Here is an 81,646-nt window from a genome sequence, read left to right on the forward strand (position 1 = left end):
TATTTGTGGCGGTGATGCAGCCCAGCGAAACGGTGGATCTGCCGCAGGTAACAGGCGTGCTGGACGGCAGCGCTGAGTCACTAACACAGCTGATGCAGGCGGCGGATAACTATGAAGCGACGCTGCTGCCGCCGTTCTTCGATACCCTGACCAAATATGTCGCCATGAATAATAGTACTTTCGCCTGTCCGGGCCATCAGGGCGGTGCCTTTTTCCGCAAGCATCCGGCGGGGCGTCAGTTTTATGAGTTTTATGGCGAAAATCTGTTTCGCTCGGATATGTGCAATGCGGATGTCAGACTAGGCGATCTGTTGATTCACGAAGGGTCGGCGAAAGATGCCCAAAAATTTGCCGCCAAAGTTTTTAACGCGGATAAGACCTACTTTGTGCTGAACGGCACCTCCAGCGCCAACAAAGTGGTTACCAATGCGCTGCTGACGCGTGGCGATCTGGTGCTGTTCGATCGTAATAACCATAAGTCTAATCATCATGGCGCGTTGATTCAGGCGGGCGCGACGCCGGTTTATCTGGAAGCGGCGCGTAATCCTTTTGGTTTTATTGGCGGTATCGACGCGCGCTGTTTTGATGAGGCATATTTGCGTGAACAACTGCGCCGCGTTGCACCGCAGCGCGCCGAAGAGGCAAGGCCGTTTCGCCTGGCGATCATTCAGTTGGGCACCTATGACGGTACGGTGTACAACGCCCGTCAGGTGATCGATCGCATTGGCCACCTCTGTGATTACATTCTGTTTGATTCTGCCTGGGTGGGCTATGAGCAGTTTATTCCGGTGATGGAAGCCTGTTCGCCGCTGCTGCTTGAGCTTAATGAAAACGATCCGGGAATATTTGTTACCCAGTCGGTTCATAAGCAGCAGGCGGGGTTTTCACAAACGTCGCAGATCCATAAAAAGGATAACCATATTCGCGGACAGCGGCGCTTTTGCAGCCATAAGCGGCTGAATAATGCGTTTATGCTGCACGCCTCAACCAGCCCTTTTTATCCCTTATTCGCCGCGCTGGATGTGAACGCCAAAATGCATCAGGGCGCAGCAGGACGGCGGCTGTGGCATGAGTGCATTACGCTGGGGATTGAAGCGCGCAAAGCGATTCTGTCCCATTGCAGCCTGATCCGTCCTTTTATCCCGGAAAGCGTGGATGGCCAACCGTGGCAGGCAGCGCCAAGTGAGCAAATTGCTCTTGATGTCCGTTATTTCAGCTTCGCGCCGGACGAAAAATGGCATGGATTTGCCGGCTATGCGCCGGGCCAGTATCTGATCGATCCCTGTAAGCTGTTGCTGACCACGCCCGGTATCGATGCCGCCAACGGTGAATACAGCAGCTTTGGCATTCCGGCTACGATTCTGGCTAACTACCTGCGTGAAAACGGCATCGTGCCGGAGAAATCGGATCTGAATTCCATCCTTTTTCTGCTGACGCCTGCGGAAAGCGCAGAAAAAATGGCTCAGCTGGTGGCAATGCTGGTGCGTTTTGAACAGCACATCCGCGAAGATTCGCTGATGAGCGAGGTTCTGCCGGTGCTGTACAGCAAACATGCTGACCGCTATCGCGGCTATCGTCTGCGTCGCTTATGCCAGGAAATGCACGATTTGTATGTGAGCTATGGTGTAAAAGATTTACAGAAAGCGATGTTTCGTCAGGCCAGCTTGCCGCAGGTCAGAATGAACGCGCAGGATGCTAATCAGGCCTTTATTCGTGGAAATGTTGAGTTGGTGCCTGTCGCACAGGCGGAAGGTTTGATTGCTGCAGAAGGCGCATTGCCTTATCCACCCGGCGTGCTGTGCGTGGTGCCCGGCGAAGTGTGGGGCGGGGCAGCATTGCGTTACTTTTTAGCGCTGGAAGCGGGCATAAACCTGCTGCCGGGTTTTTCACCGGAACTGCAAGGCGTGTATACCGAAACGGACAGCGAGGGCGTGAAAAGGTTATATGGATATATCATTACAGAATGAGGGTTTATCTTGACGCTAGACAGTTAACTGTATGATAATTTTTAGATAAATTTTCCCTGGTGTTGGCCAAATGGCAACCTGATCTCATATGGTCAGGTTTTTTTTTGCGTGTAATTTATTCTTTGTCTTTTACTTTCATACACTTTACGATGTATGTACCATGGTTGTAAGTTACACTTTAGTATAGGGGTCCTGCATTAGCGGGAAAATTAAGGAAGATACAACGTTATTTTGAGGTTATGGATGTCACTATTTTTTTCAGAAAATCAGGCGATCATCGACACCGCACAGCACTATTTCGATAGCGAATTAAATCAGCTTGGCGATTTAAAATATGCCTATATGGTTTTAAATAAAAAGAATCCCGCTGACATGGTGATTATTTCAAACTACCCGAAAGAATGGGTAGAGATTTATAAAGAAAATAATTATCAGCAAATTGATCCTGTGGTTATTGCATCCTTTACGCGTATTTCGCCTTTCTCATGGGACGAGAATATCACGATCAATAGCGAGCTAAATTTTTCCAAGATTTTCAATCTATCTAAAAATTATAAGATCGTTAACGGTCATACTTTTGTTTTACATGATTATTACAATAACCTTGCCTTGCTTTCTATTTTAATGAATGAAAATCATGTTCATGAAACCGAAGCGATTGTTGCGCAGCATCAGGAACAGTTACAGATGCTATTGATCAAAGCGCATGACAAGGTCATCTCGCTCTATAAAGAGATGGATGATAACGCTGCCAGTAAAAAACAGGTGAGTAAAGATATTTTCTCACCGCGTGAAAATGAAATTCTTTACTGGGCCAGCGTTGGGAAAACTTACCAGGAAATAGCGCTTATCCTGGATATCAAAGTAAGCACCGTAAAATTCCACATTGGCAATGTTGTCAAAAAACTGGGCGTGATGAACGCAAAACATGCCATCAGGATGGGTATTGAACTACAGCTAATTAAACCTGCCGCAGGTTAGGCTGAAAAGCCAGCGGCCACTTAGCTAACTCTTTGTCATCAAAAAGTTTATCCTGATTGGATTTCTCAATAAGTATATCGCGGTTTTTATCGTCAACCGGTAAAAACACGATATAAATTTTTTCTTTTTTCTCAGACAGCGTTTGCTCAACTACTGAAATTTCCCAGCCGGAACGTTTCAATATACGCAGCATCGCATGACTGACCAGGGTATATATGCCTTCATAACCATAATGACGCGCATAATTTACCATTGCCAAAAAAAGCATGTTACTGACGGGATATTGATAAAGATCGGAAGAGCGAGCGCGCTCTTTATCAACAAAGAAACGGCTGGATTCTATATAGTTTCCTGCAGGCAACTCAACATTATTAAACCAGGGTGCAAAGGTATGGCTGATCATATTAGGGTAGCGGGTTTCGATAAATCTTACGCTGCATAATACGTTATCGTTATGAATACCGAACACATATGTTGTATGTTCGTTATCATACTCATCAAACTCCATACCATTGATGCAGTTAACTGCCCAGTCCAGGCGATCTTTGAAGGTTTCCTTCCTCAGGATAAATAGCTCGCTCGACCTTTGCTCTGATAACTTTTGGTAGTTAATGTCAAGAAAATTTATCATGCTGACTCCATTTCGATGATGTTGTTTTGCATCTGAATTACAAAACCTAATCCGGAGCGTAAACTATTCCGGTAAAATCCTGCCCTGATTTTCGCTTTTTCCGACGCGCTTGTACAGCGTACAAAGAATGTGTTGTGCAGAGAGGATAGAGGAAAGGCGTACCTCGTTTAAACATAAGGCAAGGGCTTTGTCTGTACCAGACAAAAATTTAGAGCGTCAGCTAACTGCGCTTTAGCCAGCAACGCGAAGATCTATGCAATATTGACTGGCTAAGAAATAACCTATGGCAATTTACCCGACAGGCAAATGGCCCAAACTGACGCACTTTGATAAGGCCGAAAGGGAAAGCCGCAACGATCTACTTATCTGCAGCCGATTCCAGCTGCGCATCTTCCCGCGCCTGACGTACAATAGCCTTAGCGATCCAACGCGCCACGCCCTGCAGAGAGTCATCATCACAACCCCAAATATCTTTCATTACCAGAAAGATCTCAGAACCATATACCAGCGATAACGCATACATCACTTTCTGCAACAGCTCCGGGGAGAGTTCAGTTTTTAGCGGCTCAACCACACGCTGCAGTGTTTGCTTACGATTACCGCGTACCAGCTTTTCTTTCACCAGCGGCAAATCCGTTGAGCGAGACTGCGCCCACTGCGTCAGGGATAAGTGCAGCGCTGCACGGAGCGTACCTTCATGTTGCAACATGCGTGGGAAAGCGAAAGCCAGTAATTCATCAATACGATCGCTGACATCGGGTTTTGTCGGCTGGAAATTTTTCATCGGGCTCAGCGTTTCAGTGACTATGGCTGAAACCAGCGCGCTTTGTGTAGGGAAGTAACGGTATGCTGTGGCGCGTGATAGCTGGGCTGCCTGAGCCACTTCGGTAATAGAAGGAAAGCTACCGCTATCAAACATTTTCATTGCCGTTTCAATTAATAGCCTGCGCGTACGGGCGCGCGTGGACGTCATCGGCATATCTGCCTGGGTGTCCCTTTCAACCACTTTAACCCCTTGTTTTCTCTGTTTGGACTCAGAGTCCGCTGATTCGCCAAGCTCTGTTGGCACTATAACAGAACTCATAATATTAACAGCCAACATTCGTCCTGTTTAATCATCAGTTTTTTCTCATTATTGTTGAGACGTGCATTTCATTCGCTTGATTTAACATTCAGGACGATGATACTGTTGTCTCGAACGGACGGTCTTCCCTCCGCTTATAAAGAGCATTTTGGTTTTTATTTCAGTTTTATCAAGCTTTTAATGGCTTTTGTGACAGGAATGGTTAACAGAAATGAAAGAAGAAACCGGTTATATCTACATTGCTGCTACAGCGGATACTAAAGGAAGGGAACTGTTTTACGTTCGTGATTTGATTAGAAAAACTGGCTTGCAGGCGCTGACGGTTGACTTATCAACTCAAGCACTTAGCACCAGTTCCGCTGCTGATGTGAAGCCAGAAGAGGTGGCGGCTTTTCATCCCCAGGGTACGGAGGCCGTTTTTTGCGGCGACCGTGGCCGCGCGATCGAGGCAATGGCGCTCGCTTTTCAGAATTACCTTAAAACCCGTAAAGACGTTGTCGGTCTTCTCGGTTTGGGCGGTTCAGGCGGCACCGCGCTGATTACGCCAGCGATGCAGGATTTAGCGGTCGGCGTGCCGAAAGTGATGGTCTCGACCATGGCCTCGGGCGATATCGCAGGCTATATCGGCGCCAGCGACATCAGCATGCTCTATTCCGTAACCGACGTGGCGGGCCTTAACCGTATTTCACGTCAGGTGCTTGGCAACGCTGCACATCAAATCGCAGGCGCTGTGCTGTTCCAGCCGGAAGCCTGTGCAGATGATAAACCTGCGCTTGGCTTAACCATGTTTGGCGTAACAACGCCCTGTATCCAGGCAGTAAGCCAGCAGCTGGAAGATGAGTTCGATTGTCTGGTTTTTCATGCCACCGGCAGCGGCGGCATGGCGATGGAAAAACTGGCGGATAGCGGCATGCTGGCCGGCGTGCTGGATCTGACCACTACTGAAGTTTGCGACCTGTTAGCCGGTGGCGTACTGGCCTGCGCTGAAACGCGCTTTGATGCTATCGCCCGCTCACAGGTGCCTTATGTTGTTTCCTGCGGCGCGCTGGATATGGTCAATTTCGGTCATCCGTCCAGCGTGCCGGAAAAATATGCGGACCGGCTGTTTTATCATCATAACGCCCAGGTCACGCTAATGCGCACCACACCAGGGGAAAACCGCGCGATGGCGAAGTGGATTGCCGCCAAGCTTAATCGCTGCGAAGGGGAAGTACGGTTTTTAATTCCGGAAGGGGGATTTTCCGCTCTTGACGCGCCGGGGATGCCGTTCTGGTCACCTGAAGCAAACAGGGCGTTTATCTCTACGCTGGAAGCAGAACTGATACCAACCGAAAAAAGAAAAATAATACGATTACCTTATAACATTAATGATGCAATGTTTGCTGACGCTGCAGTTGAAGCGTTTCGTACCATCAACACCAGGGAGTTCTAATCATGCCTGCGTTAAACCGACAGGAATTGCTGGAAAATTTTCGTGCAATGATTGCCCGAGGCGAACCGATCATTGGCGGCGGAGCGGGCACCGGCCTCTCCGCCAAATGTGAAGAAGCGGGCGGCATCGACCTGATCGTTATTTATAACTCAGGGCGTTATCGTATGGCGGGCAGAGGCTCTTTAGCAGGGCTGTTGGCCTACGGCAACGCGAATGAAATCGTGGTCGATATGGCAAAAGAGGTGTTGCCGGTAGTGAAAAAAACACCGGTACTGGCGGGCGTAAACGGCACCGACCCTTTCTGCCATTTTGATAAGTTTCTGGACGATTTGAAGGCGCTGGGTTTTTCCGGCGTACAAAACTTCCCAACGGTAGGCCTGATAGACGGTAATTTCCGCGCAAATCTGGAAGAGACCGGTATGGGCTACGGACTGGAAGTTGAGATGATCCGTCTGGCGCATCAGAAAGATATGCTCACCACGCCCTACGTTTTTAGCGAGCAGGATGCGGTTGCAATGACCGAGGCGGGCGCAGATATTATCGTGCCGCATATGGGATTAACCACTGGCGGAAATATCGGCGCAGAAACCGCGCTGAAGCTGGAGGATTGCGTTCCGCTGATCACGGCCTGGGCCGAGGCGGCAAAAGCGGTGCGGGAAGATATTATTGTGCTGTGTCACGGTGGACCGATTTCTACCCCGGAAGATGCGCAATATATTATGGATAACTGCCCACTGTGCGACGGTTTTTATGGCGCCAGTTCGATGGAGCGGTTACCAACAGAAGTGGCTTTAACTAATACAACTAAGCAGTTTAAAAGTATTCAGCGTTAATTTTTAGCGCCAACATCAGGGTTTTATTCAGAAACGTCAGGCGGGTATTCCGCTTACGCAACAGTAAAAGGGCAGCCGGGTGATGGGCTGCCCTTTTTTAATATTACCATTGCACATTAAAACCCAGCGTCAGGGTATCCGTCCGGTAGTTGTCGGGTTTATATAACGGCAGACCCGCCAACGCAAAACTGATGCTGCCATTGCGGCAAATCAAGGATGAAATGCGGTCACTTTACCGGCGTTCGTAAAGTGGGCGCTTCCTTCCGCCTCGAATTTATCGCTGGCTTCCATTTCACCTGCGTTAAAAATTCCCTTGGCCTGTATAGCAGCAATATTGCGACCACTAACCGGGGCGTGGTTATTGAAGTTGTCGCTGCTTGTAATATTGATGCTTTTTTAGTCAGTAGGTTGTTATAGTTATTAACCGGAAAAGATAAAAAAGCCAGCACTTGAGGCTGGCTTCTTTAAAGTTAAAAGCGGTTGTAGCTGCGCTGAGCATGGCTGACTTTATACAGATAGCGGCGTGACTCAGCGGACGGGTGGCGGGTCGTCAGGGTTTTGTAGACGTCATCTGGCGACAGGGCGTTGATTTGCGCAAAGGCCCGATCTTTATCGCTGGAGAAGACGCGCAGAACGCTGCCTGCGCCGCCGTTATAGGCGGTAATTACCGCATAGCGGCGTGATACCGGATTAGCAATACCCGCCAGATAGTTGCTTTGCAAAATCGACAGATAGGCAGTGCCGGTATCAATATTATTTTCCGGATCGAACAGATAACTACGGCTTGGCTTGCCCCATTTACCTTTCATTCTGAACACGTCAACTCCGGCAGAATGCTGAACCACCTGCATCAGACCCAGCGCGTCGGCATGGCTGACCGCATACGGGTTAAAACTGGATTCGATTTGCATAATCGCCAGGATCAGAGACGCATCCACATTATATTTTTCCGCCGCCTTACGTACCATCGGCAGATATTTGTGCGCACGCTTGTCGAGGTGGTTAGGCACCATTGGAATGGTGACCGACCAGATCACATGCAGGCCGGAAACGCGGCGCTGAAGCTTGTTCTGGATCAGATAATCCGCGAAGCTGGCGGCGCGCCCCTGCCAGCGAATAGGCTGACCGGTATTATCCAGTACCTGACCATACAGCAGCGGCTCTTTGCTGAGCTGCACATCATTGGCATCAGAATAGAGATCGACATTGCCGGGATCTTCACCAATCAGCAAGGTGGTGATAATCGCCTGACGCAGACTGACTGTCGGATCGGTACCTGAGATGGTCTCAATGGTAATCGAGCCCTTTTCGAAGTTGATATGGCTACGGGTGTAATAGTTATCGCTGTACTTAACGTAGTCTTTTGGTCCGGCTATCAGAACTTCGTTGATGCCCCAGATGTTCTCAATGTTATGAGCAAACTGGCCCATCAATATATCGAAGCCGTTGGTGTCTTTTACCCATTCCTCATGGAAGGTCTGTTTTTTACTTCCTGAGCAGGAAACCAGCAGCGGTGCTATCACTAGCAAGGCAAGAAATTTTTTTTTCATCGTATCTGCGCTGAACCCAAAACAGGGGCCTCAAATGAGGCCCAAAATGTTATTTCTCTGGTGGGGTATAACCTTCGATGTGCACATCTTTGCCTTCAAACAGGAAATTCACCATTTCCTTCTCCAGCACTTTGCGATCTTCTGGGTTCATCATGTTGAGTTTCTTTTCGTTAATCAACATGGTCTGCTTACTCATCCACTTTGACCAGGCCTCTTTCGAGATGTCATTGTAGATGCGTTTTCCCAGTTCGCCTGGGTAGAGCTGAAAATCTTGACCTTCAGCTTCACGTTGCAGAAACGTACAGAAAATAGTGCGGCTCATTACTCTTCCTCTTCAGAAACGCGCATATGCAGCGATATTTGCTGGGGATGCCGCAATTCTTGCAGCAGGCGTTCGACCGGTGCGGCTAAACCCACGGCCGGTGGTTGCGCTAAGTTATACCAGAGACCCGCGTCTTCATCCATCACCGCGCCCGAGGATGGCAGTTCCAGCCACATTGGCACAATATCCAGATGGAAATGGCTAAAAGTATGGCGAAAAGCAGTTAGCTGCTGTAACGCGGCGCTGCGCATGCCGCGCGCGGTGAGCCAGGCGCGTAATTCCTCTTCGTTAGCGAACTGTGGAAAGCAAAACAGGCCGCCCCACAGGCCAACAGGCGGGCGCTGCTCCAGCCAGACTCCCTCGCCGCGCTGCATCAGCAGCATATAACCGGTGCGTTCCGGCAGCGTCTGCCGGGGCTTTTTGCCGGGGTAGCTGGCCCAGCTTCCCTCGGCATAAGCCATACAGCCGTTATTCAGCGGACAAATTTCACATTTGGGCTTTGAGCGCGTGCAAACCAGCGCGCCGAGATCCATCATCGCCTGATTAAACTCACTGACGCCAGCCGCAGGCGTGACCTCTTCCGCAATCTGCCACAGGCGTTTTTCCACCTCTTTCTTGCCCGGCCAGCCGCCCACCGTATAGCAGCGTGCCAGCACGCGCTTTACGTTGCCGTCCAGAATCGGATAGTGCTGGCCCAGCGCCAGCGAGACCACGGCGCCTGCGGTAGAGCGGCCTACGCCGGGCAGGGCGGCAACCTCATCAAAAGTTTCAGGGAAAATGCCCTGATGACGCTCGGCAATGGTCTGCGCCGCCTTATGTAAGTTGCGCGCACGGGCGTAATAACCAAGGCCGGTCCAGAGGTGAAGCACCTCATCCAGCGGCGCTGACGCCAGATCGTTGACCGTAGGAAAACGCGCCATAAAGCGTTCAAAATAGGGGATCACGGTGGCGACCTGGGTTTGTTGCAGCATGACTTCGGAGAGCCAAACCTTGTAAGGCGTTTTGGCCTGTTGCCACGGCAGGGTTTTACGTCCGAAGCGCTGATACCAGTCCAGCACCTGCTGCGCGAACTGTTGCGCTTGCATCATGAGAAGGAAAATTTCCGTTATTGCTCTACACTCAGGCAGGCATTCCAGCATAGACATTGCGCGGAGTAAACCGGAACTTTGCAAGTGCTTGCTTCTGTCCGGTAACTTTGCATAATGCCCGTTTTCCTGAATATGCAGACAGGCAGGCAACGACATGATTAATGACGTCATCACACCGGAATTTGATGAAAACGGGCGCCCTTTGCGTCGTATCCGCAGCTTTGTGCGTCGTCAGGGTCGCCTGACAAAGGGTCAACAGCAGGCGCTTGATACCTTATGGCCGGTTATGGGCGTAGAGTATCAGGCGGAGCCGGTGGATCTGGTGGCGTTATTTGGCCGGGAAGCGCCGGTGGTGCTGGAGATTGGCTTTGGCATGGGCGCATCGCTGGTAGCGATGGCCAGCGCAAACCCGGAACAAAATTTCCTTGGAATTGAGGTTCATGCGCCAGGCGTAGGGGCCTGTCTGGGATCGGCGCAGGAAGCAGAGCTTAAAAATCTGCGCGTAATGTGCCACGATGCGGTTGAAGTGCTGGAAAAGATGATCCCGGATAACGCATTGCGCATGGTGCAGCTGTTTTTCCCCGATCCCTGGCATAAAGCGCGCCATAACAAACGCCGCATTGTGCAGGTTCCGTTTGCCGAGTTGGTATTACGTAAACTGAAGCTGGGTGGCGTATTTCATATGGCCACCGACTGGCAGGAATACGCTGAGCACATGCTGGAAGTGATGAGCAGCGTAGAGGGATATCAGAACCAGTCCGCCACCAGTGATTATGTGCCGCGTCCGGAAACGCGACCATTGACGAAATTTGAGCAGCGCGGGCAGCGACTGGGCCACGGCGTATGGGATTTAATGTTTGAGAGGATTAAATAATGGCAATACAGCGTAGCCGCCGTTTACGTAAAAAGCTGCATATTGACGAGTTTCAGGAATTGGGCTTTTCTGTTGCCTGGACGTTTCCGCAGGGTACTGCGGTAGAAGAGATCGATACGACCGTTGATGCCTTTATTCATGAAGTCATTGAGCCTAACGGACTGGCGTTTGACGGCAGCGGTTATCTGCAATGGGAAGGTCTGGTATGCCTGCAGAAAATCGGTAAATGTACCGATGAGCATCGTGAACAGGTTCGTCAGTGGCTGGAAGCGCGCAATATGGAAGGTGTAAAAGTCACTGAACTGTTTGATGTCTGGTGGGACTAAAAGCTAAGTCAACGCGCATACTGGCAATTCAGGCGCGTTAAGTGAGCGCCTGAAGCGGGCAGGCCGCACTGAAAACGCGCCTGGCCAATGACAGCATCTGTTTCACAGGCGCACGGGAAATGAGTCCTATAACGAACCCAGGAGTCTTTATGATGCGTAAAGCGCTGACGGGCGTACTTTTGCTGGCTGCGGTGCAGGCGCATGCAGCTTATGAATGCCCGGTGAAGCCGCAGGATGATGTGGTTATCACGCCGCAGTCGGTACAGGTAGTGGGCGCCAGCGGTAATCTGGTGATCTCTCCGGTGGGCGATCTGCAATACAACGGCAAGCAGATTCAGCCAGATACGGCGACACGTCAGAAAGCAGTGGATTATCAGGCGGCGCTGCGTCGTGATTTGCCGTGGGTGGATCAGGGCGCATCGAAGCGGCTGGAGAAAGGCCGCGTGGCACTGGATAAGGTAGTTGTGGAGAAACTTGGAGCCAGCAGCAACGTGCGCAAGCGGCTTACCACGCTGGATGAGCAGCTGAAGCAGCAGATGAACCGTATTATTGAGCATCGCAGCGACGGCTTAACCTTCCACCATCAGGCTATCGATCAGGTTCGTGCTGACGGGGAGCGTCTGGTGCAAAGCAGCTTAGGCGGCGTCGTGCAGGACAGCCTGAACGAGATGGGCACAAAACAGGCCAGCCAGAGCGATAATCCGTTGCAGGCGATTATGGGTAATCTGGGCGGCTTGCAGCAGGCGATTCAGGCAGAATGGAGTAACCAGGAGCAGGATTTCCAGAACTTCGGTCGTGAAGTCTGTAATCGCGTAACCGCCCTGGAAAACCAACGGAAAGCGGTGTTAGCCGGAATTAAATAGTAAAATGCCCTGACGGCCTCAGAGGGCTGGCAGGGCGCTTATCGTAAGCTCGCCCTAACTTTAGTTAAAAGGTAAAAGGTACTTTATATTTATATAACCTTTTGTATCTCCTAACTTATTTTCTTTTTGATCATCATATATTGTAGCGTAAATCCATTTCTCATTAATGGTTTTGATTTTTACCAGCCGGTCTCTGATAGTAAAGGTTTTAACGTAATCGGCATTATCGTTAGGCTCTAAAAGGAAGTAACCCTTTTTATATTCTGGATTTAGATAATAAGAGGTAAGAAAAGGTCTGGCACCATTATATCCACAGCGCCCCATCTCTTCATAAGCAGTTGTGTCAGAAGCTTTTGCTGAAAAGTCAGGGATAAAATCCAATAAAATCGCCATATAGTTCTCAGTGCTACATTCAATATAATGCTCTGGATTTTTAAGAAAAACGGTTCCTTTTTGATTAACGAACCACTCTTTATGTAATAAGAAATTATCAGGGATTACCTTGAAATTTCGAATTACAAATTCAATAGCTTTTCTTTGATTTTTTAGGCGGATATCAAACACCTTGCCCCAGGAAGAAGAAGTTTCGGCCGGGAAAAAGCGCAAGGCTAATTCCGGTTCATTTACCGTACCTTCCCCGTTCCACTCTGCTTTCCAGTAAGCCTGTAAAATACCTTCACTGCTCAATTCCTGCGCCTGGATTATGGGGGAGAACAATAAAAATAACAAAAGGGTAAATTTTTTCATGTTATTTCCTTCCGCCTTTATCTGTTTCCATCTACATAGTGGGATGTGATAATTACTTTGAAATTATTGATTCCCTTAGACAACATAAAAGATTTTATACGATCATATACCGTTTTACTGACTTCAACACGATCAAAAAGCTTTACACGGCCAGGCAATAAGCAACCTTCAGTATCTGAAGGTTCGTTACCTGGGTGGATAAGTATCCAGCGGCTTAGCGGTACCTGTGCATTATAAAGTTGAGGAAGAGGGCTGTGCTTAGAAAATTTATTACTGGTGTGCCAAACGAGGCTGTAACTTCCTTCTGGGATTCTTTTTTTTAAATCCGCAGTAATCGTATCAGGTCCGGGACATTCCAAAAAATAACCTCTAATGTCTGTGCCAGGGATACTGAATTCGCTAATGGTAGATAACGTGGTTTGCCATTTTCGCTGAACGAATATCGTGTACGTCATAGCCATAACCTCCTTGTTATGTAAAGTCCGTATCTCTTTAAGTAGTCAGCCGGAACTTTATAAATACAATGTCCAGAATGCTGTCAGGATGGGTTAAACGCCATAGCATTTTGTGAAATAAGTTATTAACCAGAAGGAAAATATTACAGGGAGAAATAAATAATACATTATCAAGATCTTACACTGAGACATAACCCGCTGAAATCATCGATTTTGTTTATCTGAACGAGGAACTCAGGGCCGTTTTAATCGTGATTCGCTGTTTTAAAATTAACAGGAAAGGGGATATTGCCGGGCTTTGCAATGATAAGAAAATCATTCCTGTCTGATAGCAATAGTCAGGTGTCAGAGGAAATAAAAAAGCTCAATGTGCCTGCTAAATAGATCAGCCAGTCACAATGAGCTTTGCGCTTTAATTAAAAAGATTATTCCGCCAGGAACAGTTCCAGCAACGAATTAAGGAACAGCTTGCCTTTCTCCGTTACCTGCCAAAATTGTGGCGTTTCCGTCAGGTAGCCTTTCTCCAGCGCACTATTCAGCTGCGGTCGAATAATGGTTTCATCCAGACCGGTATAACGTGTAAAGTCGCCGCGCGGCGCTGGCTCCAGCAGGCGGAAACGGTTCATAAAAAACTCAAAGGGCTTATCTTCGTCCGCCACCTCATACTGCTTATCCAGGTAATCTCCTGACATAAAGCCGCGTGGATGGCGCGTTTTTATGGTACGCACGATCCGGCCATCCGGCTGCGTTAGCTTGCCGTGCGCGCCGCAGCCAATCCCCAGATAGTCACCGAACCGCCAGTAGTTCAGGTTATGTTCGCAACGATAGCCAGGTTTGGCGTAGGCTGACGTTTCATACTGCTCATAGCCCGCCGCCGTCAGCAGCTGATGGCCCTGCTCAAAAATATCCCACAGCGCGTCATCATTAGGCAGCACTGGCGGACGCGAGGCAAACAGCGTATTCGGCTCAATCGTCAGCTGATACCAGGAAAGGTGCGGCGGATTAAGCGCAATCGCCTGACGCAGGTCGTCCAGCGCCTCGGTTAGCGATTGATCGGGCAGACCGTGCATCAAATCAAGGTTAAAACTACGCAGCCCAAGGCCGGCAGCCAGGTGAGCCGCGCGCTTTGCCTCTTCCGGGCCATGAATGCGACCAAGACGCTGTAGCTTAAGCGGACTAAAGCTCTGTACGCCGATGGAAATACGGTTTACACCAGCCGCCTGATAAGCGCTGAAACGATCGGCTTCCACCGTACCGGGATTCGCTTCCATGGTAATTTCTGCCCCGGCAGCCAGCGGCAGACGCGCCCGCACGCCGTCCAGCAGCAGCTGCATGGCGTGACTGCTTAACAGACTGGGCGTACCGCCGCCGATAAAGATCGTGGCCACTTCACGTCCGTGGGTTAACGGCAGGTCGCGATCCAGATCGGCCAGCAGGTGATTAACATATTCCTCATGCGGCACTTCGCCTTTTAAGGCGTGCGAGTTGAAATCACAGTAGGGACATTTCTGCACGCACCAGGGAATATGAATATAGAGGCTGAGCGGTGGAAGATTAGCCATTACGCATCGCTTCCAGCAGCAGAGTCAGCGCCTGGCCGCGATGAGAAACCGCGTGCTTTTCCGCTTTGCTCAGCTCAGCTGCGGTTTTGCCCAGTTCAGGGGCATAAAAAATCGGATCGTAGCCAAAACCGCCAATGCCCGCCGGCGTGCGGATAATTTCCCCGCGCCAGCTACCGTGGCACACCAGCGGTGTCGGATCGGTTGCATGACGCAGATAAACCAGCACGCAGTGAAACTGCGCCTGACGCTGGCCTTCCGGGGTATCCTGCAACGCATCCAGCAGCTTCTCCAGATTTTGCCGATCGCTGGCCGCCTCGCCGGCGTAGCGCGCCGAATAGATCCCAGGCGCGCCACCGAGCGCATCTACCGCCAGACCTGAGTCATCGGCAATGGCTGGCAGGCCGGTTACCTGGGCGGCATGGCGCGCTTTCAGAATGGCGTTTTCAATAAAGGTTAAGCCGGTTTCCTCTGCGGGCTCTACGCCCAGATCGGTTTGCGCCACAATATTCAGGCCAAAATCAGCCAGCATATCGGCCAGTTCACGCACTTTACCCGGGTTACCGGTGGCGAGGACAACTTTTTGCATATCAGTTCCAGAAACGTTTACGGCGATAACAACAATTACAGCTGCGCCCAGCCAGGGATGAAATCCATGCCCAGGAAGTTCAGCATATAGAGGATCAAAATGACCACCATGGCGGAGAAGTCGATACCGCCCATTGCCGGCAGGAAGCGACGCACAGGTGCCATCAGCGGTTCGGTCAGCTGAATCAGTACATAATCCACCGGATTACGACCCTGACTTATCCAGCTCATTAGCGAACGGACGATAATCACCCAGAATACCAGGACGCCAGCCGCTTTCACCAGCGAGACCAAACCGAAATAGAGGAACACCGGATCGAACAGGAAAACGCTGCTCTGAAGCGCGAAAACCAGGGTAAACATCAGCACGCTAAGCACATAGGCCAGCAGCAGCGATGCGGTATCCAACGGACCGACAGAAGGGATAACGCGGCGTAGCGGCTTGATTACCGGCTGGGTAATTTTGACTACAAACTGGGAGAACGGGTTATAAAAATCGCATCTTGCCCACTGCATCCAGATGCGCAGCAACAACACTTTCACGTACAGATTAATCAGCGTCGTTACCAGGAAAGTCAACGTCAGCATGAGGTTCCTCAATTATTGTTGTGGGGGAGTGGTGCCGTAATCACGCACACCGAAAATAGCGGTGCCGATACGAACCATGGTACTGCCTGCCGCAATCGCGGCCTCCATATCGTCGCTCATTCCCAGAGAAAGTGTATCGACGGATGGATAATGCTGTTTCAGCGAGGCCAGCGCATCCGCCATCTTCTGACAGACCGCCAGCTGACGCTGGTAATCTTTTTCCGGCGCCGGAATCGCCATCAGTCCGCGCAACCGCAAATGCGGCAGCGCTGCAACTGCCTGTGCCAGTTCCGGCAGCGCCTCAAGCATAATGCCCGATTTACTGTTTTCGTCACTGATATTTACCTGAATTAACACATTCAGCGGCGGCAGATGTGGCGGACGTTGATCGTTCAGGCGCGTAGCGATACGTAAGCGATCCACCGTATGACACCAGGCGAAATTCTCCGCCACCAGACGGCTCTTATTGGATTGCAGCGGACCGATAAAGTGCCATTCAGGGTCACTGTGGGCTAACACCTGAATTTTATCCACGCCTTCCTGAACGTAATTCTCACCAAAGGCAAGCTGTCCTGCCTGCAGGGCTTCTGCGACAGCGCTCGCAGGTTTGGTTTTACTGACGGCAAGCAGCGTAATTTCTTGTGGATCGCGGCCGCAACGCGACGCCGCCGCGGCGATACGCTGGCGAACTTCCTGTAAGTTGTGCTGAATAGAAGTCATAGTCAGGAGAAAATCATGGATGTGGAAGAAATCGTGGCCCTTAGTGTAAAGCATAATGCTGCCGATCTGCATCTTTGTAGTGGACATTTGCCGCGCTGGCGTCTGGATGGCGTGCTGCAACCCATCCCCGATCAGCCGCCAACCTGTACTGCAATGCTGGAGGCGCTGCGTGAGCGCTGGCTGGATGCTGATCAGCAGGCCAGCCTGACGCAGAACGGAGACATTGATTTTGCGATAACCACCTACAGCGGGCAGCGCCTGCGCGCGAATCTATTCCAGCAGCGGCAGGGTATATCGCTGGCGTTGCGTGTGATTAGTAGCCGCTGTCCAGCGCTGGAGGCGCTGCGGCTGCCTGCCAGCGTTCCGGCGCTGCTGGAGCAGCAGGATGGCCTGATCCTGATTACCGGTGCCACCGGCAGCGGCAAGTCAACCACGCTGGCCTCAATGGTAGATGCCTTAAATCAGCAGGCGGCTCGCCACATTATTACGCTTGAAGATCCCATTGAGTTTATTCACCTTAGTCACCGGTCGCTGATTCAGCAGCGGCAGATCGGTCAGCATTGCAGCAGCTTTCAGCAGGGATTACGGGCGGCGCTGCGCGAAGATCCCGATGTGATTCTGTTGGGAGAGCTGCGCGATCTGGAGACAATTCGCCTGGCGCTGACGGCGGCGGAAACCGGGCATCTGGTGCTGGCGACGCTGCATACGCGCAATGCGGCGCAGGCGGTGGATCGCCTGATAGATGTTTTTCCGGCTGAGCAGAAAAACCTGGTGCGCAGTCAACTGGCGTCCAGCCTGAAGGCGGTGGTCGCCCAACGACTGGTAGTGGCGAAAGAGGGAGGGCGCGTTGGGCTGTATGAAGTGTTAATCAATACGCCGGCGATCGCGAACCTGATCCGTGAGGGGAAAACCCATCAGATAGCAGGCCTGCTGCAAACCGGGATGCAGTCAGGTATGCAGACCTTCGAACAGAGCCTGCTACAGCGGCAGCAACAGGGGCTGACTGTCAGACCGGATAGTTCTCAAACCAGCTTTCCAGGATGATCACCGCCGAAAGCGAATCGACGCTGCCTTTCGTGAGCGCTTTATAGCCGCCACGAGCAAACAGATCGGCGCGTGCCTCAACGGTACTGAGCCGCTCATCATGTAAAACAACCTGCACGCCAAAACGGCCATGCAGCCGGTTAGCAAACTTACGCGCCCTGGCGGTCAGTGGTTGTTCGGTGCCGTCCATATTAAGCGGCAGGCCGACCACTACCTGCTGCGGCTGCCATTCCTGTAACAGTCGTTCGATCTGTTCCCAGTTGGGCACGCCATCCTGCGCTTTCAGGGCGGTTAAAGGGCGCGCGGTGCCGGTAAGAGGCTGGCCTACCGCGACGCCGATGCTTTTGGTGCCAAAATCAAACGCCAGAAGTGTCATGTTACTCATCAGGCGTGACCTGCCTCGCTGGTGATGTTGTGTATATCTATGCCGATGCTTTTTGCCGCTTCACGCCAGCGATCAGCGATTGGCGTCTGGAACAGAATATTGCTGTTAGCAGGGGTGGTAAGCCAGGCATTTTCCAGCAGTTCGCCTTCCAGCTGATCTTTCTCCCAGGCGCAGTAGCCCAACGCCACCAGCACCTGCTCCGGCTGTTCCGGCGTTCCAAGAGATTCCAGAACATCGCGCGAGGTGGTTATGACGGTATTATCGGAGATACGGATACTGGAGGCGAAAGTACGCTGGGCAGAATGCAAAATAAAGCCGCGATCTTCAGCCAGCGGGCCGCCGGAGAACACCGGCTTATCCAGTTTAACCTGCGGATCGCGCGGTGAGGGCGCAATTTTTAACTTAGTGAGGATGCCTTCAACCGTCAGGTTCTCCATCGGCTTATTGATAATTAATCCCATGGCGCCGTCCTGATTATGCTCGCAGATATACACCACCGAACGTTTAAACAGCGGATCCTGGAGGGCGGGCATCGCAATCAAAAAATGGTGCTGTAAATTCATTCTCACTCGTCTGAATACGGGTTAACGGCGAACGGCAGGCCATTAACGGGTTGAAGACGGGGCTACTGCCCCGTTCAAATTTATGCCAGGCGCTTCTCGATGGCATCCATCAACATACCGGTGATGGAGACCGGGAAGGCGGCTTCGATTTCACGAATGCAGGTTGGACTGGTTACGTTAATCTCGGTCAGCTTGTCACCGATAATATCCAGCCCAACAAAGATCAGGCCTTTTTGCTTCAGCGTGGGGCCAACGCGACGCGCGATTTCCCAATCGCTTTCGCTCAGCGGGCGCGCTTCACCGCGTCCACCGGCGGCCAGATTGCCACGCGTTTCACCCGACTGAGGAATACGCGCCAGGCAATAAGGAACGGGTTCGCCATCCACCACCAGCACGCGCTTATCACCTTCTTTGATCGCTGGCAGATAATTTTGCGCCATGCAGAAGAAGCTGCCGTGATTGGTCAGCGTCTCCAGAATCACCGCAAGGTTTGGATCGTCCTGTTTCACACGGAAAATGGAAGAGCCACCCATGCCGTCCAGCGGCTTCAGGATAATGTCGCCATGCTGCTGCCAGAACTCACGGATCCGCTTCGCATCGCGTGTGACCAGCGTATCGGGCGTTAACTCGGCAAACCAGGCGGTAAACAGCTTTTCATTACAGTCGCGCAGGCTCTGCGGTTTGTTAACGATCAGCACGCCCTGTTCTTCCGCACGCTCCAGCATATAGGTGGCGTAGATAAATTCTGTGTCGAAAGGCGGATCTTTACGCATCAAAATCACATTCAGCTCAGCCAGCGCAATATCCTGCTCGCTGCCAAATTCGAACCACTTATCGTAGTTCTGCTCAACGCTTAGTTGACGGGTACGCGCACGCGCCTCACCGCCGCGTAAATAGAGATCGTTCATCTCCATATAGTGAATTTCGTAACCGCGGCGCTGTGCTTCCAGCAGCATTGCAAAGCTGGAGTCTTTTTTAATATTGATCGTCGTAATAGGATCCATGACGATGCCAAGCTTAATCATTCTTCTCTCCTCGATCGGGCGGTCGGTATGCCGCTTGCCGCAGGTTGGCATAAATTCTTTTTACAGGCTTAACGCAATGGGCCGCTTATTCAGCTTAACCCAGATCGCCAAACCTGACCTGGAGTGCCGTAATTGCAGTGAGCGCGGTAGTCTCGGTGCGCAGCACGCGTGGTCCAAGCAAAATATCGGTAAAACCATGCTGGCCGGTCATCGCGATCTCCTCAGCGGTTAATCCGCCTTCCGGGCCAATCAGCAGGCGAACCCGCTCCACCGGCTGCGGCAGCGTATTAATGCTGTGTTGCGCTCGCGGATGCAGATTCAGCTTCATTGCGTCATCCTGCTCGGCGCACCAGGTTTCCAGCGACATCGCTTCACGGACCTCAGGCACCACATTGCGTCCGCACTGCTCGCAGGCGGCCACGGCGATTTTTTGCCATTGCTGAATCTTTTTGGCCTGCCGCTCGGCGTCCAGCTTTACGCCGCAGCGCTCAGAAAACAAGGGGGTAATAACATTAACGCCCAGTTCAATCGACTTCTGAATGGTAAATTCCATTTTTTCACCACGCGACATCACCTGTCCCAGGTGCAGATGAAGAGGCGACTCGCGGCTATCCATGCGGCTTTGCGTGACTTTGACCGTTACGCTGCGCTTATCGGCGCGTAAAATTTCAGCGTCAAAAACCAGATTACTGCCATCAAACAGTTCCAGCGCCTGGCCGCTGCCCATACGCAGCACCCGGCCAACATGATTGGCGGCATCTTCGCTTAGCGCGATTTCATGACCCACCGTCAGGGATTCGGGATGATAAATGCGGGGTTTTCGCATGATATTCCTGATCATAACAGACCGCGCAGGCGCACGGCATAAAGTACCTTCGCATAACAGACGCAGAGCCTGCCATGCGGTTATGTAAAGTTTAGGGCAGCGCTTTTAACGCTGACAAGCGCGCTCAACGTAAGGGTTGTGGTTTCCCTGAATTTTTGCGATGCGTTTATCACGTTCGCATTCCCAGGGCGTTACCGGATACTGCTTATCCCATACCTGCATCAGCTGAGTTTGCTGACGGGAAAGGCGCAGCTGGTAACGATCGCGCATATAAAAATAAGTTCGGGCGATAACGCCACGCGCCCGGGCCGGTGGCTCTGCCAGCTTATTTTTAAAATCTATTTTCATTTCGCACTGGCCATACTGACGTTCGCTGCCGTTCCACTGGCTGTACATGAAGTTGCCACGGTCGCCATTCACTTCGCCAATTGCCGGCTGCAGGTTATGTAAATCAGATTCTATCTGACGATAGCCTTCATCTTTGCTGCAATTTTTACGACCGCCGTCCTGCCAGCACTGGCGCTGGTGGCCGAATTGCCAGGCGGGAACCACATGTTCCCATTCGATGCGGCTGGCGCGGTTGGCGTTTTTACGCACCTGATAGCCGCACGAGGCCAGATCGGGCACGCCTTTTTTCCCTTCCCAGTTAATCTTACAGCCGCAGTAGAAAGAGCCTGGCGCATCGGCATTGATTTGCACAGCGACTTTCTTCGCCTGCTGAAAATTATTCTGATGATAAGTATTTCCGCTCAGGCTGTGCGCGGCTAAAGGGGCAAGCAGAACAGAAAAGGCAACGGTAAACAAAAATTTGCGAGACATATTCCATTTTTCAGCTGATGAAAAAGAGCGCGCAGCGTACCAGATTGCGTCGTCTGTCGGAATGCTAAAGGGCCGATCGGAGGGAAATGCGCATTAATCAGGCGGCTCAGTCGCCTGATGCCGGGTAATGGCCAGGCTGAAGCAGATCACCGCACTGAACGCAGCGGTATTCTGTTTCACCGCGCATAACACGGTTATGGCGGCGCACCGTGAGATGATGTTGCTGACAGCGACAGTGCCAGGGAAAGGTTTTACCGCGCACGGAGGCAACTTCAAACTGATGCGTGCGGCGCGCCGGAACGTCCAGAATGGTTTCCATCATCCATTTCCACTCTTTGCCATGTGGCGCGACGCGGCCAAAGTGACGCCATACCAGCAAGTGCGCCAGCTCATGCGGCACCACCTCTTCAATAAACGCCTGCTGGTTTTCCAGCAGCAGCACGGGATTCAGGCGGATCTCCCAGCTTTGCAGCCAGGCGGTGCCGGCTGCCGTACCGCGCTGCTGATACACCAGAGTGGGCTCAGGGTAATTGCGCGCCAGGCGCTGATTGGCCTGCTGCAGTTTCTCACGCAGCGCACGCATAACGGCCTGCTGCAGGGCAATAGGAAGGCGAATGGGTTTCATAGCGGCAAAGAATACGGCGCGTAAAGCAAGAAAACAATGGGGCGCGGGTAGCGATTGAGCAGAGGCAGAGGATAAAAAAACCGGGGCGGCAAAGGCGGCCCCGGCTGTTGCAGATAGCAGGGTTACTCTTGCGAACCAATATCGCGCAGTTTTTTACCCGACATCAGGTTGCGTTCGATATGCTCCAGAGAGATGTTTTTCGTTTCCGGGATCAGCATTACCGTCAGGATGATAAACAGAATATTCAGGCCCGCGTATACCCAGAAAGTATTGGCGTTGCCCAGCGTATTCAGCATCGTCAGGAAGGTTGCGCCGACGATCATATTCGCAATCCAGTTGGTGGTCGTGGAAACGGTAATCCCGAAATCGCGCCCTTTCAACGGCTGAATTTCCGAGCAGAGTACCCAAATCAGCGGACCGGCGCTCATCGCAAAGCCGATAATAAACATCAGCAGCATGGCAACGGCAAAATATTGTGCGCCCGGCGATTCGATACCAATATGCAGCATGGTGCCAAGGATACCCATACCAACCGCCATTACCAGGAAGCCCAGCGTCAGCGTGGGTTTACGACCCCAGCGATCCACCAGACCGATAGCGATAAAGGTTGCCAGCACGTTGACCAGGCCAACAATTACCGTGCCCCACATCTGCTCGGTCGTGTTGCTGAAGCCCGCGATTTCAAAGATTTTCGGCGCGTAATACATGATGACGTTCATGCCGGTGAACTGCTGCATAACCTGCAACAGCACGCCCAGGTATACCGCACGACGGAAGTTGCTGTTCTCGCGGAACAGGCTCCAGCCGGTCTGCTTGATCTTCAGGCTTTCGCGGATCTCATCCAGCTCACGCTTTGCCTGCTCGCTGGTGTCACGCAGGCGATCCAGCACGCGTTGCGCATCGCGGAAGTGGCCTTTTGCCGCCAGCCAGCGTGGACTGTTCGGCAGGAAACAGACGCCAACAAGCAACAGAACGGCAGGAATGGTAATAATGCCCAGCATCCAGCGCCAGTTACCGGTATAGCTAAAGGCGGTATCAGAAAGATAAGCGCCCAAAATACCGATAGTGATCATCAGCTGATACAGAGAAATCATGCTGCCGCGAATTTTTTCCGGCGCGATTTCTGACAGGTAAAGCGGCGCGGTATAGGAGGCAACGCCCACGGCCAGACCAAGTACCACGCGTGCGGCGATCAGCATCTCCGGGTTCGGCGCCATGGCCGACCAGAGAGAACCGATAACAAACAGGATCGCACCGGCCATCAGGCTTTTTTTACGGCCCAGGCGGGAAGACATCCAGCCGCTACCGATCGCGCCGATCGCTGCGCCAAACATCATTGAGCTAACGATCCACTCCTGTTGATGGCTGGTAACATTAAAATCTTTAGCGATAAAGGGTAGGGCACCGGCGATAACGCCAATATCCAGGCCAAACAGCAGGCCAGCAAGTGCAGCAAGAAAGCAGACGAATAAGGTCATCATCTTATTCGAGGTTCTGCTTTTGTGGGTATTACCAGGCATATTGCCTCCGAATAGTATCCATCGTTGTAGTTATCAATGTTAGGAAACCTGAGCCGGGCGAAAAGTGAGACGGATCACAGAGGTGTAATCGGTTACACACGCCGGAACCCTGAAAACCAGCATTTATCACCAGGCTCTGGTTACATAACCAGTAAGGTATAGCACCTGTTAAGTTTCTGACAGTCCGGTGTTAATGAGCCATCAGACGACGCTGAAAATAACGCATTTTCTGACAAAATACATCCGCGATTAAATCCTAAATAACAGAAATATAAGGCCTTTCATTTTGTAAGCGTTATCATGCCAGCAGTATATACAGGCAACAAAAAGTGTAGCTGGGGAAAAAAAACATGAGGAATAAAAAAGGGAGCAATGAATGCTCCCTTTTTATACAGACGCCACCGATGAAAACGGCAGCGTGAAAGGATTACAGACCAGCCGCGTCGCGCAGCTGTTGTGCTTTATCGGTTTTTTCCCACGGGAAATGCTCGCGACCAAAGTGGCCGTAAGCTGCCGTTTCGCGATAGATCGGCTGCAGCAGATCCAGCATCTGAATCAGGCCATACGGACGCAGGTCGAAGAATTCACGTACCAGCAACGTCAGCTGCTCGGTAGAGACTTTCTCGGTGCCGAAGGTTTCAACCATGATAGACGTTGGTTCAGCTACGCCGATAGCATAGGAAACCTGAATTTCACAGCGATCGGCCAGGCCGGCAGCCACAATATTTTTTGCCACATAGCGCGCCGCATAAGCCGCTGAACGGTCAACCTTAGAGGGATCTTTACCAGAGAACGCGCCGCCGCCGTGACGAGCCATGCCGCCGTAGGTATCAACGATGATCTTACGACCCGTCAGGCCGCAGTCGCCCATTGGGCCGCCGATAACGAAGCGTCCGGTTGGGTTGATAAAGAATTTGGTGGTAGAGCTCAGCCATTCCGTCGGCAGGACCGGCTTGATGATCTCTTCCATCACCGCTTCTTGCAGGTCGGCCTGAGAAATATCTTCTGCATGCTGTGTGGAGAGCACAACGGCATCGATACCGACAATTTTGCCGCCATCGTACTGGAAGGTTACCTGGCTTTTTGCATCCGGACGCAGCCACGGCAGGCTGCCGTTTTTACGTACTTCAGACTGACGCTGTACCAGACGGTGAGCATAAGTCACCGGCGCAGGCATCAGCACATCGGTTTCATTGGTGGCATAGCCAAACATCAGGCCCTGATCGCCCGCGCCCTGTTCCAGCGGATCGATGCGGTCAACGCCCTGATTGATATCGGGCGACTGTTTGCCGATAGCGCTCAGAACGGCACAGGAGTTAGCATCAAAGCCCATATCGGAGTGAACATAGCCAATATCACGCACGGTTTGACGAGTGATCTCTTCGATATCAACCCAGGCGCTGGTGGTGATTTCGCCACCCACCAGGACCATACCGGTTTTCACATACGTTTCGCAAGCCACGCGAGCTTTCGGATCCTGAGCGAGGATCGCATCAAGAACGGCGTCCGAAATTTGGTCGGCAATTTTATCAGGATGTCCCTCGGATACGGACTCTGAGGTAAAAAGGTGTTTAGCCATTTAATTCTTTACCTTACTAAAACGGTTTAATTAACAACTGCCCGGCGCAGGGAAAAGGCTTAGCCTGTTCCAGCGCCCCTTCAGGCAAAGCCGCGTGCAGCACAGAAGTTAACCAGTTTAGACGGATTAACATCTGGACGTCTATTTTAGGTTACTCTGTAAGCGAATTGCCAGCCCTTTTTTGTCGGGTGGTGCTTTCTGATTATCGGCAGCTGGCCCGATTTCCTGACAGCAACCACAGCTTACATAATTTGTTTTTGCAATTTGCCCGCGTGAGCGGTATAAAACGCGGCTGCTGTTTTCAGCGAAGATACAGGACGCTCAGCGCGTCTGGCCCGTCAGATGAGATATCTGATTTTCACCCTCAGGCCTATTTTCCACATGCCCGGCATGTGTGGAGGTGATACGAGTAATGAACCAAGTTTTCACCCTTTCTTCCGGTTCACTCCGCTGCACTGATGTGCATTCGTCTCTTTCCGTTTGCTCCTCCGCCAGCCTTTTCCGTCAAGGTTTTCTCTGTTTCGGTCATCATCACGACACGAGCGCAGGCTAACTTGCTACAGTTTGACTGGGTGCCTTCAGTTTTAGCTGAAGGTGAGCTGATGCTTTTTTATCCCGCAACACGGAGTTCAGCGACGTGTTTTACACTGAATCTATGACGCAGTGGGTTGAGGCGACCGTTCAGCATTTTATGCTGGCGATCTCGCCGGAAGGTGGCTTGTTCTGGCAGCGCCAAACTGCGATAGTTGTTAATTATTCTGCAACACTAATTAATGTTGAGGTTCGCAATGTCTGACGACATAAAGAATATCAAGGGTTCGTCAGCAGGCGAACAGGGTGAACTGCGCTCAATGCAGGAGGTGGCGATGAGCGATCAAGATGCGAGCAGAATGCTGCGCACCTATAACATTGCCTGGTGGGGCAACAACTATTATGACGTCAACGAGCTGGGGCATATTAGCGTCTGTCCCGATCCGGATATGCCGGAAGTGCGCGTAGACCTGGCCCGCCTGGTAAAAGAGCGTGAAGCTGACGGCCAGCGCCTGCCGGCGCTGTTCTGCTTTCCGCAGATCCTGCAACATCGTCTGCGCTCTATTAACGCTGCCTTTAAACGCGCGCGTGAGTCTTACGGCTATCAGGGCGACTACTTCCTGGTCTATCCGATCAAGGTGAACCAGCATAAGCGCGTGATCGAATCATTGATCCACTCCGGCGAGCCGCTGGGTCTGGAAGCGGGTTCGAAAGCGGAGCTGATGGCGGTACTGGCTCACGCCGGTATGACGCGCACGGTTATCGTTTGTAACGGCTATAAAGATCGTGAATATATCCGTCTGGCACTGATTGGCGAAAAAATGGGCCATAAAGTTTACCTGGTTATCGAAAAAATGACCGAGGTGAAACTGGTGCTGGAAGAAGCGGAACGCCTGAATCTGGTGCCGCGTTTGGGTATTCGCGCCCGTCTGGCCTCGCAGGGGTCCGGTAAATGGCAGTCCAGCGGCGGTGAAAAATCGAAGTTTGGTCTTTCCGCTTCGCAGGTGCTGCAGCTGGTGGATATTATGCGCAACGCCGGGCGTCTCGATAGCCTGCAGCTGCTGCATTTCCATCTCGGTTCGCAGATGGCCAATATCCGCGATATCGCTACCGGCGTACGTGAGTCCGCGCGTTTCTACGTGGAGCTGGCGAAGCTGGGCGTTAAGATCCAGTGTTTTGATGTCGGCGGCGGTCTGGGCGTTGACTATGAAGGTACGCGCTCGCAGTCAGACTGTTCCGTTAACTATGGCTTGAACGAATACGCCAACAACGTGATCTGGGCCATTGGCGACGCCTGTGAAGAGCATGGCTTGCCGCATCCGACGGTGATTACCGAGTCGGGCCGTGCGGTAACCGCGCATCACACCGTGCTGGTTTCCAACATTATCGGCGTTGAGCGCAGCGAGTTCAGCAAGCCCTCAGCGCCAGAAGTGGATGCGCCGCGTCCGCTGCTGAGCATGTGGGAAACCTGGCAGGAGATGCACGAGCCGAATACGCGTCGTTCGTTGCGTGAATGGCTGCACGACAGCCAGATGGATCTGCATGATATCCATACCGGTTATTCGCAGGGCACCTACGATCTGTCGCAGCGCGCCTGGGCAGAACAGCTTTATCTGAGCATCTGCCACTATATTCAGCAGCATCTTGACCCCAGCAACCGCGCTCACCGTCCGATTATCGATGAGCTGCAGGAGCGTATGGCGGATAAGATTTACGTTAACTTCTCGCTGTTCCAGTCGATGCCGGATGCGTGGGGCATCGATCAGCTGTTCCCGGTGTTGCCGCTGGAAGGGCTGAATAAGAAGCCGGAGCGTCGCGCGGTACTGCTCGACATCACCTGTGATTCTGATGGCACCATCGATCACTACGTGGATGGCGATGGCATCGCTACCACCATGCCGATGCCGCAGTACGACGTGGATAACCCGCCGATGCTGGGCTTCTTTATGGTGGGCGCATACCAGGAGATCCTGGGCAATATGCATAACCTGTTTGGCGATACTGAAGCGGTTAACGTTTACGCTTTCGCCGACGGCAGCGTGGAAGTAGAGCTGTCGGATGAAGGGGATACCGTTGCGGATATGCTGGAATATGTCCAGTTGAACCCGCAGGAGCTGCTGGATCTGTTCCGCAATCAGGTTAAACAGACCGAGCTTGACGATGAACTGCGCGCGCAGTTCCTTGAAGAGTTTGAAGCGGGCCTCTACGGCTATACTTATTTAGAAGACGAATAAGCAGCGATGCGGCGGCGAGGGTCAAAAATGACATTGCCGCCAGCGTTTCGCGCGGCGATAATCGCCGTCAGTTATCTCATCAATCCCTTCCTCGTCGGGTTTAACGACGCGGAGGGGATTTTTTTCATCTGAACAACCATGTCGGCCGCGCCGTCATGAATAAAAGGAGTTGTTATGAATAACACCAACACCTTAGGTCATCAGTACGATAATTCCCTGGTTTCCAACGCCTTCGGCTTTTTGCGTTTGCCGTTGAATTTCCAGCCGTACGACAGTGATGCTGAATGGGTGATCACCGGCGTTCCTTTTGATGCCGCGACGTCTGGTCGTCCCGGCAGCCGCCTGGGCCCGGGCGCGATTCGCCAGATCTCCACTAACCTGGCATGGGAAGGCTGTCGCTGGCCGTGGGATTTCGATCTGCGCGAGCGTCTGAAGGTGATTGACTGCGGCGATCTGGTTTACGCTTTCGGTGATTCACAGGATCTGACCGACAAGCTGCAGGCGCATGCGGAAAAACTGCTGGCAAGCGGTAAGCGTATGCTCACTTTTGGCGGCGATCATTACATTACCCTGCCGCTGCTGCGCGCCCATGCAAAGCATTTCGGCAAGATGGCGCTGGTTCATTTTGATGCGCATACCGACACCTACTCCAACGGCCCGAAATTTGACCACGGCACCATGTTCCATCATGCGCCGAACGAAGGTCTGATCGATCCGCAGCGCTCGGTACAGATCGGTATTCGCACCGAGTTTGATAAAAATCTTGGTTATCAGGTGCTGGATGCGGCGCAGATTAACGATCGCGGCGTTGATGACATTCTGGTACAGGTGAAGCAGATCGTCGGCGACATGCCGGTTTATCTGACTTTTGATATCGACTGCCTCGATCCGGCGCATGCGCCTGGCACCGGCACGCCGGTGATTGGCGGTTTGACCACCGATAAAGCGCTGAAGCTGGTTCGCGGTCTGCAGGGCCTGAATATTGTGGGGATGGATCTGGTAGAAGTGGCGCCGGGCTACGATCAGTCCGATCTGACTTCGCTGGCAGCGGCAACCATTGCGCTGGATATGCTGCACGTGCAGGCGGTGAATAAAGCTAATAAAGGTTAAACCTCTGACCGCCGCGACATTGTCAGGCGGCGGTCAGCGCTTTATTGCTTATCATGCACAAAGGAGGCGAAACGCCTCCTTTTTATGCCGCTGGCTAAAAAGAGATGGCGTAACGCCCCTGTGGGTTAACTTATTTAAGGCCGTCGGCAGCCATACGTTCACGGATATGCTGCGCGCGCGCCTCAGAAGCGGGATGGTCGTCAAACATCGAGCTCTGATGAGTGCCTTCCAGCTTCGCCAGCTTTTCAAAACTGGTAACCAGTCCGTTCGGATTGATGCCGCGTTTTTTCAGCAGGTCGTAAGAGTAATCATCCGCCTGAGATTCCTGGGTTTGCGAGAACTGCGCGCTAACCAGTTTCTGACCCAGTTCGCCGAGCTGTGATTGTGACAGCGAGGCCGCAATACCACCCATTGAGGCTGCAGCAGTGCGCGCCGCCGTGGTGGCGTAAGCGACCTGCATCGCTTTACGCGTATGGCCCAGCGCAACGTGACCCATCTCATGACCCAACACCGCTTCAACTTCGTTATCGGTCATCATATCCATCAGACCGCTATAAACGCGGATACAACCGTTGGCCATCGCCCAGGCGTTGACATCTTTGGTGAGATAAACCTTATAGTTGGCCGGCGTACCGTTAATGTTATTGCCCAGCGCGGCGGCGATCTTATCCAGACGTTTCTGGTAGGTGCTGCCTGGCTGAGCGATTTGCGCTTCGCTGTCCATCTGCTGGCATGACTGGTCGCTGAGCGTCTTAACCTGATCATTGCTGAGGGTAACGGCCTGGAAAGCCTGGGCGCCAGACTGCATCAGCGCGGAGCTGTCAATATTCTGACAGCCAGAAAGTAAAGTGGCGACCGACAGGGCCATCAAAGAAGCACGGATTTTCATTCCATTCATATCCCATAACAGTAACAAGCTAGTAAATATAATAAGTCCTGCATAAAACTACGCGTGGCGCTTTTTTCAGGAAGGCACCTTTATAGCGGTTTCAATATATAAAGCCCAGTAGACAACGCCGAAAGCGCGAAATGTCCCTGATATTTCGCATCTCACGCCATGTACTTCCACCCCGCTTTTCATGTACATTGTTTGGCGACTTTCCCTTGGCTTTGCCTGATAACTCATTAATTACAATAGGTTAAGGACGGCGAAGCAATAAATCCGACCTGGAGTAACACATGTCTTCTCGTAAAGAGCTTGCCAACGCCGTTCGCGCCTTGAGCATGGATGCAGTACAAAAAGCGAAATCTGGTCATCCGGGCGCCCCGATGGGCATGGCTGATATCGCCGAAGTGCTGTGGCGCGATTATCTGAACCATAATCCAACCAACCCTCTGTGGGCCGATCGCGATCGTTTCGTTCTTTCTAACGGTCACGGCTCGATGCTGATCTACAGCCTGCTGCACCTCACCGGTTACGATCTGCCAATCGACGAGCTGAAAAACTTCCGTCAGCTGCACTCTAAAACGCCGGGCCACCCGGAATATGGTTATACCGCAGGTGTGGAAACCACGACTGGACCGCTGGGGCAGGGGATTGCCAATGCGGTGGGTATGGCGATCGCTGAACGCACCATGGCGGCGCAGTTTAACCGTCCGAATCATGACATCGTTGATCACCATACTTATGTGTTTATGGGTGACGGCTGCATGATGGAAGGGATTTCCCATGAGGTTTGCTCGCTGGCCGGTACGCTGAAGCTGGGCAAGCTGGTGGCGTTTTACGATGACAACGGTATCTCTATCGATGGTCATATTGAAGGCTGGTTCAGCGACGATACCGCTGCCCGCTTCGAAGCCTACGGCTGGCACGTGGTGCGTGGCGTAGACGGCCACGATGCCGATGCGATCAAGAAAGCGATTGAAGAAGCGAAAGCGGTGAGCGATAAACCGTCGCTGCTGATGTGTAAAACCGTTATCGGCTTCGGCTCACCGAATAAAGCCGGTACGCATGATTCACACGGCGCGCCGCTGGGCGATGACGAGATCGTGCTGACCCGCAAACAGCTGGGCTGGGAACACGCGCCTTTTGTTATCCCTCAGGACATTTATGCGCAGTGGGATGCTAAAGAAGCAGGTCGGGTAAAAGAAGCCGCATGGCAGCAGAAATTTGATGCCTATGCGCAGGCTTATCCGGAGCTGGCCGCTGAGTTTACGCGTCGCATGAACAACGAGTTGCCGGCCAACTGGCAGGAAGAGTCGCAGAAATTTATCGAGCAGCTGCAGGCCAATCCGGCGAAAATCGCCAGCCGTAAAGCATCGCAGAATGCGATCGAAGCGTTCGGTAAACTGTTGCCGGAATACCTGGGCGGCTCTGCTGACCTGGCACCAAGCAACCTGACCATGTGGTCCGGCTCAAAAGGCATCAATGATGATGCGGCTGGTAACTATATCCACTACGGCGTACGTGAATTCGGCATGACCGCTATCGCTAACGGCATTGCGCTGCACGGTGGTTTCCTGCCTTACACTGCCACCTTCCTGATGTTCGTTGAGTATGCGCGTAACGCGGCGCGTATGGCTGCGCTGATGAAAATTCGTCAGGTGATGGTCTATACCCATGACTCTATCGGTCTGGGCGAAGATGGCCCGACTCACCAGCCGGTTGAGCAGATTGCCAGCCTGCGCGTCACGCCGAATATGAGCACCTGGCGTCCGTGCGATCAGGTTGAATCTGCTGTGGCGTGGAAATATGCCATTGAACGTCAGGATGGCCCGACAGCGCTGATTTTCTCCCGTCAGAATCTGGCACAGCAGTCACGTAGCCCTGAGCAGTTGGCAAACATTGCGCGCGGCGCCTACGTGCTGAAAGATTGCGAAGGCCAGCCGCAGCTGATCCTGATCGCAACCGGTTCAGAAGTTGAACTGGCGGTTGCTGCCTGGGATAAGCTGACTTCTGAAGGTTATCAGGTACGCGTGGTTTCTATGCCCTCTACCGATGCGTTCGATAAGCAGGATGAGGCTTACCGTGAATCAGTGCTGCCGAAAGCGGTTAGCGCGCGCGTAGCTATCGAAGCGGGTATTGCTGACTACTGGTATAAATATACCGGCCTGAACGGCGCGGTAATCGGCATGACCACCTTTGGTGAATCTGCCCCGGCGGAGAAGCTGTTCGAGCTGTTTGGCTTTACCGTTGAGAACGTGGTAGCAAAAGCGAAAGCGATTCTGTAAGAAAAAGGTTTGTCCGTTATGCGGACGAACCTGATATTTTCATGGCGCGCGGTTTAATAATCCGCGCGCCATTATTTATATGTTGTTTTATGCAGTAAAAATATCTTTTATGAAATTAGCCCCCCCATTGTCCAGCCCATTAATTTAGCAACTAATTACTTTCGTTAATAAACAGCGGAATTGCTGCAGCTAACCTTCTGGGCTTAAGAGTCTAACTGGCTGACGTAAAATCTATTCATTTAGTAGATGTTATTTTATTTATGAATCTGGCAATTAATAAACTTCAGGTTTCATCTGGAATGATAATTTATCCGGCACGTTATCCAGTACCTGTTGAATAATCGTAAACTGTTCATCGCTATTGTTATTATCAACTGCTGGCTTGCTTTCCGGCGGCGTTTTTTTTACCGCCAGCGGTTTCGACGTACCGTAAAAACGTCCGCTTTTATTGATAGAGAGATCGTCGCTTTCAATGGTGCCGTCAATTAAGCCGCGGGCGTTGATCTCTACAACCGCGCTGGCGCAAACGCCCGTGACTTTGCCATCCACAACAACCTTAGCGGCATAAATTTCTCCTTCCACGCTGCCTTTACTGAGCACGTAGACGGTTCGCTCCGCCGTGATGGTGCCGTCGATAGTACCGTTGATTTTCATATCGCCAGACGCTTTTATCTCACCGTTAATATGGCAATTAGAGGGAATAATAGTCGCTTCCTTGTCTACCACCATCGCGGCCGAAACCGTTTCGCTATTATCCTGTATTGGCTGCGGCGGAATATAACACGCCTGTTCTTCCGTAGCGGAATTACTGGCGGATGCGTTCTCTTTGCGTTTAAACATAATCAGTCCTTTGTGAGATGTTATATAGCGAAGTAAAGATAAAATAATGAAAGAGGTTATTAACGCCAACATTATTTTTAACAGGAGGATGAGTAGCTCCTGGCGGCTTTCCCATTCAAGACAATAAATCAGTAAAGCCGTAGCCCAGGTAAACCAGACGCCCCAAAGCAGCTTATAGTTCATAACGTCCTTTTACCGAACCAAAATAAGTGCGGTGCAGTCGTCACGACTGAACCTTTTATCAGGTAATACAGAGCTGTCAGATAATGTCTGCATTTAATACAGAGCATCAGGTCCTCCGCAAAGTGCGGGCGATGCATGACCACAGGTCTCCGCTTGCAGGCGGTTTGCATGTAAAGCAGGCGTTGATATTGTCTCACCATACTATGAGCGCTGACAAAAGCGGGGATACCCACGGCAACTTTTATTCAAATTTGTGATCTGCGTCAGAAGTTTGTGCCAAGGGTTGATCGCTATCATTTTAATTATTCCTGGTAACGAATATTCTGGCTGAAGCGTTTCAGTTTCGACAATTCCTCACACTTTGGATGGATTGCGCTGGCGGATTTTTCCCTGTACAAATCGTAACGGCTGGCTCAGGCTATCGGCACGTATTTATCAGGTTCTGACGCAGGAGATGTATGACCCTTCGCGTAGCGATTAATGGCTTTGGCCGTATTGGACGCAGCGTACTACGTGCGCTGTACGAAACCGGCCGTCGGGCAGAAATTAGCGTGGTCGCCATTAATGAACTGGCGGAATCTGCCGGTATGGCGCATCTGTTGAAATATGATACCAGCCATGGTCGTTTTGCCTGGGAAGTGCGTCAGGAGCGCGATCTATTGTGGGTGGGTGAAGATACGATTCGTCTGCTGCATCAGGCGCAAATTGCCGATCTGCCATGGCGCGAACTCAATGTTGACGTGGTGCTGGATTGTACCGGCATCTGGGGTAGCCGGGCCGATGGCGAAGCCCATCTGCAGGCGGGGGCGAAGAAAGTGTTGTTTTCCCATCCCGGCGGCAACGATCTTGATGCCACGGTAGTCTTCGGCGTAAATGAGCAGGCGCTTAAACAAAGCGATCGCATTGTCTCCAACGCCTCATGCACGACTAACTGTATTATTCCGATTATTAAGCTGCTGGATGATGCTTTTGGCATCGAATCCGGCACCGTGACCACTATCCATTCCGCGATGCACGATCAGCAAGTGATCGATGCTTATCACAGCGATCTTCGCCGTACACGCGCTGCCAGTCAGTCGATCATTCCCGTTGATACGCGGCTTGCTGCGGGCATTGGACGCATCCTGCCGCAGTTCCACGATCGCTTTGAAGCGATCGCCGTGCGGGTGCCTACGATTAACGTGACCGCGATGGATCTCAGCGTTAGCGTCCGCGCAGCGGTCAGCGCGCGCGAGGTGAACGCCGTGCTGCAAAATGCCTCAGCGGGGGCTTTTAGTGGTATAGTTGACTATACGGAAATGCCGTTAGTCTCGATCGATTTTAATCACGATCCGCACAGTGCCATAGTGGACGGCACGCAAACGCGGGTCAGCGGTCACCACCTGGTTAAGACATTAGTCTGGTGTGACAATGAATGGGGCTTTGCTAACCGGATGCTCGACACGACGTTAGCAATGGCCGCAAGTGGTTTCAGGTAAGACGCGGATGCGTCTGACAAAACTTATGAGAATCAACGAGAGGGTTCACCATGTCTGTAATTAAGATGACCGATCTGGATCTTGCTGGTAAACGCGTTCTGATCCGTGCCGATCTCAACGTGCCGGTTAAAGAAGGGAAAGTGACGTCAGATGCGCGTATTCGCGCTTCGCTGCCGACCATCGAAGCTGCTCTGAAACAGGGCGCGAAAGTGATGGTGACTTCCCACCTGGGACGTCCGACCGAAGGCGAATACAACGAAGAGTTCTCGCTGCTGCCGGTAGTTAACTACCTGAAAGAGAAACTGAACGGCACCAACGTTACCCTGGCTAAAGATTACCTCGACGGCGTAGAAGTTGGCGCAGGTGAGCTGGTGGTGTTGGAAAACGTGCGTTTCAACAAAGGCGAGAAGAAAGACGACGAAACCCTCTCGAAAAAATATGCCGCGCTGTGTGACGTATTCGTTATGGACGCATTTGGTACCGCTCACCGCGCGCAGGCTTCTACGCATGGCGTAGGTAAATTTGCGCCGATCGCCTGTGCCGGCCCGCTGCTCTCTGCCGAGCTGGAAGCGCTGGGTAAAGTGATGAACAACCCGGCTCGTCCGCTGGTAGCGGTAGTGGGTGGTTCTAAAGTTTCTACCAAGTTCGACGTGCTGAACTCACTGGTTAAAATCGCTGACACCGTTATCGTCGGTGGCGGTATCGCCAACACCTTCGTGGCTATCGATAACAAAGTCGGTAAATCTCTGTATGAGCCGGATTTCGTTGAAGCCGCGAAAGGCCTGCGCGATCAGTACGCTATTCCGGTGCCTACCGACTCACGCGTGGGTACGGAATTCTCTGAAACTGCTCCGGCTACGGTGAAAAAAGTTAACGAAATCGCCGACAACGAAGAGATTATGGACTTCGGCGATGAAACGGCACAGTCCCTGGCGAAAGTGCTGAAAGAGGCGAAAACCATTCTGTGGAACGGCCCGGTAGGCGTGTTCGAATTCCCGAACTTCCGTAAAGGCACCGAAATCATCGCTAACGCCATCGCTGATAGCGAAGCGTTCTCTGTTGCTGGCGGCGGTGATACGCTGGCGGCAATCGATCTGTTTGGCATCGAAGATAAGATTTCTTATATCTCTACCGGCGGCGGCGCGTTCCTTGAGTTTGTGGAAGGTAAAAAACTGCCAGCGGTCGCTATGCTCGAAGAGCGTGCTAAACAGTAACTTTTAGGGCAGGGCTTTGCGTCCTGCCAGAACGTATTGCCCAGCTTACTTAAATGGGCGTGAATCCGTAACACGGCCGACGAAACAGGACAAAACAGATGTCTAAAATTTTTGATTTCGTAAAACCAGGCGTTGTCACCGGTGATGACGTACAAAAAGTATTTCAGGTAGCAAAAGAGAACAAATTCGCTCTGCCAGCCGTTAACTGCGTGGGCACCGATTCTATCAACGCCGTACTGGAAGCTGCTGCTAAAGCTCAGGCTCCGGTTATCGTTCAGTTCTCTAACGGCGGTGCCGCATTTATCGCGGGTAAAGGCTTTAAATCTGACGAGCCGCAGGCTGCTGCTATCGCTGGTGCGATCGCTGGTGCGCACCATGTGCATCTGATGGCAGAAAAATATGGTGTGCCGGTTATCCTGCACACCGACCACTGCGCGAAGAAACTGCTGCCGTGGATCGACGGTCTGCTGGACGCGGGCGAAAAACATTTCGCTCAGACCGGTAAGCCGCTGTTCTCTTCTCACATGATCGACCTGTCTGAAGAGACGCTGGAAGAAAACATCGAAATCTGCAGCAAATATCTGGCGCGTATGGCGAAAATGGATATGACGCTGGAGATCGAACTGGGCGTGACCGGTGGTGAAGAAGATGGCGTGGATAACTCCCATCTCGACAGCTCTGCGCTGTACACCCAGCCGGAAGACGTTGATTACGCTTATACCAGGTTGAGCGAAGTAAGCCATCGTTTCACCATCGCCGCCTCTTTCGGTAACGTACATGGCGTTTATAAGCCGGGTAACGTGGTTCTGACGCCGAAAATCCTGAAAAACTCTCAGGAATATGTGTGCCAGAAACATAACCTGCCGCACAATGCGCTGAACTTCGTGTTCCACGGTGGTTCTGGTTCTTCTGCTGAAGAGATCAAAGAATCTATCGACTACGGCGTAATCAAAATGAATATCGACACCGACACCCAATGGGCGACCTGGGACGGTATTCTGCAGTACTACAAAAAGAACGAAGGCTATCTGCAGGCGCAGCTGGGTAACCCGGAAGGCGACGATAAGCCGAACAAAAAATTCTACGATCCGCGCGTTTGGCTGCGTGCTGCACAGACTTCCATGGTTGTGCGTTTAGAGCAGGCATTTAAAGAGCTGAACAACATCAATACGCTGTAATCGCGAACTGATGATAAAAGGCCCCAGGGGGCCTTTTTTTTATGGCATTTTGCATGAAAAATGTAACCTTTATCGTCACTTATTTGGCGAAGCGGATGGTTATTGTTACCCTTGGTGCAGGGCTGCTCAGCTCTCACTAACGGTTTTCACAATCTCTTTTGGGGAAAGATAACAGGGTGAATAGATGGAAGATTTAGATGTGGTAAATGGCATCAGCAGCGCAGGCGGATGGCTGATACATAATCAGGCGTTGCTGATCGGTTATGCGGTTAATATTGTTGCCGCTTTCGCCATCCTTATTGTGGGGATGATTATCGCGCGCATCATTTCGAACGGAATAAACCGTCTGCTGCTCGCACGTCATATCGATGCCACCGTGGCAGATTTTCTGTCGGCGCTGGTGCGTTACGGCGTTATCGCCTTTACGTTGATTGCTGCGCTGGGGCGCGTCGGGGTACAGACGGCGTCGGTGATTGCCGTACTGGGTGCGGCAGGTTTGGCGGTGGGCCTCGCGTTACAAGGCTCACTCTCTAACCTTGCCGCAGGCGTACTACTGGTCACCTTCCGTCCGTTCCGTACCGGTGAGTTTGTCGATCTGGGCGGCGTAATGGGCACGGTATTGAATGTGCAGATCTTCTCTACGACGTTACGCAGCGCCGACGGTAAAATGGTAGTTGTCCCTAACGGGAAAATAATCTCTGGCAACATTGTTAACTTCTCACGCGAGCCGGTGCGCCGTAATGAGTTTATTATCGGTGTGGCCTACGATGCTGATGTCGATCAGGTGATCTCCCTGCTGCGTGAGGTTGTGGATGCCGATCCGCGCGTGTTGCAGGATAAAGGCGTACAGATTGGATTGAATGAAATGGCGCCTTCCTCGCTGAATTTTGTGGTGCGCTGCTGGAGTAATAGTGGCGAGCTGATAGATGTTTACTGGGATTTGATGAAAAATTTCAAGCGTGCGCTGGATGCGAACGGCATTGGTATTCCTTATCCGCAGATGGATGTTCATTTGCATCAGGTAAAGTCTGCTGGAGCGGAAAAAGCCAGCGCAGAAACCGTTAACGTTAAACAATAATGGCAAGCAATGGCAAACGCAGTGTAAGCCAGCGGGCGAGGTAACACCTCGCCCGCGCTGTTATTAGCTTCGCTGATATCTCATTAATTCTTTCCATTTCTCCTGCTTGTCCTGACGCTATACACTGCCCGCCATTATCCGCTTTGGGAAAAAGTTCATGTTATCCATCTACTTTCAAGGGCTTGCTTTGGGTGTGGCGCTGATATTGCCGCTGGGACCGCAAAACGCGTTTGTACTTAATCAGGGTATACGGCAGCAATATCATCTTATGACCGCCGCGCTCTGTACGCTAAGCGATATCATTCTGATTTCCGCCGGCGTTTTCGGCGGCAGCGCGCTGCTTAATCAGTCACCGCTGCTGCTGAATCTGGTGACCTGGGGCGGCGTCGCTTTTCTGTTGTGGTATGGCTGGGGCGCACTGCGTACGGCGGTTAGCGCTAATATTTCTCTTGCCTGTACCCAACTAAAGCAGCAAAGCCGCTGGCGAATTATCGCTACGCTGATTGCGGTGACCTGGTTAAACCCGCACGTTTATCTGGATACCTTTGTCGTGCTGGGCAGCCTTGGTGGGCAACTGCCGCCAGAGGCGCGTCGCTGGTTCGCGCTCGGCACCGCCAGTGCCTCTTTTCTCTGGTTCTTTAGCCTGGCGTTGCTGGCGGCCTGGCTGTCACCACGGCTGAGTACGGTCGGCGCGCAGCGCATCATTAATCTGTTTGTCGGCGTAGTGATGTGGTTCATTGCCTTCAAACTGGCATTACAGGCGTTAACGGGCTTTTACTGAGCCGCTGGCAGAATTAAACGCGGCGCGCGGCAAAAAAGGAAACTTTTGCCACAATAAAAACTCAGAGGAGCACGCATGTCGCCCGCGGCTGGCTTGTGGCAGGCTTGCGTGGCCGTGATGGCAACTGCCAGTACGGTGCCCCGTTAATTTGTTTTGTCTTCAAGGAGGACCTTTCGTGAAACTGAAAGCACTGGCTCTGGCCGCAATGATGGGATTAAGTACCGGGCCGTTAATCGCTCAGGCGAATGAGCTACCCAACGGACCGCACGTTGTTACATCAGGACAGGCCAGCGTAGATGCCCGTCCTGACATCGCCACGCTGGCGATAGAAGTTAACGTTTCTTCCAAGGATGCCGCGGAAGCGAAAAAACAGGCGGACGATCGCGTGGCGCAATACTTCGATCTGCTCAGTAAAAATGGTATCGAGAAAAAAGATATCGATGCGGCGAACCTGCGTACCCAGCCAGAATATGACTACACCAAAGAGGGTAAATCGGTGCTGAAAGGCTACCGTGCGGTACGTCAGGTGCAGGTGACGCTGCGTCAGCTGGATAAGCTGAACGATTTACTGGATGGCGCGCTGAAGTCAGGGCTGAATGAGATTCGCTCGGTAGAGTTGGGCGTAGCGAATCCGGATGATTACAAAGCGAAGGCGCGACAGGCGGCGATTGAAAACGCCACGCAGCAGGCGGCGGCGCTGGCAAAAGGCTTTAACGCTAAGCTGGGCCAGGTTTATAGCGTGCGCTACCATGTTGCCAACTATCAGCCGATGCCAATTGCGCGTATGTACAAAGCCGCTGAGGCTGCGCCAATGACCTCTGCTCAGCAAACGTATGAGCAGCAGAGCATTCATTTTGACGATCAGGTTGATGTGGTGTTCGAACTACAGCGTAACTAGTTGAACCCGGCAGAAATGCCATCTGAATAGCCTAAAGGACTTCTCACGCCTTAGGTTACGGAAGCAGGGCGCTTGCGCGGGAAGTGCAGGCCGATCGTAAAGACGCAAAAAACGTCATCCCTGACAGCTCGGCCCGCGCCATCCATGGCGCGGGACGCTTTACTCCTCTGCCTGCACTCCCCGAGCCTTAGGTTTTGGGCGTTAATGTGCAGGCAAGCATGTCTTTCATCGCGCCTTAACCGCTAATCGCTTTATCTTCTTCCTGACGCAATACACGATGACCATGCGCCAGCAACGCATCGGTGACCTTACGCATCAGGCGGCTTTCTGGCGCAAAGCGGTGCCAGTAAAGCATCCGGCGCTGATAAAGGCCGGGTGTAAGATCGATTAGCTCACCGCTTGCCAGCTCTCTTTCGATTTGCAGGTGTGGGATCATACAGCAGGTCGAGCCCTGACGTGCCAGCTGCACAAACGCCTCAGACGAATTAACGATATGGCAGGGCACGCTGCCGGGCGATAAATCAAAATTTTGCTGTAAAAAGGCCTGGTGCATATCATCAAGATGATCAAAGGCCACCGCTGGCGCTTTTAGCAACGCTGAGCGCGTTACGCCATTAGGAAAGTAGCGTGCGGCGAACTCAGGCGAGCCGACAAACAGGTAATCCAGCGCGCCAAGCCGATCCACTAAACAGCTGGGCAGCGGCTGCGGCTGAATACTCACGGCCCCGACAACCTCACCACGACGTAAGCGTTCCTGCGTGCGGGTTTCATCTTCCACCTGTAAATTCAGGCGTACCGGCGAATCGGTTAAAACATCTTTTAGCGCGGGCAGCAGCCAGGTCGCCAGACTGTCCGCGTTTACCGCCAGTGACAGCAGCAACGGCGTTGTGCCGCCGTTTTCATCCCCCAGCCACTCATCTTCCAGCAGCTCTACCTGATGCAGCAAAGCCAGCAGTTTTTGTCCCTGTTCGGTCGGGCGGGGCGGAATAGTGCGCACCAGCAAAGGTTGACCGAACATGTTCTCCAGCTGCTTTATACGTTGTGACACCGCCGACTGGGTGATACACAATTTTTGCGCCGCGCGCTCAAAGCCGCGCTCGCGAATCACAGCGTCCAGAGCCTGAAGCGTTCGATAATCGGGTCTTTTCATTGTTATTCTGTTCTCCTTCAGGAACGGCGGGACACTATGCCATAAAATTAATACTTTGCGGCTGCGGATAACGACGACAGTTTGTGGACTGCTTTGCAAAGCGACAAAACACCGCGTGTCCAACAGGCATTTTAGCCAGAGCTTGTTTTATACTACGCGCACACTATTAGCACAGGTTTTAAACATACCATGACGCAGGATGAACTGAAAAAAGCAGTTGGCTGGGCCGCGCTGGATTATGTCACGCCAGGGACCATTGTTGGCGTGGGCACCGGCTCGACCGCCGCCCACTTTATTGATGCACTCGGCTCGATCAAACACCAAATCGAGGGGGCGGTTTCCAGCTCAGAGGCTTCTACGCTGAAGCTAAAAGGTTTGGGTATCCCGGTATTCGATCTTAACGAGGTCGACTCTCTGGCGGTATACGTTGACGGCGCCGATGAAATCAACCCGCAGATGCAGATGATCAAGGGCGGCGGCGCGGCGCTGACGCGTGAGAAGATCATCGCGGCGGTCGCGGATAAGTTTATCTGCATCGCTGATGCGTCAAAGCAGGTTGATGTGCTGGGCGCTTTCCCGCTGCCGGTGGAAGTGATCCCTATGGCGCGTTCTTATGTGGCGCGTGAACTGGTGAAGCTGGGCGGCCTGCCGGAATATCGTCAGCAGGTGGTAACCGATAATGGCAACATTATTCTCGACGTACATAATCTCAGCATTGTGAACCCGACCGAGCTGGAGCGCGCCATCAATGCGTTGCCTGGCGTAGTAACGGTGGGGCTTTTTGCCGCACGCGGCGCCGATGTGGCACTGATCGGCGGCCCTGATGGGGTAAAAACCATTACCCAATGATCTGACCGGCGCGTCTGCCGCGCCGGTTATTTCTTGCTGAAAAACATCTTTTCTACGCACGGCATAATTTGGTGACTTATGTCACATAACGGGTGTCTGCAATGCTATCGTTCTGCCAGTAACGCGCTTCTCATCATAATCTGTTGAATCCGTCTTAATCCACATTTACCCATGCTAAGCGGCAGGCAATCGTTTGTATTGCCGTGCGCGTAAATTTTGATATTTTGGCAGAAGGCTGGCTTATTACAGCCTCTTCTGAAGTCTGCAAAATAGGGTCGGGAAATGGCAAAAGTATCGCTGGAGAAAGACAAAATTAAGTTTCTGCTGGTGGAAGGCGTTCACCAAAGCGCGCTGGATAATTTGCGTGCGGCAGGTTACACCAATATTGAATATCACAAAGGCGCGCTGGATAGCGAAGCGCTGAAAGCCTCCATTCGCGATGCGCACTTTATCGGTATTCGTTCCCGTACTCAGCTGACTGAAGAGATTCTTGCCGCAGCTGAAAAGCTGGTGGCCGTAGGCTGCTTCTGTATCGGCACCAATCAGGTGGATTTAGACGCGGCGGCAAAACGCGGCGTGCCGGTGTTCAATGCGCCGTTCTCGAATACGCGTTCAGTGGCGGAGCTGGTTATCGGGGAGATGCTGTTGCTGATGCGCGGCATCCCAGAGGCGAATGCCAAAGCCCATCGCGGCATCTGGAATAAACAGGCCGCCGGTTCGTATGAGGCGCGCGGTAAGAAACTGGGCATTATTGGCTACGGTCATATCGGCATGCAGCTGGGCGTGCTGGCGGAAAGCCTGGGCATGCATGTCTTTTTCTACGATATTGAGAACAAACTGCCGCTGGGCAATGCCACGCAGGTCACGCATCTTTCCGACTTGCTGAATATGAGCGATGTTGTCAGCCTGCACGTGCCGGAAACCTCCTCTACCCAAAATATGATGGGAGCAGAGGAGCTGGCCTTGATGAAGCCCGGCTCGCTGTTAATTAACGCCTCGCGCGGAACGGTGGTGGATATTCCCGCGCTCTGCCAGGTACTGGCGAATAAACATCTGTCCGGTGCAGCTATCGATGTCTTTCCTGAAGAGCCGGCGACCAACAGCGATCCGTTTAACTCCCCGCTGTGCGAATTCGACAATGTGATCCTGACGCCGCATATCGGCGGCTCAACGCAGGAAGCGCAGGAGAATATCGGCATTGAAGTCGCTGGCAAGCTGGCGAAATATTCTGATAACGGCTCTACGCTCTCTGCCGTTAACTTCCCGGAAGTTTCACTGCCTACGCATGGCGCGCACGTTAGCCGTCTGCTGCATATCCATGAAAACCGTCCAGGGGTGCTGACCGCCATTAACCAGATTTTTGCGGAGCAGGGGATCAATATCTCTGCACAGTATCTGCAAACCACGCCGATGATGGGCTATGTGGTTATCGATATTGATGCGGAACTGGATGTTGCGCATAAAGCGCTGACGCTGATGAAAGCGATTCCGGGCACGATGCGCGCGCGCCTGCTTTACTGATTATTCTTATTCGCGTTTATCTCTGCCGACGCCGCCTTGATTTTCAGGCGGCGTTTTACGTTTCCCACTGCCACAAACGGGAAGGGGTTAAAATCGCCGGCAACGGGATATCCCAGGCTTCGACAGGCAGCGTATCCACCTGCTGACAGTCGTGCGCCAGACCGATGGGAAGAAAACCATGGCTGCGCCAGTGCTGCAGGGTACGATCGTAAAACCCGCCCCCCATTCCCAGACGCTGTCCCTGCTTATCAAACGCCACCAGCGGCACAAACATCACGTCCAGCCGGTCGAGCGGAATAATATGCCGCACGTCCAGCGGCGGCTCCGGAATGCGTAGCCGATTAAGGATCAATATTGTTTCCGGCGTATAGTGGATAAACAACAGGTTTCCCGGCGAGAAAGGGTGCAACACCGGCAGATAAACCTGCTTGTGCTGCTGCCAGAGCCGGGCAATCAGCGGACGGGTATTGAGCTCGCCATCAACCGACAGAAACAGCGCGATATGCTGCGCCTGATCCATCGACGCTACGTTTAATGCATGTTCAGCGACGCTATTTGCCGCACGCGTTTGCTGCTCTGCGCTGAGTCCACGCCGTAAATGGCGTACATGCGTACGTATAGCCTGTCGTTCAAGAGATAAAGACATAGGGGTTCCTGCGCCAGCGGGCAATGCTGCGAATATAGCACAGAGAAGACGAAGGATTTACAGGCGAACGCAAGGCGCTACTGCTGAGGAAAAGAAAGGAATCTCCGAGATGCCGCCGTAGGCTGTAACCCTTGAACCCTTGGTTCAAGGTGAATGTGTCGTCGTAACCATTAGGCTTCCCGGACGAACCGGGCATGCACACAGGCTGCGGAGCGCCACACTCTGTGGTTTTGAAATATCGGCTCAGGGGACTGGCCCACTTGCAAACATCTCAGAGAAATTGTACTTCACCGCCACTGTATCACAGCAGGCCGTAAAGTGTTATTCGAACTTCGCACCCTGGCGTTCAGTTATGCGACCTTGCTCAAGCAACGCTTGTTCAATGGTCTGTTGCAGCATTCGAATGCGTTGTTCCATGTTAGCAGCGTAGTCCCGGGTTTTCCCCTTTTCCTGCGCCAGCTCATGGCAAATGTTCAACGCAGCGATGAACACCAGCTGCTCTGTATTTGTGACTCTAGTGCGAACTTTCAGATCTTGCAACCGCTGATTAAGATCTTCCGCCGCCGCGTTCAGCGCATCTTGCTGTTCAGGCGGACAATTCACGCGTAACGAACGTCCAAAAATCTGAATATCTACCGGTTGTGCAGACATGCCACCTTCCTGACTGATTACTGCGCCCGCATCGTTCTGAACCTGCTCCGGCTCAGAAGGGGCGCCACTATATCTACCCTTGCGTGAAGAAACAAGCCCTTTCTGGAAACCTCAAGGCACCTGGTGGTAGCATAACACGAACTTACTCCGCCAACGATGATAATGCATATGTCTACAGATAACACACAGCCGGGCTATCAGACGCTGGCATCCCTCCTGACCCAACAGGGGGTGGGAATGACGCCGGCTGAAATGCACGGCTTGATCAGCGGCATTGTCTGCGGTGGCAATAGAGATCACAGCTGGAAAGCGCTGGTGCACGATCTCGCCAACGAAGGATTAGCCTTCTCACAATCGCTCTCGCAGCCGCTGCAGGCGCTGCATGCGCATATTCAGGATACGCTGGAAGAAGAGGGCTTTCTGTTTCAGCTGATGCTGCCCGACGAAGACCAAAGCAGTGTCTTTGAGCGCGCGGATGGGTTAGCCGGCTGGGTTAACCATTTTCTGTTAGGGCTGGGCGTGACGCAGCCTAAACTGGATAAAGTCAAAGGCGAAGCGGGCGAAGCCATCGACGATCTGCGCACCATTGCGCAGCTTGGCTATGATGAAGAGGACGACCAGGAAGAGCTGGAGCAGTCAATGGAGGAGGTTATTGAGTATGTGCGCGTAGCCGCCTTGCTGTGCTATGAAACCTTTAATCCGCCGATGCCGCCGGGCGCGCCTGAAGAGAAAAAGGTTACGCTGCACTGATTGTTTGCTATCGCCGCGCGGCGGCCTAACTCAGGGAGAAGATACGGATGATTACGCTGGATACTTTTTTGCAGCGCCGTCAGGCGCTGTTGTCGCGTATGGCTGTGGGCAGCGCGGCGTTGATTTTTGCGGCGCCGGAAGTGACGCGCAGCGCGGATAGCGAATACCCTTTCCGCCAGCATAGCGATTTCTGGTATTTCACCGGCTTCAACGAGCCCGAAGCGCTGCTGCTGTTGATTAAAAGCAGTGAAACCCACAACCACAGCGTGCTGTTTAACCGCGTACGCGATAAACAGGCGGAAATCTGGTTTGGTCGCCGTTTGGGGCAGGATGCTGCGCCGGAAAAGCTGGGCGTGGATCGCGCGCTGCCCTGGGATGCGCTGGACGAACAGCTTCATCAGCTGCTGAACGGGCTGGAGGTGGTTTACCATGCGCAGGGCGAATATGAGTTTGCCGATCGTATCCTGTTCAGCGCGTTAGAAAAGCTGCGTCGCGGCTTCCGGCAAAATCTGCAGGCGCCGAATACGCTAACTGACTGGCGGCCCTGGGTGCATGAGATGCGCCTGTTTAAAGCACCGGAAGAGCTGGAAATATTACGCCGCGCCGGAAAAATCAGTGCGATGGCGCATACGCGTGCCATGCAGGCCTGTCGGCCCGGCATGTTTGAATATCAGCTGGCGGGTGAAATTCATCATGAGTTTACCCGTCACGGCGCACGACATCCTTCTTACAACACCATTGTCGGCGGCGGCGAAAATGCCTGTATTCTGCACTACACCGAAAACGAGAGCGCGCTGCGCGATGGCGACCTGGTGCTGATCGATGCCGGCTGTGAACTGCACGGTTATGCAGGCGATATTACCCGCACCTTCCCGGTTAACGGCCGGTTCAGTGCGCCGCAGCGGGCGATTTACAACATTGTGCTGGCTTCGCTGTACAAAGCGCTGTCGCTGTTTCGTCCCGGCACCAGCATTCGTGAGGTGAATCAGGAGGTGGTGCGGGTCATGGTTACCGGGCTGGTGGAGCTGGGCGTGATGAAAGGTGATGTGGAATTGCTGATCGCTGAAAACGCCCATCGACAGTTCTTCATGCACGGCCTGAGTCACTGGCTGGGGCTGGATGTACATGATGTCGGTGATTACGGCACGCCGGATCGTGGACGTATTCTGGAGCCGGGCATGGTGCTTACCGTTGAGCCGGGGCTTTATATCGCGCCGGATGCGGATGTACCGGCTGAATATCGCGGCATCGGCATTCGTATTGAAGATGACATCGTGATTACCGAACAAGGAAATGAAAATCTTACCGATAGCGTGGTGAAAGATGTTGATGCTATCGAAGCGCTGATGGCGGCAGCGCAGCAGGCATGAGCGTGATCATTGCCGGTGGCGGCATGACCGGCGCAACGCTGGCGCTGGCGCTTTCGCATCTGACGCAGGGAAAGATGCCGGTTACGCTAATTGAAGCAATTGCGCCGGGAGAACGCGCCCATCCAGGCTATGACGGACGCGCAATCGCGCTGGCGGCAGGAACCTGTCAGCAGCTGGCGGCCATTAATCTCTGGCCCGCGCTTGCCGACTGCGCAACGCCAATTACCCATGTTCACGTTAGCGATCGCGGTCATGCCGGGTTTGTAAACATCGATGCCGCTGATTATGGCGTTAACGCTTTGGGCAATGTGGTTGAGCTGCACGAAGTGGGAAACCGGTTATATCAGCGGTTACGTAAGGCTCCCGGCGTGACGCTGCGCTGCCCGGAGCAGGTAAGCCGCGTTGAACAGCATCAGGATCATATCAATGTTACCCTGACCAGCGGAGAGCAGCTGCAGGGGCGTTTACTGGTCGCGGCGGATGGTTCCCGTTCACGCGTGGCTGCTGCCTGCGGCGTTCAGTGGCAGCGGAGTGACTATCAACAAATCGCCGTTATCGCCAACGTGACGACGCAAATTGCTCATCAGGGACGCGCTTTTGAGCGCTTTACCGAACATGGCCCGCTGGCCTTGCTGCCGATGTCGCATGGCCGCAGTTCGCTGGTCTGGTGTCATCCACCAGCAGCGCAATCGCGTATCGATAGCTGGAGCGACGCCGGGTTTTTAGCTGAACTTCAGCAGGCGTTTGGCTGGCGGCTGGGACGTTTTACCCATGTAGGAGAGCGCGCCAGCTACCCGCTGGCGCTGCAAAGCGCCAGCCAGACAGTAGCGCATCGGCTGGCGTTGGTGGGCAACGCGGCACAGACCTTACATCCGATTGCCGGACAGGGATTTAACCTTGGCATACGTGACGTGATGTCGCTGGCTGAAACGCTGGCGGCAGCGCAACGCCAGCAGGAAGACCCGGGCAGTTTTGCCGTACTACAGCATTATCGTCAACGGCGAAAGGCGGATCGCGCCGCCACTATCGGCATTACCGATGGGCTGGTGCGGCTGTTTGCTAACCGTTATCTGCCGCTGGTGGCAGGACGTAATTTTGGCCTGATGACAATGGACAATTTACCCTGGCTGCGCAACCGCCTGGCGGAGCGTACGCTTGGCTGGGTAACGCGCTGAAAAGAGGATTTCAATGCAAACTTATGATGTGGTGATCGCCGGTGGCGGAATGGTGGGGCTGGCGGTAGCCTGCGGATTACAGGGCTGCGGCCTGCGTATCGCGGTGCTGGAAAAATCTGCGCCGGAACCCTTTAACCCCAGCGAGCCGCACGGCCTGCGCGTTTCTGCGATCAATGCCGCCAGCGAACGGCTACTACAGCATCTTGATGTCTGGTCCGCGATTCTGGCGCAGCGCGCAAGCGCCTATCACGGCATGGAGGTATGGGATCGCGATAGCTTTGGCCGCATTGAATTTGATGAGCCGCAGGGCGTCAGCCATCTTGGCCACATTATCGAAAACCAGGCTATCCATCACGCTTTATGGCAGCGTGCGCAACAGTTGAGTGATATCACGCTGCTGGCACCAGCCCAGCTGCAGCAGGTCGCTTTTGGCGATAACGAAGCTTTTATCACATTGCAGGATGGCAGCATGATGAGCGCGCGCCTGCTGGTTGGGGCTGACGGTGCGCACTCCTGGCTGCGTGAAAAGGCCGATATTCCCTTAACCTTCTGGGATTATCAGCATCACGCGCTGGTTGCGAATATTCGTACCGAACAGCCGCATCAGGCGGTGGCGCGTCAGGTTTTCCATGGCGAAGGCATACTGGCTTTCCTGCCGCTGAGCGATGCGCATCTTTGTTCGATTGTCTGGTCATTGCCGCCGCAGGAAGCGACCCGACTGCGTGAAATGCCTGCCGCGCTGTTTAATCAGCAGCTGTCGGTCGCTTTCGATATGCGTCTTGGCCTGTGTGAGCTGGAGAGCGAACGGCAGACATTTCCTTTGACGGCGCGCTATGCCCGCCAGTTTGCGGCCCATCGGCTGGCGCTGGTTGGCGATGCGGCCCATACCATCCATCCGCTTGCCGGACAGGGCGTTAACCTGGGCTTTATGGATGCTGCGGAGCTTACCGGTGAAATCCGCCGTCTGCAGCAGCAGGGCAAAGATATCGGTCAGCATCTCTATCTGCGTCGCTATGAGCGTAGCCGCAAACACAGCGCGGCACTCATGTTGGCTAATATGCAGGGATTTCGTGAGCTGTTTGCCGGCAACCATCCTGCGAAAAAGCTATTGCGCGATGTTGGCCTGCGGCTGGCGGATCGTCTGCCGGGCGTTAAGCCCCGGTTGCTGAAACAGGCGATGGGCTTACATGACCTGCCGGAATGGTTACGCTAAGCGCAGCCTGCTGACAGGGCATTTACACGTCAAACCTACAGCGCGGGTTTGTAGCCCACTATCTCAGGGCCGTTCGGCCCTTTTTTGCGCCGTTAATCATCTGTTATAGCTTTTTCACGCATTTTTCTCTGCTTTGCACCAGTCTGAAGCAGCTGCACGCTTTTGGCTCGTTCGTTTGAATTATTCTAATTTAACCCCTCCTTTCGCATTATTTTTTCTAATGCGCAAAGCTGTTTGCCAGTGGCCGTTTTTAACGTTATTTATTCTCTGGCTGGTTTTTAAACTGCTTTGTTGCGCTTTTGTTGCTGGTTATGTGCCTTGCCACGCATTTTTTCAGTGAAAAGTTCTGCACAATCCCTGAGGACTCCAACGCTGTCAGAATGAATTCGCCCTTGTTTAGCTTATGGTTAAACGGCTCATTCAGTGATAACGTCGAATGAAAGAGAACGTTTGCGTCGGACGTTTTAGCCTCTTTTAGCGTCTGATCACCCCGTTAACGCACAGGAATGTTATGAAGCAGACTCCTTTGTATCAACAGCATCAAGCGTGCGGCGCCCGCATGGTCGATTTCCACGGCTGGATGATGCCGCTGCACTATGGCTCGCAGATGGATGAACATCATGCGGTGCGGACAGATGCCGGTATGTTTGATGTCTCCCATATGACCATTGTGGATCTCCGGGGTGAAGGCACCCGGGCGTTTCTGCGCATACTGCTGGCGAATGATGTCGCGCGTCTGACGCAGCCAGGAAAGGCACTTTACAGCGCCATGCTCAATGCCTCCGGTGGCGTGATTGATGATTTGATTGTTTACTTTATGAGCGATAGCTGGTTCCGGCTGGTGGTGAACTCCGCTACGCGCGAAAAAGATCTGGCGTGGATAGGCGAGCATGCGCAGCCCTACGATGTGACTTTACAGGTACGTGACGATCTGGCGTTGATTGCCGTACAGGGACCGAATGCCCAGCAGAAAGCGCAAACGCTGTTTAGCGATGCGCAGCGTCAGGCTGTGAGCGGTATGAAGCCCTTTTTCGGCGTTGAGTCAGACGGATTTTTTATCGCCACCACCGGCTATACCGGCGAAAGCGGCTATGAAATCGCACTGCCAGGTGAGCAGGCCGCTGAATTTTGGCAGCAGCTGTTGGCTGCGGGCGTAAAGCCTGCCGGACTGGGCGCGCGTGACACGCTGCGTCTGGAGGCGGGGATGAATCTTTACGGCCAGGATATGGATGAAGGCGTCTCGCCACTGGCGGCGAATATGGGCTGGACGCTCTGCTGGGAGCCAGCCGATCGTCAGTTTATCGGGCGCGAGGCGCTGGAGCATCAGCGTGAAAAGGGTACCGAGAAGCTGGTTGGCCTGGTGATGACGGAAAAGGGCGTGTTGCGTAATGGTTTGCCGGTAATGTTTACCGATGCGCAGGGCAACCTGCAGCAGGGGGTAATTACCAGCGGCTCTTTTTCTCCAACGTTAGGCTGCAGCATTGCGCTGGCCCGCGTTCCGGCGGGTATTGGCGAGCAGGCCATCGTACAGATTCGTAATCGGGAAATGCCGGTCAACGTCACTAAACCTATTTTTGTTCGCGCCGGTAAACCGGTCGCTCAGTAACCAGTGCAGGAGAATGCAGCGATGAGCAATGTGCCAAATGAATTAAAATATCGTGAAAGTCATGAATGGGTGCGTAAGGAAGCGGACGGCACTTATACCGTTGGCATTACTGAACATGCGCAGGAGCTGCTGGGCGATATGGTATTTATCGACCTGCCGGAAGTAGGCAGCAGCTTTGCCGCCGGTGACGACTGCGCGGTCGCGGAATCGGTCAAGGCGGCTTCTGATATTTACGCCCCGTTAAGCGGCGAGGTTGTGGCGGTTAACGATGCGCTGGAAACTTCGCCGGAGCTGGTTAACAGCGAGCCTTACGCTTCCGGCTGGCTGTTTCGCCTCAAAGCCAGCGATGAATCTGAACTGGAGCAACTGATGGATGCGGAAGCCTATCTGGCCTCCATTGATGAGTAATCTCCAGCAGGCTGTCAGCGGATAATGCGCTGACCTCCAGGTTTTAGCGGTCGCTGCGGCTGGCCGCTTATGTTGATAGCGGTAGCCGCCCCTCAGGATTGACGATTCATGACTCAGACACTCAGCCAGCTTGAACATACTGGCGCCTTTATCGAACGCCATATCGGTCCCTCTGCCTCACAGCAGGAAAGCATGCTACAGGCCATCGGTGCCCCTTCGCTCAGTGAGCTTATCGGCAGTATTGTTCCTGTTGATATTCAGTTGCCAGGCCCGCCCGCTATTGGCGATGCGCTCACGGAACATCAGGCGCTGGCGGAGCTAAAAGCGATCGCCAGCCGTAACCAGCGCTGCAAAACCTATATCGGCATGGGCTATACACCGGTGCTGACGCCGCCGGTTATTCTGCGCAACATGCTGGAAAACCCAGGCTGGTACACCGCCTATACCCCTTATCAACCGGAAGTCTCCCAGGGGCGTCTGGAGGCGTTACTGAACTTCCAGCAGCTGACGCTGGATTTAACCGGGATGGATATCGCTTCCGCCTCGTTACTGGATGAAGCCACCGCTGCCGCAGAAGCGATGGCGATGGCAAAGCGCGTCAGCAAGCTTAAAAATGCCAACAAATTCTTTATTGCTGATGATATCCATCCGCAAACGCTGGACGTAGTAAAAACGCGCGCAGAGACGTTCGGCTTTGAAATCCTGGTGGATAAGGCGGAGCGCGCGCTGGATCATGAGGCGCTGTTTGGCGTGCTGTTGCAGCAAACCGGCACCACTGGCGAAGCGCACGACTATAGCGCGCTGATCGGCGAATTAAAGGCCCGTAAAGTGGTGGTGAGCGTGGCGGCTGACTTTATGGCGCTGGTATTGCTGGAAGCGCCGGGTAAGCAGGGCGCGGACATCGTTTTTGGATCTGCCCAGCGTTTCGGCGTGCCGATGGGCTACGGCGGCCCACATGCAGCTTTCTTTGCCGCACGCGATGAATTTAAACGGTCAATGCCGGGGCGTATTATCGGCGTATCGCGCGATACCGCTGGCAACACCGCGTTACGCATGGCGATGCAAACGCGTGAACAGCATATCCGCCGTGAAAAGGCGAACTCTAATATTTGTACCTCACAGGTGCTGCTGGCCAATATCGCCGGTTTTTATGCCGTGTTCCATGGCCCGCAGGGGCTAAAGCGTATCGCCAGCCGCATCCATCGCCTGACGGATATTCTGGCGGCCGGGCTGCAAAAAGGCGGCCTGACGCTGCGTCATCATAGCTGGTTCGATACTCTTACCGTGGAGGTCGCGGACAAGGCGGCGGTGCTGGCGCGCGCGCTCAGCTTTGGCGTTAATCTGCGTACCGATATTTATCAGGCGGTGGGCATTACGCTGGATGAAACCACCAGCCGTGAAGATATCGCCACGCTGTTTGCTATTCTGCTGGGCGATGAGCACGGACTGGATATTGATGCGCTGGATGCCGCCGTTGCCGCCGACAGCGGTTCTATTCCGCCTGCGCTGCAGCGCCAGCAGCCGATTCTGACCCATCCGGTATTTAATCGTTATCACAGCGAAACCGAGATGATGCGTTATATGCACAGCCTGGAGAAAAAGGATCTGGCGCTGAATCAGGCGATGATCCCGCTCGGCTCCTGCACCATGAAGCTGAACGCCGCCGCTGAAATGATCCCGATCACCTGGCCAGAATTCGCCGAGCTGCACCCATTCTGCCCGGCGGAGCAGGCTGCGGGCTATCTGCAAATGATCGGCCAGCTCTCGCAGTGGCTGGTGCAGTTGACCGGCTATGATGCGCTGTGTATGCAGCCCAACTCTGGCGCGCAGGGTGAATATGCTGGCCTGCTCGCGATTCGCCGTTACCATGAAAGCCGTAATGAAGGCGAGCGTCATATCTGTCTGATCCCCAGCTCAGCACACGGCACCAACCCGGCTTCGGCGCAGATGGCGGGCATGACGGTGGTGGTGGTGGCCTGCGATAAACAGGGCAATATTGACCTGCATGATTTGCGTCAGAAAGCAGAGCAGGCAGGCAGCGCGCTCTCCTGTATTATGGTGACCTATCCCTCCACGCACGGCGTATACGAAGAGACTATCCGCGAGGTTTGTCAGATCGTTCATCAGTATGGCGGTCAGGTCTACCTTGACGGCGCGAACATGAACGCGCAGGTCGGGATCACCACGCCGGGCTATATTGGCGCAGACGTTTCTCACCTGAACCTGCATAAAACCTTCTGTATCCCGCACGGCGGCGGCGGCCCGGGAATGGGGCCAATCGGCGTGAAAGCGCATCTGGCACCGTTTGTGCCGGGTCATAGCGTGGTGCAGATTGATGATATGCTCACGCAGCAGGGCGCAGTATCCGCCGCGCCGTTTGGCAGCGCGTCGATTCTGCCAATTAGCTGGATGTATATTCGCATGATGGGCGCAGAGGGGCTGAAGCAGGCCAGCTCGGTCGCTATCCTCAATGCCAACTATATCGCCAGCCGTCTGCAGTCGGCGTATCCGGTGCTTTATACCGGTCGCGATAACCGCGTAGCGCATGAATGCATTCTGGATATTCGTCCGTTAAAAGAGCAGACCGGCATCAGCGAGCTGGATATCGCCAAGCGTCTGATTGATTACGGCTTCCATGCGCCAACAATGTCATTCCCGGTTGCCGGTACGCTGATGGTTGAGCCAACTGAATCAGAAGGAAAAGCTGAACTGGATCGCTTTATCGATGCGATGCTGGCGATTCGTATGGAGATCGATCGCGTGGCGGACGGCGAGTGGCCGCTGGAAGATAACCCGCTGGTTAATGCGCCGCACACGCAGCAGGAAATGGTGGGCGAATGGACACATCCTTACAGCCGTGAGCTGGCAGTGTTCCCGGCAGGCAGCGCTAATAAATACTGGCCGACGGTGAAGCGCCTGGATGACGTATTTGGCGACCGCAATCTGTTCTGTTCTTGCGTGCCGCTTAGCGATTACCAGTAAGCCTGTTTAAGTGATAAAAAAGGCCGGACTTGTTCCGGCCTTCTTGTTGTTAAAGCTGCTCGCCGTTGCTGGCAATCACCTGCTGATACCAGGCGAAGCTCTTTTTCTTTGAACGTGCCATGGTGCCGGTGCCGTCATCGTTTTTATCCACATGGATAAAGCCGTAGCGCTTGTTGTACTGACCGGTGGTGAACGAGACGCAGTCAATGCAGCCCCACGGCGTATAGCCCATCAGATCGACGCCATCTTCCAGCACCGCTTTTTTCATCTGCTCAATATGCGCGCTCAGGTAATCGATGCGGTAGTCATCTTCAATAAAGCCGTTGGCATTCGGTTTATCAATAGCGCCGAAGCCGTTTTCCACGATAAACAGCGGCTTTTGATAGCGCTCATACAGGATATTCAGCGAATAGCGCAGGCCGACCGGATCGATCTGCCAGCCCCAGTCGGAGGCCTTGACGTGCGGATTCGGCACGCTGCCTTCGAAACCGGTAATCGAGTCACCTTCGCCTTTGGTATTCGCCTGCACCGCATTGCTCATGTAATAGCTGAAGCCGATATAGTCACAGCAGCCGTTGCGCAGGATCTCTTCATCTCCGGCTTCCATTTCAATGTGGTAACCTTTGCGCGCCCATTCATGCAGCGTATAAGCAGGATAATAGCCACGCATCTGTACATCGCTGAAGACATAGCGGCGGTGCATCGCTTCCTGAGCAAACATCACATCATCCGGATGGCAGGAGAAAGGATAAACCGGCACCATGGCGATCATACAGCCAATCTGGAAATCGGGATTGATGCGATGACCCAGCTCTACCACTTTGGCGCTGGCAACAAACTGATGGTGCATCACCTGATACATCGCCTGTTCCGGTTTTTCATGATCGGTGAAGACCACGCCTGAGCAGCAATAGCCGAACAGCGGATAGTTCCAGGTGCGCTGGTTATTGATTTCGTTAAAGGTCATCCAGTATTTCACTTTGTGCTGATAGCGGTTCATGACCACTTCGCTAAAGCGCACAAAGAAATCGACCACTTTACGGTTCAGCCAGCCGCCATACTGTTTCACCAGATGCCACGGCATCTCAAAGTGTGACAGGGTGATCACCGGTTCGATACCATGCTTCAGCAGCTCATCGAACAGGTCGTCGTAAAATTGCAGCCCCGCTTCGTTCGGCTCCCGTTCATCGCCATTGGGAAAAATGCGCGTCCAGGCGATAGAGGTACGGAAGCATTTAAACCCCATCTCGGCAAAAAGCGCGATATCTTCTTTGTAGCGATGATAAAAATCTACCGCTTCATGGTTTGGATAGTTATAGTCGGGCTGTACGCCATCGGTCATCACGCGATCGACGCCGTGTGAGCCGCCGGAGAGCACGTCACAGATGCTGATACCTTTACCGCCCTGATCCCAGCCACCTTCAACCTGATGCGCGGCAACGGCGCCGCCCCAGAGAAAATCCTTCGGTAATTGCTGCTTTGTCATAAAGAGATCCTTACTGTTGCAGTAAAAAAGGGTCTGGCTTACACAGCACCCAGTGATATTACGCGGCGGCAGGAAAATATTAGTGCAGCCGTTATCAAGGGCGCAGGGAAATATAACGGTTTGATTGCAAACGTTGACCGGAGTGTAGCAAAGCGCGGAAGAATGTCACGTTATAACGAAACGTGACAAACGTGATTTGTTACCTGAGAAAAACAGCCTGTTTTATTTCGCCTGACGGCTGGCGAGTTTACGCCCAATCGTCTCGATAATATACATAACGGGCACCTGACTGGTAATATCAAAGCCGCCATTCATGCGTATTAATGGCATATGACAGGAGATATTAAAATCGGCCAGCTTAGCCAGCGAGCTGGTTTCGCTATTGGTAATGGTGATGATTTTACAGCGGTGCAGGCTGAACTGGCTCGCCAGCCTGAGGATCTCCTCGGTTTCCCCCGATATGGAAAGAATAATCGCCAGGGCATCTTTATACATATCGTTACTAACCGGATAATAGGGGTCATCAATATAATTGCTGAACTTACCGACATTAGAGAAAAAGCGTGCACCATATTTCCCTAAAGTTCCGGAGGTACCCGCGCCAACAAAAATAATACGCTGCGCCGCCAGAATATGATCCACCGCCTGGCTAATTAAATTTTCGAATTCATCGTTATTAATACTTTTAAAAAAGCTGACGATTTCATTAACGCCATAATTAACAGGGCGCTGCTGCTCCTGTTCCAGATATAATTTAAAACGAATACGAAACTCGGAATAACCGTCACACTGCATTTTTCGACAGAAGCGTAATACCGAGGTGGTAGAGACGCCAGCGGCATCCGCCAGTTCGCGAATGGTCATATACATCACCTTGTCACCGCTTTTGATCACGGTGCTGTATACCATCATCTCTGTGTCATTGAGCGTTGAAATTATACTGTGAGTAAACATGCTATATCCGCCAGTGATTCCCGCGCCATACCTTACCAGATTTTGCCTTAATCACCGACGGGCGCTTACAGGTTATAGCATGAGATAAATTTAATAAGCGTACACGTGTACACTGAAATGATAGTTAGCTAGTCTGTGTGAATAAAGCTGAACAGGGGAGACAATAACGATTCCCTTTGTATGCACAAAATATCAGCGGGATGGAGGGAGTAAGACATGGTGAATAAGAGCGGATTGTCGCCGGGATACTCGTTGGCGGAGGAAATTGCCAACAGTATCAGTCACGGCATTGGCTGTATTTTTGGTATCGTCGGGCTGATCCTGCTGCTAAGTCAGGCGCTGGAGGCGAACGCAGACGCGATAGCTATCACCAGCTACAGTGTGTACGGTGGCAGTATGATTTTGCTGTTTCTGGCCTCGACGCTATACCACGCGGTTCCCTGGCCACGCGCGAAATTTTGGTTAAAAAAGCTGGATCACTGCGCCATCTATCTGCTGATTGCCGGCACCTATACGCCCTTTTTGCTGGTGGGGCTGAAGTCTCCTCTGGCGCATAGTTTGATGGTGGTTATCTGGAGCATGGCGCTGGCGGGAATTATTTTTAAGCTGGTTTTTATCCATCGCTTTAAGGTGCTGTCGCTGGTCACCTATCTACTGATGGGCTGGCTGTCGGTTATCGTTATCTATCAGTTGGCGATGAAGCTGGCGCCCGGCGGCGTCTGGCTATTGGCGGCGGGCGGCATCACCTATACGCTGGGGGTGATCTTTTATGTGGCTGATCGCATTCCTTACAATCATGCAATCTGGCATGGCTTTGTATTGGGCGGCAGCATCTGTCACTTTTTAGCCATCTATCTTTACGTGCTGTAAACGAACAGGCATAAAAAAGGCGGCTGCATAGCCGCCTTTTACCTGCTGTTTCAGTCAGGCTTCCGCCAGCGAATAGGGCAGCGGCTGAATGGCCAGCTGGCCGCCGTCATCGCCCTGCACACGCAGTACGCTATCTGCTTCCAGGTCGTTATTCAGTACCGCCTGAACCCAAACATCGCCTGACTCCAATTGCACCGCTGCCAGAATAGTGCCGGTGCGCCGCCAGTTTTCACCCATTCTGAGTTCCAGCGCATCGCCAGCCTCAGGCACGCGTCCCGCTTTACCTGCCAGCCAGTAAAGGGCACGCTTGTTGGCGCCGCGGAATTTGGCGCGCGCCACCATCTCCTGACCGGTATAGCAGCCTTTCTTGAAGCTGATCGCCTCCAGCGCCTGTAAATTAACGGCCTGAGGGATCAGCTGCGCGCTGTTTTTTTCATCCAGTACCGGCAGGCCCGCTTCAATATCCAGCGCCAGCCACTGCTGGCTGTCGTTCAGCTGCGCTTCGCCTTCCAGCGCCTGTTTCAGCTCGCTGGCTTTTTCCACGGTGGTCACCAACAGAAAACGCTCAGCTGGAGTACTAAACCACAACAGCGTGGAATCACCATCCTGAATCACCGGCGTTTGTGCATCCGGCAAAGCGGCAAAACGGTTAGTCAGCGCGGCTCTGGCCTGAAAGCCAGCAACGCCAAGCAGCACCGCGTTGTCGTCGGCAGCGATGGTGACTTTAGAAAACACGGCGTATTTTTTCAGTTCGGTGATCTGTGTATCACGCAGGCCGCGACGCACCAGATAGGCGTAACCTTCGCCACGGTGAAACAGGCGCAGGTTGCTCCACATTTTGCCTTTGGCATCGCAGTGCGCGCAGGGCAGATGCTTTTCAGCGGGCAGAGCGGCGACATCCAGCGTCACCTGACCTTGTAAATAGGTGGTGCTGTCAGCGCCCTGAGCGACAACCAGCGCCCAGTCTTCCAGTGAAATCAATGTCAGCGGCAGACGGGATGAAGCAACCGGCTGGCGCGGTGGAAAAGTAAAGTCAGGCATAGCGAAATCCTGAAGAGTCAGTGAATACCAAAAGTGACTTCATATTAAAAGAGCAAGAGGGCTTTGCAACCTGTTTCCGGAAACAGACGCACAAATCGCTTGATAACCCTGTAACTTGCGCGTGCGCTATGCGGCACTCTACGCAGGAGAGGAATTTGCCTGTAACAGGCCGGAAAAAAAGCGCTACACTAGCCAGCATATTTAAGCTAACCGATGACAGAACACATGGATATTAACGATAAATCCCGTATTCACTGGGCGTGCCGCCGTGGCATGCTGGAGTTGGACATCGCCATCATGCCTTTCTTTAAATATGAGTATGATTCGTTAAGCGATGACGATAAGGCGCTGTTTATCCGTCTGTTGAAAAGCGACGATCCGGATCTGTTTAACTGGCTGATGAACCACGGCGAACCGGCGGACGCTGAGCTAAAACGCATGGTGCAGCTGATCCAGACTCGTAACCAGCAGCGTGGCCCGGAACGTGGTGCGGTGGCAATCTGAACTGACGCCGTCGGCATTAGCCCGGTGCGTTACCCTGGCGCTTTATTTGTCGATCGCCGCCGGACTGCTGCTGTTGCCCTGGCCGACGCGGCTGATCCCCATTATTGTCGGCCTGCTGCTGTTATTAATCATTGAGTTACGGTATCGCCTGCATTTACAGCAGCGCTGGCGCGGCGTATTAACCACGGATGAAAACCGCTGCTGGTGCTGGCAGCAGCAGCGTGGTTGGGTAACGCGTCCGCCTTTTGTGCTGCCGTTTGGCGTTATCCTCTCGCTGCGTACGCAACAGGGGAAACGTTTTTCACTGTGGCTGATGCGGGACAGCATGAGCGAAACCAGCTGGCGAGCGCTGCGGCGTCTGACAAAAGGTTATTATTGACCGATGAATCCCGGGCAATATGCACCCGGGATAGCCTGAGCAGTAGAGCAGGTTAGAGTAATGCAGCGGTTTCCGTCAGGATCTGTTCACACCACTGCGCGATGCGTTCATCGCTTTCTTCAAACTGATTCACATCATCCAGCGCCAGGCCAACAAACTGTTTGCCGTCGGCGGTAAGGGGTTTCGGACTGGTAAATTCATAACCTTCGATTGGCCAGTAGCCGACAAACTGTACGCCCATCGGTGCCAGCAGCTCATGCAGCATGCCCAGCGCGTCAAGAAACCATTCGCCATAGCCCAACTGATCGCCCATGCCATACAGCGCTACCACCTTACCGCGCAGGTTAAGCGCCGCAATCTCCTGCCATTTTGCCTCCCAGTCCTCCTGCAGCTCCCCAAAATCCCAGGTTGGAATGCCAAGGATCAGCATATCGTACTGCTCCATTAGTGCCGGAGAATCATCCTTCAGGTTATGCAGCGTCACCAGCTCCTCGCCGATAAAATCACGAATTTTCTCGGCGGCCATTTCGGTATAACAGGTGCTGGAACCGTAAAAAAGGCCAATCTTCATACGGAACATCTACTCATAAATAGCTTCAGATGGGCGCAATTGTATCAGAAGGCCGCCGCTTTCAGGCATAATGCGGAGAAATTCACACGTTTGCGCAAAGAGGCAAGAGTGCAGGATAACGATCTTATTGAACAGTTTCTGGATGCGCTGTGGATCGAACGCAATCTGGCGCAAAACACCCTGGCTTCGTATCGTCAGGATCTGCAATCGTTAATCGGTTGGCTGAAACACCATGAGCGAACGCTGCTTCAGGCAGAGGCGGCAGATCTACAGGCTTTTCTTGCCGATCGCGTGGAGGGCGGTTATAAAGCCACCAGCTCGGCGCGCCTGCTAAGCGCTATGCGTCGTCTGTTTCAATATCTGTATCGCGAAAAGCTACGGACTGATGATCCCAGCGCGTTGCTTTCTTCTCCGAAACTGCCGCAGCGTCTGCCGAAAGATCTTTCGGAAGCGCAGGTCGAACGTTTACTACAGGCACCCAGCGTTGAGCAGCCGATTGAGCTGCGTGATAAGGCGATGCTGGAACTGCTGTATGCCACCGGGTTACGTGTTTCCGAACTGGTAGGATTAACGGTCAGCGACGTTAGTCTGCGTCAGGGCGTGGTTCGCGTCATCGGCAAGGGTAATAAAGAGCGGCTGGTGCCGCTGGGGGAAGAGGCGATACACTGGCTGGAGCAATATCTGGAATATGGCCGCCCCTGGCTGCTGAATGGGCAGGTCATCGACGTGCTGTTTCCCAGCAATCGTGCGCAGCAGATGACGCGTCAAACGTTCTGGCACCGAATTAAGCATTACGCCACGGTGGCAGGCATCGACAGCGAAAAACTTTCGCCACATGTGCTGCGCCATGCGTTTGCCACGCATTTGCTGAACCACGGCGCGGATTTACGTGTCGTACAGATGTTGCTGGGACACAGCGACCTCTCCACCACACAGATTTATACGCATGTCGCCACTGAGCGTCTGCGTCAGTTACATCAACAGCATCATCCGCGCGCCTGAGGCCGTGGAACAATAAGGGAACAGGATGAAAAAAACATTTGCTATCGTCGCCTTGCTGGCTGCCGCTGTTACCGGTGTCGCGCAGGCCGACGACGCTACGATTCAGCAATCACTACGCAAACTGGGACTGCAACAGACTGAAATCCAACCTTCTCCGCTGCCAGGCATGAAGACCGTGCTCTCGGAAAGCGGCGTGCTGTATGTCACCGAAGATGGAAAGCATTTTATTCAGGGTCCGCTGTATGACGTCAGCGGCGCGCATCCGGTGAATGTCACCAATCAGCTGCTGCAGAAAAAGGTTGATGCGTTAAGTAAAGAGATGATCGTTTACAAAGCGCCAAAAGAGCAGCATGTGATTACTGTTTTCACTGATATTACCTGTGGCTACTGCCGTAAGCTGCATCAGGAAATGGCGGATTACAACGCGCTGGGCATCACCGTACGCTATCTGGCTTTCCCGCGTGAAGGGATGAATGGTCAGGTAGCGAAAGAGATGAAATCTATCTGGTGCGCGGCCGATCGCAACAAGGCATTTGATGCGGCGATGAAAGGCGACGAAGTTTCCCCTGGCGACTGCAAAATCAATCTCGATCAGCATTATCAGCTGGGCATTCTCTATGGTATTCAGGGCACGCCAGCCATCCTGCTGGAAAACGGCATGATGATCCCAGGCTATCAGGGCCCGAAAGAGATGAAACAGCTTCTTGATAAACAAAAAAGCGGTAGCTAATCAGCAGTGAATAAACCCACGCAACTCCGCCGTCGTGAGGCGGCAAACAATGCGGCGCTGCCAGCGGATCTTCATCCGCTGCTGCGCCGTCTCTATGCCCAGCGAGGCGTAATCGATGAGCGCGCCCTGGAGCGCGGCGCGAAGTTTCTGCATCCGTGGCAGGGCTTAAGCGGTATGGATCGGGCGGTTGCCTTGCTGCATCAGGCGCTGCGCGATGAGAAACAGATTATGATCGTCGGTGATTTTGATGCCGACGGCGCGACCAGCACCGCGCTGACCGTGCTGGCACTACGCAGCATGGGCGGCCGGAATGTGCAATATCTGGTGCCTAACCGCTTTGATGATGGCTATGGCCTGAGCCCGGAAGTGGTGGAGCAGGCGGCAGCGCGCGGCGCGGAGTTAATTCTGACGGTCGATAACGGTATTTCCTCACATGCGGGCGTGACCTGCGCGCATCAGAAAGGGATCCCGGTGCTGGTCACCGATCACCATCTGCCGGGCGAGACGCTGCCAGCGGCAGAAGCGATCGTTAATCCTAACCTGACCGACAGTACTTTTCCTTCAAAGGCGCTAGCCGGAGTTGGCGTCGCGTTTTATTTAATGCTGGCGCTGCGGGCGCATTTGCGTGAGCAGGGCTGGTTCGACAATGGGCTGAGCATTCCTAATCTGGCGGAGCTGCTGGATTTGGTGGCGTTAGGCACGGTAGCGGACGTGGTGCCGCTGGATGCCAATAACCGCATTCTGGTCTGGCAGGGCATGAGCCGCATCCGTGCGGGCAAGTGTCGTCCGGGGATCCGTGCGCTGCTGGAAATCGCCAATCGTGATGCGCGTCAGCTGGCCGCCAGCGATCTGGGCTTTGCGCTGGGGCCGCGTTTGAATGCGGCGGGCCGTCTGGATGATATGTCGGTCGGCGTGGCGCTGTTGCTGACGGAAGACTTAGCGCAGGCGCGGATGCTGGCCAGCGAACTGGACGCTTTAAACCAAACGCGTAAAGAGATTGAGCAGGGGATGCAGGCTGAAGCGTTGACGCTCTGTAATCAGCTGGAGCGCAGTAGCGAGGCGTTGCCTTTAGGGCTGGCATTTTATCATCCTGAATGGCACCAGGGCGTGGTTGGCATTCTGGCTTCGCGCCTGAAAGAGCGCTTTCATCGTCCGGTAATCGCCTTTGCGCCAGCGGGCGACGGCACTCTGAAAGGCTCTGGTCGCTCAATCGCCGGGTTGCATTTGCGAGATGCGCTGGAGCGGTTGGATACGCTGCATCCCGGTTTGATTCTGAAGTTCGGCGGCCATGCGATGGCTGCCGGGCTATCGCTGGAAGAGTCGAAGTTCGAGCAGTTCAGCGCACTGTTTAGCGAGCTGGTGGGCGACTGGCTGGATGCAGAAGCCTTGCAGGGCGTGATCTGGTCCGATGGCGAGCTGATGGCGCAGGAGCTGACCTTACCCACCGCAGAGATGCTGCGTGATGCCGGTCCCTGGGGACAGGCGTTTCCGGAGCCGGTGTTCGATGGCAAATTCAAGCTGTTACAGCAGCGGCTGGTAGGCGAACGTCATCTGAAGGTAATGATTGAGCCGTTAGGCGGTGGCCCGTTACTGGACGGTATCGCGTTTAACGTGGATACGCGCCTGTGGCCTGACGCCAGCGTGCGGCACGTAGAGCTGGCCTATAAGCTGGATGTGAACGAGTTTCGCGGCAACCGCAGCGTACAACTGTTAATCGAGCATATCTGGCCGTTATAAGCATAAGCTGGCATGAGGGAGCTATCTCTTCTGCCAGCGCTTTTCTTTCACTCTAATTTATTATTCGCTCATTTATTACCATCATATAATTCAAAAAACCAAGATTATTATTAATCTGTTTACATTGATACCTTTAATGATTGATTGCGGTTAATTCATTACATTGTGATCCCTGTCAATTTAATGGGAGCAGGGTTTTATTACTTTGCTGCTTGAAAACAGAGACAGGTGACAATGTTTAAATTTATTTCTTTACTATTGTTTAGCGTATCATTATCTCCTCATGCTATGAGCATTGAAGATGAGCTGGCACAGATAAAATATTTCTCTATAGGCTATAACGGGTTTGTGCCTAAAAAATCAGAAGGTGAACGACTTTATGAAAAAATAATGTCCTCAACACACAGGGAAGATATTTTTTTAAGAGTGATACAGTCAGAAAAAGCCACAAAAGAAAGTAAGCTTTATGCCGCATGTGGATTATGGCTTATTAACAAAAAGAGACTTGGCGAGATTAACCCAGCACAAGGCTATGTCACCATACTTCAGGGGGATATTTTGCAAAAAAGAAAGTTTGGAGAAATCTTCTCCATAATAAAGAGGAAAGGGTGTTATTGATAAAGAAAAATGAGTGTTATTATAAGAAAGCTATTGCATGTCGAAACCCAAAAAATATCTGGTGCGATGAACCTTAATGGCTTACGTCCATCAAATAATATCTTTGACGGTAGGGGAAAAGATATGGGGGGGGGATAGATGCAAATAATAAATGCTGGAAACCAGGTACACCAACCTGGATTATGTATCCACAAGGGAATTACCCGCGTTTTTGAATGATTTTTTTCTGCTCCATAATGACTTTCGGCTCTCATTTGAGAGCCTTGTTGTTATCGCATTAACGCTGAACTCAGGGAAGCGACAGGCGGGCCGTGGAGTAAAGCCTCCGCGTCAGGGATGACGCGGCGGAGTCTCCAGGGATGGATTCACGACGTCTTTATGGAACGGCCCGCCTGTTGCTGACGCCCCCGGTCTGAATACCAGCGTCGATCCGCCGCGACAACCCCGAACCGCATCCCAACGCCGCTCCGCCACCGCGCTTTCTTCCCAAACATCAGCCCCGTTCGCCGCGACATTGCCGTACAAAACTACAATCTCACTGCCTTTTCGGTTAAACTCCCCTGTTATATCTCATGTCACTTCTTAAAAGATCCTAAAGCCATGTTTGAAATCAATCCGGTGAAAAATCGTATCCAGGACCTCACTGAGCGCAGCGACGTTCTTAGGGGGTATCTTTGACTACGATGCCAAGAAAGAACGCCTCGAAGAAGTAAACGCTGAACTCGAACAACCCAACGTCTGGAACGAACCTGAGCGCGCCCAGGCGCTGGGTAAAGAACGCTCCACGCTGGAAGCCATCGTCGACACCCTTGACCAAATGACCCAGGGCCTGGAAGACGTGGCTGGCCTGCTGGAACTGGCGGTTGAAGCGGACGATGAAGAAACCTTCAACGAAGCCGTCGCCGAGCTGGACATCCTGGAGAAAAAACTGGGCGAACTGGAATTCCGCCGCATGTTCTCCGGAGAATATGACAGCGCCGACTGCTACATCGATCTCCAGGCGGGATCCGGCGGTACGGAGGCTCAGGACTGGGCCAGCATGCTACTGCGTATGTACCTGCGCTGGGCAGAAGATAAAGGCTTCAAAACCGAAGTCATCGAAGTCTCCGACGGTGAAGTCGCGGGCATCAAATCCGCCACTATCCGTATCGCCGGTGAATATGCCTTTGGCTGGCTGCGTACAGAAACTGGCGTCCATCGCCTGGTGCGTAAAAGCCCGTTCGACTCCGGCGGTCGTCGTCATACTTCCTTCAGCTCCGCCTTCGTCTACCCGGAAGTGGATGACGATATCGATATCGAAATTAACCCGGCGGACCTGCGTATCGACGTCTATCGCGCATCCGGCGCGGGCGGCCAGCACGTTAACCGTACGGAATCAGCGGTGCGTATTACCCACATTCCAACCGGCACCGTCACCCAATGTCAGAACGATCGCTCTCAGCATAAAAACAAAGACCAGGCCATGAAGCAGATGAAAGCCAAGCTTTATGAACTGGAAATGCAAAAGAAAAATGCCGAGAAACAGGCACTGGAAGACAACAAATCTGATATCGGCTGGGGCAGCCAAATTCGCTCCTACGTGCTGGATGATTCACGTATCAAAGATCTGCGCACCGGCGTAGAAACCCGTAACACCCAGGCTGTGCTGGATGGCGATCTGGATCGTTTCATTGAAGCAAGTTTGAAAGCAGGACTCTAAATATGTCTGAACAACAATCACAAGGCGCTGATGATGCGCTGGAACTTAACAACGAACTGAAAGCGCGCCGTGAAAAACTCAGCGCGCTGCGTGAACAGGGCGTGGCGTTCCCGAACGACTTCCGCCGCGACAGCGTCTCTGACCAGCTGCACGCTCAGTACGATGATAAAGAAAACGAAGAGCTGGAAGCGCTGAATATTGAAGTCAGCGTGGCGGGTCGTATGATGACGCGCCGCATCATGGGTAAAGCGTCATTTGTTACGCTGCAGGACGTTGGCGGACGTATTCAGCTTTACGTCGCGCGCGATGACCTGGCGGAAGGCCTCTATAACGAACAGTTTAAAAAGTGGGACCTGGGCGACATCCTTGGCGCGCGCGGCAAACTGTTTAAAACCAAAACCGGCGAGCTTTCTATCCATTGCACCGAACTGCGCCTGTTGACTAAAGCGCTGCGTCCGCTGCCGGATAAATTCCACGGCCTGGCCGATCAGGAAACCCGCTATCGTCAGCGCTATCTGGATCTGATCGCCAACGAAGAGTCGCGTAAAACCTTCCAAATTCGCTCGCAGATCATGGCCGGCATCCGCCAGTTCATGGTTGGCCGTGACTTTATGGAAGTGGAAACGCCGATGATGCAGGTGATCCCTGGCGGTGCTTCTGCACGTCCGTTCATCACGCATCACAACGCGCTTGATATCGACATGTACCTGCGTATCGCGCCGGAACTCTACCTGAAACGCCTGGTTGTAGGCGGTTTTGATCGGGTATTTGAAATCAACCGTAACTTCCGTAATGAAGGTATCTCGCCGCGCCATAACCCTGAGTTCACCATGATGGAACTCTATATGGCCTACGCCGATTACAAAGATCTGATCGAGCTGACCGAAAGCCTGTTCCGCACGCTGGCGCAGGATGTATTGGGCACCACTGAAGTGCCATACGGCGACCAGACGTTTGATTTTGGCAAGCCGTTTGCCAAACTGACGATGAAAGAAGCGATTCAGAAATATCGTCCGGAAACCAACCTCGCCGATCTGGAAGACTTTGATAAAGCGGTGGCGATTGCGCGCTCGCTGGGTATCAAAGTAGAAAAAAGCTGGGGCCTGGGCCGCGTCGTTACCGAGATCTTTGAAGAGACGGCGGAAAGTCATCTGATCCAGCCGACCTTTATCACTGAATATCCGGCAGAAGTCTCTCCGCTGGCTCGTCGTAACGACACCAACCCGGAAATCACCGATCGTTTTGAATTCTTTATCGGCGGACGTGAAATCGGCAACGGCTTCTCCGAGCTGAACGATGCTGAAGATCAGGCTGATCGTTTCCGTCAGCAGGTGGAAGCGAAAGATGCCGGTGATGATGAAGCCATGTTCTTCGATGAAGATTACGTCACCGCGCTGGAGCATGGCCTGCCGCCGACCGCTGGTCTCGGCATCGGTATCGACCGTCTGGTAATGCTGTTCACCAACAGCCACACCATTCGTGACGTTATCCTGTTCCCGGCGCTGCGTCCGTCTGCGAAGTAATTCAGGCCATTCTGCTAAAAGGGACGCTCAGGCGTCCCTTTTTATTTTGGTTCCCACCCAGCGGCTTCTGCTGCTCTCTCTTGAGATTCTCTTTTTCCTTTGCCATGCTCAAAAGATTCTTTCTGTAGGGAGTTGAAAGCATGCAGCTAAAAGCGCGTCCCGGCTTTATTCGTCACTGGCAAGAACTGGAAGCGCCTGATGAAGCGCATTACAGCGGCAGTAGTGAGCACATGGGCATCGGCGCGCCGCTGGGGCGTGCGCTGGGATTAACACGCATCGGCATCCATCACGAGCGCCTGTTGCCCGGGCGTCGCCTCTCTTATCCACATGCTGAAAGTGCGGAAGAGGAGTTCGTTTACGTGCTGGAAGGGCAGCCTGATGTCTGGATCAATGGCGAACTCTATTCCTTGCAGCCGGGCGATGCGGTGGCTTTTCCTGCGGGAACGGGGATTTGTCATACCTTTATTAATAACGGGACGGCGGAAGCCCGATTACTGGTGGTGGGCGAAGCGAACAAAGAGGAAAATCGCATCCATTATCCGCTGAACCCTGAGTATGAGGCGACCCGAAGCGATCGTTGGCGCGATCCGCCGTTGCAAACCCTGGGTGCGCATAACGGGCTACCAGATAAGTCGTGAGAGTAGGGGGCCGGGCAGGCACCGGCGCTTACGATTTTGTCTCTGCCGTCAGCCAGTCCGAAAACTGTGAATAAGGCACATAAAGCGCGGTGTGCTTATACAGCGTTTTGCCGCTTTTCTTGTCGTTAATCTTTGCGCTGTAGCCGACTATTACCCCAGCCAGCGTATCGTCAGAAGCGTTATAAACCGCGCCGCCAGACATTCCCTGTACCACGCCTGCGTCTGCCGCGACCACCACACAGCCCTGCTTATTCCAGCTGTTTTTCAGGTTGCTATTCGCCAGGTTTTTACCGGATGAAGAGACCGGCATCGCAGTATAAAAACTGTAGCCGTAGAGATTTATCCGGTCGCCCATAAAGCCGTTACGAAAGCGTGGCGGCAGATTTTTCTCGTCATTCTTATGGTAAACGATCGCCAGATCGCACTCAGGATGCCAGGCCTTAACCTTGTATAAAGAGAACTTCGCAACGTGGGCGGCGGTCAGGCTATAGTCCGCAGTCAAAGGAATTGTGGTGCCCAGCGTGCCGAGACCCAGCACCGTGGGAATGCCGGTTACGGTCATATCAACGCGCTTTTGGGCCTCTTTACTGTATTCATAATGACCGACTGAACAACCGGTCAAACTTAAAACCAGCAGGGCAAAGCTCTTACGCATAACCACTCCACGATATAATCATTAAGCGCTGTTAATACCTTGTCAGGATATCGGCAGCCGCTGCGCTTTCTTTAGTGCTTAATATATCTGCTAAAAATCACAATAACGTTACATTTCGCAGCATTGAAGGATAGTGAAGAGCAACTTTATCAAATACCGCTGTTAATCGTTAAGTGTGCTTAAAGGAATCCTCTTAAAGACGATGTGCGCTGCGTAACTGTTCAGTGCAGGATTATTGCTCGTAGCGCAATAAACCCTTGCCGGTTTCGGGGTGTTTGTCACATTAGCGTTGTGCTTTAATAGCCGCGTGGCGCAATAAATAGATGCAGCATTACAACGCGTCATCCAATCCGCTGCCTGACAGCGGCCTGCCTGGAGTCTGCAATCATCGTTTCTGGAGAATGTTATGCCTGTTTCATTACTGGCGCTGGCGCTGAGTGCGTTTGCAATCGGCACCACTGAGTTCGTTATTATGGGGTTACTGCCGGAGGTGGCGGGCGATCTGCGCGTGTCGATCCCTTCCGCCGGCTGGCTGATCAGCGGCTATGCGCTGGGCGTCGCAATCGGCGCGCCGGTCATGGCGCTGCTGACCGCACGGTTACCGCGCAAACGCACGCTGATCCTGCTGATGTCGATTTTTATTATCGGCAACATCCTGTGCGCACTGGCTTATAGCTATAACCTGTTGATGCTGGCACGTGTTGTTACCGCGCTGTGTCATGGTGCCTTTTTTGGTATCGGTTCGGTGGTGGCTGCCAGCCTGGTTGCGCCTAATCGTCAGGCTTCAGCGGTTGCGCTCATGTTCACCGGCCTGACGCTGGCTAACGTACTGGGCGTACCGCTCGGTACCTGGTTTGGTCAGCTGTTTGGCTGGCGCGCCACCTTCTGGGGCGTAGCGATAATTGGCGTACTGGCCTTTGTGGCTTTGATCGTTAGCCTGCCGACTAATAAAGATGAGAAGCCGGTGCATCTCGGCAGTGAAATCAGTGCGCTGGCGAATGGTAAGCTCTGGCTGTCGCTGCTGATGACGGTCTGCTTTGCGGCGGCAATGTTTGCTCTGTTTAGTTATATCGCACCGCTGCTGTTGCAGGTTACCGGCATCAGCAATCGCGGCGTGAGCTGGACGCTGTTCCTGATCGGCGCGGGTCTGACGGTAGGCAATATCATCGGCGGCAAGCTGGCGGACTGGAAAGTTTCTTTCAGCCTGATCCTGAGCTTTGCGCTGATTGCGCTTTTCTCGTTGGCCTTTAGCTGGACCAGTCACGGGCTGTGGCTGGCGGAAATCACCCTGTTCCTGTGGGCGATGGCAACATTTGCTACCGTGCCGGGGCTGCAGATTAACGTGGTGCGCCACGGTAAAGAGGCACCAAACCTGGTTTCTACCCTGAACATTTCTGCGTTTAACGTAGGCAATGCGCTGGGTGCCTGGGTTGGTGGTGCGGTTATTGAAGGCGGCTACGGCCTGACTGCGGTGCCGGTGGCAGCCGCCGTGCTGGCTGCAATCGGCCTGATTGTCTGCCTGATTACCTTCCGTCGCGCCAACGGTAAAGCGCAGCCGGTAAACGCGTAATTCAACCGAGCGTTAATGCGCTGGCGGCCTCGCGTCGTCAGCGCTGCCCGCCAGGCTATTTTCCTCCATGTTGTATCCCTTTCATTGCCTTATCCACGCTGTTTCCAGACATTCTTATAAAACCTAAATCATCAATCTGTTCGCCGGGAATTGTTTGGTTATCCATCGTATAACTCTCTCTGTTATCCGAACGTGTTATGCCTAATTGCGCGCTAAAGTGTGCGCTTATATCCCATTGGGTTATTAACACTTTATGTTACCTTAGCGGTTTTATATCAGGGTGTTAATCTATGAAAGTACGCAAAATCATCACCCCAAACTTTTATAAAAAGTTCAGATGCACGGGTCCGGAATGCTTAAATCACTGTTGCCATGGATGGATTATTTACATAGATAAAAAAACACATGATAACTATATTAATTCGCGCGATGAAGAAATAAGAAGCGTGGCGAAGAACGCCCTTGCGTTAACCCGGGCGGGAAGAAAGAAATATTCCATTATTAAGTTTAATGACGAGGGAACGTGTCCTTTTTTTACAGCCGACAAGTTATGTAGAGTGCACCAAAAGTTAGGGGGCGACGCGCTCTCTCCAACCTGTGCGATCTATCCAAGGACACAGCGTATCTGGGGCGATCAGTTACGCCGTGGCCTGACGATGGCCTGTTCTGAAGTGGTGCGTCTGGTATTATTTGCTGAAGACAGTATGCAACAGCACGAAGAAATCAACCTTCTTGCCTCAGCGGCTAAAAGTAAACTGCTTTATAAGGATAGCTTAGGGCAAGCCAATCAGCTTATTCACCTGTTTGCCTGGAACCTGATCGCGGCGCAAAGTAACGATATTGAGGCCAACTTATTTGCCCTGGCGCAGTTTGTTTTGTATCTACAACGTATAAATTTTGATTTGTCGGGGCGGCTTGCTGAAGCTGAAGCGTTCTATGAAGAATTACTCGCGTCGCTACACAGCGGTCAACTGTCAGTCAATAACGAAGAACGAGAGCAGTCGGCCTTGTTGAAGCTTCGCGCAATTATGGCAATTTATAAAGATATAAATACTACCACGCGGAATTACTCTCTTCGCGCTGATTATATTTCTATTGCGGAATATCTTGAGGAAGAAGCTTCTAATAAAGCTGATCTGAAAAATAAATTCGCTCGTCTTAATCAGCAATGGCAGCAGCTTTGTGCCACTTCATGTCTGAAAGATCCTTATGTGTTGCGCAATTATTTACTTTATCAGCTCTATACCAGCTGGTTTCCCGGCAAAGATCTTTCTCTTATTATGCGGCTGTTTTACCGCATGGTGATGGACTATTTCTTCCTCAAAATTTCACTTGCGGTGAAGTCGCTGTATAAAGACATTAAACAGGAGGATGTGCTTACTCTGTTTGCCGACTATTACCAGTATGTCGGCCATTCTGCCCAAACAGCGGATAACCTCGATAAAGCCATTAACGAAATAAACGGCGGAGATGATCTCTCCTGCCTGTTGCTGTTAGGTTAACTGCGCCGACCGGTTAATCAAGCAGCGCGTCGAGCTTCACCTGAAACTGTGCGGTCTCATGCTGCAGATGCTGGCTAAAGGCGCTAACCAACGCCGACGCCGGACGATGCAGCGGGCGGATCAGGCTCACCGTAAAGGGCACTTCCACACTAAAACGTCTGATGGCAATGCCGCTGGCTGCATAATCAAGCGCCGTCAGCGGATTCACTACTGAAATGCCGATACCTGCCCGCACCATCGCACATACCGACGCCGCGCTGTGCGTTTCCATTACCATCCTGCGCTGTACGTTCTGTTCATGAAACAGCGCATCCAACAGCTGTCGATAGCTATCGCTGCGCGACAGGCTGATATAGCTTTCCCCGGCAAAATCCTGTGGCGTAAGCTGCTTGCGCGAGGCTAACGGGTGATCGGCAGGCAAAACGCAAACCTCATTTAGCGTTAACAGCTCGATGCGCTCGGTGCCGGCGGGCGTAACATGGGTTTCGGTCAGGCCGAGATCGTGGCGCTGGGCTGACAGCCACTCCTCCAGCAATGGCGATTCTTGTGGGATAATATTCAAACTGAGGTCGGGATAGCGCTGTAAAAAAGGCTGGCAGAGTGGCGGCAGCAAAGACTGAGAGAAAACCGGCAGACAGGCGATAGAGAGTTCGCCCTGGCGAAACTGACGCAACCCTTCCGCTGCGCTGATAATGCGATCGAGACCGTACCAGGATCGTTGCACCTCTTCAAACAGGCGCAGGCCCTGCACGGTAGGCTGCAAACGACCACGTACGCGTTCGAACAGGCTCAGCCCGGTTAATTTTTCAAACCGAGCCAGCTCGCGGCTAACGGTTGGCTGAGAGGTATGCAGCAGTTCGGCAGCGGCAGTGAGATTGCCGCTGGTCATCACCGCGTGAAAAATCTCTATATGCCGATGGGTGATGTTAGCCATGATCTCTCCGGAAGCGAAAGCCATATCATATTTGCATAGACTCTGCAGAAACAGATATTTTTCTCTCTAGAAGGGCTATGGCGTAATAGAGAAAATTTCAAGGAGACGTATTATGCCGCGCCCGCTCAATCACGCTGACAGCGCCCTGAACGCCGCAAATCTGCTGCCGCTCACCGAACGCTATGATGGTCCATTTTGGGCTTATGACGCTAATATTATTCGCCAGCGCATCGCCCAGCTACAGCAGTTTGACGTGGTGCGTTTCGCTCAGAAAGCCTGCTCGAATATCCATATTCTGCGTCTGATGCGTGAAGCGGGCGTGAAGGTCGATTCCGTTTCTCTGGGCGAAATTGAGCGTGCGCTGGCGGCAGGCTATGTGGCGGGTGGCGATGAGATCGTGTTTACCGCTGACGTGCTGGATAAACCCACGCTGGCACGCATTGCCGAGCTGTGCATTCCGGTCAATGCCGGATCGGTGGACATGCTGCATCAGCTAGGCGAGCGCTCGCCGGGTCATCCGGTTTGGCTGCGGGTTAATCCGGGCTTTGGCCACGGACACAGTCAAAAAACCAATACTGGCGGCGAAAACAGCAAGCATGGTATCTGGCACAGCGACTTGCCGCAGGCGCTGGACGCTATTCAGCAGTACGATCTGCAACTGGCAGGCATTCATATGCATATCGGTTCCGGGGTGGACTATGGCCATCTGGAACAGGTATGCGATGCGATGGTAAGCCAGGTTATCGCGCTGGATCGGGATATCACGGCGATCTCCGCCGGCGGCGGGCTGTCGATCCCTTATCGTTACGGTGAAGAGGCGATCGATACGCAGCACTATTACAGCCTGTGGCACAGCGCGCGCGAACGTATTGCGGCGCATCTGGGCCATGCGGTGAAATTAGAGATCGAGCCGGGGCGTTTCCTGGTGGCCGAGGCAGGGGTTCTGGTTGCGCAGGTGCGGGCGGTGAAAGAGATGGGCAGCCGCCATTTTGTACTGGTGGATGCAGGCTTCAGCGATCTTATGCGTCCTTCGATGTACGGCAGTTACCATCATATTTCATTGCTTTCTGCTGACGGCGCTGCTGCACAAAGAGAGCAGCGTGAAACCGTGGTGGCGGGGCCGCTATGCGAATCGGGCGATGTCTTTACCCAGCTGGAAGGCGGCAAGGTTGAAACCCGCCTGCTTCCGGTAACGGCACCGGGCGATTATCTGGTGTTTCATGATACCGGCGCGTACGGCGCATCGATGTCTTCCAATTACAACAGCCGTCCGCTGATCCCGGAGGTGCTGTTTGATGGCGGCGAAGCGCGCGAAATCCGCCGTCGCCAGACCATCCAGGAGCTGCTGGCGCTGGAGCTATAAACAGAGGGCCGTTTCTGCTGCGCTAGCGGGAACGGCCTGCTTTTTACGCCAGCAGCTCTTTACGCAGTAATACGATCTCTTCTGCCAGATCCCGGCAGAGCATAGCGTTCATCAAATGATCCTGCGCATGTACCAGGATCAAGGTCACCGGTAACTTTCCTTCGCCCTCATCAGCCCCGATCAACTGCGTTTGAATGCGATGCGCCGCTTTAGAGGCTTCTGCCGAGGCAGTCAGCGCCTGGTCCGCCTGCTGCCATTCACGTCGACGCGCTGCCTGAATAGCGCTCATTGCATGAGAACGCGCCTCGCCAGCGTTAATCAGCAGTTCCATGATGACCTGTTCAAAATCCATACTCACCTCGATTATTGGTATACCAGATTTGGGTTAATCATCATATTGGAATACCAAATAAGCGAACTGCGCTAAAGCTCACAGAAAAAAGCGTGCATTCGGCTAATTTTGGTATGCCATATCAGGGAAGGGTTGGGTTGTCACAACAGGACGATTACTCACTTACCCTGAGGTTATTGCTTATGTCTCTACAGGATCGACTGATTGACTCGCTGGGGAGCTTCGCCACGCGCTTTAACAGCTATCGCTATATTATGGCGATCAAAGCGTCTTTTATTACGCTGATGCCGGTGATTATCGTGGGCGCTTTTTCAGTGCTGATCTCTAATATGGTGCTGGATGCTAAAAACGGCCTGGCCAGTTTCCAGGCGCTCTCTTTCCTGGCCGATCTCAAACCCATTACCACCAGTATTAACTACGCCACGCTCAGCTTCCTGAATATCGGCGCGGTATTTTTAATCGGTATTGAGCTGGGGCGGATTAACGGCATCAAAACGCTGTTTCCCGGCCTGCTGGCGGTAATCTGCTTTATTGCCGTTACGCCGACCACGCTGCAGATGATGGTCGACGGGCAGATGCGGCTGGTTACCGATGTGCTGGCGAAGCAGTTTTCTGATACCAAAAGCCTGTTTCTCGGTATGTTTATCGCTATCTTATCGGTAGAAATATATTGTCGGCTGGAAAATGTTGAGCGGCTAAAAATCAAAATGCCCGATACCGTGCCGCCCAATGTTTCCGCCTCTTTCTCTGCGTTGATCCCGGCGATCATTACCGTGTCGGCTATCGCCACCTTCGGCTTTATTTTCCATCGGGTCAGTGGACTCTACCTCTACGATGCGGTTTATCGTGTGGTGCAACAGCCGCTGGAATCGGTGGTGCAGAGCCTGTGGGGCATTTTACTGCTGATGTTTGTCGCCCAGCTGTTCTGGGTGATTGGCATTCATGGCAATCAAATGATTAAACCGATCCGTGAGCCGCTGTTGCTGGGAGCGATTCTGGTGAACATGAACGCCTTCGAGCAGGGAAAAGAGGCACCCAATATCATTACCATGCCGTTTTGGGATGTCTATATGAGTATTGGTGGCTCTGGCCTGACCATCGGCCTGCTGACGGCGGTGATGCTGGCAACCAAACGTAAAGAGATGCGCGAGATCGCCAAGCTTTCGTTTGGACCAGGGTTGTTTAATATCAATGAGCCGGTAATTTTCGGTATGCCGATTATGTTGAATCCTATCCTGGCGATCCCTTTCATTATTACGCCGCTGGTAACCGGCACCATCGGCTATTTTGCGACGCTCACGGGGTTTGCGGGTAAAGCGGTGGTGATGGTGCCCTGGACAACGCCGCCGATTATTAATGCCTGGCTCTCTACCGCCGGTTCAATGGGCGCGGTGGTAACCCAGCTGGTGTGTATTGTGGTTTCGGTGCTGATCTATCTGCCGTTTGTCAAAATTGCCGCACGCCGCGCCGAAGCCGCCGAGGCGAAAGCCCTGCAGCAGCCAGAACTGGCGCAGCCTTAAGGAACAGAGATGAGCAAAGTCACTATCGATATTCCCGTGGATTTTATGCTGGGCGCGGCGGCGTCCGCCTGGCAAACCGAAGGCTGGCACGGTAAGAAGGCGGGGCAGGACTCTTATCTGGATGCCTGGTATCAGCACGATCGACATGTCTGGCATAACGGCTACGGCCCGGCGGTAGCGACCGATTTTATCAATCGCTATCGGGAAGATGTGGCGCTAATGAAAGCCTGTGGGCTGACGCACTATCGCACCTCTATTAACTGGTCGCGCTTTCTGCTGGATTATGAAACGGCGGAAGTGGATGAGGAGTACGCCCGCTATTACGACAGTCTGCTTGATGAGATGGAGGCCAGTGGCATTGAGCCGATGCTCTGCCTGGAGCATTACGAGCTGCCGGCGACGCTACTGGAAAAGTATGGCGGCTGGGGCGCGAGAAAGGTGGTGGATCTCTTTGTTCGCTACGCGGAGACGGTGTTTGCGCGCTATGCCCATCGGGTTAAACGCTGGTTTGTGTTTAATGAACCCATTGTGGTGCAAACCCGCGTATACCTTGACGCGCTGCGCTGGCCGTATCAGCAAAGTACCGCGACCTGGATGCAGTGGAATCATCATAAAAATCTGGCGACCGCGCGCGTTGTGGCGCTGTTTCGCGCCGGAGGCTGGCCGGGCAGCATCGGAACGATTTTAAACCCGGAGGTAACCTGGCCGCGTTCCAGCGCGCCGCACGACAGACATGCCGCAGAGATGTATGACCTGTTCTACAACCGGGTGTTTCTCGATCCAGCGATCAAAGGCGAGTACCCGCCAGCGCTGCTGCAGCTGTTAGCGCAGCATCAGGTTGCCTGGCAGTACAGTGATGAAGATCTGGCATTGATCGCAGCGCATCGCGTCGATGAAGTGGGGTTGAATCTTTACTATCCGCATCGGGTAAAAGCGCCGTCGCGCGCCTGGCATGCCGAAACGCCGTTTCATCCCGCTCGTTATTATGAGCCGTTTGAGCTGCCGGGCCGCAGGATGAATCCGTCACGCGGCTGGGAGATTCAGCCACGCATTGTGGCGGATATCGCCTGCCGGATGCGTGATGAGTACGGCAATTTCCCGTGGTTTATTGCAGAAAACGGCATGGGAATTGAGAACGAAGCGCGTTTCAGGAATGCACGGGGCGAGATTCAGGACGATTACCGCATCGATTTTATCGCTGAGCATTTATATGAAGCATTGCTTGCCCGTCAGGCGGGCATTAACTGTCGGGGCTATATGCTGTGGGCGTTTACCGATAACGTTTCGCCAATGAACGCCTTTAAAAATCGCTATGGCCTGATTGAAATCGATTTAGAGAATCAGCGTCAGCGACGCATGAAGAAGTCAGCGCGCTGGTTTCGCCAGCTGCGTGATAGCCGCCAGCTGACCCTGACGCTGGATGATCAACCCCGATAAGGATCCGAAAATGAAACGTATCATACTGGCCTGCGCTGCAGGTATGTCGACCTCAATGGTGGTGACGCGCATGGAGAAAGAGGCGGCGGCACGCGGCCTGAACTACCAGATTTATGCTATTCCGGAGCAAGAGTTGCGCGAGGAGCTACAAAACTATGCTGGCGAGGTAGCCGTGGTGCTGCTGGGGCCGCAGGTGCGTTTTAAGCTGGAGGAGAACCGTAAGCTGACCGACAGTCAACGGATCCCGATCGCAGTGATCGATACGCTGGCTTACGGCACGCTAAATGGCGCAAAAGTACTCGATCAGGCGCTGGCTTTGATAAACTAGCGACGTGTTGCCATCTGTTGTTACCGGTTAATCAGGCGCTACGGGATGGTGTAGTCAACGGACTAAGGGTGATGAAGTGGATAAGGGCGCAGCGCCGCAAGAGAGAAAGCAGTATCAGGAGATTGGCGAACATTTGCGCCAGCAGATTGTGGCCGGGCTTTATCCGGTTGGCTCACGCTTACCGCCGGAGCGCCATCTTGCTGAGACGTGGGGCGTGAGCCGAACCATCGTTCGCGAGGCGTTGCTGATGCTGGAGCTGGAGGGAACGGTCGATATTCGTCAAAGTTCTGGCGTGTATGTGATGCGTATTCCCAGCGCCAGCAGCGATGAAGAGGAAGCTTTTTTCCGCAGCGATGTCGGCCCATTTGAGATGTTGCAGGCGCGTCAGCTGCTGGAGAGTAATATTGCCGCTTTCGCTGCGCGCATGGCGACCAAAGCCGATATTGAAAATTTACGCCGCACGCTGGAACAGGAGCAGCGCGCAATTGCGCTGGACGATACCAGTCAGGATAACGATCGCTTGTTTCATCTTTTGCTGGCGGGTGCGACGCAGAATCAGATGCTGATGGATACGGTAAAAAGTATCTGGCGGCATCATGAAAATAATCCACTGTGGCAGCAGTTGCGCAGGCATATTGAGACGCGCAGTTACCGTTTGAAGTGGCTGAGCGATCATCAGACGATTCTGGCCGCTTTGCGGCGACGAGATGTGATGGGAGCCTGGCAGGGAATGTGGCAGCATCTGGAGAATGTGAAGAATACGCTGATGGAGCTGTCGGATGCCGATGCGCCAGATTTTGATGGTTATCTGTTTGAGTCAGTACCAATTTTTCAGGGTAAGCTGGTATGAGCCGCTGGCATATTGTTCCGTTATCTGAGGCTCCGCAGTATCAGCCGCAGCTGGTGGAGTGGCTGTGGCAGGCGTTTGGCGATCAGCAGAGCCGCGCTTTTTTCGCCAGCGTGATAGAGAGCAGCGTGCGCGGCGCTGATTTCCCGCAGACGTTTGTGGCGCTGGATGGCGTTCGTGCCGTGGGGACGGTAGGCGTCTGGCGTTGCGATTTGATTAGCCGTCAGGATCTTTTTCCGTGGCTGGCGGCATTGTATGTGGATGAAAGCGCGCGCGGCAGTGGGTTAAGCGCGGCGCTGCAAAGTTATGCTGAAGCCTGGTGTCGGGCACGGGGTTTTCCGGATCTCTATTTGTATTCGTTGTGTGCGGATTATTACGAGCGTTTTGGCTGGCGTTATATCGGCGATGCGTTGGATTATCCGGATGTGGTGGTTCGCTTGTATCACAAGGCGCTGTGATAAGCGTTAGCGCGCGCGGGGGTTCACTCTGTTCGGTGTCTGGCTGAGTTTAGGGTGATTTCAGTCTGTTCGGCGGCTGGCTGGGTTAAGGGTGGTTTCAGTCTGTTCGGCGGCTGGCTGAGTTTAAGGTGGTTTCAGTCTGTTCGGTGGCTGGCTGAGTTTAGGGTGATTTCAGTCTGTTCGGTGGCTGGCTGAGTTTAAGGTGATTTCAGTCTGTTCGGCGGCTGGCTGAGTTTAGGGTGATTTCAGTTCGCTCAGCGGCGGGCAGGCGCTGCGTAAAGACGTCGTGAACCCATCCCTGGGGACTCCGCCGCGTCATCCCTGACGCGGAGGCTTTACTCCGCTACCTGCCCGCCGCTTCACTTGCTCTTGTGCCTTTTGCTGCCGCCTCACTGACTCCTGTAATTGTTTGCTGCCGCCTTACTGGTTTTAATTTTTAAAAGGTTAAGTAACGATAGCGGGATATAAGGGGAAGGAGAGGGACGGGCAGAGTAGGCGGGCCTCCCGCTGCAGGGAAGGCGCGGGCGGAGGCCCCAGGGATGGGTTTATGCCGTCCCGCGGGAACTGCCCGTCCCTCTCGTGACCAGCACCAGTAGCCTTCTTTTAACCAGCACCAGTAACCGTCTCGTGACCAGCACCAGTAGCCTTCTTTTAACCAGCACCAGTAACCGTCTCGTGACCAGCACCAGTAGCCTTCTTTTGACCGACACCAGTAGCCTTCTTTTGACCGGCATCAATCAACTTTTTCGTAACGGGAAAACATCACATTCGATATATCGTTGTGCTAGTCTTTAAAGTGGCTAAAATTAATATTTATTACAACTTATATGGTTGGTTTTAATATCCATTCTGGATTACCTTTTCATATAAAATATACCCGTTATTATTTGCAGTAAATATATGATTCAACCCATTATTCTGAAAGTGTGTTCGGGTTAAAAGAATGGATTATTCTGGCTTGAAGCAAATCTATTAATTATGTAATGGTTGGATCAGTTATTTTTACCATAAGGATATGGTGTATGAGTTTCAGCCTGCCCGGAAACGATCTTTATTACCTGCCGCGTGACGATTTGTCACCAGAAAGATATGAGGAAATAACCAGCCCTGTTTTTTCCTGGTCCAGAATTAAAGATAAATATGTTTTTAATGACCGCCAGACGCTGAATTTTAAGCTGATTAATATGTATGAGCGCGACTTTAACGGTTATACCAACCAGCCGCCGCCGCATGGGCCGCGTGAGCAGGAAAAGCTACAAAGAATGGTATTCAGCGGCGAGGTGGTGATGCTCGGTGGGTTTTCTTTCGCAAAGGGAAGGCTGTTTTATATTGATGAGCACGGCGCACTGATTTGCCGCGACCCGCTGGCGTTTAAGTTTGACGGAGCGCGGGCTATTATCCGGGAATATAACCGGTCGGTTGCCCGCCGCGACTACAGAAAACGGGGCGGAAAACCGCGTCCCACGGTGTTACCTGCCCGCCAGACCCAAATAAAGCAGCCCACGCCGCTGAGCACTATCAACAGCAAAGCCGCCGGACGGCTGCTGGCGGCAGGTGGAATTTATAACGGCAACCCTGAAGGGTTCAGGCTGATCGCGCAACAACTGGGAGGCGAGGCACCCGCCGGTTATGACCAGATAATGTCGGATCAGACCAAAGGTTTGCTTATAACAGGTGCTTCGATAGCCGCTGGCTTAACGATGGGAAGAATATCTCCCGAGGTTTTTCACTCTTCTATAAAAACGAAGAGTGCAGCGGTTAAAGCTATGAATAAAATCGAAGGAGAAAGGGTAAAACTTAAAAATTTTGGTAATGTTAGCGACTTCATTTTTACACAATCAGCCAACCTTAACAGAAAGTTAGGAGTCAAGATTGGACAAGGACGTTTACCTTATGAGGCAAGTAAAGCTGGCATTGAGCAGGCAAAAGAAATAGTGAAGGAAACGTTAGAAAACGCAACGCAGATTAGCACGATCCTCCCCAGTTCCTCTGTCCGGGGTAAGTATGATTTAATCCATGTCTATAGTGAAAAGACAAACAGTACCGTAAGTTTAAGAGTTCTATCTGATGATAAATATGATTTTGATACCTTAATTCCTGAAAGGTCATCGAAATTTTAAAAGGGGGAGTGTATGTTGGCTAATGAATATTTTAAAGATTTTAGGTTTCGTTCTTTTTACATAGAGGATGAGATGGTTTGTCGGATGCTTGTGTTGTTTTTCCAGTGTTCTGATTCTGGTTGGGTATCGTTAAGTATTGATGAAGGCGTTTTAACCTGGACATATGAAAAAACAGAACCCGAACTTAGGGATATCAAAGATATTGACGATGAATTTGCCTGGCCGGTACAGACAGCTAATGAATTAGCCAGTTACGTTGGCAAGAAGATAACTGATATCTATGAGTACAAGCTGGAAGGAATTGAGGAAGGGAGTATTGGTGTCTATTTTGAGTGTGGAAATAAAGGGTTTAGCGTGTTAGAGCATGAGGGATGCTTGTTTTTGTTTGATGGCGTGTATTACGTTGCTCAGGGAAAAATTTTGCTATCCAGGTTAGCTCTTTCAATTTGAATGTCATGTGCTTTCTGTGGTGCTTTGGTTTTGTTCGGCTTCAGGGCTGAAGTTTAGGGTGGTTTCAGTCTGTTCGGTGTCTGGCTGAGTTTAGGGTGATTTCAGTCTGTTCGGCGGCGGGCAGGCGCTGCGTAAAGACGTCGTGAACCCATCCCTGGGGACTCCGCCGCGTCATCCCTGACGCGGAGGCTTTACTCCGCTACCTGCCCGCCGCTTCACTTGCTCTTGTGCCTTTTGCTGCCGCCTCACTGACTCCTGTAATTGTTTGCTGCCGCCTTACTGGTTTTAATTTTTAAAAGGTTAAGTAACGATAGCGGGATATAAGGGGAAGGAGAGGGACGGGCAGA

General features: G+C 52.8%; 77 protein-coding genes and 1 other RNA gene (1 of these 78 running past the window's edge). 46 read left to right on the forward strand and 32 right to left on the reverse strand.

What is annotated here, in order from left to right:
* Both ACQE32_RS14820 and ACQE32_RS14825 read left to right on the forward strand, forming a co-directional pair.
* A protein-coding gene (locus ACQE32_RS14820) for an ornithine decarboxylase (RefSeq protein ID WP_427022021.1) crosses the window boundary here: on the forward strand, positions 1-1,967 show its 3' portion. 178 nt of this gene lie to the left of the window's left edge; only the last 1,967 of its 2,145 coding nucleotides appear in the window; its start codon lies beyond the left edge, outside the window; the stop codon is at positions 1,965-1,967.
* A gap of 243 nt (positions 1,968-2,210) precedes the next feature.
* Positions 2,211-2,948, forward strand: a complete 738-nt coding sequence (locus tag ACQE32_RS14825) for a LuxR family transcriptional regulator (protein WP_250650847.1) — start codon at positions 2,211-2,213, stop codon at positions 2,946-2,948.
* Here ACQE32_RS14825 and ACQE32_RS14830 read toward each other — a convergent pair.
* Positions 2,929-3,579: an acyl-homoserine-lactone synthase gene (locus ACQE32_RS14830; protein WP_427022022.1), complete on the reverse strand. Its 651-nt coding sequence runs from the start codon at positions 3,577-3,579 to the stop codon at positions 2,929-2,931. The genes ACQE32_RS14825 and ACQE32_RS14830 overlap by 20 nt on opposite strands.
* A gap of 358 nt (positions 3,580-3,937) precedes the next feature.
* Positions 3,938-4,558 (reverse strand): TetR/AcrR family transcriptional regulator, encoded by a 621-nt coding sequence (locus ACQE32_RS14835; RefSeq protein WP_426973747.1) that lies wholly within the window; start codon positions 4,556-4,558, stop codon positions 3,938-3,940.
* A gap of 316 nt (positions 4,559-4,874) precedes the next feature.
* Here ACQE32_RS14835 and ACQE32_RS14840 point away from each other — a divergent pair, with 316 nt between their 5' ends.
* Positions 4,875-6,095: a Tm-1-like ATP-binding domain-containing protein gene (locus ACQE32_RS14840; RefSeq protein WP_426981979.1), complete on the forward strand. Its 1,221-nt coding sequence runs from the start codon at positions 4,875-4,877 to the stop codon at positions 6,093-6,095.
* A gap of 2 nt (positions 6,096-6,097) precedes the next feature.
* Positions 6,098-6,928 carry a phosphoenolpyruvate hydrolase family protein gene (locus ACQE32_RS14845; protein ID WP_426973564.1) on the forward strand — a complete coding sequence of 277 codons (831 nt, stop codon included), beginning with the start codon at positions 6,098-6,100 and terminating at the stop codon, positions 6,926-6,928.
* A 470-nt stretch (positions 6,929-7,398) separates the two neighbouring features.
* Here the strand turns inward: ACQE32_RS14845 and mltC are convergent, their stop codons facing one another.
* From mltC to mutY, 3 genes are read right to left on the reverse strand one after another with little or no spacing between them, the layout of a single operon-like run.
* Entirely contained in the window at positions 7,399-8,478 is a 1,080-nt protein-coding gene (mltC, locus tag ACQE32_RS14850; protein WP_426973565.1) for a membrane-bound lytic murein transglycosylase MltC, read from the reverse strand.
* A 49-nt stretch (positions 8,479-8,527) separates the two neighbouring features.
* The gene (locus tag ACQE32_RS14855) at positions 8,528-8,800 is read right to left on the reverse strand and encodes an oxidative damage protection protein (protein ID WP_085070177.1); all 273 of its coding nucleotides are present in this window, start codon (positions 8,798-8,800) and stop codon (positions 8,528-8,530) included.
* Positions 8,800-9,888 carry an A/G-specific adenine glycosylase gene (gene mutY, locus ACQE32_RS14860; protein ID WP_426973567.1) on the reverse strand — a complete coding sequence of 363 codons (1,089 nt, stop codon included), beginning with the start codon at positions 9,886-9,888 and terminating at the stop codon, positions 8,800-8,802. Before mutY ends, ACQE32_RS14855 begins: the two co-directional genes overlap by 1 nt.
* 154 nt (positions 9,889-10,042) lie before the next feature.
* On the opposite strand from mutY, the gene trmB reads away from it, so the two are divergent.
* From trmB to ACQE32_RS14875, 3 genes are all read left to right on the forward strand, one after another.
* Positions 10,043-10,762, forward strand: a complete 720-nt coding sequence (gene trmB, locus ACQE32_RS14865) for a tRNA (guanosine(46)-N7)-methyltransferase TrmB (protein ID WP_426973568.1) — start codon at positions 10,043-10,045, stop codon at positions 10,760-10,762.
* A complete protein-coding gene (locus ACQE32_RS14870; protein WP_250650839.1) occupies positions 10,762-11,088 on the forward strand; it encodes a YggL family protein in 327 nt (108 codons plus the stop codon). Before trmB ends, ACQE32_RS14870 begins: the two co-directional genes overlap by 1 nt.
* 149 nt (positions 11,089-11,237) lie before the next feature.
* Complete coding sequence (locus ACQE32_RS14875) at positions 11,238-11,951, forward strand: DUF2884 domain-containing protein (protein WP_426973569.1); 714 nt, start codon at positions 11,238-11,240, stop codon at positions 11,949-11,951.
* Between the two features lie 60 nt (positions 11,952-12,011).
* Here the strand turns inward: ACQE32_RS14875 and ACQE32_RS14880 are convergent, their stop codons facing one another.
* From ACQE32_RS14880 to ACQE32_RS14905, 6 genes are all read right to left on the reverse strand, one after another.
* On the reverse strand, positions 12,012-12,698 hold the full coding sequence (locus ACQE32_RS14880) for a hypothetical protein (RefSeq protein ID WP_426981980.1): 687 nt from the start codon (positions 12,696-12,698) through the stop codon (positions 12,012-12,014).
* A gap of 17 nt (positions 12,699-12,715) precedes the next feature.
* Complete coding sequence (locus ACQE32_RS14885; protein WP_427022023.1) at positions 12,716-13,153, reverse strand: DUF5675 family protein; 438 nt, start codon at positions 13,151-13,153, stop codon at positions 12,716-12,718.
* Between the two features lie 425 nt (positions 13,154-13,578).
* Positions 13,579-14,715, reverse strand: a complete 1,137-nt coding sequence (gene hemW, locus ACQE32_RS14890) for a radical SAM family heme chaperone HemW (RefSeq protein WP_426981982.1) — start codon at positions 14,713-14,715, stop codon at positions 13,579-13,581.
* Positions 14,708-15,301: an XTP/dITP diphosphatase gene (locus tag ACQE32_RS14895; protein WP_427022024.1), complete on the reverse strand. Its 594-nt coding sequence runs from the start codon at positions 15,299-15,301 to the stop codon at positions 14,708-14,710. Before ACQE32_RS14895 ends, hemW begins: the two co-directional genes overlap by 8 nt.
* A gap of 35 nt (positions 15,302-15,336) precedes the next feature.
* Positions 15,337-15,888, reverse strand: a complete 552-nt coding sequence (locus ACQE32_RS14900; protein WP_250650834.1) for a YggT family protein — start codon at positions 15,886-15,888, stop codon at positions 15,337-15,339.
* Between the two features lie 12 nt (positions 15,889-15,900).
* Entirely contained in the window at positions 15,901-16,608 is a 708-nt protein-coding gene (locus tag ACQE32_RS14905; RefSeq protein ID WP_427022025.1) for a YggS family pyridoxal phosphate-dependent enzyme, read from the reverse strand.
* A 15-nt stretch (positions 16,609-16,623) separates the two neighbouring features.
* Between ACQE32_RS14905 and ACQE32_RS14910 the strand changes: the two genes are divergently transcribed.
* Complete coding sequence (locus tag ACQE32_RS14910; RefSeq protein WP_426981985.1) at positions 16,624-17,652, forward strand: type IV pilus twitching motility protein PilT; 1,029 nt, start codon at positions 16,624-16,626, stop codon at positions 17,650-17,652.
* Here ACQE32_RS14910 and ruvX read toward each other — a convergent pair.
* The 8 genes from ruvX to metK all read right to left on the reverse strand — a co-directional run bounded on the left by ruvX (position 17,615) and on the right by metK (position 24,994).
* On the reverse strand, positions 17,615-18,037 hold the full coding sequence (gene ruvX, locus ACQE32_RS14915) for a Holliday junction resolvase RuvX (protein WP_426981986.1): 423 nt from the start codon (positions 18,035-18,037) through the stop codon (positions 17,615-17,617). The genes ACQE32_RS14910 and ruvX overlap by 38 nt on opposite strands.
* Entirely contained in the window at positions 18,037-18,600 is a 564-nt protein-coding gene (locus ACQE32_RS14920) for a YqgE/AlgH family protein (RefSeq protein WP_426973576.1), read from the reverse strand. The genes ruvX and ACQE32_RS14920 overlap by 1 nt, the downstream gene beginning before the upstream one ends.
* Positions 18,601-18,680: 80 nt before the next feature.
* Positions 18,681-19,625, reverse strand: coding sequence for a glutathione synthase (gene gshB, locus ACQE32_RS14925; protein ID WP_426973578.1), 945 nt, complete (start codon positions 19,623-19,625; stop codon positions 18,681-18,683).
* 94 nt (positions 19,626-19,719) lie between these two features.
* On the reverse strand, positions 19,720-20,451 hold the full coding sequence (gene rsmE / locus ACQE32_RS14930; protein ID WP_426973580.1) for a 16S rRNA (uracil(1498)-N(3))-methyltransferase: 732 nt from the start codon (positions 20,449-20,451) through the stop codon (positions 19,720-19,722).
* A 105-nt stretch (positions 20,452-20,556) separates the two neighbouring features.
* Positions 20,557-21,270, reverse strand: coding sequence for a deoxyribonuclease I (endA, locus tag ACQE32_RS14935; protein ID WP_426973582.1), 714 nt, complete (start codon positions 21,268-21,270; stop codon positions 20,557-20,559).
* 106 nt (positions 21,271-21,376) lie between these two features.
* The gene (locus tag ACQE32_RS14940; RefSeq protein WP_426973583.1) at positions 21,377-21,895 is read right to left on the reverse strand and encodes a SprT family zinc-dependent metalloprotease; all 519 of its coding nucleotides are present in this window, start codon (positions 21,893-21,895) and stop codon (positions 21,377-21,379) included.
* A 122-nt stretch (positions 21,896-22,017) separates the two neighbouring features.
* A complete protein-coding gene (locus ACQE32_RS14945; protein ID WP_426973584.1) occupies positions 22,018-23,415 on the reverse strand; it encodes a sugar porter family MFS transporter in 1,398 nt (465 codons plus the stop codon).
* 427 nt (positions 23,416-23,842) lie between these two features.
* On the reverse strand, positions 23,843-24,994 hold the full coding sequence (gene metK, locus ACQE32_RS14950; protein ID WP_085070212.1) for a methionine adenosyltransferase: 1,152 nt from the start codon (positions 24,992-24,994) through the stop codon (positions 23,843-23,845).
* Between the two features lie 788 nt (positions 24,995-25,782).
* Between metK and speA the strand changes: the two genes are divergently transcribed.
* Together speA and speB are read left to right on the forward strand one after the other, a co-directional pair.
* Positions 25,783-27,759, forward strand: a complete 1,977-nt coding sequence (gene speA, locus ACQE32_RS14955; RefSeq protein WP_085070213.1) for a biosynthetic arginine decarboxylase — start codon at positions 25,783-25,785, stop codon at positions 27,757-27,759.
* A gap of 174 nt (positions 27,760-27,933) precedes the next feature.
* Complete coding sequence (speB, locus tag ACQE32_RS14960) at positions 27,934-28,869, forward strand: agmatinase (protein WP_426981990.1); 936 nt, start codon at positions 27,934-27,936, stop codon at positions 28,867-28,869.
* Between the two features lie 130 nt (positions 28,870-28,999).
* On the opposite strand, the gene ACQE32_RS14965 is transcribed toward speB, so the two are convergent.
* Entirely contained in the window at positions 29,000-29,758 is a 759-nt protein-coding gene (locus ACQE32_RS14965; RefSeq protein ID WP_085070216.1) for a M48 family metallopeptidase, read from the reverse strand.
* Between the two features lie 290 nt (positions 29,759-30,048).
* Between ACQE32_RS14965 and tkt the strand changes: the two genes are divergently transcribed.
* Positions 30,049-32,040 carry a transketolase gene (gene tkt / locus ACQE32_RS14970; protein ID WP_426973586.1) on the forward strand — a complete coding sequence of 664 codons (1,992 nt, stop codon included), beginning with the start codon at positions 30,049-30,051 and terminating at the stop codon, positions 32,038-32,040.
* Positions 32,041-32,313: 273 nt separating this feature from the next.
* Here tkt and ACQE32_RS14975 read toward each other — a convergent pair whose 3' ends face one another.
* Positions 32,314-32,880, reverse strand: coding sequence for a bactofilin family protein (locus ACQE32_RS14975; protein WP_426981991.1), 567 nt, complete (start codon positions 32,878-32,880; stop codon positions 32,314-32,316).
* Positions 32,881-33,521: 641 nt separating this feature from the next.
* Between ACQE32_RS14975 and epd the strand changes: the two genes are divergently transcribed.
* From epd to ACQE32_RS15005, 6 genes are all read left to right on the forward strand, one after another.
* On the forward strand, positions 33,522-34,541 hold the full coding sequence (gene epd / locus ACQE32_RS14980) for an erythrose-4-phosphate dehydrogenase (protein WP_250650821.1): 1,020 nt from the start codon (positions 33,522-33,524) through the stop codon (positions 34,539-34,541).
* Between the two features lie 50 nt (positions 34,542-34,591).
* Positions 34,592-35,755 (forward strand): phosphoglycerate kinase, encoded by a 1,164-nt coding sequence (pgk, locus tag ACQE32_RS14985; protein ID WP_085070223.1) that lies wholly within the window; start codon positions 34,592-34,594, stop codon positions 35,753-35,755.
* Positions 35,756-35,853: 98 nt separating this feature from the next.
* Complete coding sequence (gene fbaA / locus ACQE32_RS14990) at positions 35,854-36,933, forward strand: class II fructose-bisphosphate aldolase (protein ID WP_426973589.1); 1,080 nt, start codon at positions 35,854-35,856, stop codon at positions 36,931-36,933.
* A 184-nt stretch (positions 36,934-37,117) separates the two neighbouring features.
* Positions 37,118-38,011: a small-conductance mechanosensitive channel MscS gene (gene mscS, locus ACQE32_RS14995; protein WP_426981992.1), complete on the forward strand. Its 894-nt coding sequence runs from the start codon at positions 37,118-37,120 to the stop codon at positions 38,009-38,011.
* A gap of 157 nt (positions 38,012-38,168) precedes the next feature.
* Entirely contained in the window at positions 38,169-38,792 is a 624-nt protein-coding gene (gene argO / locus ACQE32_RS15000; protein WP_426981993.1) for an arginine exporter ArgO, read from the forward strand.
* Positions 38,793-38,967: 175 nt separating this feature from the next.
* Positions 38,968-39,690: an oxidative stress defense protein gene (locus ACQE32_RS15005; RefSeq protein WP_250650818.1), complete on the forward strand. Its 723-nt coding sequence runs from the start codon at positions 38,968-38,970 to the stop codon at positions 39,688-39,690.
* 235 nt (positions 39,691-39,925) lie between these two features.
* Here the strand turns inward: ACQE32_RS15005 and ACQE32_RS15010 are convergent, their stop codons facing one another.
* A complete protein-coding gene (locus ACQE32_RS15010) occupies positions 39,926-40,840 on the reverse strand; it encodes a LysR family transcriptional regulator ArgP (RefSeq protein WP_426973593.1) in 915 nt (304 codons plus the stop codon).
* 189 nt (positions 40,841-41,029) lie between these two features.
* Here ACQE32_RS15010 and rpiA point away from each other — a divergent pair, with 189 nt between their 5' ends.
* Complete coding sequence (rpiA, locus tag ACQE32_RS15015; protein ID WP_426973594.1) at positions 41,030-41,689, forward strand: ribose-5-phosphate isomerase RpiA; 660 nt, start codon at positions 41,030-41,032, stop codon at positions 41,687-41,689.
* Positions 41,690-41,971: 282 nt separating this feature from the next.
* Entirely contained in the window at positions 41,972-43,210 is a 1,239-nt protein-coding gene (serA, locus tag ACQE32_RS15020) for a phosphoglycerate dehydrogenase (RefSeq protein WP_426973595.1), read from the forward strand.
* Between the two features lie 55 nt (positions 43,211-43,265).
* Here serA and ACQE32_RS15025 read toward each other — a convergent pair whose 3' ends face one another.
* From ACQE32_RS15025 to zapA, 3 genes are all read right to left on the reverse strand, one after another.
* Positions 43,266-43,856 carry a 5-formyltetrahydrofolate cyclo-ligase gene (locus tag ACQE32_RS15025; protein WP_427022026.1) on the reverse strand — a complete coding sequence of 197 codons (591 nt, stop codon included), beginning with the start codon at positions 43,854-43,856 and terminating at the stop codon, positions 43,266-43,268.
* 97 nt (positions 43,857-43,953) lie between these two features.
* Positions 43,954-44,137, reverse strand: a non-coding RNA gene (gene ssrS / locus ACQE32_RS15030) — 6S RNA.
* 40 nt (positions 44,138-44,177) lie between these two features.
* Positions 44,178-44,507, reverse strand: a complete 330-nt coding sequence (gene zapA / locus ACQE32_RS15035; RefSeq protein WP_085070241.1) for a cell division protein ZapA — start codon at positions 44,505-44,507, stop codon at positions 44,178-44,180.
* 168 nt (positions 44,508-44,675) lie between these two features.
* Here zapA and ACQE32_RS15040 point away from each other — a divergent pair, with 168 nt between their 5' ends.
* The 7 genes from ACQE32_RS15040 to gcvP all read left to right on the forward strand — a co-directional run bounded on the left by ACQE32_RS15040 (position 44,676) and on the right by gcvP (position 54,011).
* Positions 44,676-45,257, forward strand: coding sequence for a YecA family protein (locus ACQE32_RS15040; RefSeq protein WP_427022027.1), 582 nt, complete (start codon positions 44,676-44,678; stop codon positions 45,255-45,257).
* A gap of 47 nt (positions 45,258-45,304) precedes the next feature.
* Positions 45,305-46,627 (forward strand): Xaa-Pro aminopeptidase, encoded by a 1,323-nt coding sequence (pepP, locus tag ACQE32_RS15045; RefSeq protein ID WP_426973598.1) that lies wholly within the window; start codon positions 45,305-45,307, stop codon positions 46,625-46,627.
* Complete coding sequence (ubiH, locus tag ACQE32_RS15050) at positions 46,624-47,802, forward strand: 2-octaprenyl-6-methoxyphenyl hydroxylase (RefSeq protein ID WP_427022028.1); 1,179 nt, start codon at positions 46,624-46,626, stop codon at positions 47,800-47,802. The genes pepP and ubiH overlap by 4 nt, the downstream gene beginning before the upstream one ends.
* Positions 47,803-47,815: 13 nt before the next feature.
* The gene (gene ubiI, locus ACQE32_RS15055; RefSeq protein WP_426973601.1) at positions 47,816-49,015 is read left to right on the forward strand and encodes an FAD-dependent 2-octaprenylphenol hydroxylase; all 1,200 of its coding nucleotides are present in this window, start codon (positions 47,816-47,818) and stop codon (positions 49,013-49,015) included.
* A 511-nt stretch (positions 49,016-49,526) separates the two neighbouring features.
* Positions 49,527-50,621: a glycine cleavage system aminomethyltransferase GcvT gene (gcvT, locus tag ACQE32_RS15060; RefSeq protein WP_427022029.1), complete on the forward strand. Its 1,095-nt coding sequence runs from the start codon at positions 49,527-49,529 to the stop codon at positions 50,619-50,621.
* Positions 50,622-50,642: 21 nt separating this feature from the next.
* Positions 50,643-51,029: a glycine cleavage system protein GcvH gene (gcvH, locus tag ACQE32_RS15065; protein ID WP_085070253.1), complete on the forward strand. Its 387-nt coding sequence runs from the start codon at positions 50,643-50,645 to the stop codon at positions 51,027-51,029.
* 108 nt (positions 51,030-51,137) lie between these two features.
* The gene (gene gcvP / locus ACQE32_RS15070) at positions 51,138-54,011 is read left to right on the forward strand and encodes an aminomethyl-transferring glycine dehydrogenase (protein WP_427022030.1); all 2,874 of its coding nucleotides are present in this window, start codon (positions 51,138-51,140) and stop codon (positions 54,009-54,011) included.
* A gap of 49 nt (positions 54,012-54,060) precedes the next feature.
* Here the strand turns inward: gcvP and ACQE32_RS15075 are convergent, their stop codons facing one another.
* Positions 54,061-55,497: a 6-phospho-beta-glucosidase gene (locus tag ACQE32_RS15075; RefSeq protein ID WP_427022031.1), complete on the reverse strand. Its 1,437-nt coding sequence runs from the start codon at positions 55,495-55,497 to the stop codon at positions 54,061-54,063.
* Between the two features lie 222 nt (positions 55,498-55,719).
* Complete coding sequence (locus tag ACQE32_RS15080; RefSeq protein ID WP_426981999.1) at positions 55,720-56,451, reverse strand: MurR/RpiR family transcriptional regulator; 732 nt, start codon at positions 56,449-56,451, stop codon at positions 55,720-55,722.
* A gap of 216 nt (positions 56,452-56,667) precedes the next feature.
* Between ACQE32_RS15080 and trhA the strand changes: the two genes are divergently transcribed.
* Positions 56,668-57,321, forward strand: a complete 654-nt coding sequence (gene trhA, locus ACQE32_RS15085; protein ID WP_426973608.1) for a PAQR family membrane homeostasis protein TrhA — start codon at positions 56,668-56,670, stop codon at positions 57,319-57,321.
* Between the two features lie 54 nt (positions 57,322-57,375).
* Here the strand turns inward: trhA and ygfZ are convergent, their stop codons facing one another.
* Positions 57,376-58,362, reverse strand: a complete 987-nt coding sequence (gene ygfZ, locus ACQE32_RS15090; RefSeq protein ID WP_426973610.1) for a tRNA-modifying protein YgfZ — start codon at positions 58,360-58,362, stop codon at positions 57,376-57,378.
* 225 nt (positions 58,363-58,587) lie between these two features.
* Between ygfZ and sdhE the strand changes: the two genes are divergently transcribed.
* Together sdhE and ACQE32_RS15100 are read left to right on the forward strand one after the other, a co-directional pair.
* A complete protein-coding gene (gene sdhE / locus ACQE32_RS15095) occupies positions 58,588-58,866 on the forward strand; it encodes an FAD assembly factor SdhE (protein ID WP_085070265.1) in 279 nt (92 codons plus the stop codon).
* Entirely contained in the window at positions 58,850-59,245 is a 396-nt protein-coding gene (locus ACQE32_RS15100) for a protein YgfX (protein ID WP_426982001.1), read from the forward strand. The genes sdhE and ACQE32_RS15100 overlap by 17 nt, the downstream gene beginning before the upstream one ends.
* A gap of 52 nt (positions 59,246-59,297) precedes the next feature.
* Here ACQE32_RS15100 and fldB read toward each other — a convergent pair whose 3' ends face one another.
* The gene (gene fldB, locus ACQE32_RS15105; protein WP_085072289.1) at positions 59,298-59,816 is read right to left on the reverse strand and encodes a flavodoxin FldB; all 519 of its coding nucleotides are present in this window, start codon (positions 59,814-59,816) and stop codon (positions 59,298-59,300) included.
* A gap of 108 nt (positions 59,817-59,924) precedes the next feature.
* On the opposite strand from fldB, the gene xerD reads away from it, so the two are divergent.
* The 7 genes from xerD to ACQE32_RS15140 all read left to right on the forward strand — a co-directional run bounded on the left by xerD (position 59,925) and on the right by ACQE32_RS15140 (position 67,763).
* Positions 59,925-60,818 (forward strand): site-specific tyrosine recombinase XerD, encoded by an 894-nt coding sequence (gene xerD / locus ACQE32_RS15110; RefSeq protein ID WP_426973615.1) that lies wholly within the window; start codon positions 59,925-59,927, stop codon positions 60,816-60,818.
* Positions 60,819-60,843: 25 nt separating this feature from the next.
* Positions 60,844-61,548, forward strand: a complete 705-nt coding sequence (gene dsbC, locus ACQE32_RS15115) for a bifunctional protein-disulfide isomerase/oxidoreductase DsbC (RefSeq protein WP_250650803.1) — start codon at positions 60,844-60,846, stop codon at positions 61,546-61,548.
* A gap of 6 nt (positions 61,549-61,554) precedes the next feature.
* The gene (recJ, locus tag ACQE32_RS15120; protein ID WP_426973616.1) at positions 61,555-63,285 is read left to right on the forward strand and encodes a single-stranded-DNA-specific exonuclease RecJ; all 1,731 of its coding nucleotides are present in this window, start codon (positions 61,555-61,557) and stop codon (positions 63,283-63,285) included.
* A gap of 234 nt (positions 63,286-63,519) precedes the next feature.
* Positions 63,520-63,903 (forward strand): MchS3 family protein, encoded by a 384-nt coding sequence (mchS3, locus tag ACQE32_RS15125; RefSeq protein ID WP_427022032.1) that lies wholly within the window; start codon positions 63,520-63,522, stop codon positions 63,901-63,903.
* Positions 63,904-64,503: 600 nt separating this feature from the next.
* A protein-coding gene (gene prfB, locus ACQE32_RS15130; protein WP_250652765.1) for a peptide chain release factor 2 occupies positions 64,504-65,602 on the forward strand; the annotation gives its coding sequence in 2 pieces (ribosomal slippage) (positions 64,504-64,578 and positions 64,580-65,602; 1,098 coding nt in all).
* A 2-nt stretch (positions 65,603-65,604) separates the two neighbouring features.
* Positions 65,605-67,125: a lysine--tRNA ligase gene (gene lysS / locus ACQE32_RS15135; RefSeq protein ID WP_426973618.1), complete on the forward strand. Its 1,521-nt coding sequence runs from the start codon at positions 65,605-65,607 to the stop codon at positions 67,123-67,125.
* Positions 67,126-67,265: 140 nt separating this feature from the next.
* Positions 67,266-67,763, forward strand: coding sequence for a cupin domain-containing protein (locus ACQE32_RS15140; protein WP_427022033.1), 498 nt, complete (start codon positions 67,266-67,268; stop codon positions 67,761-67,763).
* A 28-nt stretch (positions 67,764-67,791) separates the two neighbouring features.
* On the opposite strand, the gene ACQE32_RS15145 is transcribed toward ACQE32_RS15140, so the two are convergent.
* Positions 67,792-68,418, reverse strand: coding sequence for a serine protease (locus ACQE32_RS15145; protein WP_427022034.1), 627 nt, complete (start codon positions 68,416-68,418; stop codon positions 67,792-67,794).
* A gap of 406 nt (positions 68,419-68,824) precedes the next feature.
* Here ACQE32_RS15145 and ACQE32_RS15150 point away from each other — a divergent pair, with 406 nt between their 5' ends.
* A complete protein-coding gene (locus ACQE32_RS15150; RefSeq protein WP_426973623.1) occupies positions 68,825-69,988 on the forward strand; it encodes an MFS transporter in 1,164 nt (387 codons plus the stop codon).
* A 290-nt stretch (positions 69,989-70,278) separates the two neighbouring features.
* On the forward strand, positions 70,279-71,490 hold the full coding sequence (gene fliB, locus ACQE32_RS15155; protein ID WP_427022035.1) for a flagellin lysine-N-methylase: 1,212 nt from the start codon (positions 70,279-70,281) through the stop codon (positions 71,488-71,490).
* A 13-nt stretch (positions 71,491-71,503) separates the two neighbouring features.
* Here fliB and ACQE32_RS15160 read toward each other — a convergent pair whose 3' ends face one another.
* On the reverse strand, positions 71,504-72,424 hold the full coding sequence (locus tag ACQE32_RS15160) for a LysR family transcriptional regulator (protein ID WP_426973626.1): 921 nt from the start codon (positions 72,422-72,424) through the stop codon (positions 71,504-71,506).
* A 112-nt stretch (positions 72,425-72,536) separates the two neighbouring features.
* Here ACQE32_RS15160 and lysA point away from each other — a divergent pair, with 112 nt between their 5' ends.
* The gene (gene lysA / locus ACQE32_RS15165) at positions 72,537-73,787 is read left to right on the forward strand and encodes a diaminopimelate decarboxylase (RefSeq protein ID WP_427022036.1); all 1,251 of its coding nucleotides are present in this window, start codon (positions 72,537-72,539) and stop codon (positions 73,785-73,787) included.
* 43 nt (positions 73,788-73,830) lie between these two features.
* Here lysA and ACQE32_RS15170 read toward each other — a convergent pair whose 3' ends face one another.
* Positions 73,831-74,139, reverse strand: a complete 309-nt coding sequence (locus ACQE32_RS15170) for a PTS lactose/cellobiose transporter subunit IIA (protein WP_426973629.1) — start codon at positions 74,137-74,139, stop codon at positions 73,831-73,833.
* A 182-nt stretch (positions 74,140-74,321) separates the two neighbouring features.
* On the opposite strand from ACQE32_RS15170, the gene ACQE32_RS15175 reads away from it, so the two are divergent.
* From ACQE32_RS15175 to ACQE32_RS15205, 7 genes are all read left to right on the forward strand, one after another.
* Positions 74,322-75,659, forward strand: a complete 1,338-nt coding sequence (locus ACQE32_RS15175; RefSeq protein WP_085070291.1) for a PTS sugar transporter subunit IIC — start codon at positions 74,322-74,324, stop codon at positions 75,657-75,659.
* A gap of 9 nt (positions 75,660-75,668) precedes the next feature.
* Positions 75,669-77,096, forward strand: coding sequence for a glycoside hydrolase family 1 protein (locus ACQE32_RS15180; protein WP_427022037.1), 1,428 nt, complete (start codon positions 75,669-75,671; stop codon positions 77,094-77,096).
* A 10-nt stretch (positions 77,097-77,106) separates the two neighbouring features.
* Positions 77,107-77,424, forward strand: coding sequence for a PTS sugar transporter subunit IIB (locus ACQE32_RS15185; protein WP_250650791.1), 318 nt, complete (start codon positions 77,107-77,109; stop codon positions 77,422-77,424).
* Positions 77,425-77,500: 76 nt separating this feature from the next.
* Positions 77,501-78,274 carry an FCD domain-containing protein gene (locus tag ACQE32_RS15190; RefSeq protein WP_085070295.1) on the forward strand — a complete coding sequence of 258 codons (774 nt, stop codon included), beginning with the start codon at positions 77,501-77,503 and terminating at the stop codon, positions 78,272-78,274.
* On the forward strand, positions 78,271-78,729 hold the full coding sequence (locus tag ACQE32_RS15195; RefSeq protein ID WP_426973636.1) for a GNAT family N-acetyltransferase: 459 nt from the start codon (positions 78,271-78,273) through the stop codon (positions 78,727-78,729). Before ACQE32_RS15190 ends, ACQE32_RS15195 begins: the two co-directional genes overlap by 4 nt.
* A 1,022-nt stretch (positions 78,730-79,751) precedes the next feature.
* Positions 79,752-80,849, forward strand: a complete 1,098-nt coding sequence (locus tag ACQE32_RS15200; RefSeq protein WP_427022038.1) for a hypothetical protein — start codon at positions 79,752-79,754, stop codon at positions 80,847-80,849.
* A 12-nt stretch (positions 80,850-80,861) separates the two neighbouring features.
* Positions 80,862-81,299 carry a hypothetical protein gene (locus ACQE32_RS15205; protein ID WP_426973639.1) on the forward strand — a complete coding sequence of 146 codons (438 nt, stop codon included), beginning with the start codon at positions 80,862-80,864 and terminating at the stop codon, positions 81,297-81,299.
* Positions 81,300-81,646: the final 347 nt, after the last annotated feature.

This window comes from Pantoea sp. FN0302 (assembly GCF_050113775.1).
Classification (GTDB): Bacteria; Pseudomonadota; Gammaproteobacteria; order Enterobacterales; family Enterobacteriaceae; genus Mixta; species Mixta alhagi.

Bases quoted from the DNA above. Each gene is read 5' to 3' on its own strand.
- ACQE32_RS14825 (WP_250650847.1), top strand. From the start codon at position 2,211: ATGTCACTATTTTTTTCAGAAAATCAGGCGATCATCGACACCGCACAG.
- ACQE32_RS14830 (WP_427022022.1), bottom strand. From the start codon at position 3,579: ATGATAAATTTTCTTGACATTAACTACCAAAAGTTATCAGAGCAAAGG.
- ACQE32_RS14835 (WP_426973747.1), bottom strand. From the start codon at position 4,558: ATGCCGATGACGTCCACGCGCGCCCGTACGCGCAGGCTATTAATTGAA.
- ACQE32_RS14840 (WP_426981979.1), top strand. From the start codon at position 4,875: ATGAAAGAAGAAACCGGTTATATCTACATTGCTGCTACAGCGGATACT.
- ACQE32_RS14845 (WP_426973564.1), top strand. From the start codon at position 6,098: ATGCCTGCGTTAAACCGACAGGAATTGCTGGAAAATTTTCGTGCAATG.
- mltC (WP_426973565.1), bottom strand. From the start codon at position 8,478: ATGAAAAAAAAATTTCTTGCCTTGCTAGTGATAGCACCGCTGCTGGTT.
- ACQE32_RS14855 (WP_085070177.1), bottom strand. From the start codon at position 8,800: ATGAGCCGCACTATTTTCTGTACGTTTCTGCAACGTGAAGCTGAAGGT.
- mutY (WP_426973567.1), bottom strand. From the start codon at position 9,888: ATGATGCAAGCGCAACAGTTCGCGCAGCAGGTGCTGGACTGGTATCAG.
- trmB (WP_426973568.1), top strand. From the start codon at position 10,043: ATGATTAATGACGTCATCACACCGGAATTTGATGAAAACGGGCGCCCT.
- ACQE32_RS14870 (WP_250650839.1), top strand. From the start codon at position 10,762: ATGGCAATACAGCGTAGCCGCCGTTTACGTAAAAAGCTGCATATTGAC.
- ACQE32_RS14875 (WP_426973569.1), top strand. From the start codon at position 11,238: ATGATGCGTAAAGCGCTGACGGGCGTACTTTTGCTGGCTGCGGTGCAG.
- ACQE32_RS14880 (WP_426981980.1), bottom strand. From the start codon at position 12,698: ATGAAAAAATTTACCCTTTTGTTATTTTTATTGTTCTCCCCCATAATC.
- ACQE32_RS14885 (WP_427022023.1), bottom strand. From the start codon at position 13,153: ATGACGTACACGATATTCGTTCAGCGAAAATGGCAAACCACGTTATCT.
- hemW (WP_426981982.1), bottom strand. From the start codon at position 14,715: ATGGCTAATCTTCCACCGCTCAGCCTCTATATTCATATTCCCTGGTGC.
- ACQE32_RS14895 (WP_427022024.1), bottom strand. From the start codon at position 15,301: ATGCAAAAAGTTGTCCTCGCCACCGGTAACCCGGGTAAAGTGCGTGAA.
- ACQE32_RS14900 (WP_250650834.1), bottom strand. From the start codon at position 15,888: ATGCTGACGTTGACTTTCCTGGTAACGACGCTGATTAATCTGTACGTG.
- ACQE32_RS14905 (WP_427022025.1), bottom strand. From the start codon at position 16,608: ATGACTTCTATTCAGCACAACTTACAGGAAGTTCGCCAGCGTATCGCC.
- ACQE32_RS14910 (WP_426981985.1), top strand. From the start codon at position 16,624: ATGGATGTGGAAGAAATCGTGGCCCTTAGTGTAAAGCATAATGCTGCC.
- ruvX (WP_426981986.1), bottom strand. From the start codon at position 18,037: ATGAGTAACATGACACTTCTGGCGTTTGATTTTGGCACCAAAAGCATC.
- ACQE32_RS14920 (WP_426973576.1), bottom strand. From the start codon at position 18,600: ATGAATTTACAGCACCATTTTTTGATTGCGATGCCCGCCCTCCAGGAT.
- gshB (WP_426973578.1), bottom strand. From the start codon at position 19,625: ATGATTAAGCTTGGCATCGTCATGGATCCTATTACGACGATCAATATT.
- rsmE (WP_426973580.1), bottom strand. From the start codon at position 20,451: ATGCGAAAACCCCGCATTTATCATCCCGAATCCCTGACGGTGGGTCAT.
- endA (WP_426973582.1), bottom strand. From the start codon at position 21,270: ATGTCTCGCAAATTTTTGTTTACCGTTGCCTTTTCTGTTCTGCTTGCC.
- ACQE32_RS14940 (WP_426973583.1), bottom strand. From the start codon at position 21,895: ATGAAACCCATTCGCCTTCCTATTGCCCTGCAGCAGGCCGTTATGCGT.
- ACQE32_RS14945 (WP_426973584.1), bottom strand. From the start codon at position 23,415: ATGCCTGGTAATACCCACAAAAGCAGAACCTCGAATAAGATGATGACC.
- metK (WP_085070212.1), bottom strand. From the start codon at position 24,994: ATGGCTAAACACCTTTTTACCTCAGAGTCCGTATCCGAGGGACATCCT.
- speA (WP_085070213.1), top strand. From the start codon at position 25,783: ATGTCTGACGACATAAAGAATATCAAGGGTTCGTCAGCAGGCGAACAG.
- speB (WP_426981990.1), top strand. From the start codon at position 27,934: ATGAATAACACCAACACCTTAGGTCATCAGTACGATAATTCCCTGGTT.
- ACQE32_RS14965 (WP_085070216.1), bottom strand. From the start codon at position 29,758: ATGAAAATCCGTGCTTCTTTGATGGCCCTGTCGGTCGCCACTTTACTT.
- tkt (WP_426973586.1), top strand. From the start codon at position 30,049: ATGTCTTCTCGTAAAGAGCTTGCCAACGCCGTTCGCGCCTTGAGCATG.
- ACQE32_RS14975 (WP_426981991.1), bottom strand. From the start codon at position 32,880: ATGTTTAAACGCAAAGAGAACGCATCCGCCAGTAATTCCGCTACGGAA.
- epd (WP_250650821.1), top strand. From the start codon at position 33,522: ATGACCCTTCGCGTAGCGATTAATGGCTTTGGCCGTATTGGACGCAGC.
- pgk (WP_085070223.1), top strand. From the start codon at position 34,592: ATGTCTGTAATTAAGATGACCGATCTGGATCTTGCTGGTAAACGCGTT.
- fbaA (WP_426973589.1), top strand. From the start codon at position 35,854: ATGTCTAAAATTTTTGATTTCGTAAAACCAGGCGTTGTCACCGGTGAT.
- mscS (WP_426981992.1), top strand. From the start codon at position 37,118: ATGGAAGATTTAGATGTGGTAAATGGCATCAGCAGCGCAGGCGGATGG.
- argO (WP_426981993.1), top strand. From the start codon at position 38,169: ATGTTATCCATCTACTTTCAAGGGCTTGCTTTGGGTGTGGCGCTGATA.
- ACQE32_RS15010 (WP_426973593.1), bottom strand. From the start codon at position 40,840: ATGAAAAGACCCGATTATCGAACGCTTCAGGCTCTGGACGCTGTGATT.
- rpiA (WP_426973594.1), top strand. From the start codon at position 41,030: ATGACGCAGGATGAACTGAAAAAAGCAGTTGGCTGGGCCGCGCTGGAT.
- serA (WP_426973595.1), top strand. From the start codon at position 41,972: ATGGCAAAAGTATCGCTGGAGAAAGACAAAATTAAGTTTCTGCTGGTG.
- ACQE32_RS15025 (WP_427022026.1), bottom strand. From the start codon at position 43,856: ATGTCTTTATCTCTTGAACGACAGGCTATACGTACGCATGTACGCCAT.
- zapA (WP_085070241.1), bottom strand. From the start codon at position 44,507: ATGTCTGCACAACCGGTAGATATTCAGATTTTTGGACGTTCGTTACGC.
- ACQE32_RS15040 (WP_427022027.1), top strand. From the start codon at position 44,676: ATGTCTACAGATAACACACAGCCGGGCTATCAGACGCTGGCATCCCTC.
- pepP (WP_426973598.1), top strand. From the start codon at position 45,305: ATGATTACGCTGGATACTTTTTTGCAGCGCCGTCAGGCGCTGTTGTCG.
- ubiH (WP_427022028.1), top strand. From the start codon at position 46,624: ATGAGCGTGATCATTGCCGGTGGCGGCATGACCGGCGCAACGCTGGCG.
- ubiI (WP_426973601.1), top strand. From the start codon at position 47,816: ATGCAAACTTATGATGTGGTGATCGCCGGTGGCGGAATGGTGGGGCTG.
- gcvT (WP_427022029.1), top strand. From the start codon at position 49,527: ATGAAGCAGACTCCTTTGTATCAACAGCATCAAGCGTGCGGCGCCCGC.
- gcvH (WP_085070253.1), top strand. From the start codon at position 50,643: ATGAGCAATGTGCCAAATGAATTAAAATATCGTGAAAGTCATGAATGG.
- gcvP (WP_427022030.1), top strand. From the start codon at position 51,138: ATGACTCAGACACTCAGCCAGCTTGAACATACTGGCGCCTTTATCGAA.
- ACQE32_RS15075 (WP_427022031.1), bottom strand. From the start codon at position 55,497: ATGACAAAGCAGCAATTACCGAAGGATTTTCTCTGGGGCGGCGCCGTT.
- ACQE32_RS15080 (WP_426981999.1), bottom strand. From the start codon at position 56,451: ATGTTTACTCACAGTATAATTTCAACGCTCAATGACACAGAGATGATG.
- trhA (WP_426973608.1), top strand. From the start codon at position 56,668: ATGGTGAATAAGAGCGGATTGTCGCCGGGATACTCGTTGGCGGAGGAA.
- ygfZ (WP_426973610.1), bottom strand. From the start codon at position 58,362: ATGCCTGACTTTACTTTTCCACCGCGCCAGCCGGTTGCTTCATCCCGT.
- sdhE (WP_085070265.1), top strand. From the start codon at position 58,588: ATGGATATTAACGATAAATCCCGTATTCACTGGGCGTGCCGCCGTGGC.
- fldB (WP_085072289.1), bottom strand. From the start codon at position 59,816: ATGAAGATTGGCCTTTTTTACGGTTCCAGCACCTGTTATACCGAAATG.
- dsbC (WP_250650803.1), top strand. From the start codon at position 60,844: ATGAAAAAAACATTTGCTATCGTCGCCTTGCTGGCTGCCGCTGTTACC.
- mchS3 (WP_427022032.1), top strand. From the start codon at position 63,520: ATGTTTAAATTTATTTCTTTACTATTGTTTAGCGTATCATTATCTCCT.
- lysS (WP_426973618.1), top strand. From the start codon at position 65,605: ATGTCTGAACAACAATCACAAGGCGCTGATGATGCGCTGGAACTTAAC.
- ACQE32_RS15140 (WP_427022033.1), top strand. From the start codon at position 67,266: ATGCAGCTAAAAGCGCGTCCCGGCTTTATTCGTCACTGGCAAGAACTG.
- ACQE32_RS15145 (WP_427022034.1), bottom strand. From the start codon at position 68,418: ATGCGTAAGAGCTTTGCCCTGCTGGTTTTAAGTTTGACCGGTTGTTCA.
- ACQE32_RS15150 (WP_426973623.1), top strand. From the start codon at position 68,825: ATGCCTGTTTCATTACTGGCGCTGGCGCTGAGTGCGTTTGCAATCGGC.
- fliB (WP_427022035.1), top strand. From the start codon at position 70,279: ATGAAAGTACGCAAAATCATCACCCCAAACTTTTATAAAAAGTTCAGA.
- ACQE32_RS15160 (WP_426973626.1), bottom strand. From the start codon at position 72,424: ATGGCTAACATCACCCATCGGCATATAGAGATTTTTCACGCGGTGATG.
- lysA (WP_427022036.1), top strand. From the start codon at position 72,537: ATGCCGCGCCCGCTCAATCACGCTGACAGCGCCCTGAACGCCGCAAAT.
- ACQE32_RS15170 (WP_426973629.1), bottom strand. From the start codon at position 74,139: ATGGATTTTGAACAGGTCATCATGGAACTGCTGATTAACGCTGGCGAG.
- ACQE32_RS15175 (WP_085070291.1), top strand. From the start codon at position 74,322: ATGTCTCTACAGGATCGACTGATTGACTCGCTGGGGAGCTTCGCCACG.
- ACQE32_RS15180 (WP_427022037.1), top strand. From the start codon at position 75,669: ATGAGCAAAGTCACTATCGATATTCCCGTGGATTTTATGCTGGGCGCG.
- ACQE32_RS15185 (WP_250650791.1), top strand. From the start codon at position 77,107: ATGAAACGTATCATACTGGCCTGCGCTGCAGGTATGTCGACCTCAATG.
- ACQE32_RS15195 (WP_426973636.1), top strand. From the start codon at position 78,271: ATGAGCCGCTGGCATATTGTTCCGTTATCTGAGGCTCCGCAGTATCAG.
- ACQE32_RS15200 (WP_427022038.1), top strand. From the start codon at position 79,752: ATGAGTTTCAGCCTGCCCGGAAACGATCTTTATTACCTGCCGCGTGAC.
- ACQE32_RS15205 (WP_426973639.1), top strand. From the start codon at position 80,862: ATGTTGGCTAATGAATATTTTAAAGATTTTAGGTTTCGTTCTTTTTAC.